87 protein-coding genes, 1 tRNA gene and 1 other RNA gene (2 of these 89 only partly in view) are annotated in these 115,343 nt (G+C 51.4%); 50 read left to right on the forward strand and 39 right to left on the reverse strand.

Annotated features, from left to right (window positions below; genetic code table 11):
• Together HW115_RS02375 and HW115_RS02380 are read left to right on the forward strand one after the other, a co-directional pair.
• Window positions 1–790: the 3' portion of a mechanosensitive ion channel family protein gene (locus tag HW115_RS02375; RefSeq protein WP_178930969.1), read on the forward strand. 548 nt of this gene lie to the left of the window's left edge; 790 of the gene's 1,338 nt are visible here — the last part of the coding sequence; its start codon lies off the left edge, out of view; the stop codon is at window positions 788–790.
• 23 nt (window positions 791–813) lie between these two features.
• Window positions 814–2,013, forward strand: coding sequence for a bifunctional 3,4-dihydroxy-2-butanone-4-phosphate synthase/GTP cyclohydrolase II (locus HW115_RS02380; protein WP_178930970.1), 1,200 nt, complete (start codon window positions 814–816; stop codon window positions 2,011–2,013).
• Between the two features lie 93 nt (window positions 2,014–2,106).
• Here HW115_RS02380 and feoB read toward each other — a convergent pair whose 3' ends face one another.
• Entirely contained in the window at window positions 2,107–4,368 is a 2,262-nt protein-coding gene (gene feoB, locus HW115_RS02385; RefSeq protein WP_425498129.1) for a ferrous iron transport protein B, read from the reverse strand.
• A 14-nt stretch (window positions 4,369–4,382) separates the two neighbouring features.
• Window positions 4,383–5,324 carry a metal-dependent transcriptional regulator gene (locus HW115_RS02390; protein ID WP_178930971.1) on the reverse strand — a complete coding sequence of 314 codons (942 nt, stop codon included), beginning with the start codon at window positions 5,322–5,324 and terminating at the stop codon, window positions 4,383–4,385.
• A gap of 81 nt (window positions 5,325–5,405) precedes the next feature.
• On the opposite strand from HW115_RS02390, the gene HW115_RS19690 reads away from it, so the two are divergent.
• The 7 genes from HW115_RS19690 (at window position 5,406) to HW115_RS02420 (ending at window position 13,715) form a co-directional block, all read left to right on the forward strand.
• Window positions 5,406–5,606: a hypothetical protein gene (locus HW115_RS19690; RefSeq protein ID WP_227021225.1), complete on the forward strand. Its 201-nt coding sequence runs from the start codon at window positions 5,406–5,408 to the stop codon at window positions 5,604–5,606.
• Window positions 5,569–5,925: a transfer-messenger RNA gene (ssrA, locus tag HW115_RS02395) on the forward strand. The genes HW115_RS19690 and ssrA overlap by 38 nt, the downstream gene beginning before the upstream one ends.
• A gap of 181 nt (window positions 5,926–6,106) precedes the next feature.
• Window positions 6,107–6,673: a sigma-70 family RNA polymerase sigma factor gene (locus HW115_RS02400; RefSeq protein ID WP_178930972.1), complete on the forward strand. Its 567-nt coding sequence runs from the start codon at window positions 6,107–6,109 to the stop codon at window positions 6,671–6,673.
• 6 nt (window positions 6,674–6,679) lie between these two features.
• Window positions 6,680–8,173, forward strand: a complete 1,494-nt coding sequence (locus HW115_RS02405) for a hypothetical protein (RefSeq protein WP_178930973.1) — start codon at window positions 6,680–6,682, stop codon at window positions 8,171–8,173.
• Between the two features lie 118 nt (window positions 8,174–8,291).
• Window positions 8,292–8,978, forward strand: coding sequence for a PEP-CTERM sorting domain-containing protein (locus HW115_RS02410; RefSeq protein WP_178930974.1), 687 nt, complete (start codon window positions 8,292–8,294; stop codon window positions 8,976–8,978).
• A gap of 148 nt (window positions 8,979–9,126) precedes the next feature.
• A complete protein-coding gene (locus tag HW115_RS02415) occupies window positions 9,127–12,243 on the forward strand; it encodes a sulfatase-like hydrolase/transferase (protein WP_178930975.1) in 3,117 nt (1,038 codons plus the stop codon).
• A gap of 35 nt (window positions 12,244–12,278) precedes the next feature.
• Entirely contained in the window at window positions 12,279–13,715 is a 1,437-nt protein-coding gene (locus tag HW115_RS02420; protein ID WP_178930976.1) for a sulfatase-like hydrolase/transferase, read from the forward strand.
• Between the two features lie 285 nt (window positions 13,716–14,000).
• Here the strand turns inward: HW115_RS02420 and HW115_RS02425 are convergent, their stop codons facing one another.
• Window positions 14,001–14,903 carry a helix-turn-helix transcriptional regulator gene (locus HW115_RS02425; RefSeq protein ID WP_178930977.1) on the reverse strand — a complete coding sequence of 301 codons (903 nt, stop codon included), beginning with the start codon at window positions 14,901–14,903 and terminating at the stop codon, window positions 14,001–14,003.
• Between the two features lie 160 nt (window positions 14,904–15,063).
• Here HW115_RS02425 and HW115_RS02430 point away from each other — a divergent pair, with 160 nt between their 5' ends.
• The 5 genes from HW115_RS02430 to HW115_RS02450 all read left to right on the forward strand — a co-directional run bounded on the left by HW115_RS02430 (window position 15,064) and on the right by HW115_RS02450 (window position 20,814).
• Window positions 15,064–16,356, forward strand: a complete 1,293-nt coding sequence (locus tag HW115_RS02430; RefSeq protein ID WP_178930978.1) for a Gfo/Idh/MocA family protein — start codon at window positions 15,064–15,066, stop codon at window positions 16,354–16,356.
• Window positions 16,357–16,409: 53 nt separating this feature from the next.
• Window positions 16,410–17,180 carry a sugar isomerase domain-containing protein gene (locus HW115_RS02435; protein WP_178930979.1) on the forward strand — a complete coding sequence of 257 codons (771 nt, stop codon included), beginning with the start codon at window positions 16,410–16,412 and terminating at the stop codon, window positions 17,178–17,180.
• Window positions 17,181–17,215: 35 nt separating this feature from the next.
• Window positions 17,216–18,247, forward strand: coding sequence for a hypothetical protein (locus HW115_RS02440; protein WP_178930980.1), 1,032 nt, complete (start codon window positions 17,216–17,218; stop codon window positions 18,245–18,247).
• Between the two features lie 320 nt (window positions 18,248–18,567).
• Window positions 18,568–18,987, forward strand: a complete 420-nt coding sequence (locus tag HW115_RS02445; protein ID WP_178930981.1) for a hypothetical protein — start codon at window positions 18,568–18,570, stop codon at window positions 18,985–18,987.
• A 78-nt stretch (window positions 18,988–19,065) separates the two neighbouring features.
• Window positions 19,066–20,814 (forward strand): SGNH/GDSL hydrolase family protein, encoded by a 1,749-nt coding sequence (locus HW115_RS02450; protein WP_178930982.1) that lies wholly within the window; start codon window positions 19,066–19,068, stop codon window positions 20,812–20,814.
• A 199-nt stretch (window positions 20,815–21,013) separates the two neighbouring features.
• Here HW115_RS02450 and HW115_RS02455 read toward each other — a convergent pair whose 3' ends face one another.
• Window positions 21,014–21,307, reverse strand: a complete 294-nt coding sequence (locus tag HW115_RS02455; protein ID WP_178930983.1) for a hypothetical protein — start codon at window positions 21,305–21,307, stop codon at window positions 21,014–21,016.
• Window position 21,308: 1 nt separating this feature from the next.
• Here HW115_RS02455 and HW115_RS02460 point away from each other — a divergent pair, with 1 nt between their 5' ends.
• Both HW115_RS02460 and HW115_RS02465 read left to right on the forward strand, forming a co-directional pair.
• The gene (locus tag HW115_RS02460; RefSeq protein WP_178930984.1) at window positions 21,309–21,545 is read left to right on the forward strand and encodes a hypothetical protein; all 237 of its coding nucleotides are present in this window, start codon (window positions 21,309–21,311) and stop codon (window positions 21,543–21,545) included.
• Window positions 21,546–21,765: 220 nt separating this feature from the next.
• Window positions 21,766–25,644 carry a TIM-barrel domain-containing protein gene (locus HW115_RS02465; RefSeq protein ID WP_178930985.1) on the forward strand — a complete coding sequence of 1,293 codons (3,879 nt, stop codon included), beginning with the start codon at window positions 21,766–21,768 and terminating at the stop codon, window positions 25,642–25,644.
• Window positions 25,645–25,811: 167 nt separating this feature from the next.
• Here the strand turns inward: HW115_RS02465 and HW115_RS02470 are convergent, their stop codons facing one another.
• Complete coding sequence (locus HW115_RS02470) at window positions 25,812–25,976, reverse strand: hypothetical protein (RefSeq protein WP_178930986.1); 165 nt, start codon at window positions 25,974–25,976, stop codon at window positions 25,812–25,814.
• A gap of 250 nt (window positions 25,977–26,226) precedes the next feature.
• Here HW115_RS02470 and HW115_RS20310 point away from each other — a divergent pair, with 250 nt between their 5' ends.
• From HW115_RS20310 to HW115_RS02505, 7 genes are all read left to right on the forward strand, one after another.
• Window positions 26,227–26,373 (forward strand): hypothetical protein, encoded by a 147-nt coding sequence (locus HW115_RS20310; RefSeq protein WP_178931434.1) that lies wholly within the window; start codon window positions 26,227–26,229, stop codon window positions 26,371–26,373.
• Window positions 26,361–26,477 (forward strand): PEP-CTERM sorting domain-containing protein, encoded by a 117-nt coding sequence (locus HW115_RS02480; RefSeq protein WP_178930987.1) that lies wholly within the window; start codon window positions 26,361–26,363, stop codon window positions 26,475–26,477. Before HW115_RS20310 ends, HW115_RS02480 begins: the two co-directional genes overlap by 13 nt.
• A 312-nt stretch (window positions 26,478–26,789) precedes the next feature.
• Window positions 26,790–27,635 carry a helix-turn-helix transcriptional regulator gene (locus HW115_RS02485; protein ID WP_178930988.1) on the forward strand — a complete coding sequence of 282 codons (846 nt, stop codon included), beginning with the start codon at window positions 26,790–26,792 and terminating at the stop codon, window positions 27,633–27,635.
• 182 nt (window positions 27,636–27,817) lie between these two features.
• Complete coding sequence (locus tag HW115_RS02490; RefSeq protein WP_178930989.1) at window positions 27,818–30,055, forward strand: alpha-amylase family protein; 2,238 nt, start codon at window positions 27,818–27,820, stop codon at window positions 30,053–30,055.
• A 17-nt stretch (window positions 30,056–30,072) separates the two neighbouring features.
• Complete coding sequence (locus tag HW115_RS02495) at window positions 30,073–31,779, forward strand: DUF5107 domain-containing protein (protein WP_178930990.1); 1,707 nt, start codon at window positions 30,073–30,075, stop codon at window positions 31,777–31,779.
• 273 nt (window positions 31,780–32,052) lie between these two features.
• Complete coding sequence (locus HW115_RS02500) at window positions 32,053–32,292, forward strand: hypothetical protein (RefSeq protein WP_178930991.1); 240 nt, start codon at window positions 32,053–32,055, stop codon at window positions 32,290–32,292.
• A gap of 425 nt (window positions 32,293–32,717) precedes the next feature.
• Window positions 32,718–35,069, forward strand: coding sequence for a prolyl oligopeptidase family serine peptidase (locus tag HW115_RS02505; protein ID WP_178930992.1), 2,352 nt, complete (start codon window positions 32,718–32,720; stop codon window positions 35,067–35,069).
• 32 nt (window positions 35,070–35,101) lie between these two features.
• Here HW115_RS02505 and HW115_RS02510 read toward each other — a convergent pair whose 3' ends face one another.
• The 11 genes from HW115_RS02510 to HW115_RS02560 form a co-directional block, all read right to left on the reverse strand.
• Complete coding sequence (locus HW115_RS02510) at window positions 35,102–37,582, reverse strand: discoidin domain-containing protein (RefSeq protein WP_178930993.1); 2,481 nt, start codon at window positions 37,580–37,582, stop codon at window positions 35,102–35,104.
• A 56-nt stretch (window positions 37,583–37,638) separates the two neighbouring features.
• Window positions 37,639–39,915 (reverse strand): glycoside hydrolase family 95 protein, encoded by a 2,277-nt coding sequence (locus HW115_RS02515; protein ID WP_178930994.1) that lies wholly within the window; start codon window positions 39,913–39,915, stop codon window positions 37,639–37,641.
• 90 nt (window positions 39,916–40,005) lie between these two features.
• The gene (locus tag HW115_RS02520; RefSeq protein ID WP_178930995.1) at window positions 40,006–43,176 is read right to left on the reverse strand and encodes a discoidin domain-containing protein; all 3,171 of its coding nucleotides are present in this window, start codon (window positions 43,174–43,176) and stop codon (window positions 40,006–40,008) included.
• Between the two features lie 20 nt (window positions 43,177–43,196).
• Window positions 43,197–44,687, reverse strand: a complete 1,491-nt coding sequence (locus HW115_RS02525; protein WP_227021226.1) for an alpha-L-fucosidase — start codon at window positions 44,685–44,687, stop codon at window positions 43,197–43,199.
• An 8-nt stretch (window positions 44,688–44,695) separates the two neighbouring features.
• On the reverse strand, window positions 44,696–46,438 hold the full coding sequence (locus tag HW115_RS02530; protein WP_178930996.1) for a right-handed parallel beta-helix repeat-containing protein: 1,743 nt from the start codon (window positions 46,436–46,438) through the stop codon (window positions 44,696–44,698).
• A gap of 813 nt (window positions 46,439–47,251) precedes the next feature.
• The gene (locus HW115_RS02535; protein WP_178930997.1) at window positions 47,252–48,163 is read right to left on the reverse strand and encodes a hypothetical protein; all 912 of its coding nucleotides are present in this window, start codon (window positions 48,161–48,163) and stop codon (window positions 47,252–47,254) included.
• 4 nt (window positions 48,164–48,167) lie between these two features.
• Complete coding sequence (locus HW115_RS02540) at window positions 48,168–51,770, reverse strand: hypothetical protein (protein WP_178930998.1); 3,603 nt, start codon at window positions 51,768–51,770, stop codon at window positions 48,168–48,170.
• Window positions 51,771–51,924: 154 nt separating this feature from the next.
• On the reverse strand, window positions 51,925–52,683 hold the full coding sequence (locus HW115_RS02545) for a LamG-like jellyroll fold domain-containing protein (protein ID WP_178930999.1): 759 nt from the start codon (window positions 52,681–52,683) through the stop codon (window positions 51,925–51,927).
• Window positions 52,684–52,794: 111 nt separating this feature from the next.
• On the reverse strand, window positions 52,795–54,423 hold the full coding sequence (locus tag HW115_RS02550; RefSeq protein WP_178931000.1) for a LamG-like jellyroll fold domain-containing protein: 1,629 nt from the start codon (window positions 54,421–54,423) through the stop codon (window positions 52,795–52,797).
• Window positions 54,381–54,923 carry a sigma-70 family RNA polymerase sigma factor gene (locus HW115_RS02555; protein ID WP_178931001.1) on the reverse strand — a complete coding sequence of 181 codons (543 nt, stop codon included), beginning with the start codon at window positions 54,921–54,923 and terminating at the stop codon, window positions 54,381–54,383. The genes HW115_RS02550 and HW115_RS02555 overlap by 43 nt, the downstream gene beginning before the upstream one ends.
• A gap of 293 nt (window positions 54,924–55,216) precedes the next feature.
• Window positions 55,217–55,567, reverse strand: a complete 351-nt coding sequence (locus HW115_RS02560) for a hypothetical protein (protein WP_178931002.1) — start codon at window positions 55,565–55,567, stop codon at window positions 55,217–55,219.
• A gap of 106 nt (window positions 55,568–55,673) precedes the next feature.
• Between HW115_RS02560 and HW115_RS02565 the strand changes: the two genes are divergently transcribed.
• The 5 genes from HW115_RS02565 (at window position 55,674) to eboE (ending at window position 58,522) form a co-directional block, all read left to right on the forward strand.
• Window positions 55,674–55,955: a hypothetical protein gene (locus tag HW115_RS02565; protein WP_178931003.1), complete on the forward strand. Its 282-nt coding sequence runs from the start codon at window positions 55,674–55,676 to the stop codon at window positions 55,953–55,955.
• A gap of 50 nt (window positions 55,956–56,005) precedes the next feature.
• A complete protein-coding gene (locus HW115_RS02570) occupies window positions 56,006–56,803 on the forward strand; it encodes a TatD family hydrolase (protein ID WP_178931004.1) in 798 nt (265 codons plus the stop codon).
• Between the two features lie 69 nt (window positions 56,804–56,872).
• Entirely contained in the window at window positions 56,873–57,079 is a 207-nt protein-coding gene (locus HW115_RS02575; protein WP_178931005.1) for a hypothetical protein, read from the forward strand.
• Window positions 57,072–57,326, forward strand: coding sequence for a hypothetical protein (locus HW115_RS02580; protein ID WP_178931006.1), 255 nt, complete (start codon window positions 57,072–57,074; stop codon window positions 57,324–57,326). Before HW115_RS02575 ends, HW115_RS02580 begins: the two co-directional genes overlap by 8 nt.
• A 5-nt stretch (window positions 57,327–57,331) precedes the next feature.
• A complete protein-coding gene (eboE, locus tag HW115_RS02585; protein ID WP_178931007.1) occupies window positions 57,332–58,522 on the forward strand; it encodes a metabolite traffic protein EboE in 1,191 nt (396 codons plus the stop codon).
• Between the two features lie 200 nt (window positions 58,523–58,722).
• On the opposite strand, the gene HW115_RS02590 is transcribed toward eboE, so the two are convergent.
• Window positions 58,723–59,493, reverse strand: a complete 771-nt coding sequence (locus tag HW115_RS02590; protein ID WP_178931008.1) for an endonuclease/exonuclease/phosphatase family protein — start codon at window positions 59,491–59,493, stop codon at window positions 58,723–58,725.
• Between the two features lie 119 nt (window positions 59,494–59,612).
• Between HW115_RS02590 and ftsY the strand changes: the two genes are divergently transcribed.
• Window positions 59,613–60,464: a signal recognition particle-docking protein FtsY gene (gene ftsY, locus HW115_RS02595; RefSeq protein ID WP_178931009.1), complete on the forward strand. Its 852-nt coding sequence runs from the start codon at window positions 59,613–59,615 to the stop codon at window positions 60,462–60,464.
• A 12-nt stretch (window positions 60,465–60,476) separates the two neighbouring features.
• Here the strand turns inward: ftsY and HW115_RS02600 are convergent, their stop codons facing one another.
• The 3 genes from HW115_RS02600 to tkt all read right to left on the reverse strand — a co-directional run bounded on the left by HW115_RS02600 (window position 60,477) and on the right by tkt (window position 65,087).
• Window positions 60,477–61,301 carry a hypothetical protein gene (locus HW115_RS02600; protein WP_178931010.1) on the reverse strand — a complete coding sequence of 275 codons (825 nt, stop codon included), beginning with the start codon at window positions 61,299–61,301 and terminating at the stop codon, window positions 60,477–60,479.
• 100 nt (window positions 61,302–61,401) lie between these two features.
• Window positions 61,402–63,060: a ribose 5-phosphate isomerase B gene (gene rpiB, locus HW115_RS02605; protein ID WP_178931011.1), complete on the reverse strand. Its 1,659-nt coding sequence runs from the start codon at window positions 63,058–63,060 to the stop codon at window positions 61,402–61,404.
• Between the two features lie 44 nt (window positions 63,061–63,104).
• Window positions 63,105–65,087 carry a transketolase gene (gene tkt / locus HW115_RS02610; RefSeq protein WP_178931012.1) on the reverse strand — a complete coding sequence of 661 codons (1,983 nt, stop codon included), beginning with the start codon at window positions 65,085–65,087 and terminating at the stop codon, window positions 63,105–63,107.
• A 174-nt stretch (window positions 65,088–65,261) separates the two neighbouring features.
• Here tkt and hisG point away from each other — a divergent pair, with 174 nt between their 5' ends.
• Complete coding sequence (gene hisG, locus HW115_RS02615; protein ID WP_178931013.1) at window positions 65,262–66,137, forward strand: ATP phosphoribosyltransferase; 876 nt, start codon at window positions 65,262–65,264, stop codon at window positions 66,135–66,137.
• 73 nt (window positions 66,138–66,210) lie between these two features.
• The gene (locus HW115_RS20160; RefSeq protein ID WP_343219691.1) at window positions 66,211–66,315 is read left to right on the forward strand and encodes an AURKAIP1/COX24 domain-containing protein; all 105 of its coding nucleotides are present in this window, start codon (window positions 66,211–66,213) and stop codon (window positions 66,313–66,315) included.
• A gap of 346 nt (window positions 66,316–66,661) precedes the next feature.
• On the opposite strand, the gene recN is transcribed toward HW115_RS20160, so the two are convergent.
• Window positions 66,662–68,305 (reverse strand): DNA repair protein RecN, encoded by a 1,644-nt coding sequence (gene recN, locus HW115_RS02620; protein ID WP_178931014.1) that lies wholly within the window; start codon window positions 68,303–68,305, stop codon window positions 66,662–66,664.
• Window positions 68,306–68,462: 157 nt separating this feature from the next.
• Here recN and HW115_RS02625 point away from each other — a divergent pair, with 157 nt between their 5' ends.
• Both HW115_RS02625 and HW115_RS02630 read left to right on the forward strand, forming a co-directional pair.
• Complete coding sequence (locus tag HW115_RS02625; RefSeq protein ID WP_227021227.1) at window positions 68,463–69,287, forward strand: MBL fold metallo-hydrolase; 825 nt, start codon at window positions 68,463–68,465, stop codon at window positions 69,285–69,287.
• A 33-nt stretch (window positions 69,288–69,320) separates the two neighbouring features.
• Window positions 69,321–70,889 carry a TIGR03790 family protein gene (locus HW115_RS02630; RefSeq protein WP_178931016.1) on the forward strand — a complete coding sequence of 523 codons (1,569 nt, stop codon included), beginning with the start codon at window positions 69,321–69,323 and terminating at the stop codon, window positions 70,887–70,889.
• A 64-nt stretch (window positions 70,890–70,953) separates the two neighbouring features.
• On the opposite strand, the gene HW115_RS02635 is transcribed toward HW115_RS02630, so the two are convergent.
• Entirely contained in the window at window positions 70,954–71,934 is a 981-nt protein-coding gene (locus HW115_RS02635) for a hypothetical protein (protein ID WP_178931017.1), read from the reverse strand.
• A 198-nt stretch (window positions 71,935–72,132) separates the two neighbouring features.
• On the opposite strand from HW115_RS02635, the gene HW115_RS02640 reads away from it, so the two are divergent.
• On the forward strand, window positions 72,133–72,894 hold the full coding sequence (locus HW115_RS02640) for an outer membrane lipoprotein-sorting protein (RefSeq protein ID WP_178931018.1): 762 nt from the start codon (window positions 72,133–72,135) through the stop codon (window positions 72,892–72,894).
• Window positions 72,895–73,064: 170 nt separating this feature from the next.
• Here the strand turns inward: HW115_RS02640 and HW115_RS02645 are convergent, their stop codons facing one another.
• A complete protein-coding gene (locus HW115_RS02645; RefSeq protein ID WP_178931019.1) occupies window positions 73,065–73,409 on the reverse strand; it encodes a TraR/DksA family transcriptional regulator in 345 nt (114 codons plus the stop codon).
• Window positions 73,410–73,715: 306 nt separating this feature from the next.
• Between HW115_RS02645 and HW115_RS02650 the strand changes: the two genes are divergently transcribed.
• The gene (locus HW115_RS02650) at window positions 73,716–74,327 is read left to right on the forward strand and encodes a LutC/YkgG family protein (protein ID WP_178931020.1); all 612 of its coding nucleotides are present in this window, start codon (window positions 73,716–73,718) and stop codon (window positions 74,325–74,327) included.
• 33 nt (window positions 74,328–74,360) lie between these two features.
• On the opposite strand, the gene HW115_RS02655 is transcribed toward HW115_RS02650, so the two are convergent.
• Window positions 74,361–75,956 carry a hypothetical protein gene (locus tag HW115_RS02655; protein WP_178931021.1) on the reverse strand — a complete coding sequence of 532 codons (1,596 nt, stop codon included), beginning with the start codon at window positions 75,954–75,956 and terminating at the stop codon, window positions 74,361–74,363.
• Window positions 75,957–76,069: 113 nt separating this feature from the next.
• Between HW115_RS02655 and HW115_RS02660 the strand changes: the two genes are divergently transcribed.
• Window positions 76,070–78,961, forward strand: a complete 2,892-nt coding sequence (locus HW115_RS02660; protein WP_178931022.1) for a glycosyl hydrolase 115 family protein — start codon at window positions 76,070–76,072, stop codon at window positions 78,959–78,961.
• Window positions 78,962–78,967: 6 nt separating this feature from the next.
• Here the strand turns inward: HW115_RS02660 and HW115_RS02665 are convergent, their stop codons facing one another.
• Entirely contained in the window at window positions 78,968–79,873 is a 906-nt protein-coding gene (locus HW115_RS02665; RefSeq protein ID WP_178931023.1) for a permease, read from the reverse strand.
• A 107-nt stretch (window positions 79,874–79,980) separates the two neighbouring features.
• Here HW115_RS02665 and HW115_RS02670 point away from each other — a divergent pair, with 107 nt between their 5' ends.
• Both HW115_RS02670 and HW115_RS02675 read left to right on the forward strand, forming a co-directional pair.
• A complete protein-coding gene (locus tag HW115_RS02670) occupies window positions 79,981–80,289 on the forward strand; it encodes an ArsR/SmtB family transcription factor (RefSeq protein WP_178931024.1) in 309 nt (102 codons plus the stop codon).
• Entirely contained in the window at window positions 80,286–80,774 is a 489-nt protein-coding gene (locus tag HW115_RS02675; protein WP_178931025.1) for a low molecular weight protein-tyrosine-phosphatase, read from the forward strand. Before HW115_RS02670 ends, HW115_RS02675 begins: the two co-directional genes overlap by 4 nt.
• A gap of 6 nt (window positions 80,775–80,780) precedes the next feature.
• Here the strand turns inward: HW115_RS02675 and HW115_RS02680 are convergent, their stop codons facing one another.
• The 8 genes from HW115_RS02680 to HW115_RS02715 all read right to left on the reverse strand — a co-directional run bounded on the left by HW115_RS02680 (window position 80,781) and on the right by HW115_RS02715 (window position 91,650).
• On the reverse strand, window positions 80,781–81,800 hold the full coding sequence (locus tag HW115_RS02680; RefSeq protein WP_178931026.1) for a ligand-gated ion channel: 1,020 nt from the start codon (window positions 81,798–81,800) through the stop codon (window positions 80,781–80,783).
• A 75-nt stretch (window positions 81,801–81,875) separates the two neighbouring features.
• Complete coding sequence (locus HW115_RS02685; protein WP_178931027.1) at window positions 81,876–82,721, reverse strand: hypothetical protein; 846 nt, start codon at window positions 82,719–82,721, stop codon at window positions 81,876–81,878.
• Between the two features lie 112 nt (window positions 82,722–82,833).
• The gene (locus tag HW115_RS02690; protein ID WP_178931028.1) at window positions 82,834–83,655 is read right to left on the reverse strand and encodes a hypothetical protein; all 822 of its coding nucleotides are present in this window, start codon (window positions 83,653–83,655) and stop codon (window positions 82,834–82,836) included.
• Between the two features lie 69 nt (window positions 83,656–83,724).
• On the reverse strand, window positions 83,725–84,921 hold the full coding sequence (locus HW115_RS02695; protein ID WP_178931029.1) for a thioredoxin family protein: 1,197 nt from the start codon (window positions 84,919–84,921) through the stop codon (window positions 83,725–83,727).
• A 106-nt stretch (window positions 84,922–85,027) separates the two neighbouring features.
• Window positions 85,028–87,190: a discoidin domain-containing protein gene (locus HW115_RS02700; protein ID WP_178931030.1), complete on the reverse strand. Its 2,163-nt coding sequence runs from the start codon at window positions 87,188–87,190 to the stop codon at window positions 85,028–85,030.
• Window positions 87,191–87,261: 71 nt separating this feature from the next.
• Complete coding sequence (locus tag HW115_RS02705) at window positions 87,262–88,035, reverse strand: DUF502 domain-containing protein (RefSeq protein ID WP_227021228.1); 774 nt, start codon at window positions 88,033–88,035, stop codon at window positions 87,262–87,264.
• Between the two features lie 62 nt (window positions 88,036–88,097).
• Entirely contained in the window at window positions 88,098–90,890 is a 2,793-nt protein-coding gene (locus tag HW115_RS02710; protein WP_178931032.1) for a penicillin-binding transpeptidase domain-containing protein, read from the reverse strand.
• Between the two features lie 100 nt (window positions 90,891–90,990).
• On the reverse strand, window positions 90,991–91,650 hold the full coding sequence (locus HW115_RS02715; RefSeq protein ID WP_178931033.1) for a hypothetical protein: 660 nt from the start codon (window positions 91,648–91,650) through the stop codon (window positions 90,991–90,993).
• 286 nt (window positions 91,651–91,936) lie between these two features.
• Between HW115_RS02715 and thiC the strand changes: the two genes are divergently transcribed.
• Window positions 91,937–94,021: a phosphomethylpyrimidine synthase ThiC gene (thiC, locus tag HW115_RS02720; protein ID WP_178931034.1), complete on the forward strand. Its 2,085-nt coding sequence runs from the start codon at window positions 91,937–91,939 to the stop codon at window positions 94,019–94,021.
• 12 nt (window positions 94,022–94,033) lie between these two features.
• Here the strand turns inward: thiC and HW115_RS02725 are convergent, their stop codons facing one another.
• Window positions 94,034–95,368 carry a hypothetical protein gene (locus HW115_RS02725; protein ID WP_178931035.1) on the reverse strand — a complete coding sequence of 445 codons (1,335 nt, stop codon included), beginning with the start codon at window positions 95,366–95,368 and terminating at the stop codon, window positions 94,034–94,036.
• A gap of 257 nt (window positions 95,369–95,625) precedes the next feature.
• On the opposite strand from HW115_RS02725, the gene HW115_RS02730 reads away from it, so the two are divergent.
• From HW115_RS02730 to HW115_RS02755, 6 genes are all read left to right on the forward strand, one after another.
• Complete coding sequence (locus tag HW115_RS02730) at window positions 95,626–96,273, forward strand: PEP-CTERM sorting domain-containing protein (protein ID WP_178931036.1); 648 nt, start codon at window positions 95,626–95,628, stop codon at window positions 96,271–96,273.
• A 132-nt stretch (window positions 96,274–96,405) separates the two neighbouring features.
• On the forward strand, window positions 96,406–96,969 hold the full coding sequence (locus HW115_RS02735; protein WP_178931037.1) for a sigma-70 family RNA polymerase sigma factor: 564 nt from the start codon (window positions 96,406–96,408) through the stop codon (window positions 96,967–96,969).
• 35 nt (window positions 96,970–97,004) lie between these two features.
• The gene (locus HW115_RS02740) at window positions 97,005–98,501 is read left to right on the forward strand and encodes a FecR domain-containing protein (protein ID WP_178931038.1); all 1,497 of its coding nucleotides are present in this window, start codon (window positions 97,005–97,007) and stop codon (window positions 98,499–98,501) included.
• A 290-nt stretch (window positions 98,502–98,791) separates the two neighbouring features.
• Window positions 98,792–99,589 carry a PEP-CTERM sorting domain-containing protein gene (locus HW115_RS02745; protein WP_178931039.1) on the forward strand — a complete coding sequence of 266 codons (798 nt, stop codon included), beginning with the start codon at window positions 98,792–98,794 and terminating at the stop codon, window positions 99,587–99,589.
• Window positions 99,590–99,789: 200 nt separating this feature from the next.
• Window positions 99,790–100,458, forward strand: coding sequence for a discoidin domain-containing protein (locus tag HW115_RS02750; protein ID WP_178931436.1), 669 nt, complete (start codon window positions 99,790–99,792; stop codon window positions 100,456–100,458).
• A 154-nt stretch (window positions 100,459–100,612) separates the two neighbouring features.
• Window positions 100,613–101,287 (forward strand): PEP-CTERM sorting domain-containing protein, encoded by a 675-nt coding sequence (locus HW115_RS02755; protein WP_178931040.1) that lies wholly within the window; start codon window positions 100,613–100,615, stop codon window positions 101,285–101,287.
• 111 nt (window positions 101,288–101,398) lie between these two features.
• Here HW115_RS02755 and HW115_RS02760 read toward each other — a convergent pair whose 3' ends face one another.
• Window positions 101,399–103,885 (reverse strand): U32 family peptidase, encoded by a 2,487-nt coding sequence (locus HW115_RS02760; protein WP_227021229.1) that lies wholly within the window; start codon window positions 103,883–103,885, stop codon window positions 101,399–101,401.
• A 163-nt stretch (window positions 103,886–104,048) separates the two neighbouring features.
• On the opposite strand from HW115_RS02760, the gene HW115_RS02765 reads away from it, so the two are divergent.
• Together HW115_RS02765 and lipA are read left to right on the forward strand one after the other, a co-directional pair.
• Window positions 104,049–105,191, forward strand: a complete 1,143-nt coding sequence (locus HW115_RS02765; RefSeq protein ID WP_178931041.1) for a DNA alkylation repair protein — start codon at window positions 104,049–104,051, stop codon at window positions 105,189–105,191.
• 122 nt (window positions 105,192–105,313) lie between these two features.
• Entirely contained in the window at window positions 105,314–106,225 is a 912-nt protein-coding gene (lipA, locus tag HW115_RS02770) for a lipoyl synthase (RefSeq protein WP_227021230.1), read from the forward strand.
• Between the two features lie 82 nt (window positions 106,226–106,307).
• Here the strand turns inward: lipA and HW115_RS02775 are convergent, their stop codons facing one another.
• On the reverse strand, window positions 106,308–107,771 hold the full coding sequence (locus tag HW115_RS02775) for a sulfatase (protein ID WP_227021231.1): 1,464 nt from the start codon (window positions 107,769–107,771) through the stop codon (window positions 106,308–106,310).
• A gap of 97 nt (window positions 107,772–107,868) precedes the next feature.
• Window positions 107,869–108,522 (reverse strand): helix-turn-helix transcriptional regulator, encoded by a 654-nt coding sequence (locus HW115_RS02780; protein WP_227021232.1) that lies wholly within the window; start codon window positions 108,520–108,522, stop codon window positions 107,869–107,871.
• Window positions 108,523–108,733: 211 nt separating this feature from the next.
• On the opposite strand from HW115_RS02780, the gene HW115_RS02785 reads away from it, so the two are divergent.
• On the forward strand, window positions 108,734–109,849 hold the full coding sequence (locus HW115_RS02785; RefSeq protein ID WP_343219692.1) for a KamA family radical SAM protein: 1,116 nt from the start codon (window positions 108,734–108,736) through the stop codon (window positions 109,847–109,849).
• Between the two features lie 145 nt (window positions 109,850–109,994).
• Window positions 109,995–110,071, forward strand: a tRNA-Arg gene (locus tag HW115_RS02790).
• Between the two features lie 55 nt (window positions 110,072–110,126).
• Here the strand turns inward: HW115_RS02790 and HW115_RS02795 are convergent.
• Window positions 110,127–113,168: a GH92 family glycosyl hydrolase gene (locus HW115_RS02795; protein ID WP_178931045.1), complete on the reverse strand. Its 3,042-nt coding sequence runs from the start codon at window positions 113,166–113,168 to the stop codon at window positions 110,127–110,129.
• A 307-nt stretch (window positions 113,169–113,475) separates the two neighbouring features.
• On the opposite strand from HW115_RS02795, the gene HW115_RS02800 reads away from it, so the two are divergent.
• On the forward strand, window positions 113,476–114,594 hold the full coding sequence (locus HW115_RS02800) for a glycoside hydrolase family 43 protein (protein ID WP_343219693.1): 1,119 nt from the start codon (window positions 113,476–113,478) through the stop codon (window positions 114,592–114,594).
• A gap of 301 nt (window positions 114,595–114,895) precedes the next feature.
• Here HW115_RS02800 and HW115_RS02805 read toward each other — a convergent pair whose 3' ends face one another.
• Window positions 114,896–115,343, reverse strand: the 3' portion of a protein-coding gene (locus HW115_RS02805; RefSeq protein WP_178931047.1) for a hypothetical protein. It continues 131 nt past the right edge of the window; 448 of the gene's 579 nt are visible here — the last part of the coding sequence; the start codon falls outside the window, past its right edge; it ends in the stop codon at window positions 114,896–114,898.

Genomic DNA, 115,343 nt, shown 5'->3' on the forward strand with positions numbered 1-115,343 from the left:
TGTTTCCTTGGCTAACCGCTTCGTCGATGCCGCCATCTTCGCTCAAAAAGAGATCCCCCCCACCATCAAAGTCCTCATCAGTAAAAGCTCCCGCTTTTTTCTCTACGGCTTTGCTCTCATTGCAGCCCTATCGATCGGCGGGGTCCCCCTCGGCGGCCTTACGGTCTTCAGTGGGGCCCTTGGTCTCGGTCTGGGATTCGGTCTGCAAAAAATCATCGCCAATATGATTTCCGGCCTTATCATCCTCGTTGATAAATCCATCAAACCCGGAGATGTCATCGAAATGGATGGCACCTTTGGCTCCATCAACTCCATCCATAGCCGTTACGTATCCGTCATCACTCGCGACCGCAAAGAATTCCTCATCCCGAACGAAGACTTCGTTACCAATAAAGTCATCAACTGGTCATACTCAGATCGTGTGATTCGGGTCAAAGCCGATATCGGCGTCTCTTACGATACCGACCTCAATTTGGCCATCCGCCTCTGCACGGATGCTGCCCAGTCTGTTTCCAGAGTCATCAAATCCCCTGCCCCTGTCTGCCTCTTACGCGAATTCGGAGATTCTGCCATTATTCTCCAGATCCGCTTTTGCATTGAAGATGCCGTTAACGGAGTCAGCAATGTTCGCTCCCAAGTCCTCCTTGCCATCTGGCAATCCTTCCGCGATAATCATATCGAAATTCCATTCCCTCAACGAGATCTTCATATCAAGTCCGGCACACTCCCATACTCTGCCGACCCAAAGGCAACGCTGCCACCCGTGGCAACAGCTCCAGATACCCAATAACCATTAACTGACACTCATTTTATATGTCCGCACTTACCTTCCACACCATTGACGAAATTATCAGCGACATTGCCGCAGGTAAAATGGTTATCGTTACCGACGACCCCAACCGGGAGAATGAGGCCGACCTCATCGCCGCAGCCTCCATGGTCACACCTGAGATCATCAATTTTATGGTCACCCATGCCCGTGGGCTGATTTGTGCACCCATCACCCCGGAGCGAGCCGAAGAGCTCCAGCTGCCACAAATGGCACGGCGTAACACCGAATCCATGCAGACGGCTTTCACCGTTTCAGTCGATGCCGCCCATGACATCACCACCGGCATCTCCGCTGCAGACCGGGCCAGAACCATTCATCTACTGGCGAACCCGGAAGCGGATGCCAACGCCCTCGTTCAACCTGGACACATCTTCCCTCTTCAGGCTGTTCCAGGTGGGGTTCTCCGCAGAGCAGGACACACCGAAGCCGCCATCGACCTCACCCGCCTTGCCGGACTTCCCGAAGCTGGGGTCATCTGTGAAATACTCAATGACGACGGCACCATGGCGAGAGCCGGAAACCTTGGTGAATTCCAACAAAAACACCAGCTTAAGGCCTGTACCATCGCCGACCTGATCGAACACCGCCGCCATTCCGAAAAACTTGTCCGTCGAGGTGAAACCATCAACATGCCTACCGATTATGGAGACTTCGATTGTCACCTCTATTATGTGGAAAACGCAGAAGGCCACCACCTGGCACTCACCCGTGGAGATATCTCAGCCGACAACCCCACCTTGGTCCGTGTGCATTCGGAATGCCTCACTGGCGATGTCTTTCACTCACAACGATGCGACTGTGGGGCCCAGCTCGACACAGCATTGAAAAAAATCTCAGAAGAAGGAGGGGTGCTACTCTACCTCCGGCAAGAGGGACGAGGCATCGGCCTCCCCGCAAAAATCCATGCCTACAAGCTTCAAGAACAAGGCCTCGACACCATTGAGGCGAATGAAAAACTCGGTTATGGATCCGACCTCCGCGATTACGGCGTGGGCGCTCAAATATTACACGACCTAGGAGTCAGACAAATCAAGCTCATGACCAACAACCCGAAAAAAATCGTCGGATTGGAGGGATACAAGCTCGAAATCACCGAGCAAATTCCGGTCAGCATACCAGCCAACCCACACAACGAAAAATACCTCCAAACAAAAAAAGACCGGATGGGGCACACCCTCTAATCACGAACAACCGGTAGAGAGGATTGGCCCAATCCTCCAGCTCCTCGGTGTCTCGAATTTGAAATTTAAATATTCAAATACTTAGAGGTGCCCTTAAAACAATCGCCAGATCGAAGCGGTGGCAACACAGATCACCACACCAAAAATCAGAGGCAGAAACGTCGCGACTGAAGTCCATTTCCACGACCCGGTTTCACGGTAAATCGTGTAGATTGTGGTACTACATGGATTGTGACACAGCGAAAACAGCATCAGACAGACCACAGTCATCATGGTCCAGCCCGCATGCACCAAAATGCTATGAATCCCCTCGTCCCCGGTTTCGAACATCACCCCCGCCCCGGAACCCCAGTCAGATTGACCGGACACCAGCACGCTCAGCATGAGAATCGTCGGTATCACAATCTCATTCGCGGGTATCGCTACGATATACGCTAAAAGAATCACACCTGTCAGCCCCATCAACTCTCCGGGACCGTCCAGAAAACCAATGAGCCAATGAGCCAATGGCTGACCACCAATCGAAAGATTGGCCACAAGCCAAATGGCAGCCCCTGCTGGCATGGCAAAGACGACAGCACGCCACAAAACAATCAGAGTGCGGTCAATCAACGATGTATACAAGGTGCGTAAAATGTTGGGAGGCCGATACGGAGGGAGCTCCAAGGAAAATGATGTCGCCTCACCCCGTAACACCGTCCGGGCTAACATCCAGGAACTCAACAGCGTCAAGCCAAAGCCCAACACCGTCACCAACAAAACGGACCCCACAACCACCGGACTTGACCAGGCACTCGGAACCGCCGCTCCTATAAAAATGGACGCAAGTAAAATCTGGGTTGGCCAACGACCGTTACACAACGAAAAATTATTCGTGATGATCGCGATCAAACGCTCCCGGGGAGAGTCAATGACCCGGGTGGCAACAACCCCCGCGGCATTGCAGCCCAAGCCCATGGCCATCGTCAACGCTTGTTTGCCATGAGCTCCAACCTTCTGAAACATTCGGTCCAGATTGAAAGCGACTCGTGGCAAAAAACCAAGGTCCTCCAATATCGTAAAACAGGGGAAAAAAATAGCCATCGGAGGCAGCATCACCGAGATCACCCAGGCCGTTGCCAAGTACATACCATCCACCAGTAGCCCCTTAATCCAGAATGGTGCCCCCAAAGCGTCAAACCATGAGCTCAACAAGCTATGCCCATTATCGACCAATAAGCTTGCCAGCATCTGAGACGGCACATTGGCTCCGGCAATCGTCAACCACAAAACAAAAGCAAGCACTGCAGCCATCACCGGAAAAGCCGTCACCGGGTGCGTCAACCAACGGTCAACACGCTGCTGCCATAACAACCGACTTGATCCACCGTGGTGAACTACCGACTGAGACGCAATCCGCGCAGCTTCTCCATAAATCGTTTCCGTTATCCGATCATGTAAGTTTTTAGGAAGCTTCCACCCAAGCCGGTGAGCCATATCCAATATCGCCTCCCGCTCTTGCACCGTCGTTTCCGGTGGATCCATCGGCTCGCTGCGATCTGCATCGGCCGCAAAACAGGCCAATTGGGCTAAATCCCCAGTGCGCACCGCATCCACAACCTGACGATCCCCCTCCAACAGTCGGAGAGCTGTCCATCGGGATTGCTGGAAATCGGGAAACAATTGACATAAGGCCTCCTCAATCTCGCGCAATGAAGGGGCCAAGCCTGGAATATTCAATTTCAACTTCAAGGGAGGTCGGGCCTCGGAACGAGTCGCCATCTGGGACAACTCACGCAACAACTCTGCAATCCCTTCACCGGATCGAGCCGAGCATGGAACAACCGGCACTCCCAGCGATCGAGCCAGATTGCGAACATCAATATCAATATGATGAGCCTTCGCCTCATCCATCAAATTCAAACAAATCACCGCCCTGCGTGTGATCTGAAGCACCTGAAGAGCCAGGTTCAAGTTGCGCTCCAAACTCGTGGCATCCACCACAATCAAAGTCACATCCGGTTGCCCGAACAAGAGAAACCCACGGGCGACCTCCTCATCAGGTGATGCAGATAATAAAGAATAGGTCCCTGGCAAATCGACCACCTTGAAACGCTGACTATCGTATGAAAACGCGCCCTCAGCCCGACTGATTGTCTTCCCCGGCCAGTTGCCGGTATGCATCCTCAAGCCGGTCAGAGCATTGAATACCGTAGTTTTACCCGTGTTCGGGTTGCCAGCCAAGGCCACGACAAAGTCACTTTCATCCACATCAAGACCATGCTTTCTCAGTTGGCCATGCCGAGATGGACAAGTCAAACAAGCATCGCCGACACGATGATTCCCCTCCTGCCCATCAGCGCCCGCCTCACCCAGATCATTCCGTTTTTTCACGCCTGTTGCTCTCCTCCGTTTCTAGGTTCCAATAAAACTTTATCCGCCTGCTCATCTCGAAAACCAAATAAACTCCCACGGATCGAATACGAGCGGGGAGAGCCAAAAGGACTCGTGAACTCACATCGGATCACGGTCCCGGGCACCACTCCCAAATCCAACAAACGCCTTCGTTCAGGACCGTAACACGCCTCCGTAAGCCCATAAACCACTCCGGCCTCCCCAATCGCAAGTGAACTCAAACGCCTCAAGCCCTGCGTCTCCTTTTCCTCTGGCTCCGCTACATGCACCATACCCAAAAGTTCCGGAGCGATCAGCACCTCATGCCCATCTGCCGTGACTTCTACAGCGCCGTTATCAAGAAGCTTCATCTCGCTCAAATGCATCCCGGCATACAAGCCAAGCTGCACCAACTTGCGATACATGGTCACCGGCTCGTCCTCAATGTGCTCGATCACCATCACCCCTGTGTGCTCCCACTCAGCCAGTGAAATCCTACGTCCTTCAGGCAACTCACCTTCACGTGTTGGAATAGGATCACCATGAGGATCAAAGCGCGGATTCCCCAGTTGGTCAGCCAACGCATCGATGTCAGCCAAATTCAAGCGATGCTCTTCTACCTGCGCCCGGCGGTGTAGCTCTTCAGCGGGCACCCCCTCTTGCCTTGCCAACCACGTTTCATACAGCCGGTGCCGACGCAACACCAGCATCGCCTCCTTGCGACCCGATTCCGTTAACTGCCACAGCTCTCCCCGAACTTGGGCAAGGCCACGGGAACGCATCAACCCCAAAACCAATGTCGCCTGCCCGCCCCGAAGGCGTAGTGCCCCCGCAACACTGTCGACACTTGCAGCCCCACCAGATTGCTCACAATCCAGCAAATGCTTTAACGCATCCTCGATTTCAATATCCGACTGCGCCTGCCGTTCTTTGTTCATAGATCGCAATTAATACCCAGCAGAGCTGTGGTCAACCCTAAAAAATTAGCCTAAACTAAAAATATTGCCCCACCCTTTGATTTGAAGATCCTGCAAATAACCAAGAAACAAACCACCATCGAAGATAAAAGACTCATCACTCAAGAAGTAAGACTCAAAACCACCCACTCGACAGAAGCTATTTTTCACTTGCAAATCGGGGGATATGGGCCAGATTCTGGCATCTTCTCGGAGAGAAAACTGAGGGGGCGTCATGGTTTCGACTGGATGTTGAAAGCCTAGACTGCATGTAGAGGTTGATCGGTTGGCCTCTTAAAAAAGCCGTTCAAACAAATTAATTGCAGACTCTAACGAGCTCGCACTTGCTGCTTAATTGACGGCAACGTCTATCTTCCCGACGTCCACTACGGGAGAAGGCGACACACCAGTGGACTGGCCGGAGACCGGGTGACCGGGTCAATGGTGAGACTTAACAGGTCAATCGGAGTGCGCCAGCCGTTGGTGAGCAAATGCCCTCTTAAAACCATATCATCAACTAAACATGTAGACGTTTAAGTAGCAGGCATTTAGGACAGGGGTTCGACTCCCCTCGCCTCCACCATTTTTAAAGGCTCAGGATTACCCCTGAGCCTTTTGTTTGCAAAGATCTGTAGCAAACCCTCGCAAAATTCGGTTCTACATCAAAGTTTGGGGCAGAGTAAATTTCTTGTCAGGAATCTCACATTCGCGGATTATGCTGATAAGCATCAGTGATATTTCCTTCCGCCTGCTGACATGCCACCATGACTGCCAAGAAACAGAGCCATCCCCCAGAGAGTCAGCACTCGACCATCCAGTTGATCGATGCAGATGATCCCGCTATCCTGCTTGAGCAATGCCAAGCTAGTCTGCGTGGCTACCTGATCTCGCTAACCGCAAACATGCAGGACGTGGATGACTTGCTGCAGGAAACCAACCACTACCTGGTCGAACACCTCGACCAATTTGAACAAGGCTCACATTTCAAAGCCTGGGCATTCAGCGTCGCACGCTACTGCATCCTCGCCCAGCAGCGCGACCGGTCACGCAGCCGCATCAGCTATATGGAGGACGCAACCATCGAACTCCTCGCTAATTCCGCCATCGACCGACTCCCCGGCGAAGACGAACGCATCCACACCCTGCGCCATTGTATCCAGAAGCTTGCCCCCGGAGAACGCAGCTTGGTCCGGCAGGTCTACATCGACAAAAAATCACTCACCCACATCGCCGAGAACCTCGGACGCTCAGCAAACGCCTTGCACAAAACCATCTCCCGCATCCGCCAAGCCCTGCGCGTCTGTATTGAGCAACACATCACCCGCCACTAAACCGTCATGAACTCATCACAGCGAACCGAACTCCGCACCATCACTGACACCTTGCTGGACGGAAAACCTCTCACCGCCCGACAGAGCGAACGACTCAACGTCCTGCTCACGGATCCGGCAGCGCGCGATTTCTACCTCCAAATGGTTGAAACAGACGTCCACCTACCGGCCAGTATCGAACACGCGGATATCATCACCCAACTCGAACAGGACGCGGTGGCCCGCCCCTTTCCCACACGCCGTATTGCAGCGATCGCCGCCTGCGCCGCTACCATCACCTTTGCTGTTGGTTGGTTCGTTGGTTCCCAGACACAGACGCCCTCGCAATCAAGCGCCCCGTCACCCGTGGTTCAAAACAAACCCACAGAAGACACCTCCAAGGCCAATATCACCAGCATGATCGGAGTCCGCTGGAACCAGCCCCCCGACTCCGCCACTTCACCAAGCACCATCGACATCGCCTCAGGCCTCGTCGAACTCATCTACCCCACCGGCGTCAAAGTCATCGTCGAAGGGCCGGCTAACTATCAGGTCACCGGAAAAAACAGTGGAGCCATCGACTACGGACGCTTCGTAGCCAACGTGCCGAAGGGCGCAGAAGGATTCACCGTCGATTACGCCAACGGCAAAGTGATCGACCTCGGCACCGAATTTGGATTCAACCTCAGCCGCGAGGGCGAGCTCAAGCTCGCGGTCTTTGACGGTGAAGTCGAACTCCATCCCGAAGGTTCTTCGTCCTTCATTAAAATCGATCAAAATCACGCTGTCGAGCAACACTCTGACGACCCGCACGCAATCCAGTCCATCCCCTTCGACCGCGCTGCCTACGTCCGAGAAACCCCGTCCCGCGAATTCTCGTGGCATTTGGACTCCGCCGCGCCAAAAACCCTCACATTCGACGTCAGCCACCTGATCTGGAAACCTGGTAACTTCCAGTGTGTTTTCAAATGGATGCGTGGGCAACGCGCCACTCGTATTTCCAATGTTACGCTGCTAAAAAACGGCGTCCCTGTCGATTCCCAGACGGAGGAAGGTGTCACTGGCTTTCTCCACATCACCAAAGGCAATGTTTATACACTCAACGTCAGCGAACAAAACTACCAGCGTGCCCAATGGCAAATCAAGGCCACTCTGCAGTCGCGTTCCGACGTTCCCCCCAATGATGCCGAAACCGTGCCGTGGTCTGAAGGCATCCTTCTTTTCGAAGACGGCCGGTTGCTTGACGCCACTGAATCCGACTTTATCGGCACCTGGAAATACAGCCACAACGGATCCGAATGGCAGCGTATCCTCCATGCCGACGGCACCATCACTCTAACTAAAAACAAAAAAAATCACATCGACTTCTCCAAAGCACGCTGGGAAGTCAAGAGCGGCTCCCTGCGCGTCTGGATCCCCCATCTCAAACAATTTGAGGACCACATCCTCCGAGATCACAACACCCTGATCTTCACCGACCAGCCGTATCGAAACGCCGTTCGAGTCCCCACCGAAAAATAATTTCATCTTTTTTGTCAGGATTACCACACATCTGGTGTTTGCTTTCGTTCGCCCTCATAAATATGGAAAATCCACTGCGGTGGAGGCGAGCATCAACTCGAAACAAAAACATCAGAAAATGACAAGTAAATCCATCCTCAGCGTCCTCGGCACTTCCATCGCACTTGCGTGCTCGGCATCCGCAGCCACACTCTCTACGGCTACTTACACTGATAACACAGACGTCGGAAACGCCACCCAGTATTTCCTTGAAAGCTCCAGTGCAACTTGGACAATTAATCCCAACATCACCGTTACTGGCGGCCGCTACTTCATTGGATCAACGGCAGATCCCGACACAACCCCAGCCATTTTCACGGTCACCGGCGGCGGCACACTCGACATCACCCGCAGCGGAACCTACAACCTGCGTCTCGGGCAAAACAATGATTCTGAATCAGGTCAAGTTATCATCAAAGGAGGTTCGACACTGCACATCTCTGGGACTACCGCAGGCGAGTTTATGCACCAATCTGGAGGTTTCATCGAACTCGACGGAGTCGGTAGCACATTCTCCTACGTCAACGCAACGACAGGAACCCGCTCATTCACAATGGATGCAGACAGCCTCGGAGGCTCCTACTCGGGTCAAGCCCCCGGCACAGCGATCCCCTTCCAGCTCAGCAGCGCCTCTGAGGCTGCAGGGCTAAAGCTCGAATACACCTCCGTTGGTGGCGTAAACTACGTCACCGCCGTTCCAGAACCATCCTGCACCGCCCTGCTGGGTCTTGGAGGTCTCGCACTGATCTTGCGTCGTAGCCGCTAAATCAGCAGCAACGTCTCTTTGTTCTGAGGGCAGAGGTTTGTGCCACTGCCCTTTTTTACACCTTAACGCCCCCATCCCTCTTGGATCGCTCTCTCAGCGACTCCTACCACCGGCGTGCTTGCGGAAGATCTTCCAGCCTTCCCCAACTATGCAAAACTCACTCTCGGCGATCAGACAAACGCCACACCTCAACAAACGCAATCCAGGCATGCGCTATTCCTTATTTTCAACATATCCTCCCCGGAGCATCACAGCTCACTTCTTCCTTGGTTTACTTACCTCGGCAGGCATAGCAGCCACCGCGACTGCGGACACTCAGATGACGTTGATCAATCCTGGCTTCGAGGCAAGTGGCAACAACACCAATCCATCGGGCTGGACGACCACTGAGCCAGCCGGTTCTTCGGCCTACATTTACGGGTCCACCAGCAACGTGCTCGCTTTTTGGGGTGATGGGGCCCAAGTGCAGCAATCGTTTTCCACGGAAGAAGCCACCGCCGACAGCTTTGGAACCTATTCCATCATCTTCGATTCTGGCTGGCGCAACAATGCCGGCGACCATGATGACCTTACTCTAACGATCGAAATCATCAACGTCACAGAAGGCACCGTGCTGGGATCAACCAATTACGTCTTCCCACCAAACACCCCAAGCGAGGAGTCCAACGTTTACAGGGTCATCAAAACCGGAAACATTACAACGATAAGCTATGATAGCAGTGGGTCCCATCTGAAAGATGATGAAATTGCCCTTCGGATCACAGCATCCAGCCCAGACGGCTACAGCACCACTGGTTGGGTCGATAACATCAGCATCATTGCACGCCAAGCGGATGCTCACTGGAGTCTTGACGGCAGTACGCTTGCTGAACGTCTAACTGCCAGTTATGGAAACACCGCACTCAACCTTCAGGAAATAGGAGGAAGTGCTTCCTGGGACACCAGAACAGGCTTTGGCAATGTGCTGGCCAATGGTTCGACCAACCCATATTTATCTGCCAGCCGAGGGCACCTACCCGACCCTGGTGAGGGAGACTTTACTCTCTCCCTATGGGCAAAGCGAACATCAGACAACGGCACGGCCGCCGGCCTGCTCGACGCCATTGCTTGGACAGGCACCGGCTACCAGCTCTTTTTTCAAAGCAATGGTACACTCCGCCTCAGGGTCGATGATGACCTCGGCAATACCGTCAACGCAGACACCACCAACAGCCACGTCGGACTGAACACCTGGCAAAACATCATTGTCAGCATCGACCGAGCGAACTCCCGCGCCAGATTCTATATCAACGGCAGCGAAGTAGCACCACTCGGCGGGGTGGACATCTCATCGTTGACCGGTGCAATCACCCCGGACCAGGACCTATATATCGGAACGCTCAATGGAACCAATCCAAGTCAGGCTCAGTTGGACGACATCGCCATTTTCAACCGACGACTCGCCCCTGAAGAAATCGCAGCAATTGGTGGCGCGGATGCACCTCCTTTATTTGACCTCTATCCCGGACTACTTCCCCTGACCAGCGTTAAGATATCGCCCGATGCGGGGAGTGTATCGCCCGGAACTGGCATCACCATCACCACCGACGCCGGTGCCCCCATCCACTACACCTTGGACGGCTCGGAACCTGACGAAAACTCATCACTCTATGCAGGACCGATCATCCTCAACACGTCTGCAACGCTTACGGCGCGCGTCGTGGACGGCACACGCCTAGGACCAATCTCCTCACGCTCGTTCGCCGTTATCAGCAACCCACAACCGAACATCCTGATGATTATCGCCGACGATCTCGGCTTCAACGACCTCGGCTGTTACGGAGCAGTGAGTGTAGTCACGCCGAACCTCGACCAACTGGCTTACAGCGGCCAGCGCTTCACCCAGTATACCACCACTGGCCCCGGCGACCTGAATAACCAATACGCCTGGCTAACGGGACGGGTCGCCCGCCGTGGAGGCCTTCCTGCGACGGCTGCCCCATCCAGCAATACGCTCGACACCCGCGAATGGACCCTTGCCGAAGCTCTGCGTAAATCTGGCTACCAGACATCGTTCATCGGGGCCTGGCATCTCGGAAGCGCCACTGGTTCTCATCCCAATGAGCAAGGGTTCACGCTGTTCAATGGTCTACCTTGGAGCATAGACCAAGCTCCACCACTCCAAGAAAATGAACAAACCATCACAGCCTCGCCAGCACCCGCCACTCTGCTCGAACAATTAACGGCTCGCGCTGAGGCCGCCATCGCAAGTGCTGCCGGAGCTGGCAATGCCCCTTTCTTCTTGGTCTTCCAGCCCCCCTCGCTTCCCGCCATCGGAAATAGTCTGCTAGGAGACTACGGGAACCGCGTCGAAGCTCTGGACGCATCGGTCGGACGTCTTATCACGCAGCTTGATTCCTCCGGACTCCGCCAAGACACCCTGGTGATCTTCCTCTCCGATGGCGGAGCCGCCACCAACACCAGAGGGCCCTCCATCGGTTCGAATGGCCAACTCCGCGACGGCAAAGGCACCACTTGGGAAGGCGGCGTGCATGTCCCGATGATCGCCAGCTGGCCAGGCACCATCCCGGTGGATGACAACTACGCCGTCGTCTGGACCCCGGACCTTTTCCAGAGCTTGGTCAGGCTGACCCAATCCTATCAGCCTGCCAACCATCAAATCGACGGCACAGACCGCAATGATGTTATCTTCGGGGTCCGCACCCGCCCCGACGAGGCAACCGTTGCCTACATGTATGGCCACAACGGCAGTGCATTCGAACTAACAGCTATGCGTCAGGGCCCATGGAAATACCACCTTTCGGTAAGCAACCTCGACTCCAACAATAATTTTTCGGGCGAGGCCCCACTGCTGTTCGATCTACTGGTCGACCCAACCGAACATGTCAACCGAAGCAACGAAGCCAGTGCGCGCATCAGTACGATGGAAGAACTGAAAAATGAACACCAAAACTCACTGCCCCCCGAAGGACAGCCGCAACTCCCTGCAGCCCGGCCCAAAGTCCTCGGCCCCATCGAAACCACCATCGAAGCAGACGGGCACACCACCTTCATCTTTACTCGTCCCGCAGACACGCTCAATGACCACTACCTCCTCCAAGTCAGCAATGAACTCAAACATTGGAGCGACATTGCCATTGACCCCTACACTCAGGTGACTGCTGGTCCCGATCAAACCGAGACCCTCACCCTCACGGTCTCACTCCCTGCGCTCGCCAACGGCCAGAACAAAATATTCGCACGCCTGAAAGCCGTCCGCCCTTGACTCCCTGTGCCCCGAAAAATCCAACTACCAACCACATGAAATTTCTTGTCATTCTTTGCTCCGGTTTACTGGCTCTACCGATCATGGCTCGGCCTGCAACGGACAAGCCGAACATCATTGTTTTTTTTCTCGATGACGCCGGCTATGGTCACTTTTCACACACTGGCAACCCCACGATCGACACCCCGAACCTATCAAAAATGGTCCGCGAGGGCATGAACTTCCCTCAGTTTTACTCTGGCTCACCCGCCTGCTCTGCTTCGCGCTACGCGCTCCTCACGGGTCGCAACCCGAAGCGATCCGGCCTCGGGTCGTGGGTGATCGGGCCTACCGCAGCCAAACACATTCACACCAAGGAAGTTACCCTAGCGGAAGGTCTCAAAAACCGTGGCTACGCCACCGGGTTCTTCGGCAAATGGCACCTCGGAACTCCGAACGCCAACAACAGCTTCACCGCTGACGCCTTGCCGCTCGCCCATGGATTCGACACCTGGGAAGGCACCAACGTCTCCAATGACTACAACACTGGTGTCGATCTAATCAAATCCAATCCCGACGGCACAGTTCCCGTCGCGGGATACGAAACCGTAGCCGAAGACATTCTCAACAAAATCGACATCCACGAAAACCTCACCAAACGTTACCGGGACCGAGCTGTCCAATTTATTCAAGACAACAAAGACCAACCCTTCCTGCTCTACGTTGCCCCCAACATGCCCCATCTCCCGGTTCACTCTTCGGACGACTTTAAAGGCACTTCACTCGGAGGCCGCTTAGGTGACTGTATCGAGGAAATCGACGCCATGCTGGGAACCGTCCGTAGCACCCTCGAATCCGAAGGCATCAGCAAAAACACCCTCATTATTTTTACATCGGACAACGGGCAGTGGATTGTTTATGAAAACACGGCCAACCACGGAAAATACGGAGAGGCTCGGCTATTCGTCGGCTCAGCCAAACCATTCCGCGACGGCAAAGGTTCCACCTGGGAAGGAGGCGTGCGCGTCCCTGGCGTTTTTTACTGGCCTGGCACCATCCCGCCCGGAACCGTCTCACGCAGTCCCGCCTGCAACATGGACATTCTGCCCACCGCCTTCGCTCTCGCCGGAGAACCCATCCCTGACGACCGCACTCTCGACGGGCGTGACCTACGCCCTCTGATCAGCCCCAACAACTATCCTGGGACCGTTCCCGATTTTGAATACATCTACACCGGAGTTGGCAACAACGTCATCCACGCAGCCCGCAAAGGCCCATGGAAACTTCATATCAAGCTCTATTCCCAAACGGGAAACAGCTATGGCTTCAGCGCCAGTAAAACCAATCCAATCCTGTTCAATGTCCTCACCGACCCTCATGAAAACATCGACCAGAGTAGCTCTCTCCCTGCGGAAGTCAGCACCTTGCAAACCTTACTGGATCAATTTGAAACTTCCCTGAATACCGAAGGGACTTTCTGGGACACCCCTTAAGGCAAGCATCAGCATCCATGCCCATCTTACCCAGACACGAGTCATCTGGTCTACGTCAACGACCATTTTGATAGATTTAGATGCCTTTTTCGGCAGGTTCTTTGCTTCTCCATAGGTGTGATTGCCAAGCGCTTCGACGGTCGAGCCGTCACATAAAACATGCAGGCTTAGGCAAACCCAAATCTCTTCAATGGTGTTTGGTTCGCCCCCTCGCATCCATCATTCTTTTAGGCTCGAATCTAACATCCTCAGCCTTTTATTTGTGTATAAGCACCCCACTAATCGTCACGTTGTCGATGTATACTTTGTTCGCCATTGACTGGGACTTAAGCGCGTATATCGCTTAAATACTGTGGCAAAATATTGTGAGGAGCTGAACCCTAATGCCATTGCCAGGTCCGTAACCTGAGGAGCGTTCGCTTGCGCCAACAGTCGCTGAGCCTCAATCACTCTGCGGTGCCTCAAATATTCTGCAGGAGGTAGCCCCGTTTCATTTTTGAAACGGGTGTGATACCGACTGGGTGATAATCCGGCAACGGATGCCAAAACATGGGCATCCAGATCCATATCAGATAGATGATGTTCCATGTATTGAAGGGTTTTCATCACTTCAGCAGAAGTGTGCTGATCCAGACTCTCAGCCAAAACCTGATACAAACTCAGCAACAACAAGCCACAATCCATAGAAAGCTGGGTCTCCATCATCGCCCCCTGATCCTGAAGATCAGCATTAAACAACCGAATCAAACGACGACGTAGTTCTTCCGAGATCGGAAACCTGCCAGGCAAATCGGTATCGGTCGCACGGCTCCACCATCGATTTGCAGCCTCAGGTTTAAATCCCGGCAACTTGATTTGCCTTCGCTTCGGAGCCTCCACCACCAACCAGTAAAACTCCCCTCGCTGCTCGGGAAGACCTGCGCTGCTATACACCGAGCCTGGCATAAACCGGATCCCTTGCCCCCCTCTCAATATCAAATCCTGCCCATCCATGCGGTAACGCTGCAAGCCGGAAATTAAAAAACCAAAAACCAAACGCTTGCTGCTGCTCTGCTCCGGAATGGGAGGCATCGCACGATCATAGTGATAATGACCAAGCGCCGTCAAATCACCTTCAAAGTGGTTCCGCAAATCAATAATCGTACGGTATTGTGTTGAATTAAGATCTAGCCAATCATCAGCAGGCATATCGAACGGTATGATTTGGCAGATTCAAGGTCAAAGTAAAACATCACTCTATGTTTAAATTTCTACTAAGTAATAATTCGAACGCTCATACAAAACCCTTATGATAAATATACGTATCTCATGAAGTTATAACACGAACCACCAACGAACCACATTCAATATGAAAAGAAGATCATTCCTCAAAACCAATCTTTCTGCAGGCATCGGCGCAGTCGCAGCTTCTACAATCCCCGCCTTTGCTTCTATCTCGGGACAAAACGCAACGGCCCCCGTTCGGGTTGGCATCGTAGGCTCAGGCAACCGAGCGCGCGGGCTCATGCGAACCTTGCTTTCCATCCCCAACGTTCTCATTCCCGCAGTCTGTGATATCAACCCCGCCGCGATCAAAGCAGCTCAAGACATCGTCACTAAAAAAGGACAAGCCAAACCCGATGCCTATACCGGCCCCGAAGACTACAAAAAACTTATGGACCGAGATGATCTTGATGCCGTCATCATCGGCAGCCCCTGGGATCTGCACACCCCGATGTCGGTCTATGCCATGAAGGCTGGAATAACGGTCGGCTGCGAAGTCCCCATTGCTTACACACTCGAGGAGTGCTGGGAACTGATCAAAACCCATGAAGAAACTGGCACACCTTGTATGATGCTCGAGAATTGGAGCTTCCGCCCTGACAATCTGGCCGTTCTGAAAATGATCCGCCAAGGGGCTCTCGGCACCATCACCCATGGTCACTGCGCCTACTCCCACAACTGCATCAACCACTGGTATTTTGATTCAAAAACCGGCAATGACCGATGGGGCGCCAAGTATCTTCTCGAACACAACCGGGCGCAGTATCCGACCCACCAGCAAGGTCCGATGCTCAGCTGGATGAATATCGGCTGTGGCGACTATTACGAAAGCATCACCTCCACGGCGACAGGCTGTTTCAGCATCAATGAATACTTCCAGCGTCACTTCCCCAATCACCCGAATGGCAAGCGCAAGTATGCCCAAGGCGACATCGTCACCACCGTGGTGAAAACCAAAATGGGGAAAAGCATCGTTATCAACTACGACATGCAATCCCCCCGCCCCTACGACAACCGATGGGAAATTCAGGGGACCCGCGGAATCTATAATGAGCAACGCAATGCCATTTCCATGGAAGGCAAGTCCAGAGGTTCTCAAAAATGGGAACCCTTCCCACCCCATCAGAAAAAAAACCAACACCGTTGGGCCTCCTCAGCTTCAGGTGGGCACGGGGGTGCTGACGGACTGATGATCAACCAATTTATCAAAGCGATCCGTGAGAAAAAGCCACTCCCACTCAGTCTCTATGACGGTGTCCTCATGTCATCGATCGGGCCGCTTTCCGAAGCGTCTATTGCAGGAGGCAACCAAGTGGTCAAGGTTCCCGATTTCACCCAGGGAAAATGGAAAACCAACCAACCTTATTTCGCCATTTAATCAACACCATTTTCGCTAAAACGAGCATCTCAATCAACTAACCATTTATCATTTTGTCTACTACCAACAACATCCAATCCGACCGCCGTTTTCTCGATACCTTCAACGAGCTCGCCGAGCGATTTGAAGGAGAAATGAGCGAACAGCTCCTCGCTGCAGCCCAACTCATGGCCGACGCCATCGAACAGGATCGCCTGATCTACATCTTCGGTGGTGGTGGGCACACCTGTCTCGTCATGCAAGAACTCTTCTGGCGCGCAGGCGGCCTCGCCAACCTCTGCCCGATGATCGACTTCGCCATCCACCCTGCCACTCCAGCCTATATGTATCTTGCTCACGAGCGGCGCCATGGTGTGGGTGATGCCTTGGTCGATTATTATGGAGTGGAAAAAGACGACGTCGTCCTGTGCTTCCATAGTTACGGCTTTAACGCTCCGACCATCGACTGCGCACTACGCGCCAAGGAAAAAGGGGCCAAAGTCGTCGGTATTTCATCCAGCGACTGGCACAACACCATCCCCAAGGACTTCCCGATCCGGCACAAGAGCGGTAAAAACCTCTTCGATGTGGCTGACATCTGTATTGAGGATTACGTTCCGTTCGGCGACACCGTCGTCGAAGTCGAAGGCTTTGAACAACCGATTTCCGGCATTTCCAGCACGATTGACTTCTACATCGCTCACCGCCTCGAAATCGAGTGTGTCAAAGCCTGTGTTGCCCGCGGCATCGAACCCCCAGTTTGGTCGAGCGCCAACATTCCAGGTGGAGACAAAAAGAATGAAGATCTCCGCGCGAAATACAACCCTCGGGTCAAGTTTCTCTAGATCATAAATGAATAATATTTAAGCACAGAAACATCATGGCCGTTACAGAAACAGGCGTTAGTTATTACGGGATTTCCTACCCGGAACATGCCCGCAAGGACTTCGAAGAAATGAAAGCCCACAACTGTACGGCTGTGCTGCTTTCCTTGACTGAGTTCGATATATTCTTTTGGAAACACAACATTCCGAAAATTGTCGATGAGGCAAAAAAATTAGGATTCAAAGTGTATCTCAACACTTGGGGTGTCGGCAAATTCTTCGGAGGAGAACCGCCGTCTCTTTTCCTCCAAGAATGTCACATTGAAGACCGTCAATGGTCGGCGCTCACCGGAGAGCCACTCGCGGCGGCTTCTCCGAGTTCACCCGCTTTCCGTGAATACTTCTGGGGTCTCCTCGAAGAACTCGCCCGCACCTGTGATGCGGACGGATTCTTTTGGGACGAACCCCACTATGCAATGCCGGTCTATCCGATCAGCTACCAAAGCACCACGGACTTCACCTGCCGCAGCCCGATTACTCAGGCGATTTTCAAGGAGAAATACGGCTACGAGATGCCGAAAACATTGACCAAAACAGTCCAAAAATTCCGTTTTGATCAAGCCAACGAAATCCTAACCGAAGGAAGTCGCATCGTTAAAAGCATCAACCCGAACCTTTCAGTCACCCAGTGCTCACTACCTGCTGACAACCACTTCTATTCCAGTCAGGCGCGTGGATTTGATAACTGGGAAAAAATTGCATTCAACCCGGACTACGATGTATTTTCCACATCCATTCTAGTGGACGGAAACGATCCGATGGTTGCCCACCGCAACCTGGCCAAGAAAACTGTCGAGCTGGCACGCCAAAACAACAAGCCGTCGCAGCGCTGGATCCAGTCGTTCTTCCGTTCCCCGGAAAACCTGGAAACCATCAAGGACATTTGTCATATCTACGCAGAAGAAGGAGTCGACTCCATCTTCTCATGGACGTATCGGGCCGGAAAAGGAACGCTGCTGCAAGCTCCGGATCCCGATGCCGTGTGGAAAATGCTGGGTGAGGCATACGGGGAGGTTCTTGGAAGCTAATGCATAACATTCAATCACGTAACTAACCGAAAATAGACCTGCCCCCTAAAACCTCACTCGATGATGTTGTCAAAAATGCCTCGCCCCACCATAACAGATTCCTCTTTTACCGACCCACTCATGGCAGACGTCATCAAACCAAACAGCACAATCAAACAGCAATATCTGCTGAATCCAAACCAGACGAACTCACTCCGTTTATCCATAGAAACCCTAAGAACACTCACAAAACAGAGATGAATAAACGAACAGCCGGCCTCTATTCTACTCGCCACCAACCCGAACTCGGGTAAAAAGCCAGAACCAGCAGGAACCATCGTATGGAACCTCAAAAAAGCCCCAGCGGTCCAGTCAACTGCCTGATCAGCTACACCGACAAAACCTTCTACGTCAGCCGTAATGGTGTAATTATCGGTCTCTTCTTTGACCCAGGTGAAGCGCCACCGGAAGGAGTTTTCCTTATGCTCGAAGGTCAAGAGCCTGCTGATCCCCACCTTCCCGGAGCCATCATTCACCCATGGTCCGTTTTATCTCTCACCGGAGGCGTCGCGCAAACCGATGCCGTCACCTGTATGCGTGACCGTATCCGCATTCCATCCAACTTCCGCCAAGCCATACAACAACTCATCAAGCCTGGCACCATTCTGCCCGCCACCCATGAGTCCAGCACTCCTCAAACACGTAGCGGTACAGACTTTTCCATGATGCGACCAGAAGCACCAAAGAAATCGACCAAGTAATTTGACCAACCACCAACGGCAGCGACGTATAGAACAAAGAAGCCAGACAACATAAAAAATAGAAACTGCTTACATTTCATGAAGATCGCTCATTTATCCACCACTCTCTCATTACTTGTATGTTCCATAGCGTCAGCACAACTTCAATGGGTAGATCCAGCAGGCGGAGAAAATTGGAACATTGAAGGCCGAATCTGGAATGAGCCTGGATATGGCAGACTACCGGCCAAAGCCAAAGGTAAAGTCCGTAACGCAGTATGGAATTTGGGGAAGCAATCGGCGGGGTTAAAATTACGTTTCTGGAGTAATTCACCTGAAATTCATCTTGATTACCAACTCGCAGGAGGACTTTCCATGCCTCACATGGCGGCGACCGGAGTCTCGGGCTTTGACTTGTATCGACGCACATCAGAGGGCAAACAATTCTGGGTTGCCGCTACCAAACCGACAAAAACCTCCGCCAAGGTAAAACTAGCAAGCGGGCTTCATGGAAACCCACGCGTCCCGTCACTCTACACACTCTATCTTCCTCTCTATAATGGTGTAAAATCTCTCAAAATCGGGGTCGCGGAGGGAACAACGATCACTCCGGCAAAACCCGATGCCCTGAAACCCATTGTCGTTTACGGAACAAGTATTGCCCAAGGTGCCTGCGCTTCCCGTCCGGGGGTGGCTTGGACAGCCATTCTGGAAAGAAAGCTGGACCGACCACTTATCAACCTGGGATTTTCCGGCAATGGTCGCATGGAAACCGAAATGGCCGATCTGATGGTAGAACAAGATGCAGCCGTCTATGTCATCGATTGCCTACCTAACTTAAACGCAAAAGAGGTCCAGGAAAGAATCAAACCACTGCTCGATAGAATCCGCAAAACCCGGCCAAAAACACCTCTCTTGCTCGTCGAGGAAGCGCCACGTGCCAATGCCATCTGGCACCCCAATAGACAAAGTCAATTGAATCAAGAATGGCAGGCACTGAAAGGAGAATTCGACCGACGCAAACAAACAGACCCCAACCTTCATTACATGAATGGCAAGGACATCCTAGGCATCGATGGGGAGTCTACCGTTGATGCCGTTCACCCTAACGACATCGGCATGATGCGTTATGCTGTCGCTTATGAACATGCCCTGCGCCCGATCCTCGGTATGGAGAATATAGAAGTGGTAGAAAGCGTCCCCGCCTCACCACAGTTACGTGAAATCCCGGGCTACAACTTTCTCTCCCGACATCAGGAAATCCTCCAACGTCACAAAAAAATCAAACCGGATGTCGTTTGGTTGGGTGACTCTATCATCCATTTTTTCTCAGGTGAACCCAAAGCCCCCTACATTCGCGGTGACCAAGCATGGAAAAAACTGTTTAATGGAACACAGGTGACCAACCTTGCCTACGGCTGGGACCGCACTGAAAACGTCTTATGGCGCATTCAACGAGGTGAGTTAGATCAGATCTCACCCAAACTCATTTTACTCTCGATCGGAACCAACGACCTCTCGACCGGAAGAACCCCTGAACAAGTCAGCAACGCGATCATCACACTGGTCACCGAAATCAAACAAAGGCAACCGAATGCAAGATTGATCGTCACCGGTATCTTACCACGTAAAACCCACGCTAAAAACCGCTTGGCTGTGAATCGTCGACTCAAAGAATCAGCCCAACAACAAGGCTATGAATACCTGGACCTGTCCCCAGCTTTCCCAACCACCGAAGTCAACGGCAAAAAACTCATCAGCGGCATGAGTCCAGACCAACTCCACCCCAACACCGAAGGCTATAACCGAATGGGTGATCTGTTAAAAAGCCACCTTGATAGGTTTTGATCAGTATATCTTTGCAGTCGAAGATGCTAAGACTCACATCCTTCATCCCCTTCCTCAGGGTGTAATGGATAATCGCGCCATAGGATCGAACTGCAAATTAACCAGGAAACAGGAGAATGACAAAGCCGCTTTGAGCAGTTCCAATTTGAAGCCCCCAGTTTGACCGGAGGTCCCTCACTCTATGATTGCGATGCGCTGATTATTTCTTGGTGAACACCACACGGAGGAACTCACTATTCTGGCCATCGAATGCAACGGTAGATCGTCCGATGACTTCCTGCATACCATTGGGCAAATCAGTGATGCTGACTACCACCGTTTCGATCTCGTCCCAAGCATCAGTGATACCGAGGTCGGAGGAACGGTGTATTGCCTGATCCATGTGCTGCATGGCAGTGGGATTGCGCTGGTAAGTGATCGCTTGGCAGTCCGTGCCGTTCACATTAACCGTGGTCTGTGAGTAAGGTAACGGGAGGTTTGCGATCCCAGGCATCGTGCCAAACCCGAATTCCTGTAGTGAGTTCAATCCGTCGCAGCGCTGGATCCAGTCGTTCTTCCGTTCTCCGGAAAACCTGGAAACCATCAAGGACATTTGTCATATCTACGCAGAAGAAGGAGTCGACTCCATCTTCTCATGGACCTACCGGGCCGGAAAAGGAACGCTGCTGCAAGCTCCGGATCCGGATGCCGTGTGGAAAATGCTGGGCGAGGACACGGAGGCGGGGTGGTAAAGGGGTTGGAAAATGAAGTAAATGGACGGCATGACACATGTTCACCCGAGCAGTTGAGCGATCAAATTGAAACCCGGGCTACACCTGTTTTTGCCAGCATTCCTTATTCCCCGTTCTCCTTCCGTAATTCGTCCCCCTTTAACGTAATTTCGACCCAAGAAGCTACTTGCTTTACCCAACTACCTCAGCATATTCCTCCACAACATTCTGATCCAGTCACATGATTTTATTTCGTTCATCCATTCCGATCGCTGCCTCAGTAGGACTCTTGCTCGTCCCAATCGCAGCAAGCGCACAAACTACCAAGACGGTCACGAAAACGGTCACCAAGGCCGAGACCGATCAGTCACTCTCCATCCTCAGTGCGAAGAAAATCAACGACACCCGCATCGACCTCACCCTCTCGGCCAAACGCAAAATGACGGTCGACTTCTACAGCAACGACATCTTCCGCCTGTTCCGCGACGACAACGGAGGAGACCTCCGCAAGCCAAGCGCTAAGCCAGAAGCTCAGATCCTCGTCGACCAACCACGCAAAGCTCTCAGCAAACTCGACATCTCAGAAGCCGACGGCAACATCGTCATCCTCACCGACTCCGTCCGCCTCGAGTTCGAAAAAGCGACATCACTGCTCAAGCTCATCCGCCTCAAGGACGGCAAAACCATCTTCAAGCAAATCGCCGCCCCAAGCATCGGCACAAAAGAAGTCAGTCTCACCCTCGAAGAGCTCGATGATGAATACTTCTTCGGCGGCGGCACCCAGAACGGACGATTTTCCCACAAAGGCAAGTCCATCGCCATCGAAAACCAAAACAGCTGGACCGACGGCGGCGTCGCCTCACCCAACCCTTATTTCTGGTCCACCCGGGGGTACGGCGTCATGTGGTATACCTTCAAAAAAGGAACCTACGATTTCAACTCAAGTGGCCAGGGCAAAATCACCCTCTCCCACAAAACCGACTACCTCGACCTGTTCATCATGGCTGGCGAAACTCCAGCTGACCTCCTCGGCCATTACTTCCAACTCACCGGCAAGCCGCTCCTGCTGCCCAAATTCGGCTTCTACCTCGGCCACCTCAATGCCTACAACCGTGATTTCTGGAAAGAAGATGACGAAAAAGGCACCCTCTTCGAAGACGGCAAACGCTACAAAGAAAGCCAAAAAGACAACGACGGAATCCAAGAAACCCTCAATGGTGAAAAGAATAACTACCAGTTCTCCGCTCGTGCCGTCATCGACCGCTACCAAAACGCAGACATGCCACTCGGCTGGCTTCTGCCCAACGACGGCTACGGCGCCGGATACGGCCAAACCGATTCCCTCGACGGAAATATTGAAAACCTCCGCCAATTCGGTGAGTACGCCCGCGAACGTGGCGTAGAAATCGGACTCTGGACACAATCCGACCTTCACCCGAAAGAAGGCATCAAGCCACTTCTCCAGCGCGATATCGTCAAGGAAGTGCGCGACGCTGGCGTGCGTGTCCTCAAGACCGACGTCGCATGGGTCGGCCCCGGCTATTCATTCGGCCTCAATGGCATCGCAGACGCCGCAAACATCATCGCCAAACACGGCGACGACGCCCGACCATTCATCATCACACTCGACGGCTGGGCCGGAACCCAACGTTACGGCGGTGTCTGGACCGGTGACCAAACGGGAGGCAAGTGGGAGTACATCCGCTTCCACATCCCCACCTACCTTGGAGCCGGACTGTCAGGCATGACCAATATCTGTTCCGATATGGACGGAATCTTCGGCGGAAAAGCCCCCATCATCAACGCACGTGACTACCAGTGGAAAACCTTCACCACCATGCAGCTCAACATGGACGGCTGGGGCGCTAACCCGAAATACCCACAAGCACTCGGCGAACCAGCCACTTCCATCAACCGCTGGTATCTCAAACTCAAAGCCGAACTGATGCCATACACCTATTCCGTCGCACGCGAATCTGTCGACGGCCTCCCAATGGTGCGTGCCATGTTCCTCGACGAGCCCAACCCATACACACTCGGAAGCCAAACCCAGTACCAATTCCTCTACGGCCCCTCCTTCCTCGTCGCCCCAATCTATCAAGCAACACGCTCAGATGAAGAAGGCAACGACATCCGCAACAACATCTACCTACCACAAGGACAGTGGGTCGATTACTTCACTGGTGATGTCTACGCAGGCGGTCGCATCATCAACGAACTCGACAGCCCACTCTGGAAACTGCCCGTCTTCGTCAAGCGTGGCGCCATCATCCCGAAGGCAAACCCGCACAACAGCGTCAAAGACCACGACACCTCGCGCCGCATCTATGAATTCTACCCACACGGCGAGTCCGCCTTCACAGAGTATGATGACGACGGCCGCTCAAATGCCTACATCAACGGCGAAGGCACCTCCACGCAAATCGAATCCAAGCTCGCGGGAGACATTGCATTGATTCGGATCAAGCCAACCCAAGGATCATTCAAGGGATTCAATCCCAACAAATCCACTGAACTTCAAATCAACGTCTCAGCAAAACCAAAAGCCGTCAATGCCAAGGTCAATGCCAAGGAGGTCAAGCTCACTGAGGTCAACTCACTCGAAGAATTGGCCAAAGGCGAAAACGTCTACTTCTACGAGGCAAAACCAAACCTCAACAAGTTCGCTACCAAGAACTCTGAGTTTGCAAAAGTCGAAGTCATCAAGAACCCAATCGTTCACGTTAAGCTAGCTAAGGCCGATACCACAAAAACGGATATCGATGTCCGAATCTCCGGCTTCAACTTTAACTCAGCATCACCACTCCTCGTCAACAAAGGTGAACTCACAACCCCGAAAGCACAACTCACCGACGAAAATACCGGGCCCTACTCACTCACTCCAAGCTGGAAAGAAGTCGAAAATGCCGACTACTATGAAGTCGAGTTCCAAGGAATGCGTTACTCGACCATCAAAACGGCCTCATTCCTTATCGAAGACCTCCAGCCAAAAACCCCCTACGGGCTTAAGGTTCGTGCCGTCAACCTCGACGGGACATCAAGCTGGCAAGACCTCACCGCCATCACCAAGGCCAACCCATACCAGTGGGCAGTCAAGGATGTGGCCGTCAAATCGTCAGTCCCCGACCAAGGGAAGTCGAAAATTGCAAACATGTTCGACCACGATCTCAAGTCAGGCTGGCACACCAAGTGGGGCACCAAGGCCGTCCCATTCGACTTCACCGTCGATCTCCAATCCGTCAACGTGCTCGAGAAGCTCCAATACATCCCGCGTGATGATGCAGGCAACGGCACCATTACCAAAGGCAGCGTCTCTCACAGCATGGACGGACAAACTTGGACTAAGATCGAAGACTTCACTTGGCAGAAAAATAGCGACACCAAGGAAATCGTCTTCGAGAAGCCAATCAAAGCCGCCTACCTTCGCTTCAATATCACCGAAGCCGCTGGCAACTTCGGTTCGAGCAGCGAACTCTTCATCTTCCGTGTCCCTGGATCACCTCGCTACATCCCCGGCGACATCAATGAAGACAACATCATCGATTCTAACGATCTCACCTCATACGATAACTACACCGGTCTTCGCAAAGGCGACTCAGACTTCGATGGCTACATCATCAAAGGTGATGTCAACTTCAATGGCCTGATCGATGCACACGATATCTCACACGTCGCCACCAAGGTCGACGGAGGCATTAACAAGAGCACCGAACACAAACCTCTGGCTGGCTCCATCACCCTCAAGGCCAACAAGAAGGAATACAAAGTTGGCGAGATTGTCGAGATCACGGTTTCAGGTAAGGACCTTGCCTCGGTCAACGCCCTGAGCTTCGCCCTTCCGTACGATGGAACCGAGCTCAACTTCGTAAGCTCCACCCCGGCTAAAAAAGGCGGCATGGCTCAAATGAAAGAGCTCACCAAAGACAGAACCCACACCAACGGAAACAAGGCCCTTTACCCAACCTTCGTCAACCTCGGTGAAGCTCCAAAACTCAATGGCAGCAAGGACCTCTTTGTCATCAAATTCAAAGCCAAGCAAGACTTCACCTACGACCTCAAAGCGATCGACGGCTTCCTCGTCTCCCCAACCCTCGAGTACAAAAAACTCTTCAGCAAATAACAAGCAAAGAAGAACCCCATCATAAAAGGCATTTCTCAAATTCAATGGAATAGCAACTGAAGTCGAACATCATAGAACCGACGAAATGGGCGTTTTACGTCATATCCTTTTTCGCCTTGTTTCTGGTCATATCATTGGTTTCGTCCATCAGTATTTGCGAAATTGATTTAGGTTCCTTTTCCTGAAGGGAGAATATTTCTGATTTGATCAATCTGCTGCTTGAGGTCACCGGCAGCACGCTGATAGCCGTGCTGTTGACAAGTGTTGCAGAAAGCACCCGAAAACGTGAGGAGAAACAGAGCTTCGTTTTCAATCAGTGTGATCGATTCCATAGCTATGACACTTATACTACCCAGCTCAGAGGTAGGAGATTTTAGTCATGGTCGATGACCCACCGCTTACTCTACAGGTTGATGATATCCTTCTGTCATTAAAAATGCTCGGCAGAGAACCAGTATCATTGGATGGATTGATGTTGTCTTTTGCAAAGATCAGTGCCGGCCCGGAACGGCTACGGTCCCGACAGATCAGTAGGTTCATGTCGCAGTTACGGCCTCATCAGCATCTAGTGTTGAGTTTTACATCAATGGTAGCGCCACCGGCCGTGGTGGTAATACAAGCAACATGGCCACCTCAGATGACCCCTATGCCCTTGGCCGATCCTACGACGCCGGACCAGATCAAAACCAGAGATTTGCTGGTAACCTTGACGAAGTATGTACTCGGTAGAAGACGCCTCGACGATTGCGGCCCTGGCAGCAGTGCCCGAGCCATCTTCACTGGCACTGCTTGGGCTCGGGGGTGTCGCTCTGATTCTTCGTCGCCGTATGTAAGCTGCCATTCCAACGAAATCTTCTTTTCGTGTTTGTCCGCTTTCTCATACGAGGAAGCGGACTTTTTGCGTTTACCTGAGGCGGACATAGTTCACAATTCACCACTCCCCCCCTTGTGACCCTTTTTTAGGATTCATTTCAATTCACAAAAAACCTTTGCCAAATACCAATTATGTTGCAATAGACAATGATGCCCATTTATATCTTCGATCATCTTTCCTGTGTTTAATAGATCGTTTTTTACACATCAAGGGCACATCAAGGACTCCACAACTAGGACTCTGGTCCAGAGCAGCCGCAACCATTCCATTCATGAAAGAAATTAGCCTACCCGTCCTCCGAGAATCTGCAGTCACGGCTATGGACTTCCCTAGCATGCAGGCACCAGGTCTGGAACGGATCGGAGTCGCCAAGGTGACAGGAAACTATCACCGTAAGCCCCAAAAAGACGATACGCGTTATACCCATCTGCACGTCACCCTGAAAGGCTCCGCCTCGTTTCGGATCCTTGATCAATGGTGCGAACTTCCTGTAAATCAGGCACACATTCTCCCCAAGGGCGCATATCCCTGCGAATGGAAATGCAAAGACAAACAAGACAGCCCGTGGGAGGTGCTCTATGTTCGAATGTCGGATCAATTCAAACCGTTGACATACTATCAATTGGATCAACCGTTTATTAAAAAACAATGTGATCCTCAGGATTTACTATGGACTTTCCAAAGGCTTCACCGCGAGGCTTTACGGCAAGTGAACCGACCTGTCATTGTCAACAGTCTGATTGAAATGATGGCCCATCACCTCGGGGAAGTATTTTCTACCGAACACCGGGCACCCACACTAACCAATCTTTGGAACACGGTAGCTACACGCACCGAACGAGCATGGTCACTTGATGAACTAGCGGCGGTGGCCTGCATGAGCAAAGAAAGTCTGCGCAAAGCCTGCATTGAAGAGACGAGCTATAGCCCCATGCAGCAAGTCACCCGGTTGCGAATGAGACAGGCCAGCATTCTACTCCAGTCTGGTTTATATCGGATAGGAGATGTTGCGAACCTAGTTGGATATAACAACCCATACAATTTTTCAACAGCATTCAAACGTCATCACGGATTCACTCCAAGACAGCTACTTCCAACACCTAAAGCCACGAACTAACAAATTTAAATCCTATGAACCCAATTTTTCAAACTTCTCTGGTTGCATGCAGCCTACTCTTTCACACCTCTATCTCCTCAGCAACTGAGGCTACAACTAACAAGAACCTTTATCTTCCAGGCAAAGCACCAGGTGCATTTACAGTCAAACCCAAGAAAGGTGGCTGGATATTCTCAAACCACGTGCTCAGCGTATCCTTCCAAAAAGAAGATAAAACGCTCCATCTCAGCACCCTTAATAATCTCACCACCAAAGAGTCATTAACTTGGGATGACCCCAATGTATTCACACTTGACCTCCCATTAGGATCTCTTCAGTCCTCCAAGATGAAGCTAATCTCAGCTCCAAAAGTCGAAACACTGAAGGCATCACCCCAAGCAGCAAAACTCTCAAGTCGTAGTCCTGGCAAAGCATTGGTTGCCACCTTTGCAGATGAACAATCCGGCATTCAGGTTCAGTGGAGAGCCGAATTTAGAGAAAACTCTAACTATTTTCGTCAAATTTTAAACTTACGTTCATCCCGCCCCGTCACCATTGAAAACATTCAGACTTTGAATGTCTCTCTTCCAGAAGCCAAGGTCGTGGGCTACACCGACGGCTCGCCAGTAGTCTGTGGCAATTGGTTTCTCGGGCTGGAGCACCCCATGGCAAAAAATTCAGCTGGAGGAACCGAAAGCTGGAGCCCCGCCGATATGGCAAATAATAAAATCACCCGCCATCTCAAGCAACTCAAAGACGGAACATGCAGCGTCACGTTTAAATACGCCGAAGGGAACCACGGTATTACCATCACCAAAGCATCTCTACTCTCCAACGGTAAAATCATTGCCACAGACGTCCACGGCGGATTCTCTGGCATCCACAGCAAAAGCAACAGCTACACGCTTAAAGTGCCTGCGGGCATTACCGAAGCTACACTCGTCGCCACCTTGAATAACGTAAAAGGGCAATACAATGGCAGCGGAGAAATCACCGTTGACAATGGAATCTTCACAACCCAGCCCCAAACTACGGCTAGCCTGCCACGTGGTTTCACTCTGAAACCCGAAGACCCATGGACCGTGTCCACCCAGATTGGCTGTGCTCCCCCTAACCAAATCCGACGAGCCTTCGCATATTACCTGCAACGCGAACGAGCACACCCTTACCGTCAATACTGGCATTATAACTCATGGTATGACCTCAACATCGGCCGTAACGATCTCGATGATCCGATCAAACGCATGAACGAACAGCAGTGTTTGGATGTCATCAAGGCATTTGACAAAAAACTGTTTCAAAAACATCAAGTAGGGGTCAATGGTTTTGTCTGGGATGACGGTTGGGACGATTGGAACTCGCTATGGGGATTTCACGAGGGATTCCCTCATGGGTTCACCAAACTCAATGAGGCAGCCCTACCTCAGGGTGCGAAAATGGGCGCGTGGCTCTCTCCGTGGGGAGGGTATGGCCGTTCTCACAAAATGCGTGTCGACTATGGCAAAAAGCACGGCTACGAAACTAATGCTGGAGGGTTCTCTCTTGGAGGCATCAAATACCGAACTGCTTACCGTGATGCATGCCTTAAAATGATCAAAGACTACAATCAGGATTACTTCAAATTTGATGGAATCGGAGGCGGCATGTGGGCCACTGGTGCACCGGCCACCATTTCTGCCGATCTTGACGGGCTTATCAAAGTCATCGAAGACCTGCGCCAGACCACCCCGTCCGTTTTTATCAACTGCACTGTTGGCACCTGGGCATCCCCTTACTGGCTGTGCTTTGCTGATAGCATCTGGCGCCAAGGCGAAGACACCGCCTTTTCTGGAAAAGGCAACCCTCGAGAACAGTGGATCAACTATAAAGACAGCATCGTTTACCGCAGGTTCGCTCATCCAAGCCCCCTCTTCCCTGTTAACTCCATGATGTACCATGGCTTGACGGTCGGCCCTATGGGAAACCCTGCAAAAATGCCAAGCCCGGCAGAAAACATTAATAGCTACAGCAACGAGGTTCGGATGATGGCAGCCTACGCTAGCACCCTAGGAGAACTATACGTCACTCCAGCAATGCTCACGGATGAAGCTTGGGCTGTCCTTGCCGAAAGCATTCAATGGGCACGCACTCACCAGAAGCTTCTCAGCGACACCCACTGGATCGGCGGCGATCCTGCAAAACATCAAATATACGGTTTTGCGGCATGGCATCCTGACAAAGGCGGTGTCATTACACTCCGCAACCCGGATGACAGAAAGAAAAGCATTACTCTGGATCTTCGGACCATCTGGGAACTGCCAACAGATGATGACCTCCAGTATACACTCCATAGCCCGTGGATCGAAGATCACGGAAAGCCTCCCGTGCCAGCCAGAGCCAACACCCCACTGACAGTTACGCTTCAACCATTTGAAGTCCTCACCCTGCAAACAAAGCATTAACACAAACGCCCACAATAATGGCCAGTATTAGCCAGCCCCCTGAAAGTATTCTAAAGCAAAACCTAACCCTTCCCTATTTTGCTCCTGAGCCACTAAGTGAGTTGCCACTGGTCTATCAACGAGACCACCTGTTTCCCTACACCAGCTATGGATCTACCCAGAGTACCCCAAGTCAGCGTCAGTTTGAACTTCTGGTATTGGAAAATGCGGCAGTCCGAGTCAGTATCTGTCCAGAACTGGGGGGGAGAGTCATGAGTTATCTGGATAAGTCCACTGGCAAGGAGCTATTGTTTTCCAATCCGGTGGTTAAACCTACTCGTATCCTTCCCATCTGGGGGTTTATTTCGGGAGGCATCGAATTTAATTTTCCGATTGCCCACTCCCCGACATCGATCGCCCGAGTTGGTCATACGACTGGCTCCACTCAGACAGCAGATGGGAATTACCACTATGTTCGGGTGGGTGAGCGAGAAGCAAGAACAGGAATGGAATGGGTTGTTGAGTTAGGTCTCTGCGGTGACCATCCTGCTCTGATCCAGCGGACCGCACTGCGAAACCCAAGCTCGAAAGCCCATCCGTGGATGATGTGGACCAACTGTGCCGTCCCGTCGACGCCCCATACGGAGTTCATTTTCCCCTCTGGCAAGACATTATGCCACAACAGCCAGCTTACCGAAATCCAATGGCCCAGTGCCGAATGCAACTGGGAAAAAAACATCCATGAAATGACTGGGTTCTTTTGGCAATCCAGCAGAGATTACAGCTTTGGAGTATACCATCACGACACAGATAGTGGTCTGATCCATCTCGCGGACCCAAAGCAAGTCCCGGGCAAAAAACTATGGACCTACGGCCATGGAACCGATTCCGAATGGGCCAAGGAATCCACCGACGGGCTACTTTCGTATTCCGAAATTCAAAGTGGTCCACTCTGTGATCAGGGGCAAAAACCCCTTTTCCCACCCGGAGTAGAAATGCGCTTCGAGGAATATTGGCTTCCAGCGCGAAGACGAGATGATTTTAATGCCCTCGAACTTCCAACTCTAGACCTGCCGATCTGGAGTAAACAAGAGCCTTGGCTCGGATACAAGCACTCTCCCTGGCAATCCGCATGGGAAGCATTTATAGCAGGTAAAGGCAAGCTACCGGACAATGCCAGATCTCGTATTCCCACCGGGCTCGATCTCGAGTCCTCACTGCGAACAAACAAGTCAGCTGATGCAAAAGAGGCCCTCGCCCTATGGCTGATCGGTCAACAACGCCACAATGAAGCTCTAGATCTCCTGCTGCCACTCAAGCATAGCAGTGCACAACGGCTCGTCGGGCTCATTCTCTGGAAGACCAGAAATGAGACCAAACAGGCGTTGAAACATCTGAGACGTGGACCTATGCACGATCCGGTTGCTGTCACAGAACTCGATCAACTACTCGAGCAGCTTCACCTCCATGGAGAACGAGCCACCCTGCTTCATGCAGCTCGTCCTCATCGGCTTATCGTCGAACGTCAAGCCCAGCTTGCCCTCATCCAAGGAAAGCCAGAACAAACGCTCAAGATACTTACAAATACAATCTGGCCAAGAGAACATCAACGGTATGTTCGCAGTGACTTATGGAACCAAGCATGTCAGCTACTCGGTAACAATTGGCCAGTCCCCAATTCCCTCGGAGAAGATTCTTTGGCATCATTTGGAGCTTACTGGTCCGATGAAAAAGCAAGCATATGATCAAGCTCACCACTATTACCCCTCAACATCTCACCCCAAGAACAAAGAACCATGCTTAAAACAGCAAACAGACTAGCCCTCTAGGCGGCGACAGCAACACTGCCCCAGGCAGCCATTACGGTAGCTAGCAGCTATGACCTTGACTCATACAGCTCATCAAACCCAACACTCACTGACAGCTCTGACAACGGCAATGATTTCACAAGCCTTCAAAATCCAGGATCAACCATCACCAATCCAGGCAGTGGACTTGTAGGAGGGAGCGCAAATTCCTTGAACATCAGCGGTGGTGCAAACACCGTTTTTTTCAATGGAGAAAGCTATGGCAATCTGGCTGACAACTTCGCTATTGACTTCTATTACGCGCCTGACAGCACCCTGACCAACGGGATATTAATCGCATCGATTAACGATGAAAGCATTAACCTCAATTTTCGAATCAGCGGTGGTAACTACCAACTGGAAGGCAACGGCATCGGTAGCAGTGTTACAGCTGCGGATGGGGCACGGTAAGACTCACAGCCATCCGCGAAAGCGGCACACCAATTTCTATGTCAACAACAGTCGCATAGGATCCGACACATCTACGGCTGGAACGCTGTATAGTCTCATGCTTGGATTCGGTGCAGGAGGTGTCGCTCTGATGCTTCGCCGCCGCAAGCAACTCAAGAGCCGAAGGGACACTACTATTTGAGCTAACCACCCTTCTCATAGTCAACCGCTTCCATTCCCGTGGGAACGGTTTTTCACCTCATTCCGAGTGGCGGTTCACAAAACATTTCCATCCGATTATCGGGTACAGACTGCCAATTCCGGCAAAAATATGAGATCTGGAAACAAAACGAGAGCACACAGCGTTATGGCTATGTGTTTTACCGAACTTGTATCTAAACATCTCACCGCCAAAGTGTGTAAAAATGACTTCTCTGCCCCCTCCCATGCAGCTCAAATTCTTCATCTTTTTCCTCTCCCTACTGACCACATCGATGGCCGACAATGTCCGGCAGGAGATCAAAACGGCCAAGCAGAGGGTCCAGAATTCACGATCCTTGGTTGACCAGCTGGATTTTCAGTCGCACTGGACCGAGGACGGCAAAGCTCTGATTGTCAAAACAACGGTTGGCAATCAAAAGCAGTACAAGGAGATCGATCTGGCATCAGGCCGGACGACCGTGCTTAAGGACAACGAAAAACTGCAAAAGCGCATGCAGGTCAGCGCCACACTGCTTTCCCCTGTAGCCATCAAACGCCAACGAGGTCACGGAGGCAAAGCCAGCACCGTGAGCATCGATAACCAAACCAAAGGTCCCATCGAATTGTTTTGGCTGAATCATCAACAACGCAAATCCTACGGCCGGATTGAGGCAGGCAAATCCTACCGCTCCGCCAGCTACCACGGCCACCGCTGGCTCGTCACTGACGGCCAGGGAAAGGAGCTCGCTGGTTTCTCGGTAGAAAAATCGTCCACCCACGCCGTGATTACAGGGCCCGTCAATGGCAGGACAGATGACAGCGCGGCAGCAGCAAACATCAACAAGCCGCTCTCACCAGACGGAAAATGGAAGGCTCTGATCGTGAACCATAACCTTCACATCATATCAACGCAGGACGGCCGCAGTATCTCTCTAACGAGCGATGGAACGGATCAAGCTTATTACCGGGGACCTTTCCTCTGGTCTCCCGACTCAAGCAAGTTGCTTGTTCACCATCAGCTGCGAACCAAGGTGCGCAAAATCCATTTTGTCGAAGCCTCTCCGAAAGGCCGGGTCCAACCCAAGCTGCACACCCTGAATTACAACAAGGCAGGAGACCCGATCGCCCCCCCAAAACCCAGACTGTTCGACATTCAAACGCAAAAACAAGTCCCACTGGATGATAAACTCTATAGCAATCCATGGAGTATTCGTGCTCTGCACTGGGCCGCCGATTCGTCAGCCTTTTTCTTTGCCTACAACCAACGCGGGCACCAAGTGATGCGGTTGGTCCGAATTGAAGCCGCAAACGGCAAAGCCAGAAACTTATTTGAGGACCGAAGTATAACCTTCATCGATTATAGCCAGAAGTTCCATCTCACCCACATACCCGCGAGTAAAGAAATCATCTGGGCCTCCGAACGAAGCGGACACAACCACCTTTACCTTCTCAATGAAGAAACCGGGGCGATCAAATCAACCATCACCAGCGGCGACTGGAATGTCTTCAAGGTTGTCAGTATCGACACGGAAAAGCGAAGCCTTCTGATCCAAACCATCGGCCTCAACCCGGCAAGCCCGTATTACAAAGATTTCATCCAGGTTGGTTTCGATGGCAGCGAATTCCGTCAGCTAAGCAAAGCTTCAGGCAATCATTCCATTGAGTTCTCGCCCGATCAATCCTACTTCATCGATAGCTGGTCGCGGGTGGATCACCCACCGGTGCGGGAACTCCGCAGGAGCCATGACGGCAGCCTCGTTACAGAACTCAGCCGCGCTGACGACTCACGATTGTCAGCTACCGGATGGAGTCGCCCCGAACGATTTGTTGCCAAGGGCCGCGATGGTAAAACCGACATTCATGGCGTCATCATCAAACCGTCCGATTTCGATCCCAAACTCAAGTACCCGGTAATCGAATGTATCTACGCCGGCCCGCATGGCTTCTTCACCCCTCAAGACTATCGCCTCAACTCCGTCATGAGAAACTATGCCGAACTTGGATTTGTGCTGGTTCAGATCGATGGCATGGGAACCAATTGGCGGAACAAGGCCTTCCATGATGTCTGTTGGAAAAACCTCTCCGATGCTGGCTTCCCGGATCGCAAACTCTGGATCCGCGAAGCGGCCAAATCCCGCCCGTGGATGGACCTCTCCCGGGTGGGTATCTTCGGTGGTAGTGCCGGCGGGCAAAGTACGGTTGCCGCCCTGCTCCATCACGGGGACTTCTATCATGCAGGCGTCGCCGATTGCGGATGCCACGATAACCGGATCGATAAAATCTGGTGGAACGAAGCGTGGATGGGCTGGCCGGTCGACAAAAGTTATGCCGAAAACTCCAATGTTACCCACGCAGACAAACTAAAAGGAAAGCTGCTGCTCATCTACGGCGAAGTCGATAGCAATGTGGATCCGGCATCCACCGCTCAACTGGCGGCAGCCCTGCAACGTGCCGGCAAGTTTTTCGAATACATGCCAATCATGGGGGCGAACCACGGCGCCGCGGAATCATCCTACGGCAATTACCGTCGGGCTGAATTTTTCATCCGGCAGCTCGAACCTGCCAAGCGTGGCATGCCGAACAAAAGCCAGAACTGATTCGAGCTCTCACAGGAGCATACATGGATCATTTACGGCTTTTCAGGCAGTTGGACTTCGACGATGTTCGTCCACTCCGTGACATTGCTGCCCTGCCCCTTAATCCTGATATAGCGGGTCTTCACCGATTCAGTGAAAGCAAAGTACTCAGGCCCCTTGGATTGACCGGAACTTTTCCCATCAAAGACCTCAATCCAGGAATTGCCATCGGTTGAGTAAGCAATGGAAAATTGATACTTTCGCTGGTCTCCCTTAAACCACTGGATCGAGAGACCATCAAGATTTCTCTGCTTGTTCAAATCGAGGCGAAGCCATGAACCTTTGGTTCTCGCCGACCAGTGGGTTTTAAGGTTTCCGTCGGCAGCATACTGGGCAATGTTATTCTGGTCTTCTTCCGAGGCGAGAGCGACGTCAAAATCAGCAACCAGCAGTTCACGCTTTTTGGCTGCTTCCCTGGCTTTTAATTCCGGGTCATAGACGAGCTTACAGAGATCCTGTAATTTCTTCCCCTTATAACTTGCCGTGACCTCAATGGTATTCTCCCCGGGTTTGAGCTGCATATCAGACCAAAGGAACACCTTTACGTCGTCACCGGGGATGCTGCTGATTCGTTTTCCATTCAAGTGAAGCTCCACTTTTTCGCAGTTCGAGTATGCCTTGATCTCCATGGTTTTCTCACCGATTACGCCCAGCCTTTTCCCGGAGAGATGAAGAACCGGTTCCTCCGACCAATTCGCTTTGTAGAAAAAGAAGGCATCCTTTTTCTGTTTGCGGTCATAACTAATCAGGCCTTTGTGATTCAGCCCCTTGATCCCGCCTCGGCTCCATCCGGCGACATTAAAATCAAACATATTCCAAATGTATGCTCCCCAAATGAAGGGACGAGGCTGCATCTGCCTCCATTGAATCTCATGCTGCAACGATTGATATTGCTCAGGGAAAAAATCTCCCGCGGCCGCTGGCTGCTTTGGCTTGTATTTCTGGTGGGCTATGTTGCCCCCGCATCCATACTCGGCGACACAAACCGGATTGTCAGGCCTGACCTTGCGAGTGCCATCCGCCCAGGCTCCGATTTCATCTGATTTTCCGTAATACCAACCGAAGTAGCGGTTGCTGCCCATCAGGTCGGCGTGGCAATCCATAAAGCGAGTCAAACTCCCGAATCCGCTCGTGGAAACGGTAAAGCGGTCAGGGTCCTCCGATTTGGCAAGGTTATGCAAGTCCTTGGTAAGAAGCACTGGAAACTGGTTATCATGTTTTGCATAGACTTCGTTATGCAGGCCCCAAATACAGATCGAGGGGTGGTTGTAGTTCTGGCGAATCAACTCCAGCATCTGCTGCTTTGCATTGTCCCCTTCCGCCCCATTCCAGGTATTCACAAAGGGAATTTCAGCCCAAATGACAAAGCCGAGCCGGTCACCATGCGCATACATATCGTCAGCTTGCTGGTAGTGAGCGAGGCGCAATGACGTGCACCCCATTTCATACATCAACTCACTGTCGATTCGGTGCTGATCTGCGGAAAGCGCGCTACCATCATCCTTCCATTCCTGGTGACGACAAACGCCATAGAGGCGATACGGTTCTCCGTTAAGGATAAATCCCTGCTCAGCATCCATTCGGAAAAATCGAAGGCCCAGAGGTTGGATCACCTGGTCGATCACCTTTTCATTTTGAATGAGGTCCACCTTAACCTGATAGAGATACGGGTTCCTGCGACCATGCCAGAGTGTTGGGTTTTCAATCGTCATTACCTGATCGACCGCTGTCAGTGTCGTCGACCTAAGATCGACGCTTTTACTTGCTCGGGAAACCTCACGCCCGTCCTTATCAATCACCGTGGTTTTCACCGTGACCTCCTGCCCATCCGGGTGTGCGTTCGTGAGTTTACTTTTCACCTGAATTTGCGCCTGTTTTTTACTTACATGCTTCTGTCGTATGTAGACTCCCGGGGAAGCGTAGTCTGTCGGGCTGATGTTAATCGGATCGGTGACGATCATGGAAACGGGACGGTAAATGCCACCAAACACGGTAAAAAGATTGTGGTTAATCGGGATGATATCCTTGCGAATTGTATTATCAGCACGCACAAATACCTGATTGGCCTCACCAAACTTCAGGGCTTTGGTGATTTCAAAACAAAAGGCCGCATAGGCTCCTTTATGATGACCCACATGCAAACCATTAACATAGACATCCGCCACCTGGCCAACTCCTTCAAATCGAAGAAAAACCCGCTTTCCTTTATGCGATGCTGGAATGGTGATCAATTTGCGATAGCAACCCACCCCTTTGTAATATTGTCCGCCTGACTGGGCATCCTTGCTGTTCCAGGTGTGAGGCAAGGTCACCGACTCCCATTTCAGCCCTCCTGACGACGAGGCAAATGCATCCTTGGTTTCGCAGTTCGAGCGGATAAACTCCCAATCGTCATTGATCGATTGGGTTTCTCTAGCATGAGCGATAGTAATACAAACCCATGCGAGAACAACGGTGTAAAAATACTTATTCATGATCAATGGTGTGCGTTGAATTTCTTCTAGAATGATAAAGTCTATAATCAAGCACCTTATCGAAGCTGGGATGAATCACTTGAACTAACGTTCAAATGTGAATCCAAGTGGATTTTTTTTCCCTTTGGCAGATCAACTTGAACCCTCTTACCCTTGTAGGTTAGAGGCACGCTTTGTTTGATACTCGATAACAATTCGACATTACGAAGACTCCCATTTTTCCATGCTATCGACAGCTCGATACCCGTGCGGGCCTTCAAACCGGAAACCTCACCAGTATGCCAAACATCCGGAAGTGCAGGCAGAAGATTGATCTGTCCTGCGTGGCTCTGGACCAGCATTTCGGCGACACCTGCCGTGTAGCCGAAGTTACCATCAATTTGGAACGGTGGATGCGCGCACCACAAGTTATCATATACACGACTCCCGATAAAATTGCCAATCAGCTTATGGGTCCGATTTCCGTCCAGAAGCCGGGCCCATAGATTGATTTTCCATCCCATGCTCCAACCGGTTGCGCCATCACCACGCAGGTTCAATGAACGAATCGCAGCCTTAGTAAGATCGGCATCCCGTCCGGGCACGATTTGATGCCCAGGATAAACCGACCACAAATGAGACATATGCCGATGTTTTTTCTTATCAATCCCTTCTTCATATTGGTCTTGCCGCCACTCATGAAGTTGACCGTATTTACCAATTTTCAACGGTTGAAGTCGTGCTTGTTTGAGTTTCAACTCTGTAGCCCATTGTTCGTCTACACCGAGAATACTTGAAACCTTGATGCAATGCTCGAACAGATCCCACAGGATCATCGTTTGGTAATAGGATCCATCCGATAATGGCCCCCACTCGGGAGAGTAACTTGGAGAAACACTGAGTGAACCATCCGCATTCTCCTGCAAATTGACCAACCAGAAATCAGCGCTCCCCTTTAGCAGTGGCCAGGCCCTCTCGCGTAGATATTTAATATCACCCGTAAACGCGTAGTGATCCCAAATATTCTGACACAGAAAAGCCGAACTTTCGGCTTCGAGCATATGAATACCACGGGCAGGCCCCGGCGAGGTGAATCCCCAAACATTGGTCGTGTGGTGTGCGACCCACCCTGGAGATTGATAATGAACAGCTGCGGTCTTCTTTCCAGGCTTCATCAGGTCTGTGGTCCAACGAACCATAGGCTCGGCACACTCTGATAAATTACATAAATCCACTGGCCAGTAGTTCATTTGAAAATTGATATTCAAATGGTAATCACAGGTCCACGGTGGGGAGTTTGAATGATTCCAAAGCCCTTGCAGATTCGCAGGCATACTCCCGGGTCGGGAACATGCAATCATCAAGTATCGACCATATTGAAAGGTTAGATTCTCCAAGCCAACGTCATCCTTACTCTCCCGGTATAATTGCCGTCGTTGGTCCGTTGGCATGTCACTCCGGTCCGTTCCGGCCAAGTGCAAACGCACACGTTTAAACAAGGCTTGATAATCAAGCGTATGCTCTTGCTTCAAAACTGAAAAAGATTTGTTTTTCAATTGCTTTAGCACCTCAATATTCTTCAACTCAGGCGATGCGCCGCGGTATTGAGACGCATAGTCCAGCTGATAATTTGTGGCTCCGGTCATTATCACCAAAACTTCATCTGCCCCAGATATCTGCAAATTCGATTCCCCAGAAGTCAAGCGACCGCCACGAACTTTCACGCGCAATCGGCCCTCGAATTTCATCCCTTCAGGCTTATTTTTCCCGTTATCCACCTCGCCACGAATCACAAGGCCATCTGAATCCACGGTAATCTTGGCCTTTTTATGCAATGAATGAAGGTTCAGGTTCAAATCCAGAGCCCCTGAACGACTCGCCCGGTAGCGCATCACATTCACCTGAGCCGGATAGGAACTAAAAAATTCACGTTCATAGCGGACTCCATCGTGTTCATAAGTCACCTTTGAAACCGCAGACTTCAAATCCAAGCGACGATGATAATTGCTGACATCTTTCTGTTCGTGGCCCGATGAGACAGTCACAGAACAAAATGATTGGTAAGCTCCGAAATCTGCTTTGCCATATCCATGCAAACTGCAGAATTCCATGGCAGCCTTCTTGATTTCATCCTGCCTGGCGCCTTGCTTGATCAATTGCCGAGTAAGTTGCAGAGCACGATACGCCCCCTCCCGGTCATTGGCTGGCTCGAACCACCCGCTCCACAATGAGTCTTCATTAAAAACAATGGTTTCCTTGCCGATGTCACCATGGACCAGCATACCAAGGCGGCCATTTCCCATCGGCAATCCCTGCTCCCACTGCGATGCCGGGGTGTCGAACCACAATGACATCGAACGGTCTTCGGCTCGGATTACGCCAAGCAGAGCGGTAAGGCATACCACCCATATTATAAACACTCTACTTCTATTCATCTTTATCTGTTATTGTTGATAGCTAAACTTCAAATCTGGAACGATCAGATTTGTTCCTGAAAAGGATTCAAATGTAAATTTCAGGTATCGGGCCTTGGTTCCGCGCTTTAAGGGAACCACTCTGTCTTCAGGGATTGTTCCTGCACTATCCTTTTTCCATACCTTACCATCCTCACTACTTTCAACGACCAGCGTTCTTGCAGAATCATTGATATTTTTCCGTTCATGTTTTGATGATGGAACCGTAACCCGGATAATCAATGGTCGATCGCCTTCGCTTACCCCGCGATCAACCGTAACAGACCAAATACTGAGTCCACCACTGGAACTCGAATTATTCACCCGAAATGCGGTACTTGGGTTTCCGTCAAAGGCATTCCTTGCACGGGCCAATGATATTTTGCTCACATCCAGACCAATGGTCTCATCGGGAAAACCACAGGAGGCTTCGACAACACTCCACTGGGACGGGCACTCACGGCCCAAATGAATGCTCGTAGGATCGCCCATCACGCCATGCGAACTCTGATACGCCACGGTCAAATGATCACCGTCATTACCCGTTCCCGGCTTCCAGACAGGGCTATCCTTCCCCGGTGAAGATCCATCCTTGGTATACCGCGCCGTTACGTAATGAAGTAGCGATGGCCTAGCAACGTTCACCCCCTCGGATTCATGGATCAATACCGGCTGAGGCGGCTTTACATCTTCAGGGTAAGGCAACCACTGAGTGTCCTTTGCCCCGGTACAATGCAACCCATGCTGACGGACACTTAACAATGCAGCCATGGTGTAACTGTAACAATCATCACTCGATTTCCCCGAAACACATCCGACATTCGTAATCTGAGGTTCCACATGCCGTAGTCCTTTCCCACGCTGCCACTGCATTGCAATGACGGGAGCCCATTGTTCCATCACGTGTTGGAATGCTGATTCATCCACTCCTGCCAGAGCCATCAGCCCAAGGTAACTACCCATGGCCCCGTATCCATGGCTCCTTCGCATAAACCCATGATGGGATTTCATATATGCGGCCACCCCTTGCTGCAGTGCCGGCTCGGTGTCCCTGAGACTACATGCCAAACCAATCAAGCCAGATCGACACCACGCCTGGTCAGAGCCACCACCTGATGACGGGGCTCCGTAACCGATACATTGTTTCCCCATGGGCATGTTATCAGCCCACGCTGCTTTGTTATAGGGTAAAAAATACTCCCATGCGGGGGTCTTCACTCCTGCCCGATAAGCGAGGGCATCACCCACGATGATATGGGACAATGGCGCAATCAGGCCACCGTTTCCATAGGGCAATCCCCGCCGATCGTGACCAAAGGTGAAATAGGATCGTGAATTGACATGCCCTCCTTGAGTCATACCACGACAAATATTGTCCAGCCACGCAATCGCACGCGGGTCACCCGTCGCCAGTGCGTATTCGCCCAAAGCCAAAGTTTTGAAAGCCATATTCCACAGCTCGAGATATGACGACTCATGGCCAGTCCATGGCTGCTCAAGGATATAGTTAGCAGCCCGGTGGATGGCAGGCGCATGCGATGGGTCACGCGTCCCCAACAAGGCCATCATGCCGTAAGTTTCCGAACTATTGGCAGGCATGGTTTTCCAGGAACCATCTTCTTTTTGATCCTTCAGCACCCGCTGTATCAACTCTTCATACAAGGTGTCAGCTGCCGGACCTGATAATGGAAACCCGGTAAAGTCCTCTGAACCGTACATGGGAGGACGGACAGGCTTGCGGGATTCTTTTCCGGTTATAGGGTCAATGACATCAAAATACAAAGGTGTTCCGGTTTTGATCGCCTGATAGTAGTGCCTGGAAATTGTGGGCTCATGGTGCCTCATCATCCACTCTTCATCCAACGGATAAGCCGTCACATTCAAAACCGGTTTTTCAAGTGGCTGAGAGCCAACACCAATAATCAGATCCCCCACCTTGATGTCTGACCTGCTTACGGGCAAACCTTCCTCAATTCGAAACACCTGGGCCACCGGCCATTGTTCACGGGGACAGGTTCTCGCAACCATACCGATTGCATTTAAATCGGTAAACTCACTATGTCTTGGCCGGTATTTTCTCTTCGGTGGCGTTACTGGCAACTGGGAACAATAAATCGGTCCCAGTAGAAGTGGGTGTTTGCTGTGATTCTGAAATGTCAGTTCCAACACCTTACCATGCAGCTTCGACAGCTTCTGGGATGGCAGTATTGCTGACACCCTCTGTTCAGATTCCGAAGTCTGCGAAATGCCTGAACCCGGCATCACATAACTTGGAGTCACCTCGGATGCAGACATACACACGTGCTGGTTCGGGTCTGCCTTCGTATCAACCCCAATCAAACGGATCGATTGCACCGTATGTGCAGATTCGAACCTGACCGATTTTTCTTCCGGTCCTTGATCCCACTCACCCGTCGCGACCGTTTCATACGATGCGTTATTCTCTCTCCGTATCTGAATTTCGTAACGATATACCTGACCATTCTTGAGCCCCCCCTGGCGGGGAAGATAGCGCAAACCATCGACCTTACGCGGCTGATCGAAGTTCAATTGAATCGATGGTTTCTTATCGTATCCCTTCGGAAATACAGAAACCCATTCTGTGCGAGGGTCACCATCCAGAGCTCGTGCTGCGGTCCTGCCATTGTGTGGCCGTTGAGCAGTGCCTTTAACTCTGACATAATCCTCCGGGACTGCTGAACCAGTGACAGCCTGCTGAACAAGTCCCGGCTTATCCTTACTCTCTGGTGACGATAGAGAAAGGGAGACCACACCCACCTTTCCGCCCGAATCCACCATGCCCAGAATATCAGCAGAGACCCAGAGGTAAGACTCCAACACTCGATCCGGTGAGTCTTGCTTCTCAGGTTCAGGGTCCACCAACGCTTGAATGACAAAGCTCCTCGTCAATATCGCGCCTGGGGCGAGCTCCAGATTCACCCCAGAGCCTCGTTGAATGCTCCTGACACCCGTGTGAAGCCACACGCCCTCAGCAGTCGTCCCCGTGTCTCCCGATGACTGAGGATTCTCATCCTTGAGTTGGACCTCCAAAGGAACCACTCCGGGCCAGAACGACTGAGCCACGAGCGAGGCCACTGAAGCCATACCACAACCCAAACACAACAAAAACCTCCCTTTCACCCCAAACATGGAAACGCTCATTAAAAGTAGATGTTAAAAAATTATTGGCTCTTCTTGTTTGCCTTAAGCTCGAGTCGGATCACAAACGGAGATGTATACGATTTAGGCGGTAGCAAGACAAAGGTCTCGTTGGAATCAAATTTTTCCAGCTGTAATTCCTGACCAATCCCAACCATGTTTGCTTTTGATATTGTTTGATGTTTTGGCAGCTCAACACGGAGTTGATATGAGATCGGAACATTAAAGACAATCATATAGACCTCTCCGGACTTGGTATTTTTGGTAAAATACCCCCAGTCCTGTTTCTTTAAGCCTGCATAATCCGATCCATAAATGGCAGCCGAATTAGTTTTCATCCACTCGCCGATTTCTCTGGCTATCCGTTTTTCCTCAGCCCTGAAAACGCCTTTACCGTTCGGACCAAAGTTGAGTAAAAAATTTCCACCTTGTGATGAACACTGGGCCAACATCTCGAGCAATTCATTGGTGTTCTTTTGGTGAGTCAGCGTCCAGTCCTTGTGATACCCCCACTGGTTTTCGGGTATGGTCATACAACATTCCCAGTCGTTTTTGGTTACCGAGGTATCCCGTGGATCTGGTAAGCGCCTCTCATAGCCGGATTCAAAGTCACCCATCAGGTCACCATTGGAATCACGGTGTCTTTTACCAAAATCATCTGCTCTCAGACGGCTATTGACAATCAGACCTGGACGTTTCTCTTTCAACAAAACTTCTAATTCATATGAAAACTTACCATTGTCCTTCCAGCACTGATCCCAGGTTCCATCGAACCACAAGCCCTTGACCTGGGGATACCTTTCGAGAAGTTCCACAAGTTGATTCTGTGTAAATGTTTTAAAGCGTTCAAACGCCTCCACATCATCCATGGTTTTCAACTTGGTTCTCCAATCCGGATGATACCAGTCCAAGACTGAATAATAGAGATAGACATCGATACCAGCTTCCGAGTAAGCATCCACAAACTCCTTCATCAGGTCCTTTTGATAGGGCGTATTCTCTATATCAAATTCGGTATACTTACTTGGCCACAAGCAAAACCCTTCATGGTGCTTTGTAGTCAAACAAACATACTTGGCCCCCATGGCTTTTGCCATCGACGCCCATTCTTTCCCATTGAACTCTGTCGGATTAAACTCGTCCTTCAATCCATTCCAGCGTTCGGTTGAAATACCCGCCGAGGCTTTCAAGAACTCGGCTGCATAGCCATAGGTTTTACCCTCCCATACACCTCCAGGGATCGAATACAACCCCCAGTGGATAAATTGGCCAAAGCGATTTTCTCGCCACTTCTTCATCGCAGGATCCTGGCGTTTACCATGATACAATGGGCCGTAATCCAGCTTGATTTTTCCGTTTGCTAACTTTTGCGGCTTCTTTTTCTTTGTTTGTTCATATTGCGCGGGCTCCCCGTATTGAGGATCCAATTGTTTTTGTTCTGCATTCACCATGCCAGAGTGCACGGCTGATACTACAACAAACAGGCTGATATACTTCTTACTGATGGGGTTCATGATGATATTCAATCTAATCGAATCTTAAGTTGTTTTTGTTTTCGAAAAATTTCCGCTTCGATGGGCTTTCCTCGCTGTAACTTTCCAGCGATGGCAATCAGATCCTTTACCTTGTTCACAGGCTGAGCATTCAGTGAAACAATCACATCAAAATCCTCCAACTTCGACCAACGTGGATCAAGTTTGGACGTTTTTTCCAATAGCCAGGCTCCCTTTTTCTCCCCCATCCCTGTAGCAGAGAGATCAGAAAGGTTTTCAATATCACGCAAAAGCATGCCCTCAAAGGCCACCGGCTCTACTTCTTTCTCTTCAGGTTCTGGAAAACCATCAAACTCTGGCCGTTTCGCCATGGCACGTAAATGAGACGACACAACACCGAAACCATTCATATCAAAATTTTGGAATCCCACGGCATAGGCTAGTGAGTCTGGCTGAATGCGAAAATCAAGATTTTTAGGATCTAAGAACAAAGGCTCGCCCGTCACGCTGTGCTTATCGATATGAACAAAGCGAGGGTCCTTGGCGGCGGTAGGCGCAAAAAAGTTATAGTCGATAAGAGCTCCCCAATGTTTCATAGCATTCTTTCGGACATGATGCTTCGCAAAAACAATGTTCTGACTCACGACATCATAACTATTTCTATACCATGCATGAAAATCCAACCCACGCTTCCCAACACAAATATTATTACGGGCAATCCGATGAAATCCCTCACGTAGTTTGATACCACCACTGAGGCAAACATTGTTTGTAATAATATAATGGCTGGAGCCGTCATCGAGATCAATATCCCAGCCATGTTCACATTTCCATCTGTTGTTCCTAATCGTGGTCGGCTTCATACAGTCCAGGAGAACCGTTTCGTGGCGTTTGGATAAATCAATCCCTCTCGACCACCAATACCGATCCCTCCCCCAGGAATTAAATGCTCCGTGGTCATTGGTTTCCATCACGGTATCAAACACATCATTGTAAGCAATATCATGCCCACCAAAGGCCCCTTCACTGATGTTGATCCCGGCACGCGGAACATTGTAAATGCTGTTGTGTTGAACAGACACCCCATAGGCTACCGAGAGATGCACCCCGGCAGATTGTTTTTCTATTCGTCCAATATCAAAAATCAGATTATCCGAAATTTGAATCGACCGTGGATAATCTTCTGTTTTTGCTCCTCGTTTCCAGATCATATCTTTGGCTGACACGCCAGGGCCGTAAGGTTTGTAGAGGCCATTATAAACCGCTTTAGTGTCACCCACAGCGCAGACTGCACTGGCTCCGATATTTTCAATCAAACAAGAACGAACATCGATCCTTTGGTTATATCCATCAATGAAGATTGCGTTTCCGCCCAATTGAGTAAAATGGCAACGATGAACCTGACAATCTTCACTACCTTTGAAATAGACCGCCCCATTACGGTAAATCGCCCAATCGCTGCGAAGCAAGGGCTCTTTCGTTTTCATAAAGGTCCGTGCCGTAGCCGAAAATGTAATCCCCTTTATACAAAGGTTTTTAACCGACTGTTCACGGGAACCTTCGAACCGAAGAATACTCTCCCTCTCAATCGGCGTTACTGAAATAACAGCGGACGACAAATCCACACCTTCCGGTGGATACACATAGAGGACAGATTTATCACGATCCAAAAACCATTCATAGGCAGTATCCAACTCCTCGAAGATGTTTTCTACATAGCGATAGGTTTTATGTGGACCTGTTCGACGGTTATCCTGCCAACCACCCTCCATTCTCAAGCTATTGCCTTCCTCTTTCCCTGTGAAGCGGTAATGTGTCCCTCCCCACCGCCTCCCATGCAGTGCGTGCAAATAGCCACCTCTCGGATTCTTCCAACCAGCAACGCGTTTCGGGTCGATACAATGTGGATCCGTTCCGTTGAGAATTCGGATCGAGGCATCATAATTGGGAAACCGGGCCATCCGATACCCCTGACCGTCGACAAACAGCTGCTCAAAAAACAGTCCATCCGGAACGGTTGTCTCATAGGCACCGTCGACTTCTTTACTTGGGGTAAATTTCAATCCCTCTAAGCGTTTCGCAGAACTGAACACTGGCACCTGCCCGGGAAACGCCTCATAATAAATGGTCGTATTTGGCTTCCCGCTGTTTTCTGGACCAAACACAACCGGGGTTTCAAATTCATATCGACCACCTTTAAAATAAACCCGGACATCTGATTGAGGATGCTCCGTTTGGTAAGCCGCAGCAAGTTCCCGAGCCCGCATCAAAGAACGAACAGATTGATTCTCTGTCAGACCTGAATCCGCATCATCCCCGTCGGGAGATACATAGTAAACCCCTACAGCGCTCGCTCCCGCCTGTAGAACAAGCAAACACACCAGTATCAGACAAGCATACATGCCTCCTATAATTTGTTTCATCATCGATTCTTAATAAATTTCGTTGAGTTCCTAGCACGCCAAAATGAAATCCAGACGTTTGGACTGTTTATATATACCATTTCACGTAAAAGGTTTCGTGGTTTCTGAAACAAACTTTAAAAAAATAAGTTAGATACCCCCAACCAGAACAAGCCCCCTCCTTCATTCCACAGGTTCCTGTTGCACCGGCGTTTTTTCAGAAATCGAAACCAAATCACCCCGCCGAACAACTCCTTTCCTTGGATCGACAAATGAGACGAGATAATGTCGAGACGTCCCATTCTGCCGTAGAGCTCCATCTGCGAGGTTCTCTTTCTTCTGCCCCATATTCATCACGGCGCGGTAGGGAGTGGCCCCGTAGGCGTCTACTTTCAAACCCTTGATGTAGACATGCTGGTAAGGTTTGATCGTCATCTTGGATACTCCTAGAGCAGCAAAGTCCACAGAAAATGGAGAGGCGTTAAAAAAAAGGCATGCCCCTGCAGGGAAAACCTCGGCTTCAACGTTGATACTTCTAACCATAGGTTTGGCCCATCCTTCTTTAGACCTGACGTTTTTAACAATCGCCACCAATACATCATCCGTCTCTGGGGGAAGCCCTGATTTTGCGTAAGGAACCAATTTAAACTCCGCACCACCATCAACTGAAGAAACCAACTTGCGTTTATAAAAAACAACGGTGTCCCTCTGGCTGATCCGGCATGGTGGCGACAAAGAATTCAGACCTACCGACATACGGCTTAGCATCTCCCCGGTCTTGCGATTTCTATTTTTAATAAACAGCCCTAGCGGAACATATTCATGTTCCTTACCTTTGACTTCGATAGGAACGCCGGCCGGAATGATTTGCTCGATACTCCCACCTTCAGGATTATCGATTCTGATTTTATAAGCTTTTTTTGATTTCGTAAATACGGCCGTTCTACGAGCACCAATCGGGAGCAAGCGTAAATTTACTGTCGATTTATCCTCTTCTTTCTTTTGTTTTTGCTGGGCTCTTACCGTGTCAAAATTTGACCAAATCATCACAACAAGCATCGGGTATAAGCATCCCCTCATCAAAGGCTTCTTCATCGGTTTATAGTTCGTTTGCTCCTAGCCATTGAAAGCTGACAACCCGGAATTGCCGTCCAAACTTTCTATTCAGCTCATTTAACTCCGTCCCCCTTTCCTCAGGAGCATCCGAGGTGTCGATATACGATGGCACCCGCTGAACTAGCACTTCGCACATAGCGGCAGCCATCACCTTACCGGTTGAATCCGTGGAATCACCATAGGCTCTGATTCGAAACGTGTCAGAGCGTGACGTCAGAAGAACCCCGATGGTTTGTAATATTTTCCCCTGGCTCAGGTGAGTTGAGGCCCCGTAGTAGGCCTCATTCGGTTGCTCTGCCAATGAAGGAGCATGCAAGGAAGACGGTGGGCTTAGCTTGTCTTTCAAAAACTCAGATTGGATATCCTCCATTCCCTGGTTGAGGTAGGATCGAAGAATAGCGACATCCAGCACCCCTCCGTAGCTTTGCAGTTCTTTCTCACTTTGGTCTCTGGGTTTATTTTCCACAGTAGATTCCCCAATGAGACGCCGGTTCACAAAGTCGCACACACCGATAAAGGGAGCTCTTCTCTTCACCTGTTCCACGATCTGTTCGGCCAAGGTTTGAGCTTCTTCTTCTGTAAGTTTACGAAACCCCTGCCAAGTTTGTGGAGAAAGACTTGATGAAACCCCTCCTTCGACACCTGCCATCGACGGCTCCGAATGCCCAGGAAAGGCAGAGACGGCATCATCTGTCGCATGTCCATTTACATCCAAACCCGCATTCATCATCAACAAGGCTTTCCATGCAAAAACGCTCGTGCTATTCACATTATGATGCCCTTGAAGCACCATATGTTTGGCAATTTGATCACAGCTTGTTTGTTCATCGGGATCACTACTTGCGCTATCGTCCGAAATGACGAGCATGTGTGGATTTGGTAGAGAGATCGATCGGTCATAATTAGTAACATCCTCTCCTTCCGGGAAGGTTGACAGGAAATACTGATCCCACAGGGCATAATTAGTTTCGTAACGCACGTCGTAAGCCGAGTATGCATTTGTTGGCAAATATTCCTCCTCCCACCATGTTGATGCAGATTGAATTCTATTCTTATGATAGGCATCACGATACCCCTGCTCCCATTCGGTTTGATACGTATTCAGAGGCAGAGCCGTAGCATTCCTCGGAGTGTAGCGTGGGGCCAAACTCTCTCCTATAATCAATGATGGATGATTAAACATCTGGGTCAACTGAGCCGAACGAAACTGAGCCAAGGAGAAGAACTCCATGCCTGCAGGCGGGACATCAAATACAGGTTCCGGCTGACCATTACCATCTCTTCCAAGCAATGCTGAAAATCGATTTTTACCCTTGTAGTAACTGGGGCGCATAAACGAGGACGTATAATCAGGCTGCTCCTGATTATCCACAGCATAGGGACCGTAAGTGTATTCGTGCAAGACCGTGGGAACACTGAATACCCAATCCCATGGAGTTCTACGATGGACACATGCTCTAAAATTATAATTTGCAAGTGGAGCCTCCTGCCACATGCCATTGGGTGTGTTCAGCAAATTCGCAGGAGCCTCTGATGGATACTTCATGCGTATACCATGCATCGTTCTATTCACCGGGTTAATCGAGCTCAAGGACGACACTTTCTCAATCGGCAACGTTTTATTAACATCTCGCCAGCGTCCCTCGTTTCCTTTGATCCAGCATTGAAAATCCAAGTGCTGAGCAATGGGATAATCATCAAGATTGTTCATGATGAATTGATAGCTCCCGGACCTCGATGCTCCGGGCTGAACCAAACGGAGACGAGCTGACATCGAATCTCCGTAGCCCACATGATAGCCGTTCTCCCAGAAGCGTTTGATACTGTATGTCTGGGTTGTGCTAGGATCGTAAATCTGACTCCCTCCAAGATGCACGTAAAAGGCATTACGCTCATCGATCGAGCTTTTGGCACTCATAGAGTTGGCAAACACATTGCCACTGTCATGCCCTGCAAGAACCAAAGATTGCAATGGCTGGTTAGGCGTGAACACCAGAGCTTCTCCCGGCTCAAGTTCCACAGGGTCTAAAGCCAGACAAAAATATCGGGTCCTGGCATTGGCGGGTCCACCTTTCCAGTACCAGTAAGAGTTCCAATTATATTCGTCTTTTTTACCGTCTTTATTGCTATCGTGATCCGTCCTGATTTCAAATTGCAATCGGCGGTTTACCTCCACCAAGTAGGGCGATGCTGCGATTTTAACATCATAAGGGTTCCAAATAGTCACTCTGGGATAAAACAAAAGACTCAACTTTTTAGGGGCGCCAGGATCATAGGCGATCGCATGATAAAGGCTGAACTCTGTAATCACAGGGTGAATCGGAGTTTTGATAAAATCCGTATGATTGGCATAGGCATCTAACACCCCACTCCCGCGTAGTGTTTCCCTTGGAGTGGCGATACGATCAGAGCCGACATAGTCACCCAACTTTGCGTAATCGCGCAAGATTCCAAACTTCGGTGAAAAATCATTAAACCGAGTTCTTGATTCATCAATCAGAGGGGTCCGATCAGTCAGTAAAATTTCACCGGCGGCGGTTTCAAGACGGGCATCCCCCGGCGCACTCGTATCCCTCAAGTAAGGGCTTAAATCATATTTCAACCCACCACGTACTGTATCAACAAGCAGGGCCTTACCTGGGATATCCACATCATGTCCTAGCAGCTCGATGAGATCACGGACATCATCAGGAGCTTGCGCAGAGGTCGACAATTCCACCTGTCGTTTAGTAAATAACCTCGAGGGATATTCGGCATTTTTCACGAAAGCATCCTCGCTTAAATCCCCAAGGCCTTTTGAGCTTTCTTGAAGTGCATGATAGGGGCGGCGTGCACCGGTGTATAAATTCGCCATACCACTCACAGACGAAACCTCAATATCCTCACTGACGTGATCATTATGCTGGACCAGTGGAGCTTTCATCCCCAGATCGGACACATGGAATGCATACCCTCCTCTTTTTTGTCCGTCCTGTCCTTTCAAAGTCACCTTGGGGGCATACACATTATCGGCATCTGATGAACCAGATTGGTCTTTGACCATCACCACAGCATCCTTACTCGCCAGTGTATAATCGGCTGTTTTGGCCAGTAAATCATCACCTTCTTCCGCTCCACTCACCAAAAATTTCAGGACAGATGCTCGATGGTCAACATAGTCTGCTGATTCAGGGTCACGGGAATCTTCCAGATAACCATCGTTTTCTTCCACATAAATCAACCCCTCTTCGGTATCAGATGATGCTGTCGATTTCCGTGTGGTTTTCCACACTCCTAGCCAATGAGGGTTGGCCACACCTTCTATCTCTTTCGTTTCAGGAGACTCATCGTAGATCGAGGCTTCTGCCATCACACGCTGATCGGCCCCGGCATACTTTTGCAATTCTCCCAACGCAATCATCAACGCCATGCGGGCATTGGCCCTGGCCTCTTGCTGATGACTAAGGTGAGATGATTGTCTCAGCTCCACTGTCGATAATGACAGCATGGCCAATGCAATCATCACAAGAAGGACCATCACAGAAATCGTGGCAACCAAAGCAAAACCACGATTGTTTGAATTTGCACTGATTAAACTTATACTCATAGAGAATCTTCGATTCATTAATACTCGCCCCCCCTGTAATCAAGAACTTCAAACAGAGGGACCATCAGAATAACCCTGACTCCCCCTGAATGAAGATCACACAACAATATGATGATACTCAAGCTGGAGTCCTCATATGATTTTTCTCACGCCATTAGCGGCGTCGGCGAAGAATCAAAGATAAGCCTCCGAGTCCGATCAGAGCTGTAGATGTGGGCTCAGGAACCGCAGCCAAGGCAGCTACCTCTTGAGCTGTCAAAGCATTATCATATAACTGAACATCATCCCAGCTACCTGTTTTAATTCCAGCAGATGCACTGTAGCGTCCAAAAAACATTTGAGTCTGGCTACTGCTTAATGCATCTACATCTGAAATAGTAACTGATCCAGCTTCTGAACCATCGACATAAAACGTAGCCGTTGTCCCGCTTAATACATAGGCATAATGATGCCACGCATTGTCCACATTAACACCTACACTACTCGTCCTCCAAGCTGTCCCATCATAATAATCGAGATACGAATTTGAACTACTTGACCCATTACCCATCCCCGCAATATTGCGCGGTGATTGGTTATCGAAAACATAGCCATTATGATCCGTGGTTTTCAACCAGAACGCATAGGTTCGTTCCCCAGTGTTTGAATCTATCCCCACAGACATCGTTCCTCCCGACTCACTTGTCACGTTAATCACATTTCCACGCTCCCCGTCAACAACGACAGTAGTTCCTGTTAAACCTCCGCCGCTAATGGTTCCTGTATAATTATTTCCAGACTGATCATTGATCGTCATACCCGCTCCAGCACCTGTAAAGGTTCCGTTTTCAAACGTATATTCAGCAATGAGAGCAGCCTGCCCCCCAAGGGTAAAAAGGGAGAAAGCTCCCAAACTAATGATGGTTTTTTTCATTTTTTTATAATCTATGGTTACATCATGGCACGATAAACTCACATGCCTCTATTAACATATATTCCGCACCACGAAAGGTTGCGTAAATTTCCAAATAAAAAACCTCTTCCGTTACCTAACAAAGAAATGAAGTCGGTTCTCCCGCATCAATTGGCGAATTTGTTTTTCATTCAGAACCCCTCTAAACAAATAGGCTTCATCAATATCTCCATCAACGGTATAGCCACCATCATCAACATCATAGGCAGCTCCAAAACGGAGCCTTGTGCTTGCTTCCGAAATATCCGTATCAATAGGCCCCTTGTCACCGGGAAGAACCAACATTTCTTGTAGCTCGCCATTTACATAATGGCGTATTTCAGGGTACCCCTCGTCATTATATTTCCCGGTAAACACACTCACGATGTGAACCCACTCATCAAATGTACTCTTGGGTAATGGGGAGTATGCCGCGGGTTTAAATGCTGAAGACCATAAGGCATAGCCGTCCTGAGTCCAGATATGAACTTTCCACGATTTACCATATCCGAGCCTCCGCCCCCAAGAGCAATAAGGAGTTCGCGGCATACCATAATCGGCTCTATGCCGAACCCATGCTGCAAAAGTTCGTGGACTATCACCGCCAATCCCCGGGAAAGCCGTCTGAGCAAACCAATCCTTACCATTCATCGAAAAGGCCTTTCCAAATTTACCGCGAGTCACGGCATTACGGAAATTGAGAGGTTCTGATCCTTTCGACAAACGCTGAACCACGGCCCGCCATTCATGAGAACTGGAAGTCATCGTCCCTTCTGACGCAAAGGCCAAACCGTCTAACTCATCAAACGACCAATGCAAGTAAGGGATTCCCACAATAAACTTTCTTTGAAACATACTGGTTTTCACATTCATTTCCTCGCCCAATCCATAAACATCGAATCGCATAGCCTCCCCGCCAACCAGCTCATGTTTAGCCAGGGACTTCAATCGAGGCTCCACCCTCACCCTGCCTTTACCAACATGCACCTGAAATTTCTTTTCCTTATCATGGTACACTCCAAACTCCGTACCAAGATCAATCACCTTCACCTGAGCCGACTCTACTGTAAACCCATGACCCTCTTTAGGAACACGAAACCAAGCTTTACCGCTCTTCATGCCCAATGATACCTCGGATAGAACATCAACCTCCGCCGGCCCCTCGACAATCGCTTTCACTCCATTTGGAAAAGTAAAACGAACCACCCCTTGAGAAAGACTCACTTGGTCTCCAACCCGCAATTGATTCCCTCCGAAATCAGCATCCGTCAGGTCTTTGTTTGGAGATGAGATACTCAATATCGAATCTGCTGAGCGGTCCAACACCACTAAAAAGTCATCAGCGTCTCCTACTTGCCTATTGAGCTGGAAAAAGAGGAAACCCAAACTCAGAAACAACACCGCAGCGACCCCTAAAGCCATGGAAATAATACCAGATTTACGTTTATCATGCCGGAGCATATCTTGACTAACTGGCATCATGCCAATCTCAGCTCGGCTCGAGGCTGCCATCTTGAGCAAGGCAACCATCTTCATATGCCGTAGATACAGATCAACGACCTCTGGCGAGTCACGCATCAATTCCATCAACCGTTCCCGCTGCTCAGGCGTGGCGACACCATCTTCAAGGTTATGAATCAGCTGCTCGACACTCTCTTCTCGGTTCTCGAAAGTCTTTTTCATGCCAACTCCTCCCTGAGCTGCTCTTTCCTCTCCATACAATCACGCAAGCTTGTCCGAACTCTAAACAACGCGCTTTTGAGGCTGGAAATACTCCGCCCTGTCGCCTTGGAATAATCAGCCAAACCCGATTTCTTCCAATAGCGGTGCAGCACGAGCTCCTGATCCTTGATCTGCAACAAGCCAATGCACTGATTCAAGTCACTTAACTGATCACTCATACTCTGGGATTCCATATCATCCAGAGCTGCAGCCACAATATTCATGACGTCATCATCCAAGGGCGTTTGCTTCATACTCCTAAGCTTACTCTGGTATGACATCGCTTGAAAACGAGCCGTAGTCAATGCCCAGGCCTTGAAATTAGTGCCTAATTCAAAGGTGTCCCTCTTCGACCACAGCACCTCGTTGGTGTTTTGGATGACGTCTTCGGTTTCGGAAGCCCCGGGCAAAAGCGAAATAATGTAAGCGGAGATCATCCCCTGATGACTTACCAGCAGATCAACAAATGCTTTTTCCTCCTCTGGGCTCCGATTATACATGTTATATCTAAGTAATACGTCAGCTCAGAAAAGGTTTCTAAATTATTTAAAAAAACAGCAAATTACCGGAACAAGGCATCCCCCCGAGAGCCCCCTCACTTTGGGCAGTATGAAAATCCAGCCTATTTAGACTTGTACGCTACCTGTAGTAGTCTACAATGCTTGCACACCTAACAGAAAACAAAAAGATCATCAGGGTCACTTGTTCGCCCATTCAACTAAAAAATGAGCCCCCAAACCAGGCGCGGGCACAGGCAAGCAGCGACCGAACACCGTCAATACATCCATCAAAATCAGGCAGGCTTGCGCTCTTTCAGAGCAAGCATCAATGCCTGATTGGGGTCCACAAAGGCCGGATCATGGCCTTTGGCATAGTTGAAGAGATCACGGTGCAAGTATTCATAATACGCCTCTTTCTCCTCATCCTTGAGCTGATACCAGATGGCCACGTTATAGGCCCGGGTAACCTTCTGCATCATTTTCAGCGTAAGACGACGCCCGGTGCGCGCTTTCTGCACCTGTTTGTGGGTCAACTGCTCCGTGGACACTTCGACAAGGTCATGGTTGCCCAGCCCCCAGTCTTGCATCATTTTGTCCAATGGCTGAGTTCCCAAATCCCGTGCGTCTCTGTCCTGCTGGCTCATGTCGGAAGGCTAGCCAGAAACGGACAGGAATAAACAGCAAAATATGATTTACCCGGACAGGATTTTTCGAGTTTGGCATTTTGCCGATTCATCGTATGTTCTGGCCATGCCTACTAAGAAAGAGATTCTCGACCTCTATTTTATCGATTCCCGCCATAAACTGATCGAGGTTGCCGCCTTCCTCGACCGGGTCGACCGGCACGACGGTGAGACCGATTTCCGGGAAGCCGAATTTTCCAAGGCGATCGAGGCCTTGATCCACCCCGGTGAGAACAGCCGGGCCGAAGCCGTGCTCCTGGCTCTTTCCGACCACAGCACAGCCCCCATCGCCAAAGCGCCAATGCAAGGCGCACTTGGAGCGTATCACGAGCCAAGCCCACGTCCATAGTTTTTCAATCCACCCATTTTCACCTACGTCTTTCGACCCCATCTCACGACATGAAATACATCGAACCGCACGCTCACATGGTCAGTCGTACCACCGATGACTACCAAGCCATGGCCCTTGCCGGCTGCGAAGTCATTTGCGAACCCGCATTCTGGGCAGGCTACGACCGCAGCTCGGCCCAAGGGTTTTACGACTATTACCGTCAACTAACCGATTACGAACCGAAACGGGCCGCCAAATATGGCATCGACCATTATTGCTGGCTGTGCATCAACCCGAAAGAAGCGGATGACGCCGGCTTTGCCCGCGAAGTTATGTCGATCATCCCTGAGTTTCTCGATCAGCCGACAGTGCTCGGAATTGGGGAAATCGGCATGAATAAAAACACCGTCAACGAGCTCACCATTTTTGAAGAGCATGTCGAACTAGCCAAACAAAACGATCTTCCGATCTTAATCCATACACCGCACCTCGAAGATAAACTCAAAGGCACCCGACTCACTCTGGATGCCTTGAAAAATGCCGGAGTTGACCCCCAAACGGTCATCATCGACCACGTTGAAGAACATACCGTCAAAATGGTGCTCGATGCCGGATTCTGGGCAGGCATGACTCTTTACCCGGAATCAAAGTGCTCGCTACCACGAACCGTCGACATCCTCGAAACTTACGGCATGGAAAACATCTGGATGAACTCGGCCTGTGACTGGGGACATTCTGATCCTCTGGCCGTGCCCAAATGCGCACTGGAGATGAAAAAGCGTATGCACAACGCAGAAACCATCGAGAAAGTCATCTTCGACAACCCTCGCAGATTCCTCAGCCAGGCAAGGAACTTCACCAGCTAGTCTCTCGTTTTTCACCTTCTGATTTGCAGGCTGGCTCCAAGCCGCCGATTGCGCTACATCCTCCCGCATATGGACCTCGACGAACTGGAACAACTCAAAGCCACCTTGCGCGCCTTGCCCGCTGCCACCCAGGATAGCCTCGCCGGCCTGCTCCTGATGGAGCGACTCAAGCGAAACACCCTGGTCATGCCAGATATCCACCGCCGGATTGAAAATGCCGACCCCGATCAGTGGAGCAAGTGGGAAGACACCAAAAAGAAAATCAGCCATGACTGACACTCTGGTCTATGTCCATCAACACGCGGCCGACCAATTGCGCAGCCTGGCCCGCCCAGATGCCATCGTCGACTTTATCAACCAACTGCAATCCCGACCGGGAACAGTCGGAGACCACCGTCAGCCAGATCCACGCGGCAGGATGGTGGAGGTCAAAATCCTTGGCCGTCATGCGGTGATCTTTTTCAGTGACCCCTTTGCCGGCATGATCAAAATTCTCGACATTTGTCACATCGAAACCCCATAAATACAATGAAGTTTCACGATGCCCATCTGGCGTATTGCACCAATATTCACCCTGCAGAAAGCTGGGCTGAAACGTTTACCGCCCTGAAAACCCACACGCTTAAAGTGAGGGAGCGTCTGAGCCGAGAAGGCAATCGCTCAGAGGGTGACGCCTACGCCATCGGACTAAGGCTCTCTGCTCAGGCCGCCGATGAATTGCTGACCTTCAACAACGAAGGCATCCCCGAACCGTTGAGAGTATTCAAAGCCTGGCTGGAACAAGAGAACTGTTACATCTTCACCATCAACGGCTTTCCCTATGGCGATTTTCATCATACCCGGGTGAAGGAACAGGTCTATCAACCTGACTGGACTCAGGTTGAGCGACTCGAATACACCGCGAAGTTATTCATCATTCTGGCCGAACTCTTAGCAGACGACATCGACGGATCGGTTTCCACCCTGCCCGGATCATTCAAAGAGTTCAAAGCGGATGAACATTTGATGTTCTGCAATCTCTACGCAACGGCCCGGTTTCTCGACGCTCTATCAGAAGACTACGGTAAGGACTTTCATCTCGGTCTCGAACCCGAACCACTGGGCCACTTCGAAAACACCGGGGAAACCCTCGCCTTTTTCTCACGATTCCAAGCTTGGGCTGAGGAACGGGACCTTGAAACCGATTGCCTCCAACGAAGAATAGGAGTCAACTACGACACCTGCCATTTTGCCCTTGAATTTGAAGATGCCGAACATTCACTCTCCGCGTTCGAGCATGCTGACATCCGAATTTCAAAAATTCATATCTCAAGTGCCCTGGCTTTCGATCCCACATCAGCCACGGCCCTGAATGAAATCCGCACATTCGACGAGGCGACTTATCTTCACCAGATCTTGATCCAAAACGAAGACCAATCGACCCTGCGCTTCAGGGACATTCCCGAGTTCTTTGAGGCATTGGCAGCATCACCTGACATGCTTGCCAACGCCGCAGATGGACGCTGTCATTTCCATATCCCGCTTTACAGCGCCCCTGAGCAACCTCTTGGCTCAACCCAGGATCACGCCAAACAAACACTGGCCTATTGCAAGCAGCACCCCGGAATTTGTAACCATTTCGAAATCGAAACCTATACCTGGGGAGTCTTACCTGAGGATCTACAAATCCCGGTCGAACAACAAATCGGAAATGAATACGCATGGGTGCTCGACCAATAAGCACACATTGGGAAGTCGGGAAGTCGGGAAGTCGGGAAGTCGGGTAGTCGGGTAGTCGGGTAGTCGGGTAGTCGGGTAGTCGGGTAGTCGGGTAGTCGGGTAGTCGGGTAGTCGGGTAGTCGGGTAGTCGGGTAGTCGGGTAGTCGGGTAGTCGAAGTAGTTCGGAAGTTCGGAAGTTCGGGAAGTTGGGAACCCTTACATCATTCCTTTTTCCAAGGAACCTCGCCGAATAAGGGTCGGTGATCTGAGGCCTGAGCTTCATCCCCGACTTTGAGAATCACCTTATTCGCTTGTTCCTCGTCCCATCCGGCGAGTAACAAATAATCGATTTCAATTTTTGGTTGGTTAGCAGGATAAGTCAAAGCGCTGCCTTGTTTTGCCACAACCTTCCATGAGCCCGCCAATTGCTTCATGGTTTCAGATCCCGGCTGAGCATTCAAATCCCCCATCACCATCACCGGATGCTTCTGCTCCGAAAGAATACGCTGCAGTGCAGCCACCTGCTCCAGACGAGTGGCTTCCGACTGATGGTCGAGGTGGACACTGACGAAGGAGAGCTTACGCCCCTGCACTTCGGCGATCACCTCCAAGGCCACTCGCTGTTCCCCCTTACCGGGCAAGCGATGCACCTTGGTCTCTACAACCGGGTGCTTGGATAACACCGCATTCCCATACGCACCACCACCTAGATCAATGCATTTGCCAAAGACCGGAGTCATCCCCAATTGCTTGGCCAACTCGGAGGCTTGGTCCACTTTCCCGCTGCGCGATACCCGCTGGTCCACTTCCTGCAAAGCAATAAAATCCGGTTGATACTTGCTCATTACATTGGCGATTCTGCCCAAATCCAGTTTTCCATCCATCCCCTGTGCATGGTGGATATTATACGAAACCACCTTCAAGGCATCCGCCAGACTGGTTCCGATCAAGCACATAGCCACAACGGCGCTCAAGGCAATCAACTTCTTCATGATCAGATATACGGCACACATCACCCTTATCAATCACTGAATTTCACAGGAGGGAAATCTGACATCCGCGAATCAAAACTCTTGCGAATCCTTTGCGGCACCGTTAAATCCCTTTCGCCATGGCAGGATTTTTCAAAAAGCTCTTCAACAAGGTCACCAACAAGGCCGAGATCGACTGGGATGAACTCGAAGCCGATCTGATTGGGGCCGACCTAGGAGCCCGCACGACCATGGCGATCGTCGACGACCTCAGGGAGATGGGCCGGAAAATCTCAGCTGACGACGTGATCAGCGTGTGTAAACAGCACATTGCAGGGATTCTTCCTGAAGATCTGCCTGCCTTCACGCCTCGGGCCGATGGATCACCCACTGTCATTCTAGTCGTAGGTGTCAATGGCACTGGCAAGACCACCTCCTCGGCCAAACTGGCCTGGTTACTGAAGAACCAAGGGTATTCTGTCAGCCTAGCCGCTGCAGACACCTTCCGGGCTGCAGCCGTCGAGCAGCTTTGCGTCTGGGCGGATCGACTCGGGGTTCCCGTTATCAAGGGAGCTCCCAATGCCGACCCGGCGTCCGTCTGTTACACGGCCCATCAAAAGGCGATCAACGACGGCACCCAGTTCCTCATCTGTGATACCGCCGGCCGGATCCACACCCGCCACAACCTGATGCAGGAACTTGAAAAAATCGAGCGCACCATCGGCAAACAAGACGAGCATGCGCCCCACCATCGACTACTCGTTGTCGACGCCACCACTGGAGGGAATGCTCTGGCCCAGGCCAGGGAGTTCAACAAAGCCATTCCCCTCGACGGCTTGATTGTCACCAAACTCGACGGTTCAGGAAAAGGCGGCATCGCTGTGGTGATTCAACAAGAGCTTAAGATCCCCACCCGCTTCATAGGCTTGGGTGAAGAAGCCTCACAATTCAAAGCCTTCAACAAACAGGAATTTGTCGAAGGTATCTTTTAGTCTCAGTCAGCATCAAGGGGTATCCTTTTTGGGCAGATGCTCCAGGCAATAATCGTTGCCATCCTCACCCACACGGAAATCGGTATCCGGATGTGAGTGTTCGGTCGCCCCGCATACCGCACAGGTATTAAATGCCTGGGTTTCTGGGATACCCGAAGTTGCAAACTGCTTCCGGCGCCTGATACCTGAACGCTGCTGCTTGCTTTGCCCAATACGCATCGGAACGGCCACCAGAAGATAATTCGACAAGCTGAAAAGAATAAACAAGGCCCCGACCCCGTGGGCTGGCAAGGAGACAATCAGCAAAGCACCGGTAATTACCGCAAGAATCCAGATATGCACTGGAATCACCAGAAACAACATAATCGTGCATCGAGGGTTGTAGGTCGAAAAGGCAAAGAAGATCGACATTCCGAGATAAATCCCCGGCATAGGTGGGGTTTGCCCACCAAACAATTGCATGAGCACAGCTCCCAACAAGGCTGAAAACCATCCCCAGAGAACATACAAGTTGGTCCTAAAGACCCCCCATTGCTCCTCAAGTCCATCACTGAACATAAACATGATCATCATGCCAAAAAAGGCAAACAGGATCCCGATCGGATTCATACTGCCCACCTGCGAGGCCAAAATAAAGGTGAAGGGCCTCCAGATTTCACCGGCAAGAATACGCTCCCAATCGAAGTTCAAGGTCGACCCCAGATTGGGAATCACAGATCCTAACAGATAGACTCCAAAGAAGGCGACCGCCATATATCGGATCAAGCCAGACACGGCCCAGGATCCGAATCGACGTTCGAGAGAATTGAGTAATCGTTCAAATGCAGCTTTCATCATGTCGGGGAGTTTTTTGATAAAAAACAGGACCTATGAATCGCATAAGTCCTGTTGAAATGGTTGAAACAGAGCAGAGGTTCTCCTGCTCAATGAGGAGCCCTTACTTGGGCAATGGAAAACTCCGGTTGAAGGCGTAGACCCGCTCGCGAATCGATGCCAATTTCGCATCATCCGCGTGGTTTTGCAATGCCTCGTGAATGAAGTCGGCGACTTGCTCAACATCCGATTCTTTCATTCCGCGAGTGGTTACAGCCGGGGTTCCAATCCGAATACCACTGGGTTTGAATGGGCCAGCCGTATCAAAAGGAATTGAGTTCTTGTTCACCGTGATCCCGGACTCGTCCAGAGCGTGCTGGGCAATAGACCCGTCCATTCCTGCAGGACGCAGGTCAACAAGCATCAGGTGGTTGTCCGTACCGCCGGAAACAATCCGGTAGCCGTGCTCAGCCAATCGGGCGGCCATGGCCTTGGCATTGGCAATCACTTGCTGGGAATATGCCTTGAAGTCTCCAGTCAGGATCTCCCCGAAACAAGCAGCCTTGGCTGCAATCACGTGCATCAATGGACCGCCCTGGATACCCGGGAAGACCGTGCTATCGATCTTCTTGGCGTATTCCTGCTTACAGAGAATGATACCACCACGTGGTCCTCGGAGTGACTTGTGAGTCGTCGAGGTCACAAAATCGGCGTGTGGCACGGGGTTCGGGTGCTCACCTGCGGCAACCAAGCCGGCAATGTGTGCCATATCAACAAAGAGGTAGGCTCCTACCTTCTTGGCAATCTGCCCCATGCGCTCGAAATCGATCTCACGAGGATAGGCCGAAGCTCCAGTGGTGATCAATGCGGGTTGCACCTCTTCGGCCACTTTTTCCAGCGCATCATAATCGATGGTTTCGTCCTCTTCACTGACGCCATAGTGGGTCACCTCGTAAAACTTACCGGAAAAGTTCGCCTTGTGTCCGTGAGTCAGGTGACCACCGTGAGCCAGATCCATCGTCAGGATCTTATCCCCCGGCTTGAGAACGGAGAAATACACAGCGGTATTCGCCTGGGAGCCCGAATGGGGCTGCACATTGGCGTGATCGGCACCGAAGATTTCCTTCACCCGGTCAATCGCCAGCTGCTCGGCCACATCCACAAACTCACAGCCACCATACCAGCGGCGACCGGGGTATCCCTCGGCATATTTATTGGTCAGCAAACTCCCCTGAGCTTCCATAACAGCTCCACTGGTGAAGTTTTCAGAAGCGATCAATTCGATATTCTGGTTTTGGCGCTGCTCCTCGGCCTGCATGGCTGAAAACAACTCGGGATCGGTCAATGCCAAGCGGCTACCGGATGCCTTAGTCAGACGGGCATCGTGACGTCCCCCCTCATATTCCGTCTTTAAAAAAGCATCGACCATGGCGATAGCATCGTCATTACTCAAATGATCGGCACCGAGACAGATGACATTGGCATCGTTATGTTGACGCGTAACCTCGGCTTCATTGACATCCCGCACATTGGCGCCACGGATATGTTGATAACGGTTCACGGCCATGCACATCCCGATGCCAGACCGGCAAATAAGGATGCCACGGTCATAACGTCCGCTGCTGACGCCTCGCCCTACCTCGTTGGCATAGTCGGCATAATCCACGGAATCCGTGCTGTTTGTGCCAAAATCCTGAACCGAGATTCCGGATGTTTCCAAATGCTGAACAATAGCGTGTTTCAATCCCACGCCTCCGTGATCGGCTCCAATAGCAATATTCATTGTCTGTGTTTGTTGTTTTGTTTCTGGACAGTTAGCCTAATCACTTAGGCCAGATCATTGACTGCGGCCACCACATCGGCGGACGTCATTCCAAGTTGTTGCATAACGGTATCTCCAGGTGCAGACATACCAAAGCGATCGATTCCGAGCACCTTGCCGCCGCAGCCGACGTATTTCCACCACAGCCCGCTGACTCCGGCTTCGATAGCCACCCGGCGTGTGCATGATGCCGGCAGCACACTCAGCTTGTATTCCTCACTCTGGCGGTCAAACCGCTCCATGCAAGGAACCGATACCACACGGACGCCTGCGCCCAGCTCTTCGGCTGCAGCCATGGCGTGGGCCACTTCCGAGCCACTGGCAAGAATGATCGTTTCCAATGCTCCCTGCTCTTGCTTAAGCACATAAGCACCGTAATAAGCCCCCTCGCGCCGGGTTTCGACGGGAGTCTCACTGTAAATAGGTACGTTTTGACGAGTCAGGAACAAGGCACTCGGACCATCCGTCCGGTGCATCGATGCCGACCAGGCACCGGCGGTTTCCTCGGCATCAGCCGGTCGGAACACATCAAGACCGGGGATCACCCGCAGTCCACTGACGGTCTCAACCGGTTGGTGAGTCGGACCATCTTCACCGACACCAACTGAATCATGGGTCAGAATATACGTCACAGGCAACTTGGCCAAGGCGGCCACCCGCACCGACGGGCGAAGGTAATCGGCAAATACCGCAAACGTGGCACAGGAAATCCGGAACAATCCATCGTAAGCAATCCCGTTACACATGGCGGCCATCGCGTGTTCACGGATACCGAACCAGATATTGCGTCCGGTAAAGTCATCCGCCCCAAAATCACCACCATCCTTGATGTAGTTCTTGGTCGATCCATAAAGATCAGCAGAACCTGTCAATAGGTTGGGCATGGCGGCAGCCACCGACTGAATCACCTCACCTCCTGATGCCCGGGTTGCTCCGTTGTAGTCGCTCGCAAATTCGGGAATCCGGTCAAGCAAATCACTCGGAACAGCACCGGAAATGCCATCGGCCAGTTCAGCGGCCAATGCTGGATTCGCCTCTTTCCATGCGGAGTAGGTTCCATTCCATGCATCAAAATCCGAAACCAACGCTGCCTGATGGTCAGCAAAAAAGGCTTTCACTTCGTCAGAAACATAAAACGTCTGCTCGGGCAAGCCGAGTCCGGCCCGGGCCGTTTCAGCAAAATTCGCACCACCCTCACCATGTCCCTTGGCCGTCCCGGCAACCTCCGGGATCCCCCGGCCGATTTCCGTCTTGGCAATGATCACCTTCGGGCGACCATTGTCGTCAGCCTTGGCCTGGGCCAGGCTGGATGCAATTTGTTCAAGGTTGTGGCCGTCGATCGTCACGGCGTCCCACCCTTGGGATGTGAAATACGCTTCAGCGTCCTCGCTTTGCGTCACATCAGCCATCGCATCGAGTGTCACATCGTTGCTATCGTAAATTAAAACCAGATTATCGAGGCGATTGTGGCCGGCATAGGCAATCGCCTCGCGAGCTACACCCTCCTGAAGGCAACCGTCACCGAGCAGTCCAAACACATGGTGGTCAAAAATCGTGTGTTCTGAAGTATTGTATTTTGCGGCAGCAGCCTTGCCACTCATCGCGTATCCCACGGCATTGGCAACACCCTGCCCCAGCGGTCCGGTTGTGGCTTCCACTCCCGGGGTTTCCTCAAACTCGGGGTGACCCGGTGTGATGCTGTGCAACTTTCGAAACGCTTTGACGTCATCAATCCCCACAGCGTATCCCGCCAAGTGAAGCCAACTATAGAGAAACATCGATCCGTGCCCGGCCGATAAAATCAGGCGATCACGGTTCAACCATTTTGGGGCATCCGCTTGATATCGAAGCGACCCACCAAAAAGCACAGCCCCGATCTCGGCACACCCCAAAGGGAGTCCCAAATGACCCGAGGAACAGGCGTTAACTGCGTCGATAGCGAGGCCCCGGGCCTCATTGGCTGCTTGAGCGAGAATGTGCTGATTCATGTCGCGCGAAGAATCCACATCCGAGGCCTATCCCGCAAGCATGAAACACGTCAAATCCCCTAAAATCCGCGATATTGATAAATTTTGACATATTTATTCCAGAAATAGAAAGTTTCGCGTTGATTCCTGCCATTTTGAAGCTAAACAAGCCGCCCGCAGACACCGAATCATACCATGTCTCAGAAACTTAAAATCGCACTTCCAAAAGGCTCACTCCAGAATCCTACGATTCAACTCCTGGAGCAGGCCGGATTCAACGTCTATATGTCCGACCGCGGACTACGACCAAACTCCAATGATGGCGAACTCGATATCTACTTGATCCGAGCTCAGGAAATCGGCCGCTACATGGCTGAAGGATTTATCGACTGTGGTATCACTGGTTACGACTGGGCATCCGCCCATGAAGAAAACCTCGTCGACCTCGCCGAACTCCCCTACTCACGAGCAACCGTCCGCCCAACCAAGTGGGTGCTCGTTGTTCCCGAAGACTCTCCGATTCAAAGCGTGCAGGACCTCGAAGGCAAACGCATCGCGACCGAAGGGGTTGAAATCACCCAGAATTACCTCAAACACAACGGCGTCAACGCCCATGTGGAATATTCCTGGGGTGCTACCGAAGTCAAAGTGCCCGACCTCGTGGACGCAATCGTCGACGTCACGGAAACCGGATCCTCGATCCGAGCCAACAACCTGCGGATCGTCGATACCCTGTTAACCTCATTCCCCCACTTCTACAGCTCAAAACAAGCCTACTCCGACGAGTGGAAAAAAGCCAAAATGGACCGTATGGTGCTGATGGTTAAAGCAGCTCTCGAAGCACGCGGAAAAGTGGGCTTGAAAATGAACCTTCCGGAAAAATCCTTGCAGGAAGTCATTGAGAAACTACCTTCTCTGCGTCGCCCGACGATCGCACGCCTCGCCGAGGACGGCTGGGTCGCCATCGAAACCATCATTGAGGACAAGGTGGCCCGCCACCTGATCCCGGATCTGAAGGAACTCGGAGCCGAAGGCATCATCGAATACCCCCTCACGAAAATCGTCCCGTGAGAATAAACTCAGGACAAACACGAATCTCCAGCAACCGCTGACCAACCCAAACGAAACAACCACCAATAGAACTATGGGAAGTCTAAAAAAACGTCGTAAGACGAAAATCACCAAGCATAAGCGCAAAAAGCGCATGAAGGCAAATCGTCATAAGAAGCGCCTTCGTTACAAGTCCTAGTAAGACGAGCTTCCCGCTTGTCTTACAACGACTGCAGAAAGGGATGCCGCCTCGCGCGGTATCCCTTTTTGTCCGTACATTTTTCCTCCCTTTTAATACCAAGCAGTAAACAGACGGGACGATAGCCGAGATGAATGAGTTCTTTGGTAAGGCGCGACGAAGGAATGGTGCAGGCACCATGACTAAGGAGAAACAAAGCCAAAGGAGTCATTCATCCGGAACTCTCATGGATCACACAGTGCTTTTCCACATAGCTCAACAACGATCAATCGTCTCGTCTGTTTTGCGGAGTGGTACTAGTTCAATACTTCCGTTAAGCCATCAGCAAAAATGGCTCACGACGATCTCACGCAAGCAAGCTCTCGGCCATGGCGCGAACCTCGCCACCTCCACCGCCTAACATCCTGACCATTTCATCGATGCGCCCTTCACCATCAACTTCTTCGAGTCGGGAGAAAGTTCGGTCACCTTCGACGTCCTTACTCACCACAAAGTGGCGGGACGCCATTGCAGCAACCTGAGGAAAATGCGTGATGGCAACCACCTGGTGACGTTCACCGAGTCGGGCCATTTTTTCGCCTACGGCACGGGCAATCTCACCCCCAACGTTGGCATCAATTTCATCGAACACCATCAAGGGAGTGGCATCCTGCTTAGCCAAGGCACTCTTCACGGAAAGCATCACTCTGGAAATTTCGCCGCTGGAAGCAATCTGGCGCAATGGTTTCATCGGCTCACCTGGGTTGGGACCAAACCCGAACTCCACCGACTCCAAGCCACATGATTCCGGTTCTTTATTGGCGACCAACTGCACATCAAAAGCGGCCTGTTTAAAACCTAACTCTTTCAAATGCGTTGCAATCTCCTTAGCCAAACGGGGAGCAGCTTTTCGGCGGGACTCACTCATCGTCAGTCCGGCACGATCCAAGGCCTCACGTGCCGACGCCACCTCATCCTCCAGTTCCTTCAGCCGCTCTGACCGGTTCTCCACCGAATCGAGCCGCTGGGCAATTTCCTGATGAAACAAAAGCACATCATCCAAACTTGGCCCATACTTACGCTTCAAGGTTTCGAGGGTATTGATCCTTTCTTCGAGTCGGAGTAATTCCTCAGGATCCGTATTCAAGTCGACAAGGTAGTCGCGTAGAGCCACTTCCATCTCCTGCAGTTCCATGGCGGACCGATCCACACTTTCAAGATGTTCACGCAATCCAGGGTCCAGCTTTTCCAGATCCCGGCATTGGCGCTGTAGTTGCCCCATGCGTTCAAGCAGCGAGTCCTCGGCCCCGGAAATCATCGAAGCTGCTCCGGATGCCAATTCCAACAAATGGGAGCTATTGGACGCCCTCCGATAGAGGTTTTCCAAATCCTCCTCCTCGGACGGATTCGGAGCCGCAGCATCAATCTCGGCCAGTTGATGACGGAGCAAATCCAGTTCACGCTCCCCAGCCATCCCCTGAGTCTGAAACACCTCGAGCGCGTCGATCCTTTCACGCCAGGCTCTCCAGGAGCTCTGATATTCAGCGGGGTCAACTCCCGCATAGGCATCGAGCATTGCAAGCTGCCGATCTACCGAGAGCAGCCCTTGATGATCGTGAGGACCATGTAAATCCACCAGGTATTCTCCGACAGCTTTCAGCACCCCGAGGGTGGCCGGGCTGTTGTTCACAAACTGCTTGTTGGACGATTGCCCGATCACACGTCGGATGATCAGTTGACCATCATCGCAGACATCCAATCCGGAGTCCTCGAGAATCGCATTCACCAGCGGAGCATTAGGCAAATCAAAGACAGCTTCCACCGTACAGGTTGACTCCCCGGTCCTGATCAACGACTTATCCGCCCGTTCACCGAGAACCAGCTTAAGAGCTCCGACAATCACTGACTTTCCAGCACCTGTTTCTCCGGTCACGCCGACCAATCCATGGTCAAGCTGCCAGACAAGCGAATCAACCAAGGCGAGGTTTTTGATTTTAAGTAAACTAAGCATCCTACAAAAAGCTGTGCAGCTTCTAGCCTAATCATCGGCCCAAATCAATAGTGCCCGGACTAATCCGCCATCTTTTTTTTTACCGCTGCCCCACCTCTTCAGGATGTCCACATTAGCTTTTGCCCTGTGAATGGAACTGTGCCAGTCTCTCAGCACCTTGAATCCCGATATCATTCTCACCTTTCTAGGAACCAGCACATCCACCGGCGTTCCGGTCATTGGCTGTCGCTGCCCTGTCTGCACCTCGGACGACCCCAAACTCACCCGAACCCGCTCGTCTATCCACCTGCAGACACCTGAGCAATCCATCCTTGTGGATACCGGGCCGGACCTCCGGGAGCAAGCACTGCGCGAATCTCTCACCCGTGTGGATTCCGTGCTCTACACCCACGCGCACCTCGACCACATCACCGGGTTCGATGAACTTCGAGCCTTTTGCTGGCACCGTGACGAACCACTCCCCCTCTACGGATCCAAAGCGTGTCTCGATGAAATTCAACGTATGTTCCAATGGGCATTTCTCCCCAGCAATACCTACAAAGGCTACGTCAAACCGGATCCTCGCATCACCTCAGGACCGTTCCAGCTCAACAAACTAACCGTCACGCCCGTCCCCGTCGTGCACGGTTCGGTCGAAACCCAAGGATACCGCTTCGATTACCCTGGCTGTCCGTCCGCAGCTTACCTGCCAGACGTCAAACATATCCCGGACAGCAGCTGGCATCTGCTCGAAAACATCCCACTGCTTATCGTCGATGGCCTCCACCATCGAGAACACGCGACCCACATGAACTTCACCGAAGCTCTGGATACCGCAGAAGAGCTCGGAGCCGGGCAAATCTATCTCACCCACCTCTCGCACGAACTCAAGATCAACCAAACTGAAAAGGACCTGCCGGCCAATGCGCATTTCGCCTACGATGGCTTGCGTATCCACTTCAACAGCCAGGACACATCGGCAACGGCCCAGCACCTCTCATAATCAATGATCGCCCACTCCCATTTCCTAACAAGCATGAAAACCATCCCCCTCCTCTTCCTTCTCGGCTGCAGTATTTTGACGGCCAAGCCGATTGCACCTGAGTCTGTCGCCATTCTCTATAACAACCAGATCCCTGAATCTGAAGCCTTGGCCCGTCACTATGCCAAAGCCCGCAACATCCCACGATCCAACCTTGTAGGGCTGGAACTCTCCAGCAAAGATGAAATCACCCGCGAGGAATACAACAGCAGCCTGCGCGACCCGATCCGGGCGCTATTCGTCTCCCGCGGCTGGTGGAAAATGGCAAAAACCAAGGAGGGCAAAATCCTTCCCGGCCAAAGCAAGATTACCACGCTGGTCAGTATGCGTGGAGTCCCCTTCAAGATCAAACGTCAAGCGGTGAAGCAAACCGGAGAAAGCAAGCTTCCCAAGCATTTCGCCCAGGCCAATGAGGCCGCTGTCGATTCCGAACTGGCGATGGTCGGCGTGCACGATCTGCCAACACTCGGGCCGATCAACAACCCCTACTTTAAAAAAGAATCGTCCATCAGCGAAGCCAAGCTTCCCTTTCTCCTGCTCGTTGGCCGCATCGATGGCCCCAGCTATAAACTCTGCAAGCGCCTGATCAGTGATGCAGCCGCCACCGAAAAACGAGGACTCTGGGGAATGGCCTACATTGACCTCGCAAAAAAAGGTGGTGGCTATGTCGCCGGCGATCAATGGATGGAAAACATCGGCAAATTAAACCGCCAAGTCGGCATCCCCACAGCCATCGACCGAAATAAACAGACCTTCACCACCAACTACCCGATGAGTGACGCCGCCATCTACTATGGTTGGTATACCACCAACTTCAATGGCCCCCTCCTCAACCCGCACTTCAACTTCCGCCGGGGAGCCGTCGCCGTTCACCTGCACTCCTACAGCGCCTCCCATTTGCGCAATGCCAAAAGCCGCTGGACCGGACCTATTCTCGAAAAGGGCGCAGCAGCCACCGTAGGCAACGTCTACGAACCCTACCTTCACCTGACCCATCATCTCGACATCTTCCATGACCGCCTGCTCAAAGGCTACTCACTGGTCGAGGCTGCCTACATGGCCAATCCAGCACTCTCATGGCAAGCGCTTGTGCTCGGCGACCCACTTTACCGCCCCTTCATCCACTTCGAAGGAGGAGGAGAAAAAGATGATTTCGACCGCGACTATCGCGCGATCCGGATGGCCAATCAAATCTGGAAAGACAAGCCCGAAACCATGGTGAAAAAACTGCGGACCAAGGCGGCGGAGCTCGGCAATGCGACACTCTACGAATACCTCGGCCTCTGGCACCGCGAACAGAAACAAAACGAGGTCGCTATCGCCTTTTTCCAAACCGCGAGTAAAAAACACATGCTCAGCGCTGATCGGCTCCGGCAATGGATCTACACCGCTGACATCCACCGTCAATCAGGCAACAAAGTGCTGGCCATCGAAACTCTGAAAAAAGCCAAACTCATCATTCCGCAAATTCCGGAAAGCCAATCCGTCACCGCCCTGCTCAACATCCTCGACCCTCCTCCGCCGCCACCCGCACAACAAAAAGCGAACGCAGCAAAACCTTGATTTTGTCCACCCAGCCTAAGCTATTTTTCAAGCTGTGGCAGTGCCATCCTGATCAGGGCTCCAGCTACTCCCCGTCATCAAGAGGGATCACACGCCCGGCCTCTGTGCTGGCTGACAGCCACTCAAGCAGGGTTCCCACTTCGGCACTATCACCCCGAACCGCCTCCAAGGCAGCCCAGTCGATATGGGGCCGAGACTTCGCTGCCGCCACGCGGGTCACATCCAATTTTTCCATCAGAGCTTCTGTCTCACGGGGATGTGCATTCAGGATATTCGCAGGTCTCGGGAGTTCATCCAGAATTTCAGCGGTCAAACCAAAAGTAGTCACCCCAATACCAAAGCTTGTGCTCAGGCGGCGGATGCCCTCGGCCAGGGCCTCATCCTCAATCGGAGCCGCATACACCAACTCACCTCCCTGAGCCCAAACCGAAGCACTCAAGGTCTGGAAAAAATCCTCACGATAGGTATCATGGGACGGTAAGATCCTCAGACGAGCGGCATGCAGACGAAATGGAGGTAAGCCAAGTTGGGATTTGAGTTTCAACAAGGGAACCGCTTCTTCATCTCCGTCACCACTCTCCCAGTCGACGAGTAACATTTCAGGAAACTTCCACAAGTTGCCAATCGGAGCGTCCGCCTTAAATGGCTCACGGAAAGCAAAAGGAAAGCGCCCGTTGACGTCACACCACTTGTTGACGATCGCACGGAACTTGCGAATCCGCATCATCGCATGATCCACCTCGCCTTGATCATTTTGGATATCATCCAGGCGCCCTTGATACTGGGAAAACAATTCCTGCGCCGTTGAAAGCGCCGGTATCGGGGCGGTCCGCCGATAATACCCCTGCCCCTTTTCCACCTTCGCAATCGGAGAGGTCGGATCACAGGACATGATCGAAAAATGATAGCGCAAGGAAGCATCCGAATAGTTACCATCGAGTTTCAAGCGAATCAGTCGAATCAATTCGGTCCCTTTGATTGCCTCCTGGGGATTCGCAGGAAGGTAGTCGGGTAGTGCATCAGTCAGTTGCTTGCGTAGGCTCATTGTCGGCGTATAATTGGCAGGGTGTCAGGATGAATCCTCAGGAGTTCCTTAAGAAGTTAGGTGGCTCCTGCCCCCATCCAATCCATAGCACCCGATTGCCTCAAGCATTCTTTTTAAAATACTGAAAAAAAGCCACATTTTGTGAATAACTTTTTTAAGCTTGTCGTCTATCAAGCAATGATGTGTTATTTTTCCAGCATGAAGCGATATTTTACCCTCTCACTGATGACGCTTGCCTGCGTCTTGCCTCTCAGCCTGACACCCTGTGTGGAGGCTGCTGATGATATCAAAGCGGCGATTCAGGCCGAACGCATTGTCAAAGGTGTCAGACTGGCAAGCACCTTGCAAAACAACGACCTCAATGGACATCTGCGTAAGAAGGGCAAACGCACACCGATCGGGCTGTTTTTACGCGGAGAAAACATTCAGTTCCAGTATCAGGAGAACAAAGTCTGGCAGGTTTACCACATGCGATTGAAACAGAACCAATTCGACCTGTTTCAAATCCGCAATGGGAAAAATGTGGCCTTTCCCAAGGAGAAACTTGGCCAGCCGATCATGAACTCCGACCTCACCTACGAGGATCTGGCATTCCGCTTCCTCTACTGGCCGAACCCGAAAATCGTAGGACAACAAAAAATCAAACTTCAGCCCTGCCATAAAATCCGGCTGGAAAACCCAGGTTCAGGAGGCCGCTACGATATCGTCTACATCTGGGTGCACCAAAAATACAACGCGCTGATGCAAGTTGTTGGCTACGATAAAAAGGGAAAAATCCTTAAAAAATTCCACGTCACCGACTTGATGGATGTGGACGGAGGAAAGGGAAAGACCCTGAAAAAAATGAATGTGGAAACCTATAACCCGACCACGGGCAAGGTGACTGGTATCTCCTACCTCGAATTTAAAGAACCCAAGCCTGCGGCACGCAAAGGACTCGGAGGCCCACCCAAGCGATAACCCCAGTTCTTCGAGTTATACCATTTCCGCCGTTCTTTTGGTCGAATCGTATTACTCTACTCGCTCATACAAACCCATCCTGCAAAAAAATTGCCAGCCCCTCACGAGGCTGGCAATTTTTAGGTTGGGCGCTGATCAAACTTCAGCACCTAACCCTCAAACAACAAATTTTACCCCTGCTCCTTGGCACTCTGGCACTCGATGCAAAGCGACACCGAAGGTTTGGCCTTGAGACGTTCGATATTGATCTGCTTTCCACAGCCATCACAAATGCCATAGTTCCCCTCTTCGAGACGATCCAATGCATACTCAATCTTCTCGAGTAACTTACTTTCAGAATACCCCAACTGGTGCTCCACCGCTGCATCTGCGATCTTTTCTGCACGCTCAGTCTCATCGGCAATCACGCCGGCACCCACACCATTCATAATACCATGACGGTTTACATCTTTGAGCACATGCTGACGCTGTAGCTCCAAAGCCTCTCTCAGTTCTTTTGTTTCACTTTCGGTCATCGTTCCGTAGGGATGTTTAACAGAGAAACAATACGATAATATTTCACTTTTGCCACGCATATTCGGTTTACCAGCATGCAATTATTGCTCATCCTTCCTAGATATCAGAGCTTCCCAAGCGATCTCAACCTTGAAAAATCAAGGTAAAGTCGGCCACCACAGAGAATCGGTCCCATTCACTCTCCGTTTCCACATTCATCAGCTTTTCACTCATTCGCCCAGCTCCATCTATTTAAAAGAGATAAGGAAAATACAAACCGAGGCTTGGCAAGGCACCTCGATCCCCCTAGTTTGAAAATCACTGCCATGAGCCGAGACGCCATTTTTTCCAACATCAAAAATGCAATAGCCAAGCATTCCCCAACCACGCCGCTGCCAGATTACGACCCTGCCATTGTGCACTCCCCTCCCAAACTTGAAGGTGAGGATCTCTGGCAAATATTCAGTCGCAACTTTTCAGCGGTAAACGGCAAACCGATGCAGTCGGTCGACGAACTCATCGCCTTGCTCAAGGAGCAAAATCAATCCCACGGATACTGTGATCCCTCGCTCATGGACTCAATCGGGTCCAAACTGGTTGAAGCAGGGCTGAACGTTGAAACCGAATACGACCGAAGCCGTTATGACGATTATGCATTTGGCATCACCCGGGCAACCGGAGCCATCGCGGAAAGTGGCACCCTCATTCTCAATGACGAACAAACATCCGACCGCTTGGCAGCACTCAGCCCATGGGTCCACGTCGGAGTCATGAAGCGTTCTGAAATCCTGCGTACCATCCCCGATGCCATTGCCTCATTTGGCAATAGCCCAAATATCATCTGGGCCACCGGCCCCTCAAAGACAGCCGACGTCGAAGGCATTCTCATTGAAGGTGTCCACGGCCCGGGCGAAGAAATCGCCCTGATGCTGGACTAAAGAGCCAACCAACAAACCCACCCGGCAGGCGTCTCAAGGGTTTTCTTGAGACGCGTTCTCCGATTCCTCTGTTGGAGCTTTACCGGAAGGCAACGAACCGGAGGCCTCCTTGGCTTCGATATTGAACTTCTTATCTCCCATCCGTTCGACTTCGACAAAAAACGCTCCGAGTTCACGCTCCAGAGATAACTGCCCGGTGAACCAACACTCGAGATCCGTGATGCCGGCATCCGCATCAATCAGGACCGAAACAGCTTCGGCCCCCTGCTGGATTCGGAGCTGAACTTCATTTTGACCCAACTTGAAATGAGCCCGCCCTCCCAACAATTTGGCCAAACCTCGATCCTTCTCAGACAACACGGAGGCAGGCAGCAACCGGGCCGTTAGTTTATACCTTCCGGGACGTTTGATATTCAATGACCATGATCCGGAATATGCGGGGAACGATTGTTTGTATGATTCATGCTCATGGAGCCCCCGGATAATGGCGGTCAGCTTGGCCAACGCAACCATGGGCTCCGATGCCAAGGCCGAACCATCAGCGTGTACAATTCTGCTAGGACGCCAGTCCATGGCTGTGAGCCGGGTGACCGCATGATTGCCTCCCCCCCCCACATCAAAGGGCCGAGGATCGTTGATTGCCCTACGGGCCACTTGCCACCACTGACTGTGGGCCCTTAAAAGTTGTTGATGCGCATCTGCGTGTTCACCTAAATCCAAAGCACGATCTTTGTCGATCGACATCCCCTCGTTCACCGCAAACAAATTTAGGCCATCCACCAAAGCAAAGTGCTCGCCCAATACGACAGAGCCTTTGTGCCGATACTTCTCCGGAGAATCAGTCAAGGGCCAAGCTCCCTGATGATAGAACAGGTGTGCTTTTTTTTCCACCTTCCCGGTGCCAACCGCGATGGATAACAATTCGGGAGCAAGCTCCCAAACAGCGCGAGCTGAAAGCTTGGGTAACTTCATTTCCCCACCACCGAGCACAGAGAACTCGAATCCTTTACGAGTCACCTTACACAATACGCCGACGTGGCCGGATCTGGCGGCAAGTAAGGCATCCACCATCGCCTTCCCCGCTTTGCTCGACCTCCCCTGCCGGATGATACAGAAACATGGCCGATCCTTCGGAAGCGACTGAATCACAGAATCGATGGATTGACTTCCCGCGCTTTCAACCTCATCCAGATGCCGTTCCCCTTCATCCACCCCAAGCCAAAAGGAATCAAAACCTCGACCTGCAGGGTCATAGGGAGCTTGCAGCCCCATACCCCAGTCCCCAAGAAACAACGCATGATAACCGCTCTCTTTAAATTGATCGGCAAGGCTAACCATCAACACGGGCTTCCTTCTCCAGTCGGTATCGGAAACAAGCCCACACTCCAATGGCGTCCTGCCATACAGTAAGGCCGCAACATTCGTCACCTGCCCGGGAACCATCCAGTAGGGACGAGCCCTCGTAGCCTCGTTGCCAGCAAGATCCCCATCATCAATCAACACATACACATCCGCTTTCAGGGATTTTGAGGACAGCGGCTTGGCTTGCGTTTTTTGATTGGTTTCGGCAAAGACGAGCACAGGCAGCACCGCCATCACAACACCCAAGCTCAGAATCTTTACCAGCATGTGCGTATTCTACAGCATGCACTCAACTTGCCAAGAATACCTTTTCGCCTGTAAGAATCCCCGCTTGAAAAAGAAAATCGACCCCGAATAATGAAAATTAACTTCAACACACTATGCGAGTCCTCACCAGCATCACCATCCTCGTTCTCCACGTCGTCTTCCAGCTCAGCCATGCCGAGCCCCAGGAATCCATCCCCCCGACCAAAACAGGGAGTCCACTCAAGGTCCAAAATAGTCCATCCAAGGGAAGCTTCCCTCTTGTTGATGCGCAGCAAAAGGCCGCTGTGATTCACTACGACCAAGCGGACGCCAAGGTGGTATCCATTGCCGCCAAACTTTTTTCGAAAGACGTTCAGGCCGTCACGGGGGCGGTCCCAAAAATCACCACAGAAGAATCGAAGGATTCCAATCCAAGCATCCTGATCGGAACCCTCGGCAAGAGCCGCGCCATTGACCAACTCGTCAAAACGGGGAAACTCAATGCCGAATCCATCAAAGGCCAATGGGAGTCATTTCTCATCACCCAGATAGACCATCAGCTCATCATTGCCGGAGCCGACCGCAGGGGAACGGCCTTCGGCGTCTTCACTCTGAGTAAACACATCGGAGTTTCCCCTCTCTGTTGGTGGGCCGATGTTCCTCCGGCAACAAAGTCCCAACTGCACATCACGGCTAAGCACTACCGTGAAGGCTCCCCTTCCGTGCAATACCGTGGTCTGTTTATCAACGATGAAGCCATGGGACCGGAAAGCCTGCACCTCTGGGCAAAAGAAAACTATGAACCCGAGGAAGGCAGAATCGGCCCCAAAACCTATGCCAAAGTCTTTGAGCTTTTGCTTCGACTCAAGGCCAACTACTGCTGGCCTGCCATGCACGGTCCGTCCAAGGCATTCAACATGAACCCACAAAATGCCCGCATCGCCGATGATTATGCCATCGTTATGGGAACCTCCCATTGCGAACAAATGCTGCGCAATAACATCACCGAGTGGCGAGAAGAAAGCATGGGGCCATGGAATTATAAAACCAACCGCAACCGAATCTATCAATATTGGGAAGACCGGATCAAAACCAATAAACAATACGAAAACACCTACACCGTCGGGCTGAGAGGAACCGGTGACACCGAAATGGAAGGCACCAGCGGTATTGGCGAAATGGTCGGCATCACCCAACAAGCCCTGAAAGACCAACGAAAAATCATCTCCGACCACATCGATCACGATCCAAGCAAGGTCCCTCAAATCCTCTGCACCTATAAAGAAGTGCTCGAGATCTATCAACACGGACTCAAGGTCCCGGATGACATCACCCTGCTCTGGGCAGATGATAACCACGGCTACACCCGCCAACTCAGCACACCCGAAGAACAAAAACGCAGCGGAGGCTCCGGTATCTATTACCACTTATCCTTGTTAGGAACTCCCGACGGCTACCTCTGGCTCAGCACCATCTCCCCCACCCTGATGGCCTACGAGCTGAGTAAGGCCCACGCCTATGGAGCCGACCGAATCTGGGTGATCAACGTTGGTGATATCAAACCGGCCGAAAAAGAGCTCACCTTTGCCATGGATCTGGCATGGGACATCAACAGCTGGACACCTGAAAAGGCCAACCGGTTTATCCGCAGCTGGGCAGGAGAAACATTTGGAGCCGCACACGCAGAAGAGATTGCCGATGTGATGCAGGAGTTTTACCGACTTGCAGCAACCGGCAAACCAGAGCACGTCTATCGACTCGAATTCAGCGAACAAGAAATCGAACAACGCCTCCGGGATTACCGGAAGCTTGGAGACAAAGCCGAAGCCATCGCGGCATCACTGCCGAAAAGCTATCAAAGCGCCTACGACCATCTGATCCTTTACCCGGTGCAAGGCTGCCGCTGGCAAAACGAACACATGCTGATGGCACGGCTCAGTTTACTCAAAGCCTCCCGCGGTGATGCCAAACAAGCACTGGACGATGCCAAACAATCACAAGCGGCCACCCGCCAACTCGACAGCATCACCGCCCGGTACAATGCCGCTGGAGGTCAGGGAAAATGGGAGAAGATGATGAGCTGGTGGCCACGGTTCCACCGGGTCAAACCCGATACCGCCACCCCGGAACTCTGCAAGCAAATCGAAACCAGTACTCCGAACATCCGCCTCAACCTCGCTGAGGCTCGACCCAACCAGAACGTCCGATACAACAAGGAGACCCTCTCGGGAACGGCAGCAGGAGGCCGGGTCAGCATCCCCTTCACCTCCAGTCGAGCAGGTAACAATGCGCTCTGGGTCAGAACCACCATGCCAACCTACAGCAAATGGTCCTACGCAAAGTCAGCCCCACCCGTTCCCACGATCACGGGAACACTCAATGGCAAACCATTCAGCGGCGAACTCCACCCACATGGAAACCGCTGGCATACAGCCATCACCCCGCCAACCTGGTGCAAGCTCGGTGATGTCAGCATTCGTAAAGGTGAGAACCAGATCGAATTTCATCTATCCGATCCCTTGATTCAGATTTCTGACATCCAGATCAGCATGGTGCAGCCCGTCCCTGCCTCACCACGGTTCACCGTTTCCGCCGGAGATTTCACCAAACAAGGAAAAGGAAAACACTCCAGCATCAGCAAACTTCCGGACCTGGGATCAGGCAGCGGGGTTGCCTGCATGCCTTTTACTGCGCCCTCGCTCAATGACAGCCAACTCGTGGACGCGGCATGGGTTGAATACTCGTTCCCATGGAGCAAAGAGGCCACGCATCTGGTCATACGCACTCTACCCAACCAACGCATCCACGAAGGCAGGGGCGTGCGCTACGCGGTATCAGTCGATGGAGCTCCAGCCAACGTCTTTGATGTCCAGGCCGAAGAGTTTAGCTCTGAGTGGCAACACAACGTCATCCATGGCTACACCAGCCGCCGTCTGGAAATCTCAAAAAAGGATGCCACCCCGCTCGTGGTTCGCATTTACCTGCTCGACCCAGGCCTTGTTTTACAAGAACTCCGTGTCGAGTGATCCCCGTCAAAACAAGAGCATGTAAAGATAGCCGGCACCCATCGCCATACTGAGAATCACCACGAGAAAGGCCACAATAAGTGGAGTCTTGAATAATGCCTTCAAGAGAATCACCTCAGTCAGGCTGGCCCCGGCACTGCCAATAATCAAGGCCATCACCGGCCCCAGGCTCATGCCTTTGGCCACCAGAGCCACACTGAGAGGGATGACCGCCTCGGCCCGGATGTATAACGGGATCCCGATCACTGCAGCTACGGGCACGGCCCATGGATTGTGGTCGCCTGCGACGCTTGCGATCCACTCCGATGGCAAAAAACCGTAAATCAATGCCCCGAGAGAAACCCCCACCATGAGGTAAGGCAGCACCGATTTGAAATCGGACCAGGTGCTCACCCAGGCCTTTCGCCAACGACTCACGGACTCTCCGAAAACGCAACACGTCCCACCGCCTCCATCCATCCAGGCGCTGGCTTTGACATGCTTTTCAAACCCCAACCGCTCCAGGAGGTAGCCTCCGAGAACCGAGACACTCATGGCCACAACAAAATACAAGGCACTAACTTTCCAACCAAAGGTCACCACAAACAAACCAATGATTACCGGGTTCAACAAAGGGCTCGCCAATAAAAACACCATCATCACGCCAAAACCTGCACGAGCTCTCAACAAGCCCTTGAGAAAGGGAATCGTCGAACATGAACAAAATGGAGTCAACGCCCCCATCAATGCTGCCAACAGATAGCCCCTGCCATGCCGACTCGCCAATACCCGCTGCACCTTCTCCGGCGTCATCCACTCCTGCGCCAAGCCCACCAAGTAGCTGATCAACAAAAATAAGACCGTCAGCTCCAGGGCGAGAAAGATAAACATCCCAAGCGCCGATTCCATCATTTCCCATGTTATATTCATCATGCTATATCGTTTTATATTTCTAGATGTGTCGAAATATATCACCCACCCCTACCCAGTCAATAGATATTTCTGGTAATATCGAAATATAAGTTTAGAATGACGGTATCATGCAGCTGGAACAAGTAGCCAAAGCCTTCAAGGAACTCGGACATCCTACCCGTCTGGCGATATTCAAGCGGGTGGTCAAAGCCGGGCGACAAGGCATGCCGGTAGGAGAAATCCAGCAGCAATTACAAGTTCCTGGATCAACGCTGTCGCATCACATTGCCGGACTGGTATCGGCAACCCTCGTCTCCCAACGACGTGAAGGCCGAACCTTGTATTGTGTCGCGGCCTACGATCAGCTTGAATCGGTCATCCACTACCTGCAGGACGAATGCTGCAGCGACGAGCCCACAACCACTGAAGCACCATGACACCACCACCCTATCGCGTTCTCTTTGTCTGTATGGGAAATATTTGCCGATCCCCTGCTGGTGAGAATATTTTTCGCCACCAAGTTCAGCAGGCCGGTCTGGAGGACTCCATCCTGATCGACTCGGCGGGAACCATTGATTATCATGTTGGCCATCAACCGGACCGTCGTATGTGTCAGACATTGAAAAGCCGGGGGATCGCCAGCGAGGGATCAGCCCGACACTTCACCGCTCAGGATTTCATCGATTTCGATCTCATTCTGACAATGGACGAAGAGAACTATCACAACGTCACCAAACTTGACCCGGAAGGCAAGTTTCGAGACAAGGTCAAGCGCTTCACCTCATTCTGCCGGCAGGAAGAACACCGCATCAAAGAAGTCCCGGACCCCTATTATGGAGGAAACGAGGGCTTTGAATTTGTTGCTGACATCCTTGAAGATGGCAGCCGAGCCCTGCTCGAATACGTCCGGAATCAGGGATAGGGTCCTCTAGCTCAACAAAGCCAGAATAACGCAAAAAACGATGGGGTAAATCCAGCGGAAAATGCCATTTAGTTTTAACCCCATCTCAGGACGCCCCCGAGCCGAAACCCGGGCAACGGTCACCACCCCGATCAAGCCCAACAAAACCATCACGGTTGCGCCGAGCAACAACATGTCCATTTTCGTCAGATAAGATAAGCGGGGCAGTTCCCGACCAACCACAAAGCGGTGGGCGATCAAGGTGAGCATGGAGGTGACAGAGATACTGATACGCGGGTTGATCGCCTCGGGTGGCATCCAAAAAACCATCCATGCCATACACACGATGATGATGGCGGAAACAAGAATGGTCGCGACGTAATAGTTGACATGCCGGTCGGCATCAAAGCCGAGCCGAACTCCTGCAACATCTCCAAGCCTGGGAATCTCGTAGGGATCCAGTAAAACCCGAACATCCCCGATTTCCCAGTCTGAGATCGTCAAACGCTCAGGCCTCCCGGTAAATTTCTCATTCACGACAAAAACCACCTCATCGGGAGAGTATCCTTGAGAGACGATTTGCACCCCGAGCGATTGTTCATCCAGAGGGAAATTACGCAAATCCATCCGGGTAGTAAAATCTCCCGTAATCCGCTGCCGGTGCAATACCGTGCCATCCTGAGAAACTTCGGCAAGTTTGGGCAGCAGCGTTTTGACGTCCCGGTAATTCGCAATGCCTAAACGAGGATGCCAAATATCATCAAATGACATCTTCCTCACCTTCGGTGCCGAAGCATCCGCCAGGCGGGGGTCATTCCACTCAATCCGGACCGCAATGTCCGCATTAAACATCTGCTCAGCTCCGTCGATCTTGATGAGATCGATCATGTAAGCCCCCACCTTTACCTCAACGGACTCCGCAGGAGCTTTCATATTGAGATCTTCCGCCATGGCCATCGACGACAGCCAGAGAGCGAGGACGCTAACGACCATGCCGATGGGACATCGCAGACGCTGGTTCGATCCAGTTAGTTTAGAATCATTCATAGAGTATCAACAAGTAGGAACTCACTCTCAGGCCGCCTTCAGGCAAGGTCAAGTCAGGATTTGGTATCCTTCCAGTTACGGCGTTTCAACCCACTTCCTCGTCAAGGCAAATGCAAAGATCGACACCGCAAAGGAAACGACCAACACCATGGCCAGCACCCCAAAATACTGTCCAAAAAATAGCTCCAACCATCGTGTGGAACTCGGCTTAAACGAATACGGATACTTGGCATAACACAAGTGATCCGGATCAAAACCGGTCTTACCCCAGGTCATATTTTTCCGATCCCCGAAAAGTTCACTCCCATCATCAGCCAGAGCCTCATGATCATCATTCAAAGCATACTGCTTCACTGAGCCGTCAATACTCAAAACCATCGCCCGGCCACGATACACATCGGTATTGAACTTATAGCCATCGCCATACATTGAAGCTAACAAAAGAGGCGTGGACGGGTCATAACTGGAAGTGTCCATATTTTTGACATAGGCAAACCCACACTCGCCGGCTTCGATTGCCCGATCCATGCTTGAGACATCACCATCAGGTTGACGCTGATCCCTACTCCCTCCTCTGGCATAAAAGTTTTCCTCGGAGGTGATGTTGCCATTCTCAAAGAGCTGTTTGAAATAGTCGTTGGAATATTCACCTCTGTGCTGGGGGTAGCCATCCTCCATCTCAGCAGCTTGATCTCCAGGAAAAAAACCATAATCCTGATCAAATTCAAACAAGGCAAGGTGAAGTTGTTTCGAATTGTGGGCTGCGGTTGCCAGGCCCGATTTTCTCATACTCCTTACAACCATTGGCCCCATCAAAAACGCCACCACGACATTCACCATCAAAAAGACTCCAAGCGCAAACATCCAGCGAGCTGTCTTTTTTCGAAAGCCTCTGCGGGGAACATCATCTCGAGCTTTCATACTATCTTGTGAACTAACACAACAATAACATCGCTCCAAGACGATTCCATCACACTTCGAAGTCTCCGAAATCACTCGAATATTTTATTCTGCAAATCGAGTCCCTCCCCCCTCATTGACAACTACTCCTGTAAGCCAAAATCGCAGGAGGAATGGAAATAAACAACATAAGTATGATCAAGCCAGCATCAGTGAATAAAAAACGTTTTATCCACTTTGATATGCTTGGCTTGTAGGCGTAGGGATACTTGGCATAACAAAGATGATCCGGATTGAAGTCTGTATTTGGGCCGAACAAATTATTTTTTTCTGAAGCGACCACTTCATAATTATCATCCAGAGCATAATGTTTCACCGAACCATCGATTCTAATCGTCATCGCTTTCCTGCTATACACGTCGGTATTGAATTTATAGCCATCACCATACATAGCAGCCAATAAGAGGGGCGTAGAGCGATCATGTGAAGTATTCATGTTTTTGACATAGGCAAAACCACATTCACCAGCTTGAAGCGTTCGATCCAAGGTGGAAACATCCCCATCAGGTTGATACTGGCCCTTGCTCCCCCCCCTAGCATAAAAATTTTCTTCCAATGTGACATTTCCATTCACAAAAAGCTGCTTCAGGTAATCATTCGAGTAATCGCCTACACATTCGCTAAATTTCTCATCCATCTCTGCAGTTTGATCTCCAGGAAAAAATCCATAATCCTGGTCGAACTCAAACAAGGCAAGATGCAGTTGCTTGGCATTGTGCGTCGCTGTCGCAAGGTCAACCTTCCAGCGTAGATTGCCTCCGAAAAAACCATAAACGATGGGTATAACAACAAACCCAACCACGACATTCACCATCAAAAAGACGGTCAGCACAGGGACCCAGCAAGCCATTTTTTTGCGAAAACCTGTTCGCGGCATCTGATGATCAGCACTCATACTGAGCGGTAAATTGACATAAACCTGCGATCCCTCCAAGGGCATAATCGCAGGTTGCGAACCTCTCTATCAATTTTCCGAGGAACGGGCCTTCACCTCGATCACGCCCTGGGAGTTTTTACTAGAGTCGGTTGAGCACACAATGTGCAACTCTCCCTTGCTCACCGGCTGATCCAGTCGGATGAGATAGGTGTTATTTTTCGATTGGTGCCCGGTGCTTCCACGGTGACGGTCTTCGACCACAAGTGCCCCCCCCTGGTACAAGGAAACCGAATCAATACTCAAGGCGGACTTCCCCCGCTTGTATTGTAGTTTGACTTCATAGGTCCCCGGCTGCTTGAAGCGATCGCCGACATCAATTTTCCAAGTCACAGGCGTATCACTGCAATGTCTGGAATCCCAGCCATAGTCGAGCGAAACGGGTCCGGCAAAGCGTTTGGCCAAACGATAGCTAGCCTTACCCATCGGGCTCTCTTTGTCCAATGCGTAAGCGGCCATCAACTCTCTTTCCATCTCGGGCAAGTGGTTCCCCCAGCGGCGGTAGACATTGCCTTTGGCCGCCAAAATCCACTGCTTTTGTTCCGCGCTCAACTTAGAGATCTGTGCCTGTTCGTCGAGCCATTGCAGTGCTTCTTCATATTTCTTTTCGCCGATCAATTGATTGGCTCGGCCCATTGTTTTCCGCCCATTCAATTCAAGTATTTTAATCAAACCCGATTGATCATTGGGGTCCGCTTCACGCATGAGTTTCAGCAATTCCGCACGCATTCCCGTGCCAGTTTGAATGGCATCATAGAGTGATTCCGCTTTCTCGATCCCTTGCTGGCTAGAGGCTTGCGCAATCAGAGCATCACGCTGGGCCCGCTGCTGAATCCCCTTCTCGATCAAGCCAAGCGCCTGGGATGCCATCAAAGGGAAGTCCGAACCACACCACTGGGCAATCATCCTTCCCTCCGGATCATAAAGCGCCAGCACCGGGTATGACCTGAATTTCAGTTTCAGCCCCTTGATGCTCTCATTGAATGCCTTTTTCTCATCCTCATCCAGACCTTCACGATAATCCACGCGGCAGCTAATCACAGCATCAGCCAACTCGGATTTAAAATCAGTCTGGTCCCAGATTTTTGTTTTAAATTTTTCCCCCAGCCGGTTCCAGTTGCTGCCGTGGACAAACAACACAATATCCTTCTTCTGCTGCTTGGCCAGCTTAAGGGCTTCCGGCCAATTGTCGGCGGACGTGGGAGCAGCTGAAAGGGAGATCGGCATAAGGAACATCCCTACACAGCATAGCAATAAAAACGTCAAAGAGTGTTTCATAATCTGATTACAATGAGGTCGACAAACGGATTGGGGTCTGGTGTTCAAAACCATTCTAACTTCTTCTTTGGCCATAGACCCTCACGTTGTTGAGATGGAGAAAATCGCTCCCTTGTTTGGTTAAGCGGAGATAGCGCCCCCGGATATTTTTCCCCTTTAAATCAATCTTCCAAACCGCCTGAGCCTTGTTGAGCAATTCAACGGTCTGCCAGGTTTTGCCATCTTCGGAAACTTCCACTTTCAGAGGAACCGCCCGACTATGAAAACGGGTCCAGTTCACCACCTCAATGCCGCGAATTTCCCCAAATTGCTTCATCGCAATCTCAACCCAAGGGTCCTTCTGACGCCCGGTATGAAAATATCCAGGCTGACGACTGGGAAGAAAGTAATGTTTCCACGGAGTATCGTAGCGGCTGGTGCCACTCGTCCGCACCATGGCTCCATCCGATAACAACTCACCGGGAAATGCCGCCTTGTCACGTTTCGATGACTTCTGCAGCTCCTTGAGCATCGCACCGGCTAATTGGAAGCTGGCGGCATCATTTTGTTTTTGCGCATCGAGAACCAAGCGGTTCGCCATGCCGTAGAGGGCTTTCTCGCCGTCTTCCCCCGTGCCACGGCTCATCGTTCGCGTGGCAATCGAGATAAACTGCTTCCGCTGTTCGATCGACTTATTAAAATGCGCCTGCCCCCACCCCAGCGTAGGTCCGGCAAAGGTGGCTGAGTCCTTATGCTGCTGCAAGAGACCTTGGAAAAAAGTAAAATGATCCTTGCTGTCCGAGCCAATATGCTTGAGCTGCTGGGCAAGCACACGTTCGAAATCCCAACGGTTCGGCCCCCAATCAGAAATCGACCGGTGAAACTCACCAAGCAAGCGAATCTTTTCCTCGGTTTTGAGCCCTGGTAGCAGCTTGGGATAGGCATAGCGACTGATCAGCATCCAGGCAACCTCAGGGTATGATGCGTAGGACTTGATCGCAGCCTGATGAAAGGCTTTCCAATGGGCTTCATTCCCATCGCCTTGCGCATTCAACCAGTCACCGTAGGCCCGCCAGGCTTCATAATGCGTTGGCTGGCTTCCGATGGCAGCCAAGTAGGCAGCCCGGGTCTTCGCTACGGATGCCGACGAAAGCAAGCGAGCCTGCCAAAGGTGGGCATAGGCTTGTTTCAGCGATTTTTGATCTGCAAACACATCCTCGGTCAATACAAGGAGGTTGTAACTTCCACTGTCGTAAAAACGGACATGCACTCCTCGCTTCCAGCTCAAGGAATAGGCGGGCATCCATTTCCCGCGAGCCACTCGAACGGTGTAGGCACAGTGACCTGGTTCACCCATGGTTGTGGCCGGAATACCATTCGCCACTGCCGCGGCTGCACCGTATCCTGAAAGCCGACCACAGACACCACCCACAAAGCGGGTCATCTGCGTAAAGGAATCGAAACTCTCCTGAAACGGCCAGTAATACATCGAGCCATGCACGCTGTCACCAAAGTCATTGTGTAAGCGGTAGGCCAGCTGCCAACACGCTCCCCGGTAGCCTTCGGCAGGCAGTTTGACATTATCCCGCAGCCACAACTGGGAAGCAGCCCCGCCATGCATACTCAACGAGTGACCGGCAAGGTACCGTTTCTCCCATGCCTCTAGATCATCATAAATGGGATGCAGTAGTTCCAGTTTCTGGCTATCACGGTAAAAAACATAGCGCGTCCAGGCCTGATCAAGCGGCCAGTCCCGTCTGCCATACTCCAGAGCAATCGCCACCGATAGACTCTGCAAGTCCTTCTGATTCGCGCATTCCGGGTCCTGTTTCCATAAGTTTGCCAAATGAGCCAGAGTGAGGGCAGGCTTTTCAATCGGCCCGGAGGTCATCAGCATCTCCAGCCAGGATGCTTGTTTGCGTAAACGCTCAATAAACTTCGCTCCCTCCGGCGTAGCCCCGGTTTGTTTCACAAGCTCAGGTGTAAACGTATCCAAAAAAGCAAATTGCATCAGCTTACTCCGGGACGAGGCGCGTAAAAACTGCTGGCTCAGTGGATCTCGCCCCCTTGATTGTAATTCCTCCCTGAGGCTGGTTTTTAATTGCTGATACTCCCTTTCAACATCTGCCGCCCCCGCCGCGGTATCCCCAGCGGCTGTGGCTGCAGTAAGCAAGGTCATGGAAAAGAGCCACCCCCAAAACAAGGAGGCCATCTTAAGCTTCGAAATCTGTAGCGACATGAGGGTCCGAGTATTCATTCGTCCCCATGAAACGCAAGCAACGAAGGAAATCTGTCACCGCCACGACAAATTTAATCCTCCTTGTTTGCCCTGGATCCCGGATCCGGATTTTCGACAAAAGACGCCGGGGCAACCAAACCTGCGGACAAAACCATCTTGGTTGCTTCTTCGAGACTCATCTCACTATCCTCCACCTTGTCATCATCGACAATGATCACAAAGCCCGTCATCGGGTTGGGGCTGGTCGGAATAAACACCGATGTCACATCCTTGCCTGTCTGCCGGTCATGATAATTGCCAGTTACGAAGCTCAACATCCGGCACCCCGGACTTGGGTATTCGACATAAGCGACACTTTTAAATTTTCGGTCGCCCCCAAGGTCTCGCACAGCATCAACAAATTGTTTCAATGCCGAATAAATATAACCCAGATATGGCAAGCGCTGCATGCCACTGTCAAGCCAGTGAAGCAGTCGATGCCCCGGTTTGCTCGCGACGCCAAAACCGATCAGCAACAGCAGAATCACCGGCATGAGAAAGCGTAGAAAATTCGACCCGTGAAAAGCAAAGTCCCCCGACACCAGATCCGGTCCGCTACGCATCAAATTCAGTGTCTTGAGTGCCATGCCCAGCATGGCATCACCAACCCTCATGAGCACTTTATAGACGATCACCAACAACCAGATGGTTCCTACAATGGGAATCACGGCCGCCAAACCACGTAATAAAAACCCAACCACCTTGCGCAGCAAAGGGTGCCGACTCAGGGTCTGCTGCCTGATGATTTCGTCTTCGTCAAGTGGGTCCATTGCGTGCTGATTGAGCGTGACTTCGAGGTCAATCAAAGTATGGCCCAAACCCAACAATTCTGCAACCCCTCGTTAGCCGTAGAGGTCGAATAAAATGGCTAGGTCTCATCAACAGGAATGGCCCTGTTCGAGCGATCCGGCCCAGGAAAAGCCCGGGGGCCTGGTGCTGGAAGCGGGTCTTCCTCCACGGGAACCGCTCGGGATGGAGCCCGTCCGTCCGGACGAACCCACGGGTCACGTGGAACGGGATTAACGGGAACGACCGGGCTGGGAACCAGAGGACGAAGCGGCGTTTGTTCGGGAACCAGACCATCCGACCGATAACCGGCACCGGGAAGGCCCATCGCAGGGTCAAGCCCACCGTCATCTTCTTCCTCTACAGGCACAGCGCGTGGAGCTCCCTCGATATCCAAAAACTGTCCCTCGTCATCCTCTTCTTCGATCACCAAAGCCTTCGGTGGAGGAGCAATGATGATTTGGATATCCTTCTTAAAGTGCTCAAAAAAGGCATTCACCATGGGCGCGGCCTTACGACCACCACTGAGTTTTTCATTGGGTTTCCCCTCGTACAGAGCCGCAAAGGCAAAGCGTGGATTTTCATACGGGAAATAACCAGCAAACCATGCCAGGCGCTTGTTTTGGCTTTTGGGTCCCCACTGTGCCGTTCCGGTCTTACCACAAAGCACCGTATAGCTAAGGCCAGCGCGCTGCCCGGTACCGTATCCGGCATTCACAACCTGCATCATTCCCTCCTGAACGGCATCGACAGCCGTCGGGTCGAGGTTGAGAAAATTGCGTCGTTTCGGCTCATTGGCGACCAACACGCGCCCACCGACATCCTGGATCTGTTTGACCAACCAAAGTTTGGGAAGTTCCCCGCCGTTGGCAATACCAGCCATTCCTTGGGCGACTTGCAGAGGTGATGCCAGCATCACTCCCTGCCCGATCGATAGGTTCGCGGTATCTCCATCCATCATACGCCGTTTGTGATGTTTTTTCATCCACTCGTTCGTTGGGATCAAGCCCGGGGTCTCCCCGACCAATGGCAGGCCGGATTTTGATCCATAACCCAATTTTCTCGCAAGTGAGAGAAAAGCCGTCGGCCCAGTCTTAATACCCACCTGATAGAACCAGGTGTTGCAAGACCTGGCAATCGCACGTTTCACATCGATGTCACCCTCTGGAACCTTCGTCCAGTTACGGAACCAATGCTTTCCAATCCTGATCGCAGGAGGGCAATGAATCAAACTTCGCTCGGAAACCTCACGATTGTTCAAGGCTGCCAGTGCAACCACAGGCTTGAAGGTCGATGCCGGTGGATACCCCCCTTGAAAGGCCCTGCCAAAAAGCGGGGTCCCGGGGTCCTCCCTGAGTTCCTGATACTTATCATTGCTGATGTAGGGCATGAAATCGTTCAAATCAAAACTGGGGCGTGAGGCCATGGTCATCACTTCACCGGTCTGAATATCAATCACAACAAAAGCGCCCCGCGAGCAGTATTTTTCCAGCACCTCTTCGGCATATTTTTGCCAATCGAGATCCAGAGTGGTGACCACCGTGCCGCCCGGTTTGGGGCGACGCTCAAACATTTTTACGACTTCAGTCCCATCCGCCTCATAATCCTTGCGCAACAAACCCGGCTTTCCTTTCAATACATCGTCGAAGATTTTTTCAAGTCCGGCACGGCCCTCGGAATATTCAAAGATCGGATCGCCGTAATTGATCGGGCCTTTTTCGAGTTTTCCGGAACTACCCACATAGCCGATGATATGGGCTGCCGCATGCTTTTCTGGATAGCTTCGCAAATAGACGGGGTGCAGGATCAACCCGGACATCAATGACTTTTCGACCTCCTTTTTTTTCTTTTCATCCACGACATGGGTGACGGGCATCGCCAACCACCTCCGATGCCGGTAATGATGCCAGAGTTGGTCATCAGAAATATTCCACTCGATCCCAAACAATTCGTTGGCTTGGGCAATTCGTTTTCTCGCCCAAGCGATGACCTGCGCTTTCTCAGCTTTCTCAAATTGACCGAACATCAAAGCCGGATACCAAACCACCTTACTCTGGGCAAAGGGCTTACCATTACGATCGGTAATCTGGCCGCGAGGGGCCGGAATGGAAAGGGTCATCGTCCGGGCGTCCGGCCTCACGGTCAAGGAGCCCTCAAGTCCTCCACCCTTGCGAGGTTCGGATCCAGGGCGCAGGATTCCTTCATCAGCCTTGCGCATCGCCTCAAGAGCCTCAGATCCGGGGTTTGGTTGATCCTTCTTTGCTGCCCCGTATGGAGAAGCGGGTATGGGAGTCACCCCTGGCGGCAAGGCTGAAGCGTTCTTTCCGGGCTTCCGCTCTTCTGTCACCGGAGGGCTCGTAGTTCCGGGCTCAGGCTCCGAAGCCGCCGTCGCCGCCGAAGAAACAGTGATCGGCACGCTTTCCCGGACAGGATCGTTGACCTGAGCTTCCGGCAGGGCCGCCGGCTGATCATCAGTCTGGGTAGATGCAGCTTGAACCGGATTGACTGTCCGGTCTGTTGAAACGGTCTTCTTGTCTAGTACAGCGGGCATCTCAGCCTGCTGTGGCTCTACAGGATCTTGCGCATTCCGTTCCCCTTGAGGATCAGGACCCGGAGAGACCGGCTCACTTTTCTGAGCTTGATCTGATGCTGGCTGGCTGGCATCTGCTTTAGCGGCTTTAGGGCTCTGGGCGGGCTTCTCAGGCTTCGGGCGTTGTGGGATACGCGTCACTCCGGGCGGCAGATCAGCATCCCGGTAACCACGCTTCGAGTTTTCCTGACCAAGGCCCACCTCATGGCAAACCAATAGTAAGCACACCACAGCCCAGCACACGGCACTCGTCCCCGTCCATGCCGAGCCTGCTCCTCGTTTCATTGCTCGTAAAACCATCAATACGCAGGGAAGTTGCCACAATTTAGGGCGTTAGGCTATCTCGAATTTTGTCCACCTCCATGGCTCAGGGGAATGCCCTCATTCACTTGGTGAACTGCTCTAAAAAGGCATTCAACTCCTTCAGCGTCTTGATTTCACTCACCAGTTTGGCTTTCTGCACATACTCAGCCGCGCCCAAATCCACATCCAGAGGTTTGTTTTCAGCTTCTTTGAGCAGTTGCCTCAACTTTTCGCCCTCTCGGGTTTCCGCCTGTTTTTCGAGTGCCCGGATGCATTTGCCCTTGGAAAAATAATACCGTTGCTGAGAGCCAACGTCCAAGGTTTCGGGACGCTCGGGATCGACCTCTCCGTTTTCAGAGGGAACAAACTGCCAGTATTCATCCACCGCATAGATAAAAAACAACTCACCTTCGTGAAAATAATAGGTCTCGTGCGTAAACCCATGGTCACTGAGCAATTCAATCTGAAGCTTTTTCAGTTCCCCGTCAGCACGGGTATAACGAATCATTTTGGGCTCATACGGCAGCTCGGACTTCGCCTCAATCACTTGTTTCTTCAAGGATTTATCCGACTCAATCTGCTGGTACCACTTCTTGATTCGCTTGATCTGGGACTCGACCTCCGGATTGGCCGAAAACACAACTCCTGTCATGCAGGCAAAGCCACAGAGGATCGCAATGATGTTCTTCATTTCGAAATTCTTATCGATCCCCCGCTGATTGACGAGCCAAAATGTCCTCATGTCAGAATCCGCATGGAATTCATCCTTGAATCAACATAGGATCAACAGCAAGATCCATCTCACCGACAGGGGAGTCTCGCGATCGCGGGACTGAGACCATGCAGCGCGTGCGTGAAACCCTCCGAACCTGATACCGGATCATGCCGCCGCAGGGAGCTCGAAATGACCGCCACACCGGTAAATCAACCTTTTCGTAGCCCGCCTGTCAGCGCATTCCGCCGACAGGTTTTCTTATTTCAGCCTACTTCATTTTTGAGATTCACCACCAACCCGACCACTATTTGCCATGATTTCAGCCAACGACGCCCCCAACACTCCTGAAAACGCCAAACAGCGCAGCGATTACACCGGAACCTTCATCGAAGATATCGATAACTCAGCCGAACTCGAAACCATCGCCAAGGACCCCACCCATTTCCCGAATTCCACCCGGGTATATGTGAACGGCGAGATCCACTCGGACCTTCGTGTTCCGATGCGTGAAATTCGGCTCTCCGATACCGAACACCAAGCCTCACCCGGTTTTCCCGAGGGACGCGTGGAAAAGAATCCGCCCATCCGGGTTTACGATTGCTCCGGCCCCTGGGGAGATCCGGATTTCAATGGTGATGTCACTCAGGGACTCCCCGCCCTGCGACGTCAATGGATTCTCGATCGTCAGGATGTCGAGGAATACGATGGCCGCGAAGTCACCGCGGTCGATAACGGTTATCTCTCCAGCGAACATGCGGAGAAATACAATGCCAACAAAGCGGCCAAAAACAAACTGAAGGAATACCCCGGCCTCAAACGAAAGCCGCTGCGCGCATCAAATGGACATCCAGTCACCCAAAAGTGGTATGCCGACCAAGGAATCATCACCCCGGAGATGGAATACATCGCCATTCGCGAAAACATGGGACGGATGGAAGAATTCAAAACCATCTGCGACCAATACCCGAACCTCAAGGACCTTCCGGATGACGCCTCCGAACGCATCAAACAACTCTGCGCAACTCCGGATGGCTACGAAATGCCCCGCCCCTCGGAAATTGACCCCTTCAAGCAGGTTTCACGTAATGTGATGAACCACCAGCACCCGGGACAAACGTTCGGAGCCCAGATCCCAGCGGTGATCACGGCGGAATTTGTCCGCTCCGAAGTCGCCCGCGGCCGGGCCATCATCCCTGCGAATATCAACCACCCGGAAAATGAACCGATGATCATCGGCCGGAACTTCCTGGTAAAAATCAATGCCAACATCGGCAACTCCGCAGTGGCCTCGACCATCGACGAAGAGGTCGAAAAAATGCGCTGGTCGACCAAATGGGGCGCTGACACCGTCATGGACCTCTCCACGGGAAAAAATATCCACGCCACCCGCGAGTGGATTCTACGGAACTCCCCCGTCCCGATTGGCACCGTCCCGATCTATCAGGCACTGGAAAAGGTCAACGGCCGGATCGAAGATCTCACCTGGGAGCTCTACCGCGACACCTTGATCGAACAGGCAGAACAAGGGGTGGATTACTTCACCATCCACGCCGGAGTTTTGCTTCGTTTTGTCCCGCACACTGCCAGACGCATGACCGGCATCGTTTCCCGCGGAGGGTCGATCATGGCCAAGTGGAGCCTCGCCCACCAAAAGGAAAACTTCCTCTACACCCACTGGGATGAAATTTGCGACATCTGTGCAGCCTACGACGTTTCCTTCTCCATTGGCGACGGCCTGCGCCCAGGATCCATCGCCGATGCCAACGACTACGCCCAACTCGCCGAGCTGGAAATCCAGGGTGAACTCACTCAACGAGCCTGGGCCAAAGGATGCCAAGTGATGAACGAAGGCCCCGGCCACGTGCCACTGCAGTTGATCCAGGAAAATATGCAAAAGCAAATCGAGTGGTGTCACGAAGCCCCCTTCTACACACTCGGACCACTGACTACCGACATCGCTCCAGGATACGACCATATTACCTCTGCCATCGGAGCCGCAAACATCGGTTGGTATGGCTGTGCCATGCTCTGCTACGTCACCCCAAAAGAACACCTCGGCCTACCCAACCGCGACGACGTGCGAGAAGGCGTCATCACCTACAAACTCGCAGCCCACGCTGCCGATCTCGCCAAAGGACACCCCTCAGCCCAGGAACGTGACAATGCCATTTCCAAGGCCCGGTTCGAATTCCGTTGGCGCGACCAGTTTGCCCTAGGCCTCGACCCTGCCCGAGCCATTGATTTTCACGATGAAACGCTGCCGGCCGAAGGGGCAAAAACCGCCCATTTCTGCTCGATGTGCGGCCCAACGTTCTGCTCGATGAAGATCACAGCCGATGTCCGTAAATACGCCGAAGAAAATGGCTACACTGGGAAAGAAGCCACTCCCAGCGCATAAGCATCCCCCCAGTTACTTCCCATGGGGAAGCTCGACTCCATTTGTCTCGGCCCACTGCATCGCAGCATTGGCATCCTGTTCGACCCATCGTTCCAAACTATGGTTGAGCATCTGGTTGCGGCGGCGCTCATCGGATATCGCATGCGCCCATTGCGTAGCCGCGGCCGGGTCAAATGAGCCCGAAGCCTTGGACAGGCCTGCGATTCCTCCGTCACGGTTCGGGCCGGCGGGTTGCTGTAGCAGCCAAGTGGCCGCAGCTTCAGGATCCTGGCGAGTCCAATTCCACATCACATAGCCCATCGCGTCCCTCGTTCCATTACCCTCGGATTGGGCCATCACCCAGCCTGCCGCATCCGCAGGCTCTTGCCGGGCCCAACGACTTGCCACATCCCTGACATAGGAATCAATGCTTTCACCACCTGCCAAACGGTCAAGGTAACCGGCGGCAGCAGCGGGGTCGAGTTTTGCCCATTCGTCCACAACCTCGCGAATCGCCTGAGACCGTTCCCCTCCTTCCAATGATTCGGCCCATGTAGCCGCTTCCGACGGTGAGTTACGCGCCCAAGCTTCAGCCAACTCACCGACGACCTCCGAACGCACGCGCCCAGGCTCCAAAGTGGCCAACATCGACGTTGCCTGTTGGGGGTCGCTTCTACCGATCTGTGAAATCACCGCAGCCAGAGCATCGCCTTGCTGAGCCTCGGGCAAGGTTTTGGCCCAGGCAAAGGCAGCATCCGGATCCTGCCGCATCCATTCACCTGCCACAATTTCAGCCATCCGACTCCCATATTTTCCATACCGACTCATTTCATTGGCTGGGTCAGACACCCAGTCGGCGGCGCGTCTGGGGTCCATCGCCGTCAGGCTGGAAAGTAAACTGCTGGAGCTCCACCCCCGGGACTTATAGCTGAAATCCGACAAACACGCATACGCGGCATCCGGATCAGATTGAGCCCAACGTGCCAACAGCACGTGCTCGAGCAAATCATACTCCTTGCCCTTACCCATCAATTGACGCAACGACTCCAAAACGAACGGGATCTCATCGGCAGAGACGGCCTCAGCATAGGCGAGAACCTTTCCCAAACGACTTACGGGGTCGGTATCCCCAAGCGCAGCCAACAAGTCCTTCTCAGAAAAACCCCCAGGTCTTTTCTCGCCTGATGACCGTCGGGCATGGCTCAGACGAGTCTCAGAGCCCTCCCCGAATCTGGTCAGAGTCCTTTCTCTCTCAACTTTAGCCGCAGCCAAATCCTGCTTCAATTGACGGTTCTCCGACTGCTGCCATGCGATCAATGGAATCGTAATCGCAAGCACAATAACAACAGGTAAAATAGATTTGTTCATATCGATGGCCACCAATCGGCAATTAAATGATTCGAAACACCCCGAGAAACATCGGTTCACATCATTCAACTCAGAACATGGTATGACGACAAGCCAGAATTCCACCTACCTTTTTTTCACACGAAATGCGTAAATCCTCCAAATCGACATCTTCAATGAAGCTGATATTTTTTCACTTGCATACCTATTAAATTTCTATTGAATTGATTTGCGGAATCTGTGAAATTTCGCATCAACGCACAACACATATTTTCAACATGAAAAGCACATTCATCGCCACAATCAGTGTCTTAGCGGCATCCGCTATTTCCGCTACGGCAGCACTCACAGCAACCAACGTAAATGCAGCAGACAACGCTGGCAACAGCTACTTTGGATTTGCAGTAGACCTGTCGTCTAACGTCGTCACTTTATCTGAAACGCCTGCTCCCGCTACCTTTGAAATCGACACCCTCGAGTTAACAGGAAGACCATCAGGCGGAACCTATGGGGCCATGAAGATTGCAGTCTATGAATTTGCAGGAGACGGCACGGTTGGTGCTTTTGTCGGTCTTTCCGATGCTCAAACTCTCGCAGCTGCCACAGCTGTTGAATTTAATTTCTCAGGAGTGACCGTCAACACCTCAGGAACCTACCAGTATCTCTTTGTAGGAGACAGCACAAGTGAGGCAGACCTCGACACCGAAGGTTTTGCCGGCTATAATGCAAATGCCGTCAGCTCGAGCCTATCCATGTCTCCAAACGGCTCTCTCCCATCGGGATCAGGAACTTACAAAAACAGCACCCTCAACGACTGGGAAGGCAGCTTCCTCCCGGAATTCACCTTCACAGCCGTCCCGGAACCTTCAAGCATCAGCCTCCTCGGGCTCGGACTGCTTTCCCTCTGTCTACGCCGCCGCAAATAACACGCATGGCTACAATTTAAGATTTCATCAAACCGCTCATTCCTCAGAATGAGCGGTTTTTTTGTGGCATCACACAATATCATATTCTTCCTGTCAGCTTTCTCAATCTTGCGGTATGATGGGTAGCCCCGTATGCACAAATCACTCCCAGACAACCAACAAGCGGAACATCTACCGCAGAACTTGTCGCAGCAAGAAATCGAATCGAAGATCGAATCGGTTCAATCGGATTTGCGAGGATACATCATTTCTCTCTCCGGGCACAGTGGGGATTGCGATGACATCTTGCAGGAGACCAACCTCTTCCTCTGGGAGCGTAAGGACGACTTCGAAGTGGGCTCCAATTTTAAAGCCTGGGCATTCAAGGTTGCCTATTTCAAGGCCATGGCCATCCGCCGTGACAACATTCGGCGTGGAGAGGTCGTGTTTAGCGAGGACATTGCCCAACGCATTTCCGCCGAAGCCGGCAATTTTTTCAACCAGCGCCCGGACACCATGAATGCCATGCGGGTTTGCCTCGGCAAGCTCAGCACCGACCATTTAAAACTCATCAACGTCAAATACCTGCAAGGAAAATCCCTGAGTAGCTTTGCACTTCAGACTGGTAAATCCGTCGATGCCATCCATAAATCGATCTCAAGAATTCGCCGTGCATTGCGCAGCTGTATCGAAAAACAACTCTCAGAAAATCATTAGCCTGGAACCATTCCTCAAGCACCCAACGCATAGCGATGAAACCAACAGCTGAATTCACAACACTGGTAGACAAATGTCTCTCCCAGACGATCTCACGTGTCGAAATGGCACGCCTCGAAGAGTTCCTGGAGGATAATGAGCACCTGCGGTATTATCTGGAACTTGTTGAGGTCGAGGGTAACCTTCCCTATTCGCTCGACGCCGGCGTCATCTTGCAACCGACCGCAAACACATTCTCATGGCGGAAACTCATCCGACCATTGAGTATCGCAGCTGCAGCCGTGATTGTTTTTTCCGCGGGTTTCTACATCGGCTCCCCGCCTCAAGATTCATCAGCCGAGGCGTCCGCTGGTGGCAACAAAACACGCCCGGCGAGCAAAGCCGCGGCCATCACCAGTCTTGTGGGCGTCACGTGGGAGAATGCAGCTCCGGAATCCATCAAATTAACCAATGATAGCGAGGCCCTTGCCTTCACTTCAGGTTTGGTGGAAATTTCCTTTGGGAGCGGCGTACGCTCACTAGTTGAGGGCCCCGCTGTGATCAAGGTCACGGGAGAAAACTCAGCCATTTTAGAACGGGGACGCATGGTTTCCGAAGTCCCCAAGGGTGCCGAGGGGTTCACCATTGACTACCCGGATGGCAAGGTGGTTGATTTGGGAACTGAATTTGCCATCCACGTCCCCCAAAACCAGCATGGAGCAGAAGTCGGAGTCTTCCGTGGCGAGGTCGAGATCTATGACCGGGAGCAAAACACACCTCTCAAGATCTTGGAAAACCACGCCGTGGTTCAAGTGGCAGGATCCCGCAACCCCTTTGCATCGATTCCATTTCACCGAGATCAGTATATTCGGGAACTCCCCACCAGCGAATTCCCATGGAAACTTTCCGAAGTTCCCTCAAGAGAACCTGAAATCATGGATTTCGATGTCTCCCACCTCGTTTGGCGCCCCAGCACCTACAGAGCGATTATCAAATACATGCACGGTAGCGACTCCGTCATCATTCATCGGGCCGAACTCCTTTTCAATGGGCGTGTAATCTCCACGGACGACCACACCGGCAGCTCCGGCTACTCCCTGTTTCGTGACAACGCCTACAGCTTCGATGTTCCGCAAGGGCTTCACGAAAAAGGAAAATGGACCGTTAGAATCACGGCAAGCCCAGCTCCGAGAGGTCAGCTTGCGGCGGGAGATTTCTCTCCGGACTCTTCAGGTATCCTCTTGTTTGAAGACACACGGACATCGGATCACGATGATGAAGATTTCATAGGAACATGGGAATACCGCCACAACGGTGACATCCACCGAAGAGTCTTCACCAAAGACAAAAAGGCTCAGTATTATTTCAACGGCAGAAAAACCCACCTCTTTGATGCCGCCAGCTGGGAAGTCCGCGATAAGATCCTCACCCTTACCATCCCACCACCAAACACTAACGGAACCCCCACCCATGTGGAAACACATCAGTTAAAAAGCAAAGACGAACTGATTTTTGTCAACCGGCCATACCGTAGTGCCTTGCGGGTGAAATAGACAAGGCCACGCAATCCTGCGGCTATATTCGGCGTCAGGATATGTAGCGAAGGAATTTGCAGCGAAGAAGAAACCGAGTCCTATCGCCGCTCGATGTTTCATCTGTTCCAATAGATCAAACATCATCCATGCAATGTGCATACTCGGAGCACCAAACATCATTCATCCTATCCACTGCTGGATTAAATTTATGGTTTCATTTTAATTCATTTTATAATAGAAGTCTGTAATCCTGTTTAAATTGCTGCATCATGCTCTGTGCAGCACAGACATCCTCCACCCTCCAAACCATGAAAACAAACATCGCCACAATTGCCCTCTTATCAGCGTTCCCCACTCTCTCATCGGCGGCTCTGAATGCTGTATTTGAATATGAATTTGACACCTCGTATGACTCCAGCTCGACAGCGGTCTCCGACTTAAGCGGTGCAGGTAACCATGCAACGGTCACCGGCGAAAACGGAGGCGCCAACATTGCCGTGGTCACAGACATTCCCACCGGAGGGAGTCAAGGGACTCACTCTCTCAACTATTCCAGCACTTACGGCGTCGTGACGACCAATGCCATTGACCTACTCAACAACGCCGATGTCATAGCCAACGGTGGCTACACCATGACAGCCTCCTTCAAAGGACTGTCCAATAACACGCGTAAAATCATCGACTATGCCGGCACCGAGTACATCGGAGCCCGCTCCAACAATGGCGGAGAAGTCGTCATCGGTATCAGCAACACGGTGCCCATGATTCTGACCACTACAGAAGGACTTAATGTCACCGACTGGAATCAAATCACCTATTCCTTCGCCGTTACAAACGCAAGTGACCCAGCTGCTATCCTCGGTGACATTCGTGTCGACCTGAACGGAACCGTAACAACCCTCAATGGACAAACCCTCACAGACTTCGGCGACAGTCTGGATCGCTCGATAGGGGTAGGTCGTCACCCATCATTCAGCTCAGACCACTTCCGCGGACAAATTTACGCTCCAGCCGTTTATCTTGGAGTTTCCGAAGTTCCGGAACCAGGAACAACCGCCCTTCTTGGACTTGGAGGGCTCGCACTGATCCTGCGTCGTCGCAGGTAAATATTGTGACAATCCCCTATCTGTCAGCCATGGCCCAAAATATCGTTTTTTTTCAACCTTTGTTTCTGGGTTTACCTACCCGGCTTTAGGCCGGGTGTTTTTTATTTTTTCTATCAGTTTCTCAAACCCAATGATATATACCCTGATAAGGAGACGATCATTCTGCATCAAAATATCCCAAGTATTAAAACACCAAAATTATGAAAATGAAAAACACATCCATCCTAGCTCTTAGCTTAAGTCTGGTATCCCCTGGATTTGCAGCCGTGCTCATCACACCAACCGGTGTTACGTCCATTACCGACTCCTCTGATTTGTTCAAAGTTGGGGATGGTGGACTTATCAATAACAGCCTCATCGGTACCCCCGCGACACTGGCGAACTATACAACAACCACACATGTCAATGTCACATCGGGCAGCGTGGGATGGGTAACCGCAGATCCAGCCCCTGCCGGTGGAGATTACTTTGGCCCGGGCGAAAATAATCCGAACCCGGTTCTTACTTTTGCGCTCGATCAAACCTACACCCTCACGGATTTTGTGTTCTGGGGATATTTCAATGGAGGAACTGGTAACGAAGCCAAAGCCTTCACTCTCGAGTTTTCCACCACAGGAACATCTGGAACCTTTTCTGGAACGACCCCCCTGACCCAGCCAACTGCGGTTGGCACAGGAAATCCGGCAACACTCAACTTCGCTGCCGTTAACGCCAACGCGGTAAGAATCACCATCACAGACAACCAGGGAGGCATTGACCGGGTAGGTCTCGGAGAAGTCAAATTTATTGGCTCTGCGGTCCCGGAACCATCCTCCACCGCCCTGCTCGGCCTTGGGGGACTCGCTCTGATCCTGCGTCGTCGCAAGTAAGTAGAATCAACACCCCCCGTAACCTTTTTGTCCCACTCGGTCCGCCGGGTGGGATTTTTTTACTCTTTTTTGTCAGGTTTGATCACCCGTCGGTATGATTGGTGATACGGAAATATTTTTCGTGTCAAAACACATCAAGTATTCATCTAAAAACATGAAAATCAAAAGCACATGCGCACTCGCGCTTACGTTTGGCATGCTGGCAGCCACGAACGCGGCAGTCATTATCGACGCAACGAACATCACCTACACAGGAACCTTTCCAGAGGGTGCAGTTCTCGGACCTGCCACCACCATCACCAATGATAGTGGTCTTTCCGAAGACCTGACTCCAGCCAACATCGGCACCGTGACCCACGACAGCTTCAACGCCGGCAACGCATGGGTTAGCACCGATCCTGGAGGATCCGGGAGTGACTTCTTCGCCAATAACGGCGGCCTGACTGTCAGCTTCGACATTATCTTCACCGATACCTACAACGTGGACACTCTGTCAACTTGGGGATACGGCTGGAACGCTGATGTCGGCAACAATGCCAGTGCTATCACGATCGACTATGGCGTCGGCAACTTCGCATCAACAACCGGCAGCCTCGCACTCCCCGTCCCCACTTGGCAAGAGTCCGACACCATCAACCTTGGAGGAATCGTCGCTGACCGTGTCCGCATCACCATCACCGACAATCACTTCGGAGCCTCCGGCGGTGGCGACCGAGTCGGCATCTCGGAACTCGCCTTCGTTGGTGACGTGGTTGCCGTTCCAGAACCATCCTCCGCAGCCCTTCTTGGACTCGGTGGACTTTCACTGATTCTCCGTCGTCGCAAGTAACAACCTTTGGCAGACTCATTCTGCCGCCCATAATCTGAAATAACGTTTTTTGTTCAATTTCAACGTTTGTTTCTGTGTTTAACCCACCCGGTTCCGCCGGGTGGGATTTTTTTATCGCACCTCCAGCGTTCCTTCGGTCACCCCGAGCTGTTCGGAGACATCCAGTCCCTGCCATAAATGATGCCCGGACCGTGCCCCGGCAAGAAGTGATTGGTATGCTTGAACGATCTTACGTGCGGACTCCTTGTCTTCATCCAACAATTCCACCCGATACCGGCGCAAACCGGTCCCCCTCAGTTGGTCGTAGAATCGGGCTCCTGTCTGGGCCCGTCCATTGAACAAGGTGTTCCGGCACCCCACATCGGCCTTCAAGCTATGCAATTGACCGACTCGGTCTTTCAGCTGCACTTGGTGTTTGTCACACGGTTTACCGCAATTCAAAATACTGGTTCCGCCATCACTGAGGAACGAACAGAACACGCAATGCTCCATATGAAACATCGGCATATGCTGATGAATCGTCAGCTCAAACCAATCGGTAGGTGCAGCTAACAAGAGGTCCAGCACCTGACGAATATTCAAATCATAGGACACAGTCATATGATCCAAGCCCCCCTCCTCCTTTAAAATTCTCGAAGTCAAAGGGTTGGCACAGTTCAGGGAGAAATCACCTATTTTATAGAGATCGTTTCGATCCTTGAAATAGGACACCCCGCCAAGGTTTCGGATCAACACTCCATCCGGCTCGGCTCGCTCAACAACTTTGAAAAAACCAGCTTCTCCCGATTTTTGAATCCGTGGCGTTGCCAGGTGGACCCGGGCATCATCTGCTGAGCGCACCAGGGAAACAGCCTCCTTCCCTCGGCGAATATCCTCGAAGTCCACATAAATGTTCTTCCCCCCCGCCTCAAGCACGGCTTCGATCTGCTCCATGCTGCGACATAACACAGACAATTCCCGTCGTGACGATTCATCCGTCCTGCGCACAGGCATCAAATCATCAAGTGACGCCGTCGCTCCCACCTGAACCCGGGCTGCCTTTCTCTGCGTAGTGGCAACATCCATGGCATCCACCAAAGCTCGTCGAAGTCGATTCACGGCAGACACCGGCATCATCACCTCCCCTTGTAGTTGGTTATCCACCTCACCCAGTTTCCAATCGGTCCCACCAAGGCGACCTAACTGCTTGATTAAAAATTCATCCGTAAACGGGCGGGACTGGGCCACTTCAAGCTTCTCCGTGGAAGTAACGCTGACCTTGCCACAAGAAAGTGTCATCCCCTCAGCTACGCACCCCTTCACCGTGATATTCAAAGTATCCCGCTCTACCTCCAACTTGGCATTTTTCCAACTGGCGGTCAGCCGTTTATTCAACTTCGGGTCGTCTGTCTTCCAAATTTTTTGCCCCGGTTGAATCCGTTTCCAGTCCAATCCACTGTGCTCACGGTGAAACAACAAGCGATCGCCTGCGACTTTCCAGATGCGACTCCCCTGTTCAAGGTTCCGGTCTTCCCCGGCATCAAACACAATGCCGTCACCCGCTTTCACCGGAATCCGTGTCGCCAGTTTTACATCCACCCAACCTCGTTCGGAGCGGATGACTTCGCCGAGAAACACGCCGCGTTTTTTACCAAACTTCCCATGGGTCAAGAGTGGGTGGTTGGTGCCCTCAAGCCAGCCTGTCGAGAGACCCCGTGAAAAAGTCATTTCCATGGAGTAACGATCATCCTGGGTAATCGGGTCCTCCTCACCAGCTACAGCCGCATCAATTGCCTTGCGGTAGACCTTCGTAATCGCCGCAACATATTCAGGAGACTTCAATCGTCCTTCGATTTTGTAAGACACCACACCTTGCCTGACGAGCTCAGGAATCAAATCAACCGCCGCCAGATCCTGAGGACTAAGCAGATATCTCACTTCTCCCATTTCCCTCTCCTCACCATCCACAACCAATGTGTAGGGCATTCGACACGCCTGTGCGCATTCCCCCCGGTTCGCCGACCTCTGCCCGAGACTTTCACTTGTCAGGCACTGGCCTGAGTAAGCCACGCAGAGGGCTCCGTGAACGAAGACTTCAAGGGGCACAGATTCTTCAGGCTTGAACTTGGCGATCTGTTTCAATGAAAGTTCACGAGCCAAAACAGCTCGATCCAAATGATACAGCCGATCGGCAAAGGCCAACCCCTCGGGTGAGGTAATCGTCATCTGGGTGGAGGCATGCACCTCAAGTGATGGGGCAACGATTCGACACAAACGTGCCAGCCCAAGATCCTGGACAATGATGGCATCCACAGCACACGATTCGAGCAAACGCAACTGCGTCTCCGCCTCCTGAAGTTCGCCGGTAAAGATCAGGGTGTTCATGGTCACAAAGCCCTTCACCCCACGGGCATGGAGAAATTCCATGAGTTCCGGGAGATCCTCCTCCGTAAAATTGTCTGCGCGCAAGCGGGCATTGAACTTGGACAATCCAAAAAACACCGCATCCGCCCCATTCGCAACCGCTGCCCGAACACAGTCCCAACTCCCCGCTGGAGCAAGCAACTCGGGAGTCCGCTCATACCGACCCGGATCATTTGTAACATGTGGCGCTGACATCCGCCACAGCATCACCCGAAAATCATAAAAGAAAAGCCACAAGTATGTCCTGCCGACCCAGCCAAAGTATCTTCACTTCCAGACAAAAGGCTTTTAGCTGTTCTGACGGTTGCAAAATAGAAACAATCATCCTAATTCTAGAGCTCCCCCCCAATTTCTGACCATGGCGACTCAATTACTTATGAAAGACGGACTCGGTGAAGTCGCAGTTCTGCGCATCATCAACGGACTCCTTGCTTCCGGGGCATCATTCTCCGCTGAAGATTTCCACCGGGACGCCATGGAAGGGCTCAGCGAATTGGAACTGAAGCAGCGGGTCTCCCATCTGATTGAGGTCATGGGTAAATATCTGCCAACAAACTTCGAGGAAGCGGCCCACATCCTCGGGAATATCCGTGACCATTGGGACGAAGGCGACGCGAATGATAGTCTGCGCTCGTTTGCAGCCTGGCCCGTCATTGATTATATCTCGGTCTATGGCTTGGAGCACCCGAAGATTGCTTTATCTCTACTTAGCTATCTGACTCCGATGTATTCCGCTGAATTTGCCATCCGCGAGTTTCTCAACCGGCACCCGGAGCAAACCTACAACGAAATGTCGCTCTGGAGCCTCTCCTCGGATGAGCACGTCCGACGTCTCGCATCCGAGGGCATCCGCCCCCGCCTCCCCTGGGGGTGCCAACTCCCGCAGTACATTGAAAACCCAACACCGGTAATCGCCCTGCTCAACAATCTGGTCGACGACACCTCGGATTACGTGAGGCGCTCGGTGGCCAATAACCTGAACGATATTTCCAAAGACCACCCGGAACTCGTCATCGCCACCTGCCGACGCTGGATGGCTGAAGCTATTCCGGCCCGGCAATGGATTATCCGCCATGCCACCCGAACATTGGTAAAAGCCGGCCACCCCGAGGTGTTTGCATTGCTCGGTCACACCGCCTCTCCCCAAATCGAGATCCGGAATCTCAACCTCAGCCACACCCATCTGGAACTCGGTTCGGATCTCAGGATCGAAGCAGAAATCAGCTCCTGCTCAGAGCAAATGCAATCGCTGGTGATCGATTACACCATCCATTTTGTCAAAGCCAGTGGCCAGACAGCCCCGAAGGTTTTTAAATGGAAAAATCTGAAACTCAAAGCGGGTGAAACGGTGCAACTGACCAAAAAACATCCGTTCAAGGTGATCACCACGCGAAACTACTATGCCGGCCAACACCGGCTTGAGATCACCGTCAACGGTATGGCCCGGGCCGAAACTCAGTTCGAACTCTTCCTCCCTGAACTTTTCCCTGCCTCATCCTGACACTGGCGACCACTCGCACTTCGGCCAAAACAGGCAAATTACGCACACAATTCCCTGTTTACAATTGACGATTCCCGAGCTACTTGCAGCGCATGTCGAAGTGCCACGGACCCAAAATGAACATGGACCCCTCCTTGCATGTCGAGCGCAAGCCCGACTGGCTGAAAGTCAGGCTGCCCAACGACCCCGGATTCTGGTCCACCAAATCGCTGATCACCGACCTGAATCTGGTCACCGTCTGCGAAGAGGCCAACTGCCCCAACCGCTGGGAATGCTGGAGCCAAGGAACCGCCACCTTCATGATTGCCGGTGAAAAGTGCACCCGAGCCTGTGGATTCTGCGCCGTCAAAACCGCGCGCCCCGACGCACTCGACGCCGATGAGCCTCAGCGTGTCGCGGAAGCCTGCAAGCGACTGAAACTCAAGCACGTCGTCATCACTGCTGTCTGCCGCGACGACCTGCGCGACGGTGGTGCAGAGCATTTCAAACTCGTCGTCGAAGCCATCCGCACAGCCAACCCGGGCATCATCATCGAAATCCTGACCCCGGATTTCAACGACCGCGACTTCGCCCTGCAACTCTGCCTCGATGGCATGCCTCACGTATTCAACCACAACCTGGAAACCGTCGAGCGCCTAACGCCACTCGTCCGGAGCCGGGCCAAGTACCAACGCTCACTCACGGTGCTCAAAAAAGCCCTCGCCTTTGCGGAAGGTAAGGTGGTCACTAAAAGCGGCCTGATGCTCGGACTTGGAGAAACCGAAGAAGAGCTGTTTCAGGCCATGGATGACCTTCTGGCCCACGACGTAAGCGTGCTCACCCTCGGTCAGTACATGCGCCCCACGCCAAGACACCTTCCAGTGGTCGAATACATCAAACCCGAGAAGTTCGATGAATACAAGCGGGTCGCCATCGAGAAGGGATTCCGTCACTGCGCCAGTGGACCACTGGTTCGCAGCTCCTACCTCGCTGCCGATTTCCAACCTGAACTCGACCTCATCAAGGAAATCGAAGCCAAGGCCGCTCTGGTTTAGACCACCGAGCGACATTTACTCAACACCCTGATGGCTGTGATTCCCGCATCCTTCAGGGTGATTTTTTTACCGCGTCAAACACTCAGGGTTTGAGTTCTTTGGATGTCTTGACGTCGATGGGATACTGCGCGCCCATTCGATTCAGCTCCTTGGCTAAAGCCTTGCTCATGGACGCCACCCGCTCGGGCTGGGTCGCAGCCAGATTTTTTGTTTCACCCAGATCGTTCGCCAGATGGTAAAGTTCCTTCTTTCCCGTCATATAGTGAACAATCAATTTCCAATCGCCATCTCGGTAAAATGAAAAATGATCACTCTGGTGGCGATGAGGAAAATGCATCACCACCTGCTGCGGGCGATGCTGCCCATCCTTTCCGGCGAAATAAGGACGTAAATCATAACCATCCACATCGTGATCGCAAGTCACTCCGGCCATGCCCAGAAGTGTGGGAAACCAATCGTAAACCAACACAAGGTCGTCCTCACGACTACCTTCTTTAATCGGTAGCGCCAGTTGATGTCCTTTCCCTGGATCGGGCTTTGCCCAGGCTACCAACATCGGAACTCTGCTCCCACCTTCATAACAACTCCCCTTCTTACTTCTCAACGGTGGTGAGTGCTTGTTTTTTGCACTCCCGTTATCCGACATAAAGATGACCAACGTGTTCTCTCCCACTCCCAGGTCATTGATTTTTTTTACGATATCCCCCAAAGATTTATCCATACCCTCAATCATGGTGGCAAACTTCAAATCCCCACCCTTGAGTTGTGGATAATGCTTCACAAAACGCTTATCCAAGTTGAGGGGCCCATGCACCGCATAATGGGACATGTAAGCAAAGAAAGGAACCCCGTCCTGAACCGACTTCTCAATCGCCTTGTTCATTTCCAAGGTCAGGGCCTCGGTCAAAAAAGTGTCCGTTCCATGATACGCCTCCAAGCCGGGCACCGCCCGCTTCCCTCCTTTTCCATAATTGCCAGTGTAGGACCCCGGCAAGCCATTCTCACAACCCGCAATATTCACATCAAAGCCAAGGTTTTCAGGATCTGCTCCATACGTATTGATCGACCCAAAATGCCCTTTGCCAGCATGGATGGTGCGGTACCCCGCCTTCGACAGCAAACGCGGCAAGGTGATATCCTTTTCGTTTATCCCGTGCAGTCTCCACTTGGGCGAACCTTTACCTCCAACATCCCGACCTTCAGGACTAACATACTGCGTCACATGATGTCGGGCGGAATTCATCCCAGTCATCAAGGAAACCCGCGTCGGTGTACATACCGTCATTGCATAGGCATTGGTAAATTTCATCCCCTTGTCGGCAAGCGTTTCCATATTCGGAGTTCGGTAGCGACGATTCAGTTCCGTGACAACTTCCTTGCCATCCGCATCATAGAAAAAAGGCTCCGATGTATCCTGCCAACCCATATCATCAACGAGAAAAAAGAGAATGTTCGGAGCTTGCTTCGGAGCCTTCCCAAACAATGGTAAGATCGCAGACATCGTCACCAAAGCCATGCATACATTTAGACTGATAGATTTCTTCATAAGAACATTAGATAATGGAATGACAAGACTACGCGCAAAATAGCGACTTTATACTGGGATTGTTTTACCGATTCATCGTCGATTTTATCCAGAACGACTAACCTAAGGTTCCGATACGATATATCGTGCACTTCACTCCATGGGAACCCTTCCTAACATCTCTATCAACCTGAGTCCCTAATGCCTGTTCCATCATCCTTGTCTCCATAGCCATCAAGTTGGGATACTTGACAAACACCTCATGCAAAGGGTGATGGTATTCCTCGATAAAAAAACCCTCCTTTACGTTATAGTGACAATGACAAAAATGCCCGGACCTCGTGCGAGCATCGGCAAAACGGGTCGCCTTTTCCACCAGAGACTTGCCCGGACGAACAGCCTTCAGCCATAGGTCCCGCTCTTTTTCAAAATAGTGATACAGCAGTTTTTCTGGAGCACTATCACCAAAACTCATCCTCACGCCTTCCAACAAGCTCAACACAAGACCCACCCCACCGGTTGGAAACAAGGGATCGGCTTTCTTCGTCAGCTTATACAATTTCTGAGGCCGCCCGACTTGAACACGAGGAACCCTCCAGGCTTTGACGTAGCCTAACTCTTCGAGTTTGATGCAGTGCTGTTTCACCCCCATGTAACTCATCTCGAGCAAAGATGACAATTCAGGTATCGCCAACCCTCCTGAGCGTTTGAGCTCGCCCAGAATTCCAAGGTAACTTGGTTTGGCGATATCTTGAAGAGCCTGACTGAACATGAACCAGATCATTCATGGTTCCCTCGGCCGCGTCAATCCCCCAAGCCACCCAAATGACATGCCAAGCAGGTTGACTAATGCCCGTTGCTCAGTAGAGTCCTCCAAGATGTCTGAATATTCTGAGACCGAAAACCTTTCGCCCCCCCAGCCCGCCGCCTGCCCCACAGCCTGCTTCCCATCCCATGACCCCGGCTACTGGCCCGAAGAGGCCATGGAAAATTGGCACGACTACAAATGGCAGCTCAAAAACCGAATCACGCGTCTGGATCAAATCGAAAAATTGATTCCCCTGACATCGGAGGAAAAAGCTGGCATTCAACTCTCAGGTAACAAGTTGGCGATGTCCATCACCCCCCACTTTTTCAACCTCATCGATCGTGATGACCCCGATTGTCCCATCCGCAAGCAAGTCATCCCCCGGATCGAGGAAACCTTCACTGACCGCAGCGAGATGAGTGACCCCTGCGGTGAAGACAGTCACATGCCGGTCCCCGGGCTGGTTCACCGCTACCCCGACCGTGTCCTGTTCTTGGTAACCGATCGCTGTGCCGCATACTGCCGCTACTGCACCCGCAGCCGCGTTGTCTCAGGCGTCTCTGACCAACGTCTTGAAACCCAGTGGGAAGCGGCATTCCAGTATCTGGAAAAAACACCCCAGGTTCGCGATGTCCTTCTCTCAGGAGGAGATGCCTTGCTTCTTTCCGATGCCCGATTAGAAAAAATCCTCTCCCGCCTACACGCCATCCCCCACATCCAATTCATCCGGATTGGCAGCAGGATCCCCATTTTTCTCCCTCAACGCATCACTCCTGAGCTCTGCACGATGCTCAGCAGGTATCATCCTCTGTTTATTTCCATTCACGCCAATCACCCGAGAGAGCTAACCAGCGAAGTGCGTGAAGCGCTGGAACGGCTGGCCAATGCAGGCATCCCCATGGGTAACCAAAGTGTCTTACTCAAAGGGGTCAACGACAGCGTAGAAACCCAAAAAGAACTCGTTCACAAACTCCTCATTTGTCGGGTCCGACCATACTACCTCTACCAATGCGATCTCATCGAGGGCTCGGCCCACCTGCGCACAAGCATCGACAAAGGCATTCAGATCATCGAGGGACTACGGGGACACACAACAGGCTACGCGATTCCCCAGTATGTCATCGACGGTCCGGGAGGAGGAGGCAAGATCCCGATCAACCCGGAATATGTCGTAAAACAAGACGACGGAGGCATCACCTTGAGAAATTACGAAGGAAAACGCTTCGAATATCCTGCAAGCACTGAGGATGAAAGAGTTCAAAATGACAAAGTTTCCCGAAAGCTTCGATAATCGCTCCAAATTACTTACCATTACGCCCTCCAACACAAAAAAAGTCACATTTTTATCCCTGTTGACTTGACTCCAACCCAGTATTGTGGTTTTTTCCGCCCGCCGCACGGCAGCTGACGCAAGCCAGCCCCATGCAGCCCACAGTGCACCCGTAGCTCAGCTGGATAGAGCGCCTGACTACGAATCAGGAGGCCGGGAGTTCGAATCTCTCCGGGTGTACCACTTAAAAAACGCCGTAACCATCTAGGTTACGGCGTTTTTTGTTTATAGCATCCTGCTACTCCCACTCAATCTTCACAGATCCTTCTTTAAGCAGAAGGTCGCTAAGTTTGGTACGGAAGCCTTGTGCTTTCTTGCCGTTGATTTTTACGGATCTTGCCTTACCTGAGTTCACCACTTTCTCTGAGGCTGTGATGACCCAGTCTGCTCCGAGAGGTCGCTTGACTTCCATCTTCTCAAAGCTTGGTGGAACAAACTCCACCATCGAGTCAGCCCCAACACCGCCATCAATAGAGAAAATACCCATGCTAGATAGATTAAGCCATGCACTCATTTGACCTTGGTCCTCGTCACCGAGATAGGCATCGTAAGGAGTATAACCATAGTAGCGGTTGAGGATAGAACGCACCCATTTTTGAGTAAGTTCAGGTTTGCCAAAGGCATTGAACAAGTAGCTGGAGTGCATCATCGTTTGGTTCCCGTGATTCACCTTGATGAAGCCCATCTGATCGGCAGGAGCCATAAAATTCATTGCTTCGGAAGCCTCAAACTCGCTATTGAGAATACCAACAGCTTTCTCTGATCCACCCAAATACTTCATCAGACCTTGAGTGTTTTGTGGAACAAACCAGCGCAACTGAGTATCGCTTCCCTCCACACAGTGCGTTTTGTCAGTCCATGCTCCCTGTCTGTTTTTAAAGCGCACTTTCAGACTGGCAGGGTGAATAGCGTTCTTCCAGTTATTAGCACGGTCTGAGAACATCTTGATCGTTGCAGCGGGACGTTTCAATGCCATAGCCAGCTGAGCTGTTGCCCAGTCTTGATACGCGTATTCCAACGTGGAGCTGGCATAATGTCCGTAGCCTTTGCCTTCTGAGGTGACGTAGCCATACTTTAGATAATCTGAATAATGTTCATTACCAGCATAGCCGCCATACAGCAGATGCTTTCCAGGTGTAGTTTGCTGGTGATAGAATGCTTTCCATAATTTTTCTGGATCCGAGCCACGAACTCCAGCAGTCCAGGCTCCAGCCATCAACGGGAGCTCAGGAGATCCCAACATAACTCCAATCGCTTCCGCTCCAGCAGGTCCTTTCAAGGTGTATCCTGTTTTTTCAAAGTATTGAATTTGAGACTCCATGAACGTTTGTGATATCTCAGGGTAAACCCAGTTCCACAGTTGGTTCAGATTCCAGTGCGTTCCCCAGACCCCATCACTAGAGAACATTTCCAAGCCCTTTGGTGCGGTCTGAATTTTCTCTGAAGCATCTCTCCACCGGCCATCGACATCACTACAGATACCGCGACCTGATAGACTACGGTAAAGACTCGTGTAAAATCGCTGACGACGTGTAGCGTCCTTTGTTTCCAGCGTGATACGCCCCAACAGATCATCCCAAGTTTGCTTACTCTCCTCTACAAGCTTGTCTAAGTCCCAGCCAAATGGCTCAGTGATTTCGGTTTTAAGGTTGTTTGCGGCTCCTTCGATATCGACCAGTGATATTCCTGTGCGCATATTGACGACTCCCCCCTTAGGCAAATCAAACACAGGAGAAAAGCCACAATCCCCGAGACCCTTGCCGCTGCGTTTATAATCTATTGTCTTCACAGCTGTAGATAGTTTTCCATCCTTCCAGCCATCAAGCTGCTTGATAGGTTGATCAAACTGCATTACAAAATGGACGATGTAATCCTGTTTCTCCGGATAACCACTGCCCCAGTTCTGTTGCTTCGAATACCCTCGGATTTCGTATGGACTCGTTTGCTCCACATGCACTTCATTGATATACGTTTTGTATTCGTCCACTCCTGTCTGAAGGGCACAAATGATACGTGGGTCAACCGCTTTGGGATAGGTGTAGCGTTCGAGAGAAGAGCGCTTCGTTGCTCCCATTTCAGCTTTGATACCCGTGTCTTGTAGCGTTACTGAATACTTCCCAACCTCAGCGACCGCTTCTTTGGGATTGATGCGTGAACGCCATCCAGAATCGGGATCGAATCGACTCCCCTGCTTCACAAACATCTTGCCGTGATGTGGCATCGTCATCATTCCACTCATGGTCCATTCATGAATATGCCCGAAGCCAGCAATGGACTCGACTTGATAATCATAGCCTCCTTTCCAACGTGCTGTTTCATTCTCTGGACTAATTCTCATGAGACACATAGGCGCTGCAGGCCCAGGCGTAATCATCCAACGTGAGTTTGTAGTGCCTGCAAGCATATTCACCTCATCACTAAGACGCACGAGATCACTTTTCTTCTGAACTAACAGATCTCCTGAAACAACCCCATCTTTGTCTTTAATAATAACGGATCGTTCGGTGTCCGTATCCACAGCAGGAAGTGGCACGTCCCATGACTGACGCCCCTGAAGGAAATCATGTGATTCTACCATTTTGCCATCCACCCAAACATCAAGCGTCTGAGGCTGCTGCTGCATATTGATCACATCGATCACCAAGGCTTGGGTGCGTTGCGTCTTCTCATTCAGTCTATCTTTCCCAGCCATACTCAACTGTTGCACGGCGAAACTCCTTGGAGCTGCCAGCTTGAGAGTTGGATCCTCAGATTCAAAACTCACGGCATCGAATTCAAGCCAGTCGCCTTTATAAGAATGCAGTCGTAAAATATTGCTACCCTGCTTCAGCTGACCCACAGGGATAGCAAAACGCAGCTGCTTTTTATTTTTCAAAGACGCCACATTGATGTCATGAGCAATACCATTCACCTCAAGCCTCACAATCGGTGCGTCTTGATGCACCTTCGCTACATCAATAACCAAGGCACATGGCTTGGTGGGAGCTGACTCAAGAGTGAAAGCAAAAGGTGCAAAATTAACACGCCACGACCAATATCCCATTCCAGCCCATGTTCCTTTCGTCCCAGGGAGAATGTAAGTCCAGTCCTGAGTTTTATCACGGCCAACCATGAATAATCGATCACGGTCTCCCAGCTTTTTGACGTAACCATTGATTCCTTCTTTCGCACCCCCAAACTCAGCCGACGAGCCATCAGCCACACCAATGCTAAAAAGCGTATTTTGACCAAAGCAGATTCCAACCATTGAGCTAGCGACGATATAAAGCAGAAATTTCATTTATCTAAATATTGGTTGAGAACAATACAGGCACTGAAAATCAATTTTCTCAAAATTCTCATATTCTCCCCCCTCTTTCTATGTTTTATTTGGAAACACATAGACTACCATCTCTACAGGGATGAGCAGCCGTCTGATCAAGGCCTTTTAACTCCAGTTCACCCATAGAGCTAAATCACTCTAGTGATTACGGTTAGTCTCTTGATCGCGCCGATGACAAAATCACAAAACTCCCCTAACCCTTTAAAACCGCATATAAAAAATCATGAAAATCATCTCCATCCTTTTCATTTTATTGACAGTCAACATGCATGCAGAGAATCGTCTCCAATCATTCAAACCAGGTCAAACATGGCCTGACAACAATGGTCGGCATATCAATGCCCATGGCGGAGGAATATGTGTTTACGACAGCACTTATTACTGGTTCGGAGAGCACAAAATCGAAGGCAAGGCCGGCAACAAGGCCCAAGTGGGAGTGAGTGTTTATTCTTCCAAAGACCTGTATAACTGGAAAGACGAAGGCATTGCTCTCCCTGTCTCAGACGATCCCAAAAGCGATATCGCCAAAGGCTGTATCCTTGAACGACCAAAAGTGATTTTCAATGCGAAGACCAATAAATTTGTGATGTGGTTTCATCTCGAATTAAAAGGTCAAGGCTACGGTGCTGCTCGAAGCGGAATTGCCATTGCCGACAAGATCACAGGACCCTACACCTTTATACGTAGTATTCGCCCTAACGCTGGACACTGGCCCCAAAATGTCACAGCCGATGAAAAAGACCCCCGCTCAATTGCTCGAACCAAGGCGGAAAACGACAGGTTTAGTGGTGCCCCGACGAAGAAACATGAAAAGTTTAACATCCTAGGATCCCACATGGAAGGAGGGCAAATGGCACGCGATATGACGTTGTTTGTCGATGACGACGGCAAGGCTTATCACCTTTATTCCTCTGAACACAATTCAACGCTCCACATATCGCTACTCACGGAAGATTACCTTGACCATTCAGGCACCTATGTTCGAGTCTTTCCTTTCCGCTGGATGGAAGCTCCTGCCATTTGTAAAAACAACGGAAAATATTACCTCATCGCTTCTGGTTGCACTGGGTGGTCGCCTAATGCGGCTCGATCAACCGTCGCCGACACTATTTTTGGCCCATGGAAGGAGTTAGGAAACCCTTGTGTAGGAGAAAATACCAGTAACGGGCTAGGACCTTCAAAAACATTTGGAGGTCAAAGCACTTACATTTTACCTGTCCTGGGACAAGACAATGCCTTTATTGCCATGTTCGATCAATGGAGACCAAACAATGCCATCGACGGGCGCTATATCTGGTTGCCCATCCAGTTCGAAAAAGGTTCATTGAAAATTGAGTGGCAAGATGAGTGGAATTTATCCTTTTTTAAGAAAAACCCTGAATAGCCCGTCAGTAACCATTCTGGACATGTAAGGCACCGCCTTCCGATGGGCGAAAGGAGTTCTAGGATTGACTGTCGAATAGAGCAGAAAATGAGAGCGGTTGTATATCTTTTGATAACGTTGAGGATGCAGATGTCCACTTTCGGATCCTGTCACAGATCTCTGTTCCAAGCGTAAAAATGACAGCACTCTGCCAAGTGTCCAAACTGAGCAAAATCATCGAACCAACTCCACGCTCTTAGCTGTCTTGCTCTGGACAGCGGCCTGACATGCTGCAGCACAGTTTCTGATCATAGTTTCGGTACTAAATTTTTAGCCTCACCCCGGGTTGAGCGCATTCTTCCTTACAGCTTTCCGGTAGATGGACGCTTTCTGTTTCCCTTTCTGACTCGACAACTGGCCAGATATCGGATAGGTTGTGCTGCTCGAACTTACGCAAGTTCTCTTCATCAGCGGATCTAAAGGCCCATACAACCGACGTCAAACCGCTGCGATGACTCATCTCTATCTGAGAACGATAAAGTTCAGCATTTTTCACCTCCATCACCCTTTGAGCAGCCTCACTAAGAGAAATGCCAAACGGCTCAAGCAGTGACGAAGCGCGGGTTGCCTCATCGGCCAAAGACGGACTAATGACACTAGCTTTAGTTCCATGTGCCTCGTAATCAGATCGCAGCTCCGATGCAAAATTTTTAGCCTCGTCCCGGGTAGGAAAGAATATCCTTTGCCGCTTTCCCGTGGGAGAAAGACGC

The sequence above is a fragment of the Oceaniferula marina genome, from assembly GCF_013391475.1.
Classification (GTDB): domain Bacteria; phylum Verrucomicrobiota; class Verrucomicrobiia; order Verrucomicrobiales; family Akkermansiaceae; genus Oceaniferula; species Oceaniferula marina.

Bases quoted from the DNA above. Each gene is read 5' to 3' on its own strand.
- HW115_RS02765 (WP_178931041.1), top strand. From the start codon at position 104,049: ATGGCGACTCAATTACTTATGAAAGACGGACTCGGTGAAGTCGCAGTT.
- HW115_RS02400 (WP_178930972.1), top strand. From the start codon at position 6,107: ATGACTGCCAAGAAACAGAGCCATCCCCCAGAGAGTCAGCACTCGACC.
- HW115_RS02590 (WP_178931008.1), bottom strand. From the start codon at position 59,493: ATGAAGAAGTTGATTGCCTTGAGCGCCGTTGTGGCTATGTGCTTGATC.
- HW115_RS02750 (WP_178931436.1), top strand. From the start codon at position 99,790: ATGAAAATGAAAAACACATCCATCCTAGCTCTTAGCTTAAGTCTGGTA.
- HW115_RS02470 (WP_178930986.1), bottom strand. From the start codon at position 25,976: ATGGAATCGATCACACTGATTGAAAACGAAGCTCTGTTTCTCCTCACG.
- HW115_RS02565 (WP_178931003.1), top strand. From the start codon at position 55,674: ATGCCTACTAAGAAAGAGATTCTCGACCTCTATTTTATCGATTCCCGC.
- HW115_RS02465 (WP_178930985.1), top strand. From the start codon at position 21,766: ATGATTTTATTTCGTTCATCCATTCCGATCGCTGCCTCAGTAGGACTC.
- HW115_RS02505 (WP_178930992.1), top strand. From the start codon at position 32,718: ATGCAGCTCAAATTCTTCATCTTTTTCCTCTCCCTACTGACCACATCG.
- HW115_RS02755 (WP_178931040.1), top strand. From the start codon at position 100,613: ATGAAAATCAAAAGCACATGCGCACTCGCGCTTACGTTTGGCATGCTG.
- HW115_RS02390 (WP_178930971.1), bottom strand. From the start codon at position 5,324: ATGAACAAAGAACGGCAGGCGCAGTCGGATATTGAAATCGAGGATGCG.
- thiC (WP_178931034.1), top strand. From the start codon at position 91,937: ATGATTTCAGCCAACGACGCCCCCAACACTCCTGAAAACGCCAAACAG.
- HW115_RS02735 (WP_178931037.1), top strand. From the start codon at position 96,406: ATGCACAAATCACTCCCAGACAACCAACAAGCGGAACATCTACCGCAG.
- HW115_RS02380 (WP_178930970.1), top strand. From the start codon at position 814: ATGTCCGCACTTACCTTCCACACCATTGACGAAATTATCAGCGACATT.
- HW115_RS02420 (WP_178930976.1), top strand. From the start codon at position 12,279: ATGAAATTTCTTGTCATTCTTTGCTCCGGTTTACTGGCTCTACCGATC.
- HW115_RS02775 (WP_227021231.1), bottom strand. From the start codon at position 107,771: ATGAAGAAATCTATCAGTCTAAATGTATGCATGGCTTTGGTGACGATG.
- HW115_RS02600 (WP_178931010.1), bottom strand. From the start codon at position 61,301: ATGATGAAAGCTGCATTTGAACGATTACTCAATTCTCTCGAACGTCGA.
- HW115_RS02515 (WP_178930994.1), bottom strand. From the start codon at position 39,915: ATGTCATTGTGGTTCGACACCCCGGCATCGCAGTGGGAGCAGGGATTG.
- HW115_RS02485 (WP_178930988.1), top strand. From the start codon at position 26,790: ATGAAAGAAATTAGCCTACCCGTCCTCCGAGAATCTGCAGTCACGGCT.
- HW115_RS02665 (WP_178931023.1), bottom strand. From the start codon at position 79,873: ATGATGAATATAACATGGGAAATGATGGAATCGGCGCTTGGGATGTTT.
- recN (WP_178931014.1), bottom strand. From the start codon at position 68,305: ATGCTTAGTTTACTTAAAATCAAAAACCTCGCCTTGGTTGATTCGCTT.
- hisG (WP_178931013.1), top strand. From the start codon at position 65,262: ATGTCTCAGAAACTTAAAATCGCACTTCCAAAAGGCTCACTCCAGAAT.
- HW115_RS02655 (WP_178931021.1), bottom strand. From the start codon at position 75,956: ATGCTGGTAAAGATTCTGAGCTTGGGTGTTGTGATGGCGGTGCTGCCT.
- ftsY (WP_178931009.1), top strand. From the start codon at position 59,613: ATGGCAGGATTTTTCAAAAAGCTCTTCAACAAGGTCACCAACAAGGCC.
- HW115_RS02410 (WP_178930974.1), top strand. From the start codon at position 8,292: ATGACAAGTAAATCCATCCTCAGCGTCCTCGGCACTTCCATCGCACTT.
- HW115_RS02680 (WP_178931026.1), bottom strand. From the start codon at position 81,800: ATGAATGATTCTAAACTAACTGGATCGAACCAGCGTCTGCGATGTCCC.
- HW115_RS02725 (WP_178931035.1), bottom strand. From the start codon at position 95,368: ATGAACAAATCTATTTTACCTGTTGTTATTGTGCTTGCGATTACGATT.
- HW115_RS02785 (WP_343219692.1), top strand. From the start codon at position 108,734: ATGGAAAATTGGCACGACTACAAATGGCAGCTCAAAAACCGAATCACG.
- rpiB (WP_178931011.1), bottom strand. From the start codon at position 63,060: ATGAATATTGCTATTGGAGCCGATCACGGAGGCGTGGGATTGAAACAC.
- HW115_RS02690 (WP_178931028.1), bottom strand. From the start codon at position 83,655: ATGAGTGCTGATCATCAGATGCCGCGAACAGGTTTTCGCAAAAAAATG.
- HW115_RS02575 (WP_178931005.1), top strand. From the start codon at position 56,873: ATGGACCTCGACGAACTGGAACAACTCAAAGCCACCTTGCGCGCCTTG.
- HW115_RS02715 (WP_178931033.1), bottom strand. From the start codon at position 91,650: ATGAGGACATTTTGGCTCGTCAATCAGCGGGGGATCGATAAGAATTTC.
- HW115_RS02425 (WP_178930977.1), bottom strand. From the start codon at position 14,903: ATGCCTGCTGATGATTGGCTAGATCTTAATTCAACACAATACCGTACG.
- HW115_RS02580 (WP_178931006.1), top strand. From the start codon at position 57,072: ATGACTGACACTCTGGTCTATGTCCATCAACACGCGGCCGACCAATTG.
- HW115_RS02450 (WP_178930982.1), top strand. From the start codon at position 19,066: ATGAAGATCGCTCATTTATCCACCACTCTCTCATTACTTGTATGTTCC.
- HW115_RS02645 (WP_178931019.1), bottom strand. From the start codon at position 73,409: ATGACCGAAAGTGAAACAAAAGAACTGAGAGAGGCTTTGGAGCTACAG.
- HW115_RS02650 (WP_178931020.1), top strand. From the start codon at position 73,716: ATGAGCCGAGACGCCATTTTTTCCAACATCAAAAATGCAATAGCCAAG.
- HW115_RS02700 (WP_178931030.1), bottom strand. From the start codon at position 87,190: ATGTCGCTACAGATTTCGAAGCTTAAGATGGCCTCCTTGTTTTGGGGG.
- HW115_RS02405 (WP_178930973.1), top strand. From the start codon at position 6,680: ATGAACTCATCACAGCGAACCGAACTCCGCACCATCACTGACACCTTG.
- HW115_RS02670 (WP_178931024.1), top strand. From the start codon at position 79,981: ATGCAGCTGGAACAAGTAGCCAAAGCCTTCAAGGAACTCGGACATCCT.
- HW115_RS02660 (WP_178931022.1), top strand. From the start codon at position 76,070: ATGCGAGTCCTCACCAGCATCACCATCCTCGTTCTCCACGTCGTCTTC.
- HW115_RS02745 (WP_178931039.1), top strand. From the start codon at position 98,792: ATGAAAACAAACATCGCCACAATTGCCCTCTTATCAGCGTTCCCCACT.
- HW115_RS02545 (WP_178930999.1), bottom strand. From the start codon at position 52,683: ATGAAAAAAACCATCATTAGTTTGGGAGCTTTCTCCCTTTTTACCCTT.
- HW115_RS02560 (WP_178931002.1), bottom strand. From the start codon at position 55,567: ATGAGCCAGCAGGACAGAGACGCACGGGATTTGGGAACTCAGCCATTG.
- HW115_RS02525 (WP_227021226.1), bottom strand. From the start codon at position 44,687: ATGAACCCCATCAGTAAGAAGTATATCAGCCTGTTTGTTGTAGTATCA.
- HW115_RS02630 (WP_178931016.1), top strand. From the start codon at position 69,321: ATGAAAACCATCCCCCTCCTCTTCCTTCTCGGCTGCAGTATTTTGACG.
- HW115_RS02635 (WP_178931017.1), bottom strand. From the start codon at position 71,934: ATGAGCCTACGCAAGCAACTGACTGATGCACTACCCGACTACCTTCCT.
- HW115_RS02640 (WP_178931018.1), top strand. From the start codon at position 72,133: ATGAAGCGATATTTTACCCTCTCACTGATGACGCTTGCCTGCGTCTTG.
- HW115_RS02415 (WP_178930975.1), top strand. From the start codon at position 9,127: ATGCAAAACTCACTCTCGGCGATCAGACAAACGCCACACCTCAACAAA.
- HW115_RS02695 (WP_178931029.1), bottom strand. From the start codon at position 84,921: ATGCCGATCTCCCTTTCAGCTGCTCCCACGTCCGCCGACAATTGGCCG.
- HW115_RS02795 (WP_178931045.1), bottom strand. From the start codon at position 113,168: ATGAAATTTCTGCTTTATATCGTCGCTAGCTCAATGGTTGGAATCTGC.
- HW115_RS02530 (WP_178930996.1), bottom strand. From the start codon at position 46,438: ATGGAGGGTGGTTGGCAGGATAACCGTCGAACAGGTCCACATAAAACC.
- HW115_RS02675 (WP_178931025.1), top strand. From the start codon at position 80,286: ATGACACCACCACCCTATCGCGTTCTCTTTGTCTGTATGGGAAATATT.
- HW115_RS02780 (WP_227021232.1), bottom strand. From the start codon at position 108,522: ATGTTCAGTCAGGCTCTTCAAGATATCGCCAAACCAAGTTACCTTGGA.
- HW115_RS02440 (WP_178930980.1), top strand. From the start codon at position 17,216: ATGGCCGTTACAGAAACAGGCGTTAGTTATTACGGGATTTCCTACCCG.
- HW115_RS02520 (WP_178930995.1), bottom strand. From the start codon at position 43,176: ATGAGCGTTTCCATGTTTGGGGTGAAAGGGAGGTTTTTGTTGTGTTTG.
- HW115_RS02760 (WP_227021229.1), bottom strand. From the start codon at position 103,885: ATGTCAGCGCCACATGTTACAAATGATCCGGGTCGGTATGAGCGGACT.
- HW115_RS02555 (WP_178931001.1), bottom strand. From the start codon at position 54,923: ATGTATAATCGGAGCCCAGAGGAGGAAAAAGCATTTGTTGATCTGCTG.
- HW115_RS02455 (WP_178930983.1), bottom strand. From the start codon at position 21,307: ATGCCTGGGATCGCAAACCTCCCGTTACCTTACTCACAGACCACGGTT.
- HW115_RS02800 (WP_343219693.1), top strand. From the start codon at position 113,476: ATGCATGCAGAGAATCGTCTCCAATCATTCAAACCAGGTCAAACATGG.
- eboE (WP_178931007.1), top strand. From the start codon at position 57,332: ATGAAGTTTCACGATGCCCATCTGGCGTATTGCACCAATATTCACCCT.
- HW115_RS02740 (WP_178931038.1), top strand. From the start codon at position 97,005: ATGAAACCAACAGCTGAATTCACAACACTGGTAGACAAATGTCTCTCC.
- HW115_RS02730 (WP_178931036.1), top strand. From the start codon at position 95,626: ATGAAAAGCACATTCATCGCCACAATCAGTGTCTTAGCGGCATCCGCT.
- tkt (WP_178931012.1), bottom strand. From the start codon at position 65,087: ATGAATCAGCACATTCTCGCTCAAGCAGCCAATGAGGCCCGGGGCCTC.
- HW115_RS02430 (WP_178930978.1), top strand. From the start codon at position 15,064: ATGAAAAGAAGATCATTCCTCAAAACCAATCTTTCTGCAGGCATCGGC.
- lipA (WP_227021230.1), top strand. From the start codon at position 105,314: ATGGACCCCTCCTTGCATGTCGAGCGCAAGCCCGACTGGCTGAAAGTC.
- HW115_RS02540 (WP_178930998.1), bottom strand. From the start codon at position 51,770: ATGAGTATAAGTTTAATCAGTGCAAATTCAAACAATCGTGGTTTTGCT.
- HW115_RS02495 (WP_178930990.1), top strand. From the start codon at position 30,073: ATGGCCAGTATTAGCCAGCCCCCTGAAAGTATTCTAAAGCAAAACCTA.
- HW115_RS02685 (WP_178931027.1), bottom strand. From the start codon at position 82,721: ATGAAAGCTCGAGATGATGTTCCCCGCAGAGGCTTTCGAAAAAAGACA.
- HW115_RS02445 (WP_178930981.1), top strand. From the start codon at position 18,568: ATGGAACCTCAAAAAAGCCCCAGCGGTCCAGTCAACTGCCTGATCAGC.
- HW115_RS02710 (WP_178931032.1), bottom strand. From the start codon at position 90,890: ATGAAACGAGGAGCAGGCTCGGCATGGACGGGGACGAGTGCCGTGTGC.
- HW115_RS02510 (WP_178930993.1), bottom strand. From the start codon at position 37,582: ATGAATAAGTATTTTTACACCGTTGTTCTCGCATGGGTTTGTATTACT.
- HW115_RS02480 (WP_178930987.1), top strand. From the start codon at position 26,361: ATGTACTCGGTAGAAGACGCCTCGACGATTGCGGCCCTGGCAGCAGTG.
- HW115_RS02570 (WP_178931004.1), top strand. From the start codon at position 56,006: ATGAAATACATCGAACCGCACGCTCACATGGTCAGTCGTACCACCGAT.
- HW115_RS20160 (WP_343219691.1), top strand. From the start codon at position 66,211: ATGGGAAGTCTAAAAAAACGTCGTAAGACGAAAATCACCAAGCATAAG.
- HW115_RS02535 (WP_178930997.1), bottom strand. From the start codon at position 48,163: ATGAAGAAGCCTTTGATGAGGGGATGCTTATACCCGATGCTTGTTGTG.